111 protein-coding genes (2 of these 111 only partly in view) are annotated in these 110,783 nt (G+C 65.8%); 50 read left to right on the plus strand and 61 right to left on the minus strand.

The window, feature by feature from the left end:
- From AC2T4A_RS03260 to AC2T4A_RS03290, 7 genes are all read left to right on the plus strand, one after another.
- Positions 1 to 667, plus strand: the 3' portion of a protein-coding gene (locus AC2T4A_RS03260) for an ABC transporter substrate-binding protein (RefSeq protein ID WP_416743723.1). Its footprint begins 404 nt before the window's first position; the window shows 667 of its 1,071 coding nt (coding positions 405-1,071); its start codon lies beyond the left edge, outside the window; the stop codon is at positions 665 to 667.
- 361 nt (positions 668 to 1,028) lie between these two features.
- A complete protein-coding gene (locus AC2T4A_RS03265; protein ID WP_486742713.1) occupies positions 1,029 to 3,191 on the plus strand; it encodes a TonB-dependent receptor family protein in 2,163 nt (720 codons plus the stop codon).
- Between the two features lie 46 nt (positions 3,192 to 3,237).
- Complete coding sequence (locus AC2T4A_RS03270) at positions 3,238 to 4,833, plus strand: GMC family oxidoreductase (protein WP_486742714.1); 1,596 nt, start codon at positions 3,238 to 3,240, stop codon at positions 4,831 to 4,833.
- A 10-nt stretch (positions 4,834 to 4,843) separates the two neighbouring features.
- Positions 4,844 to 6,253, plus strand: a complete 1,410-nt coding sequence (locus AC2T4A_RS03275; RefSeq protein ID WP_416743728.1) for an aldehyde dehydrogenase family protein — start codon at positions 4,844 to 4,846, stop codon at positions 6,251 to 6,253.
- 262 nt (positions 6,254 to 6,515) lie between these two features.
- Positions 6,516 to 7,706 (plus strand): MFS transporter, encoded by a 1,191-nt coding sequence (locus AC2T4A_RS03280; RefSeq protein WP_486742715.1) that lies wholly within the window; start codon positions 6,516 to 6,518, stop codon positions 7,704 to 7,706.
- A 232-nt stretch (positions 7,707 to 7,938) separates the two neighbouring features.
- The gene (locus AC2T4A_RS03285) at positions 7,939 to 8,193 is read left to right on the plus strand and encodes a type II toxin-antitoxin system HicA family toxin (protein ID WP_486742716.1); all 255 of its coding nucleotides are present in this window, start codon (positions 7,939 to 7,941) and stop codon (positions 8,191 to 8,193) included.
- A complete protein-coding gene (locus tag AC2T4A_RS03290; protein WP_416743731.1) occupies positions 8,190 to 8,534 on the plus strand; it encodes a type II toxin-antitoxin system HicB family antitoxin in 345 nt (114 codons plus the stop codon). The genes AC2T4A_RS03285 and AC2T4A_RS03290 overlap by 4 nt, the downstream gene beginning before the upstream one ends.
- Positions 8,535 to 8,664: 130 nt before the next feature.
- Here AC2T4A_RS03290 and AC2T4A_RS03295 read toward each other — a convergent pair whose 3' ends face one another.
- Positions 8,665 to 9,396, minus strand: a complete 732-nt coding sequence (locus tag AC2T4A_RS03295; protein WP_416743732.1) for a class II aldolase/adducin family protein — start codon at positions 9,394 to 9,396, stop codon at positions 8,665 to 8,667.
- 340 nt (positions 9,397 to 9,736) lie between these two features.
- Here AC2T4A_RS03295 and AC2T4A_RS03300 point away from each other — a divergent pair, with 340 nt between their 5' ends.
- The 7 genes from AC2T4A_RS03300 (at position 9,737) to AC2T4A_RS03330 (ending at position 16,646) form a co-directional block, all read left to right on the plus strand.
- On the plus strand, positions 9,737 to 10,891 hold the full coding sequence (locus AC2T4A_RS03300) for an LLM class flavin-dependent oxidoreductase (protein WP_486742717.1): 1,155 nt from the start codon (positions 9,737 to 9,739) through the stop codon (positions 10,889 to 10,891).
- Between the two features lie 17 nt (positions 10,892 to 10,908).
- Positions 10,909 to 11,964 carry an ABC transporter substrate-binding protein gene (locus AC2T4A_RS03305; protein ID WP_416743733.1) on the plus strand — a complete coding sequence of 352 codons (1,056 nt, stop codon included), beginning with the start codon at positions 10,909 to 10,911 and terminating at the stop codon, positions 11,962 to 11,964.
- An 84-nt stretch (positions 11,965 to 12,048) separates the two neighbouring features.
- Complete coding sequence (locus tag AC2T4A_RS03310) at positions 12,049 to 13,104, plus strand: ABC transporter substrate-binding protein (protein ID WP_416743735.1); 1,056 nt, start codon at positions 12,049 to 12,051, stop codon at positions 13,102 to 13,104.
- Complete coding sequence (locus AC2T4A_RS03315) at positions 13,091 to 14,305, plus strand: MFS transporter (RefSeq protein WP_416743736.1); 1,215 nt, start codon at positions 13,091 to 13,093, stop codon at positions 14,303 to 14,305. The genes AC2T4A_RS03310 and AC2T4A_RS03315 overlap by 14 nt, the downstream gene beginning before the upstream one ends.
- Positions 14,306 to 15,067, plus strand: coding sequence for an ABC transporter permease (locus AC2T4A_RS03320; RefSeq protein WP_416743738.1), 762 nt, complete (start codon positions 14,306 to 14,308; stop codon positions 15,065 to 15,067).
- Positions 15,064 to 15,825, plus strand: a complete 762-nt coding sequence (locus AC2T4A_RS03325; protein ID WP_486742719.1) for an ABC transporter permease — start codon at positions 15,064 to 15,066, stop codon at positions 15,823 to 15,825. The genes AC2T4A_RS03320 and AC2T4A_RS03325 overlap by 4 nt, the downstream gene beginning before the upstream one ends.
- 26 nt (positions 15,826 to 15,851) lie before the next feature.
- The gene (locus AC2T4A_RS03330) at positions 15,852 to 16,646 is read left to right on the plus strand and encodes an ABC transporter ATP-binding protein (RefSeq protein WP_486743642.1); all 795 of its coding nucleotides are present in this window, start codon (positions 15,852 to 15,854) and stop codon (positions 16,644 to 16,646) included.
- Between the two features lie 256 nt (positions 16,647 to 16,902).
- Here the strand turns inward: AC2T4A_RS03330 and AC2T4A_RS03335 are convergent, their stop codons facing one another.
- The gene (locus AC2T4A_RS03335) at positions 16,903 to 18,540 is read right to left on the minus strand and encodes a SulP family inorganic anion transporter (RefSeq protein WP_486742720.1); all 1,638 of its coding nucleotides are present in this window, start codon (positions 18,538 to 18,540) and stop codon (positions 16,903 to 16,905) included.
- A 473-nt stretch (positions 18,541 to 19,013) separates the two neighbouring features.
- Here AC2T4A_RS03335 and AC2T4A_RS03340 point away from each other — a divergent pair, with 473 nt between their 5' ends.
- Both AC2T4A_RS03340 and mdtI read left to right on the plus strand, forming a co-directional pair.
- On the plus strand, positions 19,014 to 19,385 hold the full coding sequence (locus tag AC2T4A_RS03340; protein WP_416743746.1) for an SMR family transporter: 372 nt from the start codon (positions 19,014 to 19,016) through the stop codon (positions 19,383 to 19,385).
- On the plus strand, positions 19,379 to 19,708 hold the full coding sequence (mdtI, locus tag AC2T4A_RS03345) for a multidrug/spermidine efflux SMR transporter subunit MdtI (RefSeq protein WP_017521322.1): 330 nt from the start codon (positions 19,379 to 19,381) through the stop codon (positions 19,706 to 19,708). Before AC2T4A_RS03340 ends, mdtI begins: the two co-directional genes overlap by 7 nt.
- 159 nt (positions 19,709 to 19,867) lie before the next feature.
- Here mdtI and AC2T4A_RS03350 read toward each other — a convergent pair whose 3' ends face one another.
- The 12 genes from AC2T4A_RS03350 to flgB form a co-directional block, all read right to left on the minus strand.
- Complete coding sequence (locus AC2T4A_RS03350; RefSeq protein ID WP_486742721.1) at positions 19,868 to 20,914, minus strand: hypothetical protein; 1,047 nt, start codon at positions 20,912 to 20,914, stop codon at positions 19,868 to 19,870.
- Positions 20,915 to 21,056: 142 nt separating this feature from the next.
- The gene (gene flgL, locus AC2T4A_RS03355) at positions 21,057 to 21,971 is read right to left on the minus strand and encodes a flagellar hook-associated protein FlgL (protein ID WP_416743749.1); all 915 of its coding nucleotides are present in this window, start codon (positions 21,969 to 21,971) and stop codon (positions 21,057 to 21,059) included.
- Between the two features lie 22 nt (positions 21,972 to 21,993).
- Entirely contained in the window at positions 21,994 to 23,361 is a 1,368-nt protein-coding gene (gene flgK, locus AC2T4A_RS03360) for a flagellar hook-associated protein FlgK (RefSeq protein WP_486742722.1), read from the minus strand.
- Positions 23,358 to 24,398: a transglycosylase SLT domain-containing protein gene (locus AC2T4A_RS03365; protein ID WP_486742723.1), complete on the minus strand. Its 1,041-nt coding sequence runs from the start codon at positions 24,396 to 24,398 to the stop codon at positions 23,358 to 23,360. The genes flgK and AC2T4A_RS03365 overlap by 4 nt, the downstream gene beginning before the upstream one ends.
- Positions 24,398 to 25,501: a flagellar basal body P-ring protein FlgI gene (locus tag AC2T4A_RS03370; protein WP_416743755.1), complete on the minus strand. Its 1,104-nt coding sequence runs from the start codon at positions 25,499 to 25,501 to the stop codon at positions 24,398 to 24,400. Before AC2T4A_RS03370 ends, AC2T4A_RS03365 begins: the two co-directional genes overlap by 1 nt.
- A gap of 15 nt (positions 25,502 to 25,516) precedes the next feature.
- A complete protein-coding gene (gene flgH / locus AC2T4A_RS03375; protein ID WP_045213279.1) occupies positions 25,517 to 26,179 on the minus strand; it encodes a flagellar basal body L-ring protein FlgH in 663 nt (220 codons plus the stop codon).
- Between the two features lie 2 nt (positions 26,180 to 26,181).
- Positions 26,182 to 26,967, minus strand: a complete 786-nt coding sequence (gene flgG, locus AC2T4A_RS03380) for a flagellar basal-body rod protein FlgG (protein ID WP_413348415.1) — start codon at positions 26,965 to 26,967, stop codon at positions 26,182 to 26,184.
- A 27-nt stretch (positions 26,968 to 26,994) separates the two neighbouring features.
- Positions 26,995 to 27,723, minus strand: a complete 729-nt coding sequence (locus tag AC2T4A_RS03385) for a flagellar basal body rod protein FlgF (RefSeq protein ID WP_138213237.1) — start codon at positions 27,721 to 27,723, stop codon at positions 26,995 to 26,997.
- Positions 27,724 to 27,732: 9 nt separating this feature from the next.
- On the minus strand, positions 27,733 to 28,920 hold the full coding sequence (flgE, locus tag AC2T4A_RS03390) for a flagellar hook protein FlgE (RefSeq protein ID WP_486742724.1): 1,188 nt from the start codon (positions 28,918 to 28,920) through the stop codon (positions 27,733 to 27,735).
- 35 nt (positions 28,921 to 28,955) lie between these two features.
- Complete coding sequence (locus AC2T4A_RS03395) at positions 28,956 to 29,627, minus strand: flagellar hook capping FlgD N-terminal domain-containing protein (RefSeq protein ID WP_486742725.1); 672 nt, start codon at positions 29,625 to 29,627, stop codon at positions 28,956 to 28,958.
- The gene (flgC, locus tag AC2T4A_RS03400; RefSeq protein WP_416743762.1) at positions 29,627 to 30,055 is read right to left on the minus strand and encodes a flagellar basal body rod protein FlgC; all 429 of its coding nucleotides are present in this window, start codon (positions 30,053 to 30,055) and stop codon (positions 29,627 to 29,629) included. The genes AC2T4A_RS03395 and flgC overlap by 1 nt, the downstream gene beginning before the upstream one ends.
- 4 nt (positions 30,056 to 30,059) lie before the next feature.
- A complete protein-coding gene (gene flgB / locus AC2T4A_RS03405; RefSeq protein WP_416743764.1) occupies positions 30,060 to 30,425 on the minus strand; it encodes a flagellar basal body rod protein FlgB in 366 nt (121 codons plus the stop codon).
- An 86-nt stretch (positions 30,426 to 30,511) separates the two neighbouring features.
- Here flgB and flgA point away from each other — a divergent pair, with 86 nt between their 5' ends.
- Positions 30,512 to 31,309: a flagellar basal body P-ring formation chaperone FlgA gene (flgA, locus tag AC2T4A_RS03410; protein WP_486742726.1), complete on the plus strand. Its 798-nt coding sequence runs from the start codon at positions 30,512 to 30,514 to the stop codon at positions 31,307 to 31,309.
- Positions 31,310 to 31,433: 124 nt separating this feature from the next.
- Here the strand turns inward: flgA and AC2T4A_RS03415 are convergent, their stop codons facing one another.
- The 7 genes from AC2T4A_RS03415 to AC2T4A_RS03445 form a co-directional block, all read right to left on the minus strand.
- Positions 31,434 to 32,480 carry an ATP-grasp domain-containing protein gene (locus AC2T4A_RS03415; RefSeq protein ID WP_416743768.1) on the minus strand — a complete coding sequence of 349 codons (1,047 nt, stop codon included), beginning with the start codon at positions 32,478 to 32,480 and terminating at the stop codon, positions 31,434 to 31,436.
- 203 nt (positions 32,481 to 32,683) lie between these two features.
- On the minus strand, positions 32,684 to 33,613 hold the full coding sequence (locus tag AC2T4A_RS03420) for a phosphatidate cytidylyltransferase (protein ID WP_416743770.1): 930 nt from the start codon (positions 33,611 to 33,613) through the stop codon (positions 32,684 to 32,686).
- A 1-nt stretch (position 33,614) separates the two neighbouring features.
- A complete protein-coding gene (locus AC2T4A_RS03425; protein ID WP_486742727.1) occupies positions 33,615 to 34,244 on the minus strand; it encodes a lysophospholipid acyltransferase family protein in 630 nt (209 codons plus the stop codon).
- 14 nt (positions 34,245 to 34,258) lie between these two features.
- Complete coding sequence (locus tag AC2T4A_RS03430; RefSeq protein WP_416743774.1) at positions 34,259 to 34,705, minus strand: hypothetical protein; 447 nt, start codon at positions 34,703 to 34,705, stop codon at positions 34,259 to 34,261.
- Positions 34,695 to 36,035, minus strand: coding sequence for a phosphatase PAP2/dual specificity phosphatase family protein (locus AC2T4A_RS03435; RefSeq protein WP_486743643.1), 1,341 nt, complete (start codon positions 36,033 to 36,035; stop codon positions 34,695 to 34,697). The genes AC2T4A_RS03430 and AC2T4A_RS03435 overlap by 11 nt, the downstream gene beginning before the upstream one ends.
- Before the next feature lie 8 nt (positions 36,036 to 36,043).
- Positions 36,044 to 37,798 (minus strand): bifunctional alpha/beta hydrolase/class I SAM-dependent methyltransferase, encoded by a 1,755-nt coding sequence (locus tag AC2T4A_RS03440; protein ID WP_486742728.1) that lies wholly within the window; start codon positions 37,796 to 37,798, stop codon positions 36,044 to 36,046.
- A 63-nt stretch (positions 37,799 to 37,861) separates the two neighbouring features.
- The gene (locus AC2T4A_RS03445) at positions 37,862 to 38,482 is read right to left on the minus strand and encodes a CDP-alcohol phosphatidyltransferase family protein (protein ID WP_416743778.1); all 621 of its coding nucleotides are present in this window, start codon (positions 38,480 to 38,482) and stop codon (positions 37,862 to 37,864) included.
- 297 nt (positions 38,483 to 38,779) lie between these two features.
- Here AC2T4A_RS03445 and lafA point away from each other — a divergent pair, with 297 nt between their 5' ends.
- The 3 genes from lafA to AC2T4A_RS03460 all read left to right on the plus strand — a co-directional run bounded on the left by lafA (position 38,780) and on the right by AC2T4A_RS03460 (position 41,274).
- A complete protein-coding gene (gene lafA, locus AC2T4A_RS03450) occupies positions 38,780 to 39,664 on the plus strand; it encodes a lateral flagellin LafA (RefSeq protein ID WP_486742729.1) in 885 nt (294 codons plus the stop codon).
- A 291-nt stretch (positions 39,665 to 39,955) separates the two neighbouring features.
- Positions 39,956 to 40,798 (plus strand): winged helix-turn-helix domain-containing protein, encoded by an 843-nt coding sequence (locus AC2T4A_RS03455; protein WP_486742730.1) that lies wholly within the window; start codon positions 39,956 to 39,958, stop codon positions 40,796 to 40,798.
- Positions 40,786 to 41,274: a hypothetical protein gene (locus tag AC2T4A_RS03460; protein WP_478379724.1), complete on the plus strand. Its 489-nt coding sequence runs from the start codon at positions 40,786 to 40,788 to the stop codon at positions 41,272 to 41,274. The genes AC2T4A_RS03455 and AC2T4A_RS03460 overlap by 13 nt, the downstream gene beginning before the upstream one ends.
- 5 nt (positions 41,275 to 41,279) lie before the next feature.
- On the opposite strand, the gene AC2T4A_RS03465 is transcribed toward AC2T4A_RS03460, so the two are convergent.
- From AC2T4A_RS03465 to AC2T4A_RS03545, 17 genes are all read right to left on the minus strand, one after another.
- A complete protein-coding gene (locus AC2T4A_RS03465; protein WP_486742732.1) occupies positions 41,280 to 42,326 on the minus strand; it encodes an OmpA family protein in 1,047 nt (348 codons plus the stop codon).
- Positions 42,323 to 43,195 (minus strand): flagellar motor stator protein MotA, encoded by an 873-nt coding sequence (gene motA, locus AC2T4A_RS03470; RefSeq protein ID WP_416743788.1) that lies wholly within the window; start codon positions 43,193 to 43,195, stop codon positions 42,323 to 42,325. Before motA ends, AC2T4A_RS03465 begins: the two co-directional genes overlap by 4 nt.
- Positions 43,196 to 43,208: 13 nt before the next feature.
- The gene (locus tag AC2T4A_RS03475) at positions 43,209 to 43,949 is read right to left on the minus strand and encodes a FliA/WhiG family RNA polymerase sigma factor (protein WP_486742733.1); all 741 of its coding nucleotides are present in this window, start codon (positions 43,947 to 43,949) and stop codon (positions 43,209 to 43,211) included.
- Between the two features lie 6 nt (positions 43,950 to 43,955).
- Positions 43,956 to 44,444, minus strand: a complete 489-nt coding sequence (locus AC2T4A_RS03480; protein ID WP_486742734.1) for a flagellar basal body-associated FliL family protein — start codon at positions 44,442 to 44,444, stop codon at positions 43,956 to 43,958.
- 44 nt (positions 44,445 to 44,488) lie between these two features.
- Entirely contained in the window at positions 44,489 to 45,640 is a 1,152-nt protein-coding gene (locus AC2T4A_RS03485; RefSeq protein ID WP_486742735.1) for a flagellar hook-length control protein FliK, read from the minus strand.
- A 3-nt stretch (positions 45,641 to 45,643) separates the two neighbouring features.
- Complete coding sequence (locus AC2T4A_RS03490; protein WP_416743795.1) at positions 45,644 to 45,961, minus strand: hypothetical protein; 318 nt, start codon at positions 45,959 to 45,961, stop codon at positions 45,644 to 45,646.
- Positions 45,945 to 46,343 carry a flagellar export chaperone FliS gene (fliS, locus tag AC2T4A_RS03495; protein WP_416743797.1) on the minus strand — a complete coding sequence of 133 codons (399 nt, stop codon included), beginning with the start codon at positions 46,341 to 46,343 and terminating at the stop codon, positions 45,945 to 45,947. Before fliS ends, AC2T4A_RS03490 begins: the two co-directional genes overlap by 17 nt.
- Positions 46,340 to 47,689, minus strand: coding sequence for a flagellar filament capping protein FliD (gene fliD, locus AC2T4A_RS03500; protein ID WP_416743799.1), 1,350 nt, complete (start codon positions 47,687 to 47,689; stop codon positions 46,340 to 46,342). Before fliD ends, fliS begins: the two co-directional genes overlap by 4 nt.
- Before the next feature lie 354 nt (positions 47,690 to 48,043).
- On the minus strand, positions 48,044 to 48,484 hold the full coding sequence (gene flgN, locus AC2T4A_RS03505; RefSeq protein ID WP_416743801.1) for a flagellar export chaperone FlgN: 441 nt from the start codon (positions 48,482 to 48,484) through the stop codon (positions 48,044 to 48,046).
- Positions 48,481 to 48,765, minus strand: coding sequence for a flagellar biosynthesis anti-sigma factor FlgM (flgM, locus tag AC2T4A_RS03510; RefSeq protein WP_416743803.1), 285 nt, complete (start codon positions 48,763 to 48,765; stop codon positions 48,481 to 48,483). Before flgM ends, flgN begins: the two co-directional genes overlap by 4 nt.
- Before the next feature lie 101 nt (positions 48,766 to 48,866).
- Positions 48,867 to 49,289, minus strand: coding sequence for a flagellar FliJ family protein (locus AC2T4A_RS03515; protein ID WP_478379717.1), 423 nt, complete (start codon positions 49,287 to 49,289; stop codon positions 48,867 to 48,869).
- The gene (fliI, locus tag AC2T4A_RS03520; protein WP_416743807.1) at positions 49,289 to 50,620 is read right to left on the minus strand and encodes a flagellar protein export ATPase FliI; all 1,332 of its coding nucleotides are present in this window, start codon (positions 50,618 to 50,620) and stop codon (positions 49,289 to 49,291) included. Before fliI ends, AC2T4A_RS03515 begins: the two co-directional genes overlap by 1 nt.
- A gap of 1 nt (position 50,621) precedes the next feature.
- Positions 50,622 to 51,320, minus strand: a complete 699-nt coding sequence (gene fliH / locus AC2T4A_RS03525) for a flagellar assembly protein FliH (RefSeq protein ID WP_416743809.1) — start codon at positions 51,318 to 51,320, stop codon at positions 50,622 to 50,624.
- A 6-nt stretch (positions 51,321 to 51,326) separates the two neighbouring features.
- Positions 51,327 to 52,367, minus strand: a complete 1,041-nt coding sequence (locus AC2T4A_RS03530) for a FliG C-terminal domain-containing protein (protein WP_416743811.1) — start codon at positions 52,365 to 52,367, stop codon at positions 51,327 to 51,329.
- A complete protein-coding gene (fliF, locus tag AC2T4A_RS03535; protein ID WP_486742736.1) occupies positions 52,345 to 54,036 on the minus strand; it encodes a flagellar basal-body MS-ring/collar protein FliF in 1,692 nt (563 codons plus the stop codon). The genes AC2T4A_RS03530 and fliF overlap by 23 nt, the downstream gene beginning before the upstream one ends.
- Before the next feature lie 9 nt (positions 54,037 to 54,045).
- Entirely contained in the window at positions 54,046 to 54,393 is a 348-nt protein-coding gene (fliE, locus tag AC2T4A_RS03540; protein WP_486742738.1) for a flagellar hook-basal body complex protein FliE, read from the minus strand.
- A 25-nt stretch (positions 54,394 to 54,418) separates the two neighbouring features.
- On the minus strand, positions 54,419 to 55,798 hold the full coding sequence (locus tag AC2T4A_RS03545; protein ID WP_416744376.1) for a sigma-54 dependent transcriptional regulator: 1,380 nt from the start codon (positions 55,796 to 55,798) through the stop codon (positions 54,419 to 54,421).
- Positions 55,799 to 56,271: 473 nt separating this feature from the next.
- Here AC2T4A_RS03545 and AC2T4A_RS03550 point away from each other — a divergent pair, with 473 nt between their 5' ends.
- The 7 genes from AC2T4A_RS03550 to AC2T4A_RS03580 are packed head-to-tail and all read left to right on the plus strand — an operon-like array spanning position 56,272 to position 62,574.
- Positions 56,272 to 57,111 carry a FliM/FliN family flagellar motor switch protein gene (locus tag AC2T4A_RS03550; protein WP_416743816.1) on the plus strand — a complete coding sequence of 280 codons (840 nt, stop codon included), beginning with the start codon at positions 56,272 to 56,274 and terminating at the stop codon, positions 57,109 to 57,111.
- The gene (locus AC2T4A_RS03555; protein ID WP_416743818.1) at positions 57,108 to 57,479 is read left to right on the plus strand and encodes a FliM/FliN family flagellar motor switch protein; all 372 of its coding nucleotides are present in this window, start codon (positions 57,108 to 57,110) and stop codon (positions 57,477 to 57,479) included. Before AC2T4A_RS03550 ends, AC2T4A_RS03555 begins: the two co-directional genes overlap by 4 nt.
- A gap of 2 nt (positions 57,480 to 57,481) precedes the next feature.
- Entirely contained in the window at positions 57,482 to 58,249 is a 768-nt protein-coding gene (gene fliP / locus AC2T4A_RS03560; protein WP_416744378.1) for a flagellar type III secretion system pore protein FliP, read from the plus strand.
- Positions 58,250 to 58,271: 22 nt separating this feature from the next.
- A complete protein-coding gene (locus AC2T4A_RS03565) occupies positions 58,272 to 58,544 on the plus strand; it encodes a flagellar biosynthetic protein FliQ (protein WP_045213351.1) in 273 nt (90 codons plus the stop codon).
- Between the two features lie 4 nt (positions 58,545 to 58,548).
- Complete coding sequence (fliR, locus tag AC2T4A_RS03570) at positions 58,549 to 59,349, plus strand: flagellar biosynthetic protein FliR (protein WP_416743821.1); 801 nt, start codon at positions 58,549 to 58,551, stop codon at positions 59,347 to 59,349.
- On the plus strand, positions 59,342 to 60,475 hold the full coding sequence (gene flhB / locus AC2T4A_RS03575; protein ID WP_486742739.1) for a flagellar biosynthesis protein FlhB: 1,134 nt from the start codon (positions 59,342 to 59,344) through the stop codon (positions 60,473 to 60,475). Before fliR ends, flhB begins: the two co-directional genes overlap by 8 nt.
- A gap of 2 nt (positions 60,476 to 60,477) precedes the next feature.
- Positions 60,478 to 62,574, plus strand: coding sequence for a flagellar biosynthesis protein FlhA (locus AC2T4A_RS03580; RefSeq protein ID WP_416743825.1), 2,097 nt, complete (start codon positions 60,478 to 60,480; stop codon positions 62,572 to 62,574).
- Positions 62,575 to 62,777: 203 nt separating this feature from the next.
- On the opposite strand, the gene AC2T4A_RS03585 is transcribed toward AC2T4A_RS03580, so the two are convergent.
- Positions 62,778 to 63,140, minus strand: a complete 363-nt coding sequence (locus tag AC2T4A_RS03585; protein WP_017521274.1) for a PilZ domain-containing protein — start codon at positions 63,138 to 63,140, stop codon at positions 62,778 to 62,780.
- A gap of 359 nt (positions 63,141 to 63,499) precedes the next feature.
- On the opposite strand from AC2T4A_RS03585, the gene AC2T4A_RS03590 reads away from it, so the two are divergent.
- The 6 genes from AC2T4A_RS03590 to AC2T4A_RS03615 all read left to right on the plus strand — a co-directional run bounded on the left by AC2T4A_RS03590 (position 63,500) and on the right by AC2T4A_RS03615 (position 70,685).
- On the plus strand, positions 63,500 to 64,621 hold the full coding sequence (locus tag AC2T4A_RS03590) for a PAS domain-containing protein (RefSeq protein WP_486742740.1): 1,122 nt from the start codon (positions 63,500 to 63,502) through the stop codon (positions 64,619 to 64,621).
- 10 nt (positions 64,622 to 64,631) lie between these two features.
- Positions 64,632 to 66,068 (plus strand): sigma-54 interaction domain-containing protein, encoded by a 1,437-nt coding sequence (locus AC2T4A_RS03595; RefSeq protein WP_478376831.1) that lies wholly within the window; start codon positions 64,632 to 64,634, stop codon positions 66,066 to 66,068.
- 382 nt (positions 66,069 to 66,450) lie between these two features.
- Positions 66,451 to 67,050, plus strand: a complete 600-nt coding sequence (locus tag AC2T4A_RS03600) for a dimethylamine monooxygenase subunit DmmA family protein (protein WP_486742741.1) — start codon at positions 66,451 to 66,453, stop codon at positions 67,048 to 67,050.
- Positions 67,047 to 68,015 (plus strand): PDR/VanB family oxidoreductase, encoded by a 969-nt coding sequence (locus tag AC2T4A_RS03605; protein ID WP_486742742.1) that lies wholly within the window; start codon positions 67,047 to 67,049, stop codon positions 68,013 to 68,015. The genes AC2T4A_RS03600 and AC2T4A_RS03605 overlap by 4 nt, the downstream gene beginning before the upstream one ends.
- A 14-nt stretch (positions 68,016 to 68,029) precedes the next feature.
- Complete coding sequence (locus tag AC2T4A_RS03610) at positions 68,030 to 69,046, plus strand: heme-dependent oxidative N-demethylase family protein (RefSeq protein ID WP_416743832.1); 1,017 nt, start codon at positions 68,030 to 68,032, stop codon at positions 69,044 to 69,046.
- Between the two features lie 109 nt (positions 69,047 to 69,155).
- A complete protein-coding gene (locus AC2T4A_RS03615; RefSeq protein ID WP_486742743.1) occupies positions 69,156 to 70,685 on the plus strand; it encodes an APC family permease in 1,530 nt (509 codons plus the stop codon).
- 241 nt (positions 70,686 to 70,926) lie between these two features.
- Here the strand turns inward: AC2T4A_RS03615 and AC2T4A_RS03620 are convergent, their stop codons facing one another.
- Entirely contained in the window at positions 70,927 to 71,859 is a 933-nt protein-coding gene (locus tag AC2T4A_RS03620) for an AEC family transporter (RefSeq protein WP_478376834.1), read from the minus strand.
- Between the two features lie 62 nt (positions 71,860 to 71,921).
- Between AC2T4A_RS03620 and AC2T4A_RS03625 the strand changes: the two genes are divergently transcribed.
- On the plus strand, positions 71,922 to 72,842 hold the full coding sequence (locus AC2T4A_RS03625; protein ID WP_478376835.1) for a LysR substrate-binding domain-containing protein: 921 nt from the start codon (positions 71,922 to 71,924) through the stop codon (positions 72,840 to 72,842).
- Between the two features lie 105 nt (positions 72,843 to 72,947).
- Here AC2T4A_RS03625 and AC2T4A_RS03630 read toward each other — a convergent pair whose 3' ends face one another.
- Together AC2T4A_RS03630 and AC2T4A_RS03635 are read right to left on the minus strand one after the other, a co-directional pair.
- Positions 72,948 to 73,628, minus strand: a complete 681-nt coding sequence (locus AC2T4A_RS03630) for an SDR family NAD(P)-dependent oxidoreductase (RefSeq protein WP_416743838.1) — start codon at positions 73,626 to 73,628, stop codon at positions 72,948 to 72,950.
- 444 nt (positions 73,629 to 74,072) lie between these two features.
- Positions 74,073 to 75,023: an adenosine deaminase gene (locus AC2T4A_RS03635; protein WP_486742744.1), complete on the minus strand. Its 951-nt coding sequence runs from the start codon at positions 75,021 to 75,023 to the stop codon at positions 74,073 to 74,075.
- 261 nt (positions 75,024 to 75,284) lie between these two features.
- Between AC2T4A_RS03635 and AC2T4A_RS03640 the strand changes: the two genes are divergently transcribed.
- The 3 genes from AC2T4A_RS03640 (at position 75,285) to AC2T4A_RS03650 (ending at position 77,453) form a co-directional block, all read left to right on the plus strand.
- Positions 75,285 to 75,716 carry a DUF1090 family protein gene (locus AC2T4A_RS03640; protein WP_416743841.1) on the plus strand — a complete coding sequence of 144 codons (432 nt, stop codon included), beginning with the start codon at positions 75,285 to 75,287 and terminating at the stop codon, positions 75,714 to 75,716.
- Positions 75,717 to 75,861: 145 nt separating this feature from the next.
- On the plus strand, positions 75,862 to 76,944 hold the full coding sequence (locus AC2T4A_RS03645) for a calcium:cation antiporter (protein WP_486742745.1): 1,083 nt from the start codon (positions 75,862 to 75,864) through the stop codon (positions 76,942 to 76,944).
- Between the two features lie 2 nt (positions 76,945 to 76,946).
- On the plus strand, positions 76,947 to 77,453 hold the full coding sequence (locus AC2T4A_RS03650; protein ID WP_486742746.1) for a nucleoside 2-deoxyribosyltransferase: 507 nt from the start codon (positions 76,947 to 76,949) through the stop codon (positions 77,451 to 77,453).
- A gap of 142 nt (positions 77,454 to 77,595) precedes the next feature.
- On the opposite strand, the gene AC2T4A_RS03655 is transcribed toward AC2T4A_RS03650, so the two are convergent.
- Positions 77,596 to 78,618: an energy transducer TonB gene (locus AC2T4A_RS03655; RefSeq protein ID WP_416743846.1), complete on the minus strand. Its 1,023-nt coding sequence runs from the start codon at positions 78,616 to 78,618 to the stop codon at positions 77,596 to 77,598.
- 85 nt (positions 78,619 to 78,703) lie between these two features.
- Entirely contained in the window at positions 78,704 to 79,666 is a 963-nt protein-coding gene (locus AC2T4A_RS03660) for a CobW family GTP-binding protein (RefSeq protein ID WP_486742748.1), read from the minus strand.
- A gap of 77 nt (positions 79,667 to 79,743) precedes the next feature.
- On the opposite strand from AC2T4A_RS03660, the gene AC2T4A_RS03665 reads away from it, so the two are divergent.
- Positions 79,744 to 80,100, plus strand: a complete 357-nt coding sequence (locus tag AC2T4A_RS03665) for an NADH:ubiquinone oxidoreductase (protein WP_486742749.1) — start codon at positions 79,744 to 79,746, stop codon at positions 80,098 to 80,100.
- 166 nt (positions 80,101 to 80,266) lie between these two features.
- Here the strand turns inward: AC2T4A_RS03665 and AC2T4A_RS03670 are convergent, their stop codons facing one another.
- From AC2T4A_RS03670 to dksA, 3 genes are all read right to left on the minus strand, one after another.
- On the minus strand, positions 80,267 to 80,746 hold the full coding sequence (locus AC2T4A_RS03670; protein WP_486742750.1) for an REP-associated tyrosine transposase: 480 nt from the start codon (positions 80,744 to 80,746) through the stop codon (positions 80,267 to 80,269).
- A gap of 97 nt (positions 80,747 to 80,843) precedes the next feature.
- Positions 80,844 to 82,046, minus strand: coding sequence for a zinc metallochaperone GTPase ZigA (gene zigA, locus AC2T4A_RS03675; protein ID WP_486742751.1), 1,203 nt, complete (start codon positions 82,044 to 82,046; stop codon positions 80,844 to 80,846).
- A gap of 20 nt (positions 82,047 to 82,066) precedes the next feature.
- On the minus strand, positions 82,067 to 82,471 hold the full coding sequence (dksA, locus tag AC2T4A_RS03680; RefSeq protein WP_478376843.1) for an RNA polymerase-binding protein DksA: 405 nt from the start codon (positions 82,469 to 82,471) through the stop codon (positions 82,067 to 82,069).
- Between the two features lie 114 nt (positions 82,472 to 82,585).
- Here dksA and AC2T4A_RS03685 point away from each other — a divergent pair, with 114 nt between their 5' ends.
- Together AC2T4A_RS03685 and folE2 are read left to right on the plus strand one after the other, a co-directional pair.
- On the plus strand, positions 82,586 to 82,987 hold the full coding sequence (locus AC2T4A_RS03685; protein ID WP_486742752.1) for a hypothetical protein: 402 nt from the start codon (positions 82,586 to 82,588) through the stop codon (positions 82,985 to 82,987).
- Positions 82,988 to 83,056: 69 nt separating this feature from the next.
- Entirely contained in the window at positions 83,057 to 83,944 is an 888-nt protein-coding gene (folE2, locus tag AC2T4A_RS03690; RefSeq protein ID WP_486742753.1) for a GTP cyclohydrolase FolE2, read from the plus strand.
- Here the strand turns inward: folE2 and AC2T4A_RS03695 are convergent.
- Positions 83,941 to 84,417, minus strand: a complete 477-nt coding sequence (locus tag AC2T4A_RS03695) for a GNAT family N-acetyltransferase (RefSeq protein ID WP_478376846.1) — start codon at positions 84,415 to 84,417, stop codon at positions 83,941 to 83,943. The two genes, folE2 and AC2T4A_RS03695, sit on opposite strands and share 4 nt — an antisense overlap.
- Positions 84,418 to 84,548: 131 nt before the next feature.
- Positions 84,549 to 85,733 (minus strand): C17 cyclopropane fatty acid synthase CfaB, encoded by a 1,185-nt coding sequence (cfaB, locus tag AC2T4A_RS03700; protein WP_416743857.1) that lies wholly within the window; start codon positions 85,731 to 85,733, stop codon positions 84,549 to 84,551.
- 419 nt (positions 85,734 to 86,152) lie between these two features.
- Between cfaB and AC2T4A_RS03705 the strand changes: the two genes are divergently transcribed.
- Complete coding sequence (locus AC2T4A_RS03705) at positions 86,153 to 87,571, plus strand: MDR family MFS transporter (protein WP_478377017.1); 1,419 nt, start codon at positions 86,153 to 86,155, stop codon at positions 87,569 to 87,571.
- Positions 87,572 to 87,585: 14 nt separating this feature from the next.
- On the opposite strand, the gene AC2T4A_RS03710 is transcribed toward AC2T4A_RS03705, so the two are convergent.
- From AC2T4A_RS03710 to AC2T4A_RS03745, 8 genes are all read right to left on the minus strand, one after another.
- The gene (locus AC2T4A_RS03710) at positions 87,586 to 88,890 is read right to left on the minus strand and encodes an MFS family transporter (RefSeq protein WP_486742754.1); all 1,305 of its coding nucleotides are present in this window, start codon (positions 88,888 to 88,890) and stop codon (positions 87,586 to 87,588) included.
- Positions 88,891 to 89,413: 523 nt separating this feature from the next.
- Positions 89,414 to 91,249 carry a glutamine--fructose-6-phosphate transaminase (isomerizing) gene (gene glmS / locus AC2T4A_RS03715; protein ID WP_416743863.1) on the minus strand — a complete coding sequence of 612 codons (1,836 nt, stop codon included), beginning with the start codon at positions 91,247 to 91,249 and terminating at the stop codon, positions 89,414 to 89,416.
- A gap of 15 nt (positions 91,250 to 91,264) precedes the next feature.
- Positions 91,265 to 92,035 (minus strand): DeoR/GlpR family DNA-binding transcription regulator, encoded by a 771-nt coding sequence (locus AC2T4A_RS03720; RefSeq protein ID WP_486742755.1) that lies wholly within the window; start codon positions 92,033 to 92,035, stop codon positions 91,265 to 91,267.
- 249 nt (positions 92,036 to 92,284) lie between these two features.
- On the minus strand, positions 92,285 to 94,300 hold the full coding sequence (locus AC2T4A_RS03725) for a GGDEF domain-containing protein (RefSeq protein ID WP_486742756.1): 2,016 nt from the start codon (positions 94,298 to 94,300) through the stop codon (positions 92,285 to 92,287).
- A complete protein-coding gene (locus AC2T4A_RS03730) occupies positions 94,297 to 95,169 on the minus strand; it encodes an endonuclease/exonuclease/phosphatase family protein (protein ID WP_416743869.1) in 873 nt (290 codons plus the stop codon). Before AC2T4A_RS03730 ends, AC2T4A_RS03725 begins: the two co-directional genes overlap by 4 nt.
- A 12-nt stretch (positions 95,170 to 95,181) precedes the next feature.
- A complete protein-coding gene (locus AC2T4A_RS03735; protein ID WP_416743871.1) occupies positions 95,182 to 95,823 on the minus strand; it encodes a thiol:disulfide interchange protein DsbA/DsbL in 642 nt (213 codons plus the stop codon).
- A gap of 178 nt (positions 95,824 to 96,001) precedes the next feature.
- Positions 96,002 to 96,607 carry a c-type cytochrome gene (locus AC2T4A_RS03740; protein WP_017521245.1) on the minus strand — a complete coding sequence of 202 codons (606 nt, stop codon included), beginning with the start codon at positions 96,605 to 96,607 and terminating at the stop codon, positions 96,002 to 96,004.
- 47 nt (positions 96,608 to 96,654) lie between these two features.
- Positions 96,655 to 96,945 (minus strand): c-type cytochrome, encoded by a 291-nt coding sequence (locus AC2T4A_RS03745; protein WP_024766806.1) that lies wholly within the window; start codon positions 96,943 to 96,945, stop codon positions 96,655 to 96,657.
- Between the two features lie 180 nt (positions 96,946 to 97,125).
- Between AC2T4A_RS03745 and yihA the strand changes: the two genes are divergently transcribed.
- On the plus strand, positions 97,126 to 97,788 hold the full coding sequence (yihA, locus tag AC2T4A_RS03750) for a ribosome biogenesis GTP-binding protein YihA/YsxC (RefSeq protein ID WP_486742757.1): 663 nt from the start codon (positions 97,126 to 97,128) through the stop codon (positions 97,786 to 97,788).
- A 277-nt stretch (positions 97,789 to 98,065) separates the two neighbouring features.
- Here yihA and polA read toward each other — a convergent pair whose 3' ends face one another.
- Positions 98,066 to 100,816 carry a DNA polymerase I gene (polA, locus tag AC2T4A_RS03755; RefSeq protein ID WP_486742758.1) on the minus strand — a complete coding sequence of 917 codons (2,751 nt, stop codon included), beginning with the start codon at positions 100,814 to 100,816 and terminating at the stop codon, positions 98,066 to 98,068.
- A 74-nt stretch (positions 100,817 to 100,890) separates the two neighbouring features.
- Between polA and AC2T4A_RS03760 the strand changes: the two genes are divergently transcribed.
- Complete coding sequence (locus AC2T4A_RS03760; RefSeq protein WP_024766803.1) at positions 100,891 to 101,178, plus strand: DUF2782 domain-containing protein; 288 nt, start codon at positions 100,891 to 100,893, stop codon at positions 101,176 to 101,178.
- A gap of 34 nt (positions 101,179 to 101,212) precedes the next feature.
- The gene (locus AC2T4A_RS03765) at positions 101,213 to 102,163 is read left to right on the plus strand and encodes a homoserine kinase (RefSeq protein ID WP_486742759.1); all 951 of its coding nucleotides are present in this window, start codon (positions 101,213 to 101,215) and stop codon (positions 102,161 to 102,163) included.
- A 465-nt stretch (positions 102,164 to 102,628) separates the two neighbouring features.
- Here the strand turns inward: AC2T4A_RS03765 and AC2T4A_RS03770 are convergent, their stop codons facing one another.
- From AC2T4A_RS03770 to znuA, 3 genes are all read right to left on the minus strand, one after another.
- Complete coding sequence (locus tag AC2T4A_RS03770; RefSeq protein WP_416743878.1) at positions 102,629 to 103,318, minus strand: TSCPD domain-containing protein; 690 nt, start codon at positions 103,316 to 103,318, stop codon at positions 102,629 to 102,631.
- 14 nt (positions 103,319 to 103,332) lie between these two features.
- A complete protein-coding gene (locus AC2T4A_RS03775) occupies positions 103,333 to 105,480 on the minus strand; it encodes an adenosylcobalamin-dependent ribonucleoside-diphosphate reductase (RefSeq protein ID WP_486742760.1) in 2,148 nt (715 codons plus the stop codon).
- A gap of 439 nt (positions 105,481 to 105,919) precedes the next feature.
- A complete protein-coding gene (znuA, locus tag AC2T4A_RS03780) occupies positions 105,920 to 106,867 on the minus strand; it encodes a zinc ABC transporter substrate-binding protein ZnuA (RefSeq protein ID WP_416743881.1) in 948 nt (315 codons plus the stop codon).
- Positions 106,868 to 106,937: 70 nt separating this feature from the next.
- Between znuA and zur the strand changes: the two genes are divergently transcribed.
- Entirely contained in the window at positions 106,938 to 107,444 is a 507-nt protein-coding gene (gene zur, locus AC2T4A_RS03785) for a zinc uptake transcriptional repressor Zur (protein ID WP_416743882.1), read from the plus strand.
- Positions 107,444 to 108,244 (plus strand): zinc ABC transporter ATP-binding protein ZnuC, encoded by an 801-nt coding sequence (znuC, locus tag AC2T4A_RS03790; protein WP_416743884.1) that lies wholly within the window; start codon positions 107,444 to 107,446, stop codon positions 108,242 to 108,244. Before zur ends, znuC begins: the two co-directional genes overlap by 1 nt.
- Entirely contained in the window at positions 108,237 to 109,025 is a 789-nt protein-coding gene (gene znuB, locus AC2T4A_RS03795; protein WP_169935180.1) for a zinc ABC transporter permease subunit ZnuB, read from the plus strand. The genes znuC and znuB overlap by 8 nt, the downstream gene beginning before the upstream one ends.
- A 37-nt stretch (positions 109,026 to 109,062) precedes the next feature.
- Positions 109,063 to 109,449 (plus strand): hypothetical protein, encoded by a 387-nt coding sequence (locus tag AC2T4A_RS03800; protein WP_416743885.1) that lies wholly within the window; start codon positions 109,063 to 109,065, stop codon positions 109,447 to 109,449.
- A 323-nt stretch (positions 109,450 to 109,772) separates the two neighbouring features.
- Entirely contained in the window at positions 109,773 to 110,783 is a 1,011-nt protein-coding gene (locus tag AC2T4A_RS03805; RefSeq protein ID WP_416743886.1) for a methionine ABC transporter ATP-binding protein, read from the plus strand.
- A protein-coding gene (locus AC2T4A_RS03810) for a methionine ABC transporter permease (RefSeq protein WP_024766991.1) crosses the window boundary here: on the plus strand, positions 110,780 to 110,783 show its start. Its footprint extends 662 nt past the window's final position; only the first 4 of its 666 coding nucleotides appear in the window; the start codon lies at positions 110,780 to 110,782; its stop codon lies off the right edge, out of view. The genes AC2T4A_RS03805 and AC2T4A_RS03810 overlap by 4 nt, the downstream gene beginning before the upstream one ends.

Below are 110,783 nucleotides of genomic sequence, written 5' to 3' on the forward strand. Positions count from 1 at the left end.
GAAATCCATCGCCGACCTCAAGGGCAAGCGCATCGCCCTGCACCGTGGTCGGCCGTGGGAACTGTCGTTCGCCAAGCTGCTGGAAGCCAACCACCTGGGCTTCGAGGACTTCCGCATCTTCAACCTCAACCCCCAGGCCGGCGCCGCTGCATTGAGCGCCGGGCGGGTGGATGCGTTCTTCACCCTGAGCGACGCCTTCCTGCTGGAAGACAAGCAGGTCGGCCGCATCATCTGGTCAAGCAAGGAGGCACCCGCGGACTGGAAGATGCGCGCCGAAGTCTGGGGCGCGAAGGACTTCGTGAAGGAACATCCCGACCTCACCCAACTGGTGGTGGACGCCTACCTGAAGGCCGCGTGGTGGGTTTCCCAGGACGCCAACCAGGCGGCTTACCAGGACGCCCAGACCCGCTCCGGCGTACCGCTGAGCGTGTTGCAGCGCGAGGTCTCCGGCGAGCCCTGGTCGGCGCACTTCTCCCCGCTCTACGACGACGCCCTGCGCCAGCACTACACCGATGGCATCGCATACAGCCTCAAGGCGAAACTGATCCGCAACGAGGTGAAGGTGGATGACCTGCTGGAACCGAAGTTCGTCGAGCAGGGATTGAAGAATCAGCAGCTCGAAGGATTCTGGAAAGAGCAGGCAAGAACCGTCGCCCGACAACCCTGAACACAAGACAACTCAGCCAAACAATAAAGCCCCCGATAGCGGGGCTTTATCTTTTTAGCGCAGCACTTTCCGAAGCACTGTTCATAACAAGTAGCTGCGCCAGCACCACTGTAAAAGCAGTTGCTGCAGCAACAGCAGAAAAACACCCTAAAACCGCCTTTAACCGCTCTAAAACGCATGGCACAGAGCTTGCTCTAGCTCACTCATAACGTATTAAAAGCCCCGAGTGACTGCCATGAAGCATGCAAGAGAGTTCCGCCTAAAACCGCTGGCGATAGCATTATCCAGCGCTCTTTTATTCAACACGGAAGTTGCACTTTCCGATGATTCGAAATCCCCTGAAGGCGTCACGCTGAGTACCGTGACCGTCGAGGGCCAAGGTCAGGAAACCCAGGTCGGCGACGCCCGCAAGGAAGTCGCGCCAGTCTCCAAGGGCACGTTGACCAAATCCCAGCTGGAGAAATTCGTCGGCCTCGACAGCGCCGTCACCGGAGCCCTCAAATACTTGCCCGGCGTGCACGTCAGCGGCGGCGACAACAGCGGTATTACAGAAGGCGGGTTGAACATCCGCGGCTTCTCCCAGGACCAGATCGGCTTCGTCCGCGACGGCATCCCGCTCAACGATCCGCAGTTCCTCACGCCCCACGCCGACTTCATGGGCGACCCGGAAAACTACGAGTCGGTGTCAGTGCTTTACGGTTCCTCCTCGATCAACGCCTCGACTCTTACTGCCAGCGGCGGCAGCGTGCTGATCAAGTCCGTGGCGCCGACCAAGGAAAGCGGCCTGCTGGTGAAGCAGAACGTCGGCAGCGACAGCCTGTTCCGCACCTTCGCGCGGGTCAACACCGGCGAGGTGAACGGCTTCTCCGCCTGGCTCTCGGCCTCGCGCACCACCGCCGACCTGTGGGACAACAGCGGCGGCGAGCTGTCCTCCAACCGCTATGAAGGCAACCTGCAATACGAGTGGGACGGCAACCGCATCAACGGCATCTTCTCCAGCTTCCTGATGCGCACCAACAGCTACAACCACCCGACGCTGGCTGAGTACCGCGCCAATAAGTACGACCAGGGTTACCCGCGCGACATCTACCCGACCAAGGGCAACGGCACCAACGGCGTGCCCGACGTCACCGTCCCCGGCCAGAGCGCCGCGGCCTCGCGCGCCGACTTCAAGATCCAGACCTACGCGCTCAATGGCCTGTTCAACCTCTCCGACAAGGTCCAGCTGAAGGTCGACCCGTATTTCGTCCGCGTCACCGACGGCACCGCCGCCGTGGCCGTGGTGCCGGTCAACGAGAACAAGGTCAACGCCGATCTCAATGGCGACGGCGACAGCATCGACCCGCTGGTGACTGGCGCGCTCAGCGTCTACCCGACGCAGTACCGCATCGGCTCCACCAATACGCTGGACTTCCTGGTCAACGACGACCACACCCTGCAACTGGGCCTGTGGACCGACTACACCCACGCCCGCAACCAGTTCCCGGTGGTCGAGATCAAGGGCAACGGCAAGCCCGCCGGCATCGACGGTAGCCACAAGCTGCGTGACGGCAACGGCAACGCCATCTACTTCACCGACCAGCGCAACGAGATCACCACCCAGAAGCTCTGGGTACAGGACACCTGGGACATCACCTCGCAGCTCGTGCTCACCGGCGGCCTGGCCTGGCAGCACACGCAGAACAAGGGCGACGACCGTCTCAGTGGCTTCGGCGACAGCGCCGACTACTATCGCTTCCTGCCCAGCCTGAGCCTTGCCTACCAGCTCGACCCGCAACAACAGCTCTACTACAACACCACCTCGAACATGCGCACTCCGGCGGTGGCGGCGGTGTACGGCCAGGCCAACGGCGGCGACAAGCAGAAGCCGGAAGTCACCTGGAACCAGGAGATCGGCTGGCGCTACAGCACCGATGACGTACTGCTCAGCGCGGCGTTGTTCTACGACAAGTTCAAGGATCGCCAGGCGGCGTTCGAGGAAGTCTCCGGCGTCACCTCCTACTTCAACGCAGGCGACGTCACCACCAAGGGCCTGGAGTTGGCGCTCAACGGCCTGCTGCCGGCGAACTTCAACTATTTCGCCTCCTGGACCTACCTGCGCTCCACCCAGGATGACGACTACAGCGCCGGCGGCGCCAGCCTCGATACCAAGGGAAACCAGCTCTACGACACTCCGCGCAACCTGTTCAGTGCCGGCATCGGCTACGACAACCAGACCTTCTACGCCAACTTCCTCGGCCGCCACACCGGCAGCTTCTATGGCGACCTGGCGAACAACGAGAAGATCGGCGGCTACACCGTGTTCGACGCCAACCTCGGCTACCGCCTCAAGGACCTGGGCAGCGCGCTGAAGGAAACCACCCTGACGCTCAACCTCAACAACGTCTTCGACAAGCACTATCTGTCGGGCGTGAACTCGGGGACGGTCTCCGCCGACCCGGCCGACGGCGATTTCTACGGCGCGCCGAAGTACTACAAAGGCGCACCGCGCGCCCTGGTCGCCGGCATCTCCGTCGGCTTCTGATCACCCTGCACACGCCCGGTGCGGGAGCGCCGGGTCGGGAGGCGACATGACCACTCCTCGCTACGACCACATCATCGTCGGCGGCGGCAGCGCAGGCAGCGTTCTCGCCGGGCGCCTTTCCGCCGATCCGCAGCGCCGCGTCCTGCTCATCGAGGCCGGCCCGGACACCCCGCCGCACGCCACGCCGGCGGAAATCCTCGACGGCCACAATCCCTTCCGCCTGCGCCTGGAGCTGCGCGAGCGCTACTTCTGGCCGGACCTGAGCGTCCGCCATGGCGCGCAGCCCGAAGGTGTGGAGCGCCCCGAACGCTACCTCGAACAGGCCCGCGTGCTCGGTGGTGGCTCCAGTGTCAACGTGCTGGTGGCCAACCGCGGCCTGCCGCGCGACTACGACCAGTGGGCCGAACTGGGCGCCGAAGGCTGGGGCTGGGACGACGTGCTGCCGTACTTCCGCAAGCTTGAGCGCGACACCGATTACGCCGGCCCACTGCACGGGCACGACGGACCGATCCCGATCAACCGCGTCTCCAGCCGCGACTGGACGCCCTTCACCCGCTCCGTGGTCTCGGCACTGCAAGCCGAAGGCCTGCGCGACATCGGCGACCAGAACGGCGTGTTCGACGACGGCTACTTCGCCCCGGCGGTAAACCTGGAGCATGGCCAGCGCGTGTCCGCTGCCCGTGGCTACCTCGACGAAGCGGTGCGCGCACGGCCCAACCTGACGCTGTGGACCGGCAGCCAGGTGCTCGGCCTGCTGCGTGAAGGCACGCGTATCACTGGCGTCGAACTGCTGCGCGATGGCGAGCGCGTCGCTGTGGAAGCCGGCGAAGTCATCCTCGCCGCCGGTGCGCTGCAATCGCCAGCCTTCCTGCTGCGTAGCGGCATCGGCCCGGCCAGCCAGTTGCAGGAGCTGGGCATCGAGGTGATCGCCGACCGCCCCGGCGTTGGTGGCAATCTGTGGGAGCACAGCTCGCTCGGCACCCTGGCTACCCTGGGCGATGCCGCGCGCTCGGATGCCGTGCTGGCGCGGCCCGGCACGTCTCACCAACTGGGTATCCGGGTGTCCTCGGGCGTCGATCCGGACACCCCCTCGGACCTCTACCTGGCCATCGGCGCAGACGCCGAGCGCGGCGTCGCTCACGCGCTGTTCTGGATCAACAAGCCCAGCTCCAGCGGCCGCTTGAGCCTGCGCGACCGCGACCCGGCGAGCCCGCCGCAAGTCGATTTCAACCTGCTATCCGACCCGCGCGACCTGCAACGCGCACGCGTGGCGCTACGCATCATCCAGCGCCTGTTCAAGCACCCGGTCCTGGCGCGCTACGACCTGCAACTGGCGCTCACCCCATTCGCCGTGCCTCAGCCCGGCGGGCCGAAACTGGAGGCCCTGCTGGCCGACGACGCGGCGCTGGACGCCTACCTGCGCCGCCACATCGGCGGCGTCTGGCATCCCAGCGGCACCTGCCGCATCGGCGCTGCCGATGACCCGCAGGCCGTGGTCGATAGCGCCGGTCGCGTCCATGGCGTCGAGGGCCTGCGCGTTGCCGACGCGTCGATCATCCCGGTGATCCCCACCGCCAACACCAACCTGCCGACCCTGATGCTCGCCGAGAAGATCGCCGATGCCATCCTGGGCGGTGCCTGAGGAACTCGCCATGTCACGCTATGAACTGCTGATCGATGGTCGCCTCCAGGCGGCCGAGCACTATGACCGGGTGATCGACCCGGCCAGCGAAGCACTCGTCGGCGAAGCCGCCCGCGCCAGCCGGGAGCAGGTCGACGCGGCGGTGGACGCCGCGCACCGGGCCTTCCCGGCCTGGGCCGCCGATCTGGACGCACGCCGCCATAGCCTGGCCCTCGCTGCCCAACGCGTGCGCGAGAACGCCCAGGCGCTGGCCGAGCTGATTACCCGCGAGCAGGGTCGCCCGCTGCGCTCGACGCTGGAGGAAGTGGCCGGCGTCGCCGCCACCTTCGAACACCACGCGCACCTCGAGCTGCCCGCCGACACGTCACTGCGCGACGACGGCGAGCGCCTGGTGCGCATCACCCGCAAACCCCTGGGTGTGGTCGCCGCGATCACCCCATGGAACGTCCCGCTGATCCTGCTGGTGCTGAAGATCGCGCCCGCCCTGCACGCCGGCAATACCCTGGTGGCCAAGCCCTCTGAGCACACGCCGCTGTCCACTCTGCTGCTGGCGCAACTGCTGGGTGATGTGTTCCCTGCCGGCGTGCTCAACGTGATCGCCGGTGCCGGCGAAGTCGGCGAACATCTGGTGCGCCATCCGCGAGTGCGCCACGTCACCTTCACCGGCAGCGTCACCACCGGCAAGCGCCTGTATGCCGGCGCGGCGGACGACCTGAAACGCCTGACCCTGGAGCTGGGTGGCAACGATGCAGCGCTGGTGCTGGAAGACGCCGACCTCGACGCCATCGTCGAACCAGTGTTCTGGGGCGCCTTCTGGAACAGCGGCCAGGTGTGCTTTGCGATCAAGCGCCTGTACGTGCATGAAAGCCTGTTCGAGCCCCTGCTGGCGAAACTCGCCGAGCGCGCCCAGCACACCCGCCTCGGGCATGGGCTCGACCCGCAGACGGAACTGGGGCCGCTGACCAACGCGCAGCAACTGGAACGGGTCATCGCCCTGGTGGAAGACGCCAAGGCACACGGCGCGCAAATCCACAGTGGCGGCGTACGGCCCGAAGGGCCCGGCTACTTCTACCCGCCGACCCTGGTCAGCGGCGTGGCGGCCGGCGTCGCGCTGGTGGACGAGGAACAGTTCGGCCCGGTGTTGCCGGTGATCTCCTTCCGCAACGAAGAGGACGCCATTGCCCAGGCCAACGCCAGCCACTACGGCCTCGGCGCCTCGGTGTGGACCCGCGACCTGGCGCGCGGCGAAGCCATTGCGGCGCAGCTGGAGGCGGGCCTGGCCTGGGTCAACCAGCACGGCCACATCCAGCCCGGCGCGCCCAAGGGCGGGCACAAGTGGAGCGGGCTCGGCTACGAAGGCGGGCAACGCGGTTATGAGGCCTTCAGCGAACTCCAGGTCCTGAATATTTCGCGGCGCTGAGGCGCTTCAAAAGCCCCTCTCCCTAACCCTCTCCCGCACGCGGGAGAGGGGACCGTTCGGCGCAGGATGGAACGACCGCGTCAGCCGGCACGAACTGCTCCCTCTCCCGGAGGGAGAGGACCGTTCGGCGCTGGATGAAACGACCGCGACAGCCGGCACGGACTGCTCCCTCTCCAGAGGGAGAGGGCTGGGGTGAGGGGAACGCGCCTGCACAGGCCCCACAAATAGTCATTCCAACCAAACCCTTGAAGAGGATTCCCCGATGCGTGCCGGAAGCTGGCCCTCGATCCTGCTCACCCTCGCCTTCGCTGTGATCATCGCAGCGTGCCACGGCAAGACCATCCTGCTGGTCGCCGACATCGCCAACGCTTTCTCGGTCAGCCCCTCGCGGGCCAGCTGGGTCGTGTCGGCGGTGGCGGTAGTCGCCGCCCTCGCCTCTCCCCTGGTAAACTGGATCGTGGCGCGGGTCGGCGAGCGCCGCGCCATCGTCTTCGGCCTGCTGCTGGCGGCGGCATGCAGCTACCTGGCGAGCCGCAGCGAAGACTTCACTACCCTGATTGCCCTGCGCGTCATCGAAGGCGCCGGTTACATCAGCGTGGTGCTCGCCGCACTCGCTCTGCTGGTACACACCACCGAAGGCCGCCGCCGCACCACAGCGCTGGCGTTCTGGTCGGTAGCCTCGCCGCTGGGCGGCGCCATCGCGATCTTCGCCGTGGCGCCCTATGTCGGCGGCCAGCATGGCGAGTGGCGCAACGCCTTCAGCGGTCATGCCCTGGTACTACTGGCCCTGCTGCTGGCGACCCCGCTGCTGCCATCGGTGAACCTGGCGACCCGCAGTGAACGCCATTCCCTGCGCCAGACCTTCCGCCTCTATGCCGACCCGTCCGTGCTGCGCCTGGCGCTGGCGGTGGGCGCGCCGCTGACCGTGGCGCTGGGCCTGGTGACCATCACCCCGGACTACTTTATCCACAGCCTGGGCGTGGCACCGTCGACCATCGGCGTGATCTCCACCATCGGCATCCTCTCCAGCGTGCTGGCCGGGTTGCTCGCCGGCTTTGTGCTCAACCTGCGCTTCTTCGGCCCGCTGGCCGTGGTCGGCGGCGCGCTGATCGGGGTGGTGTTGGAGGTCCTGGTATTCATCCCCGGCATCGCGGCGTCCACCGCCATCGTGGCGAAGATCGTCCAGGGCTTCGTCGGCAGCTTCGTGGTCGCCTGGGTATTCACCAGCATCCCACGCATGAGCCGTGGCGGCGACGTGATGGGCGCCGGCGGCGTGGCCGAACAGGCGCTGTACCTGTCGATGTTCCTAGGCCCGGTGCTGCTGTTCCCGCTGTTCAGCCTCCCCTCGCGCCTGCCGTTCTTCGCGGTGCTGATCGTCGCCAGCCTGTTGCCGCTGTTCCTGCTGCCGCTGGGGCTGCGCTGGCGCGCGGCAGAGCCGCCGCTAGCCGCCTGACCGAATCGACACTTGCAGGGAACCTCACCATCGAGCTTTCCATCGAATGAGACGCGCCGGATAGGCCGTCGCGTGTAGGAGCGAGCTTGCTCGCGAACAAACCCCGCGGCGGGCTCGGTTCGCGAGCAAGAACTGGGCGCCCCCTCGCTCCTACAAAAGCATCCGAGGTGGCCGGCCCATCTCGAGGAAATGGCAACCACAGAGTGCTATCATATCTCGATAGCATTTCTGGATGCAGAACCGCCACCGCAAAACCCTCGCCATGATCTTCCGCACGCCAGCCAGTGCATCGATAGTCTTTACCGACATCGAAGCTCTGGTTCTGCATCTGGGCGGCACCGTGGAGGAGCGTGAAGGGTCACGGGTGAAATTGGTTCTGCATGGTCAGACCTGGCGCTGCCATCGCCCGCATCCGGGCAAGGAGGCCAAGCGTTACCAGGTCGAGGAAGCCCGCGAATTCCTGCGTCGGGCTGGAGTGGAAACATGAGCCGCATGACCTACAAGGGTTACACCGCCCGTATTGAATTCGACGATCGTGATGACCTCTTCGTTGGCCGCCTGCTGGGAGTGAACGACATCATCAGCTTCCATGCCGACAGCGTTGGTGGGCTCCATGCCGCCTTCCAGGATGCCGTTGAGGATTACCTGGTCGACTGTGCGGCGCGCGGTGTAGAACCGGAGAAGCCGGCGTCCGGCAAGATCATGCTGCGCATCCGCCCCGAGGTTCACGCCGCCGCCGCCATTGCGGCCAAGGCGTCCGGCAAGAGCCTGAACCAGTGGGCGGAGAGCGTTTTCGAGCGAGCCGTACGCAGACGCACCAGCAGTTGAGCGCACATGTGTAGGAGCGAGCTTGCTCGCGAACAAACCCTGCGGCGGACTCGGTTCGCGAGCAAGCTCGCTCCTACGAACAGCCAAAGAAAAGCCCTCGCAAGAGGGCTTTTTCAGTTCAGGCGAATACTCAGGCCGCCGCGCCCAGCAGCTTCTGGCCCTGCTCCCAGAGGCCGGTCATTTTCCATTGCTGCTCCAGCACGCCGGGGCCGAATTCCTGGGAGCCGCCGAGGCCTTCGGCGAGGCCCTGGAAGTAGGCGCCTTCCTCGATCAGCAGGATCAGCTTGGACGCCTTGATCAGGTCCTCGCCCCAGAAGGTCGCGCCGCCGTTGGCTTCGAGGATGGCCGGGGTATGCGGGTTCTCGGCAATGCGATCGAGGATGAACAGCGGCTCGGGCTGGCGGCGGTCGATGTAGATCGGCAGCTCACGGGCCAGGGTCACGCGCTGGGAAGCGGCATAGCGGATCGGCAACACGCGGTGGGCGCTGGCCCAGCCGCCGAGGTAGGGCGTGTGCACGTGGATCACCACGTTGATTTCCGGGCGCGCCTGGAAGATTGCCGCATAGCGCTTGCCGTTGCCGCCGGCGCCACGACCGCTGAGCGGGGTCGCTCCGGCGATGCTTTCGTCGAGGATCACCTCGCCGTCCCAGGTCGAGATCACGGCACGGATTTCCTGGTCGTCCGCCCACGGGTTGGGTGCATGGACGGCAATCACCTTGTCGCTGTCCGGCACTCGCACATAGGCCTGGTAGGTATTGGTGGCGGTGAGAGTGCGGCTTTCCTTGAGCACGCGGAAGGCCTTGGCGAAGTCACGGCGAACCTGTTCGAGCTGGTTGGCAAGTTGCGGATCGAGGGTGGACATGGAATGCCTCCTGGCAGTCGGGAATGGATGAACCGCGTGGCGGTGTTCCAGTGACTGAGCAGGACTTGTGCCATTAAAAAATACTCAACAAAATCAGCCATTTATGAACAACGCGAATGCGCATGAGGGCTGAAACGGTCTGAACGCTGCCGAAATTGCTGCCCGCCCAGCATCCCCTGCTGCCCCACTGCTGCTGTACAGACAAACGCCCTGCTGCTATCGCAGCACACTGTCCTGAAAGCCCCGCCCCGCCTGGCCTCCAGCCTTTGGGCACAGCCCTTGCTCAAGACCCTGCACGAGCAGCACGACGCTGCCCCCCGCAAAGCAAAGGAGCAAGCCCATGAGCACCGAATTCTTCTGGCGACTGCCGCTGGGCAGCGACGGTCCCTATCTCGCCTCGGACAAGAACAACCGCGGCAGCCACATCGAGCGCCCTGGCAACATCGCCCCGGGACGTCTGCCTAACGGTGAGCCGGACGGTTTCACCTACATCGACTACATCGCCCAGGTGGCCAAGGCCGCCGAGATCGCCGGCTTCGAAGGTGCGCTGCTGCCCACCGGGCCGGAGCCGTGGATCGCCGCCGCCGCGCTGGCCCGCGAAACCCGTCGGATCAAATTCCTCATCGCCTTCCAGGCCGCCTGGACCCTGCCGGCCTATGCCGCGCAGCAGGCGGCGATCCTCCAGCATCTGTCCCGCGGCCGCCTGGAGTGGAACATCATCACCGGCGGCAACCCCGCCAGCCAGCGCGCCAACGGCGACTTCCTCGAGCACGACAAGCGCTACCAGCGCACCGGCGAGTTCCTCGACATCATCGACGGCCTGTGGAAGAACGAGCAGTTCTCCTACCAGGGCGATATCTACCAACTGGAGAACGGCTCGCTGCCGATCGCGCTACGCAACGTGCGCAAACCCGGCGTGTACTTCTCCGGCTTCTCCGACCCGGCGCTGGACGTCGCGGCGAAACACGCCGACGTCTACCTGAACTGGGCCGAACCCATCGACAAGCTCAAGCCGCACCTGGAACGCGTGCGCGAGCTGGCCGACAAGCAGGGCCGTGAAATCCGCTTCGGCATCCGCATCGACCTGTTCGCACGCGAGACCGAAGAGGCCGCCTGGAGCGAGCTGCGCCGCCAGTACGAGCGCATCGACGCGCGCACCAGCGCCTTCATCAAGAACTTCGCCACCGGTTCGGACTCGGTCGGTGCCGCGCGGCAGACCGCCTACCACCAGAACGTCGAGCGCTTCGACGACCTGATCCTCGGCCCCAATCTCTGGGCCGGCTTCGGCAAGGCCAAGCCAGGCCCGACCATCGGTCTCGTCGGCAGCCACGAGAACGTCGCCGAGCGCCTCGCCGAGTACCGCGACGCCGGTTTCTCCACCTTCATCCTTGCCGGCAACCCGCACCTGGAAGAAGCCCTGCGCATCGGCCAGGAAGTCCTGCCGCTGGTACAGGGCAAACGCGCCGACGTCCACGAACTCAAGGCCCGCGCCTGACCCACAAGGAGCTGCACATGTCCCGTCCCCTCGATACCCTCTGGTACACCCGTTGCCCGGTCCCCACGGGCCTTGGCATCGCCGTGCAGAAAGGCTGGCTGGAAGAATCCCTGGCCGAGCAGGGCACGAAGATCCAGTCGCTGCGCGAGTCTGCCGACCAGGCGGTGCGCGAGTCGCACTTCGACCATACCCTGCAGAACTCGGTGCGCCACGGCGGTAACATCCCGGCCATCTGGGCCCGCGCCAGCGGCCGTGAGACCCGAGTGATCGGCCTGTCCTGGGCCGATGAAGCACAACTGATCCTGACCACCGCCGAGAGCGGCATCCGCAGCGTGCGCGACCTCAAGGGCCGGCGCTTCGGCCTGCCGGACTGGAGCGGCGCGCAGATCGACTTCACCCGCGCCCAGGCCATCCGCGGCCTGGAGAACGCCCTGCGCCTGGAAGGCCTTGAAGTGCGCGACCTGGAGCTGGTGGACTTCGGCCTGAAGGGCACCTTCAGCGATGAGGCGCCGGGCAACATCGTCGGCATCACCGGCCACGGCGGCAGCCGCCGACGCAGCCAGAACCCCGAACTGGTCGGCCTACTGCGTGGTGAAGTGGATGCGATCTTCCTCAAGGGCGCCCACGCCGTGCAGCTGGCGCAGCAATTCGGCCTGCACACGGTGATCGACACCGGCGCCCACCCCGAGCCGCTGATCCGCTCCAACAACGGTACTCCGCGCACCCTCAGCGTCGACCTCAACCTGCTGGAACAGCATCCCGACGCCGCCACCGCGATCCTCGCCTCGGTGCTGCGCGCCGAAGACTGGGCGCACCAGCACCCGGACGACACCCGCCGCTACCTGGCGCGGGAAACCAACAGCAGCGAATTCTGGGTCGCCACCGCCTATGGCGAAGACGCCCACCTGCGCCTGCGCACCAACCTGGACGAAGGCTCGATCCTCGCCCTGCAGGACTTCACCGACTTCCTGCAGCGCTGGAACTTCATCCCGGCGCGCTTCGACGTGCGCGAGTGGATCGACCCGCGCCCGCTGGAAGCCCTGCGCAGCCGCCTGGCACAGAAGACTGGCTGATCAACGTCACGAGGGCGATTCCCTCTGTTTCCCGACCTGGCCCCCGCGCGACGGCGCGGGGGCTTTCACCCCTGACGGACACCCATGAGCACACCGCTGGAAACCCTCTGGTACACCCACAGTCCCGTTCCCACGGGCCTCGGCATCGCCGTCGAATCCGGGCGCCTGGCCCAGGCCTTCCGCCCCTTCGGCACGCGCATCCAGTCACTGCGCGAGTCATCCGAGCGCGAGGTGCGCGAGGCGCACTTCGACCATCACCTGCCCTACTCCGTCCGCCACGGCGGCAACATCCCGGCCATCTGGGCGCGCGCCAGCGGCGCGCGTACGCGGGTGGTCGGGCTGTCGTGGAGCGACGAGGTGCAGCTCATCGTCAGCGCCCCGGACAGCGGCGTGCGCAGTATCCGCGACCTGCGCCACCGGCGCTTCGGCCTGCCGAAGTGGGCCAACGTGCAGATCGACTTCACCCGCGCCCAGTCCCTGCGCGGCCTGGAAAACGCCCTGCGGCTGGAAGGCCTTGAGGTGCGCGACGTCGAGCTGGTGGACTACCCCTACGGCGGCACCTTCAGCGACGATCCGGTACGCCACGTATTCGGCGCCCAGGTGGCGCTCAAGGGCAACCGCGTGGTGCAGCGCAACAACGAGCTGATCGGCCTGCTGCGCGGCGACATCGACGCGATCTTCCTCAAGGGCGCCCACGGCCTGCAGCTGGCCCATGAGTTCGGCCTGCACGTGGTGATGGATGTCGGCTCGCACCCCGAGCCGCTGGTGCGCTCCAACATCGGCACGCCACGCACCCTGACCGTCGACCAGCAACTGCTGGACGAGCACTTCGACGCCGCCGTGCTGGTGCTCGATACCGTATTGCGCGCCGAACAATGGGCCTGGGCACACCCCGAAGAAACCCGTCGCTTCCTCGCCCGCGAGCTGAACACCAGCGAGTTCTGGGTCGCCAGCGCCTACGGTGAGGACGCGCACCTGCGCCTGCAGACCAACCTCGCCGAGCGCTCGATCAACGCGCTACGCGATCTCACCGCGTTCCTCCAGCGCTGGGAATTCATCGGCGACAACTTCAGCGTCGACGACTGGATCGACCCGCGCCCGCTGGAAGCCCTGCTGGGGAAGATCGATGTCGCCATCTGACGTGCGCGAAAGGCCCGGCGCCTTCCTGCTCAACTTCATGCTGCTGGCGGCTTTCAGCGGCGCCACCATCGGCATGGCGAAGATCGTCACCACGCTCTACGCCATCAGCATCGGTGCCAACGCCATGCAGATCGGCATCATCTCGGCCATGGAAGCCCTCGGCATGGTGATCCTCACCCTGCCCGCCGGCTTCGTCATCGCCCGCTTCGGTGCGCGCCGGGTGTACTTTCTCGCCAGCCTCGGGCCGATGCTGCTGAACCTGGCCATCCCGCTGTTCGGCGGCTGGCTGTGGCTGGCCTTCGCGCGGCTGCTGATCGGCCTGTGCATCCCCTTCCGCATCGTCGCCATGAACAGCGCCTTCCTGCGTCAGCTCAAGCGCATCGGCAACGACAAGGCCGGCTGGTACCGCGGCTCCCTGACCCTGGGCATGGGCCTGCTCGGGCCGCTGCTGGGCAACTGGTTGAGCGGCGCGGCAAGCTTCACCTGGGGCTTTGCCGCCATCGGCCTGTGCTTTGGCCTGATGGCCTTCTACAGCCTCGGCTTCTGGGAAGGCGAGGCGCCCAGCGAAGACGTACCCGTCGCTGCCGCCACCGGTGGATTGCTGCAACAGGTCGGCGCCATGCTGGCCAACGTCGAGATCGCCGAGAGTTGCCTGATCGAGCTGCTCAGTGCCGCCACCAGCGCGCTGTTCGGCACCTTCATCCTGCTGCTGGCGATGGAAGTCGCCGGCCTCTCGCAAGGCCAGGCGGTGAGCCTGGTGATGATCCAGGGCCTGGCCTCGGTGCTCGGGCTGTTCGGCTTCGGCTACCTGATCGAACGCAGCGGCCGGCGCCTGGCCTACATCGGCAGCCTTTGCGCGGCACTACTCGCCCTGCTGCTGCTCGGCAGCGCGCACAACTACTGGCTGCTGGCCCTGGGCGGCGTGCTGCTCAGCGCGGCGGCGGCGCTGATCCACCTGGTGAACATGGCCCAGCTGGGCGAGCACGCCATGGACAAGAGCAAGATTTCCGGGCTGTTCAACCTCGCCTCGATGTCCGGCAGCTTTTCCGGCGCGTTGCTGGGCGGAGCGATCAGCCACTTCGTCGGCTTGGGCAACCTGTTCCTCTGCTGGATCCCCCTGGTGCTGCTGGCCGCGCTGTTCTGCTGGCAACGCAAGCTGCGCCGGCAAACCACCGAGCCATTGCTTGGACAGGAGGGCTGAATGCTCAACCACACCTTTGATCGTCTGAGCTGGTTCGCTTCGCCGCTGCTCCTGCTGCTGGCCTGGTTCGTCGCCGCGCGCGCCGGCTGGTTCCCGCCACAGTTGCTGGTGCCGCCGGCGGAAGTCTGGGCCAGCTTCAAGGACCTGCTGGCCAGCGGCGAACTGCGCGAGCACGTGCTCAACAGCCTGTCGCGCCTGGCCATCGGCTTCTCCATCGGCGCCGTCGGCGGGCTGGTCTTCGGTACCGCAATGGCCTTGTCGAAAACCGTGGAGGTTTATTGCGCGCCACTGTTCCACACCCTGCGCCAAGTGCCATCGATTGCGCTGATCCCGATGTTCATCCTGTTCTTCGGCGTGGAAGAAACCTTCAAGATCCTGATCGTCACCAAGGCCGCCTTCTTTCCCGTGGCGCTGGCCGCCAGCGAAGGCGTGAAGGGCATTCCGCGCGGCTACTTCGAGGTCGCCAGCGTGTACCGCCTGCCGCTGTGGAGCCTGCTGCGCGACGTCGCCTTCCCCGCCGCCGCGCCGCCCATCGTCACCGGCCTGCGCATCAGCCTGAGCCGCGCCTGGATGGTGCTGGTGGCCGCCGAGTTGCTCGCCGCCGACAGCGGCCTGGGGCAGATGATCGAGCTGAGCCGACAGATGCTGCGCATCGACATCGTGATGGTCGGGGTGATCGTCACCGGCGCCATCGGCTTCATTCTCGATTTCGCCTTCCGCCTGCTGGAGAAGCGCCTGCTGCGCTGGAGACCGACGCCATGATCCGCCACCTCAAATCACTGCGTGGCCTGGTGCTGCCGGCCCTGCTGATCGCCGCCTGGCATTGGCAATCGCAACAGGGCGCCAGCGCCGCCTATGCCTTCGTGCCGCTGGAGCGCATCGGTGCAGGCTTCGCCGAACTGATCCGCACCGGCGAGCTGTGGCGGAGTGTCGCCGCCAGCCTGCAACGCACCAGCCTGGGGCTGCTGCTGGGCGTATTCGCCGGTTTCGCGCTGGGCGCCGGCATGGCCTTGTCGAAGCCGCTGGAGCGGCTGTTCGCGCCGCTGTACCACACGATCCGCCAGGTGCCGATCCTCGGCCTGATCCCGCTGATCGCCCTGTGGTTCGGCAGCGGCGAGCCGTCCAAGGTGCTGATCGTCAGCCTGGCCGCCTTCTATCCGATGACGTTGAATGCCTTCGAGGGCTTCCGCGACGTGGAAAAGCGCTACCGCGAAGTCGGCCGTCTTTACGCCTTCGGCCCCTGGCAACAGTTTCGCGACGTATTGCTGCCCGGTGCCCTGCCCAGCCTGAGCAACGGCGTGCTGCATGCGCTGGCCTTCGCCTGGGTCAGCTCGGTGGGCTGCGAGCTGTTCCTCTCCACCGGCATGGGCCTGGGCAACCTGATGATGAACGCCGAGACCGGCTCGCGCATGGAGATCGTGGTGATCGGCGTGCTCAGCATCGGCCTGCTCGGCTATGCCATGAACCAGCTATTCGCCCGTCTCAGTCGTCACCTGCTGCGCTGGCGCAACCTGCGCTGACCCTTATTGCCATGAGTGCCTCGATCATGAATGCGATCCTCGATCCCGCCATACTTCCGGCCCAGCAGGCGCAACACGGCGCGCTGGCCATCCAGGGCCTGAGCAAGGCCTATTCCATCGACGGCCGCAGCCTGCCGGTACTGGAGAACATTTCCCTCGACGTACGCCCCGGCGAATTCGTCAGCATCGTCGGCGCCAGCGGCTGCGGAAAATCCTCGCTGCTGCGGCTGATCGTCGGGCTGGAGAACGACTACAGCGGGCGCATCCTGCTTGACGGCCAGACGGTCACCGGCACCAGCCTGGAGCGCGGCATCGTGTTTCAGGACCACCGCCTGTTCCCCTGGAAGACCGTGGAAGAGAACGTCGCCCTGGCGCTGAAGCAGCAGAAACTCAGCCGCGCCGAGAAGCGCGAGCTCGTGGCCGATCACCTGGAACTGGTGGGCCTGATTGGCTTCGAGCAGGCCTATCCGCACCAGCTCTCCGGTGGCATGGCGCAGCGCGCCGCCATCGCCCGTGCGCTGATCACCCGGCCCAAGGTATTGCTGCTGGACGAACCCTTCGGCGCCCTCGACGCCCTCACCCGCGTGCGCCTGCAGCACGAGCTGCAACGCATCTGGGTGCAGCAGCGCAGCACCATGATCATGGTCACCCATGACGTGGAAGAGGCGCTGTACCTGGGCGACCGGGTGATCGTCATGGACGCGCGGCCGGGGCGGATCTGCCACGAAGTGCGGGTCGATCTGCCGCATCCGCGCGAGCGTGGGGAGCCGGTGCTGACGAAGCTCAAGGAAGAACTGCTGGCGGAGCTGATGCAGGGCTGAACCTGACGTAGGAGCGGACTTCGTCCGCGATGGGTCCGCATCGCGCCGGATATCGATCGCGGACGAAGTCCGCTCCTACGCGATCTGTCAGCTCGCAGCTATGGCTTGCCCTCTCCCTAACCCTCTCCCTGAAGGGAGAGGGGACTGTTCGGTTTCAAGCGAAACTCCGGGCACGCCGGTAACGCCGATCTGCTCCCTCTCCCTTCAGGGAGAGGGCTGGGGAGAGGGTGCCAAACCAACGCACCCAACCCGCCCGTTACCCCTCCGCACCCGCCGCCAGCGCCGCCGGGAAATCCGGGTGATACCCCGCGCCAATCTCCTCCAGCACGCCGGCCTTGCGCAGCTTGCCGAGCACTCGCGCATTGGCCTCGCACAGGCGCACCTCGATGCCCCGCCGCTGTAGTTGTTCAATCACTTCCTGCAGGGTCTGCAGGCCGGTGATATCCATGAACGGCACATGGCGCAGGCGGATGATCAGCACCTTCGGGTCGGTGTGGGTCTTGGCCAGCGCGCGCTCGAAGGTTTCCGCCGCGCCGAAGAACAGCGGCCCCTCGATGCTGTACACCAGCACCCCCGGCGGCAGGTCGCCCAGGCCACGGCCGCGCAGCTCCACGTCCAGCTCCGGGCCGTCGTCGGCATGCACTTCCACCGAGGACGCCATGCGCCGCAGGAAGTGCAGCATGGCGAGGATCACGCCGATGTTCACCGCGATCACCAGATCGCTGAACACCGTGAGCAGGAAGGTCACCAGCAGGATGGCCACGTCGGCGCGCGGCGCACGCTTGAGCATGAACAGGAAGTGCCGCGCCTCGCTCATGTTCCAGGCCACCACGAAAAGGATCGCCGCCAGCGCGCAGAGCGGAATGTTCGACGCCAGCGGCGCGAGGAACAGCAGGATCAGCACCAGGGTCGCGGCATGGGTGACGCCGGCCAGCGGGCTGTTGCCGCCGTTGCGGATGTTGGTCGCGGTGCGGGCGATGGCACCCGTGGCGGCGATGCCGCCGAACAGCGGGGTGACCAGGTTGGCGATGCCCTGGCCGATCAGTTCCTGGTTGGAGTCGTGACGGGTGCCGGCCATGCCGTCGGCGACCACCGCCGAGAGCAGCGACTCGATGGCGCCGAGCATGGCGATGGCGAACGCCGGACCGATCAGTTCCAGCACACGCGGCAGGGTCACTTCCGGGAGACTGAAGCTGGGCAGCCCCTGCGGGATTCCGCCAAAGGCGCTGCCGATGGTGGCCACGCCGTCGAAATGGAACAGCGACTGGATCGCCGTCACCACCACCATCGCCACCAGCGGGCCGGGCACCCGGCGCAGCGCGGCGATGCGCGGGGTGAACAGCACCAGCGCCAGGCTCAGCAGCGCCAGCAGGGTCGTCGCGAGGTGCAGTTGCGGCAAGGCCTGGATCAGGTGCCAGAGCTTCTGGTGGAAGTGCTCGCCGGTGACGGCGGGAAGGCCGAAGAAGTCCTTCCACTGGCCGACCCAGATGATCACCCCGATACCCGCGGTGAAGCCGACGATCACCGGCGCGGGGATGAAGCGAATGATGCTGCCCAGGCGACTGACTCCCAGCAGCACGAGTATCGCCCCGGCCATCAGCGTGGCGATCTGCAGGCCGTCCACGCCGTACTTGGCGGTAACCCCGGCGAGGATGACGATGAAGGCGCCGGTCGGCCCGGCAATCTGCACGCGGCTGCCGCCCAACAGCGAGACCAGGGCGCCGGCGAAGATCGCCGTGTAGATGCCCTGCTCGGGCTTCACCCCGCTGGCGATGGCGAAGGCCATGGCCAGCGGCAGGGCGACCACCCCGACGATGACGCCCGCCACCAGGTTGCGCGTCCAGTGCTCACGGCCGAACAGTCCGGCCTTCCAGGCTTCTCGCAGGGCGATCATCACAGTCTCCGACGGGATATCGATGCTGGATGCTAGCAGGCCGGAGCGGAAAACGGCCTGGCGCAGGTCATGACTGTGGCGCGCTGTCGCAGGCGAAACAGGGTGAACAAAATATTGCACAACCCTGACAGCGCGCGGCTTCCAGCAGGCTTGTGAAACGCCGGAATATGGGCCTTAAACCCCACAACACAGGCAGTCGATTTGCCAGGCGACCTGAAATTTGGCACAATATGTTCATTATGTTGAACATCAAAGCTCTACCTCTTCTCACTTCCCGCCTGGTTTCGCGCGAGCGTCACTGGACCGGCGACCTCTAGCTCCTCCCTTCGGCAACCACCTTCTGGTGGCGCCAAGCGTGGCAAACACTCAAAGGTGATTGCCGCCCGAGTCGGCGCCGCCGAACCCGAACCGAAAACCGCCGCAAGGATGCTCTTAGCGAGACTGCGCGCGGCTGCCCGTGGGAGGGCTTTACCATGCGTTCCTGGATCTATCTGTTTGCCGCCATCGGCTTTGAAGTCGTTGGCACCACCTCGATGAAATTCACCCACACGCTGTTCCCGATTGCCGGGCTGCTGCTGATGTACCTGATGATCGGCCTGTCGTACTACTTCCTGTCGCTGGCCATCAAGCGCGTGCCGGTCGGCGTGGCCTACGCCCTGTGGGAAGGCATCGGCATCGTGCTGATCACTCTGGTCAGCGCCTTCTTCCTCGGCGAGCACCTGAGCCTGGACAAGGCCCTGGGCCTGGCCGTGATGATTGCCGGCATCCTGCTGGTGAAGTCCGGTACCCGTACCGGCAAGCGTGAAGAGAGCCGTGAACTGACTGGGGAGGCCGTGACATGCTGAACCATGACCTGATTCCGATGGCCTGGCTGGGCCTGGCCATCGTCCTGGAAGTGATCGCCAACCTGCTGCTGAAGTACTCCGACGGCTTCCGCAAGCGCTTGATCGGCGTGGCCTCGATCCTTTGCGTACTGGGTGCGTTCACCGCGCTGGCGCAGGCGGTACGCGGCATCGAACTGTCGGTGGCCTACGCCATCTGGGGCGGCTTCGGCATCCTCGCCACCGTTGCCATGGGCTGGGCCCTGTTTGGCCAGCGCCTGGTGTGGCGCGGCTGGGTCGGCCTGGCGATGCTGGTGCTGGGCATGGGCCTGCTGAAGCTGGCGTGATTGCGGAAGTGAAATGAAAAAAGGCGGAGCTGGGCTCCGCCTTTTTTTGTCTTGAAGCAGGTGCCGGGCGGTTCGCGAGCAAGCTCGCTCCTACAGGTTGGCCACGGTTTGCTCTTCGTAGGAGCGAGCTTGCTCGCGAACAGCCCTGGCGCCGGCGTATCAGGCCAGCAGGCTCACCACCGCAAACCGGCTGAGATTGGCCTGCGCCACCACCGACTGCGCCGCCGCGCTGTAATGCGTGGCGCTGCGCCCCATGCGGTCGAGCATGGAGGCGGCAAAGTGGTGCGCCCACTCGCGCTCATCCTCGCTGGCGTGGCGGTCGAGAAAATCGCGGATGTCGTCCTGGCGATGACGCAGCTGGTCGCGCAGACCGCCGATGCGATCCAGCGCCGAGACGACCGAGTCGAGCAACTGACGCTGCTCGCGGAAGGCATCGGTCCTGATCTCGGTGGGGAACGCCAGGAGCCCTTCTTCCTGGCTTTTCAGCCGGGTGTTCTTGCCCTTGGCGAACAGTTTGCCCTCGCCCTGCACCGCCAGTTGGCCCTTGAGCTGCTGCCAGTCGGCCTCGGGCGCGGAGAACTTCAACGCGCCATCGCTATCAAGCTCAGCGCGGATGCCGGCCTGGCCCAGTGTGGCGTTGAAGCGACGCAGCACCTGCTCGGTGCTCATGCCATCGTCCAGCACCACCGCGGCCGGCTCGGCGAGCTGGCGCCCGGCGCTGAACAGCAGGGTTTCCTTGCCCGAACGCTGGATGTCCTGCACCGATTCCAGGCCTTCCAGGCTGAAGCGGCTGCGTACCGGTTCGTTGAGGCGCAGGCGGAAGTTCGCGTCGAGGCTGCCGTCCGAACGCTGGGCGCGCTGCTCCAGCAGTTCGTTGACCTGCCGGGTGGCCTGGCGCACGCCTTCGCGGTCCTGCGATTGCGGTGCGCTGAGTTCGCGGCTGAGGTTGAGCTTGAGGCCGCCGAGGCGATCCTGCAGGTCGCCCAGGTAGCTGTCCGCCGATTGCATGGAGGACAACTGCTGGTTGAGCTGCAGGTTGAAGCTGCCGCTCTTCTGCGCGCCGCGCGCCATCTGTGCAGCGTTCTCGCCTTTTTCCTCGCCTTTGCGCAGGGCGTTCTGCCGCTCTCCGGTGGGGGGCAGGATGACGTCGCGGCGGGCGCTGGGATCGAAGACGGCAGCGGCCGGCAGTTGCTTGATGACCTTCATGGTGACCTCTGCACCGGATGTACCTCCACCCGGCACTGGGGGCCGGGCGGAGGCGGGATAAAAAGTAGGGGAACCGGACGGTGCGCCGCCGATTGGCGTCCAGACCTCCTTGCGGTGCGGCCCGGCTCCCCTACGAAGAAACTTACAGGCGGCTGAACAGCGACAGGTCGTTGAGCTTCAGGTAGGTCTTCTGCGTCGCCTGCAGGGCCAGCTGGTAGGTGTTCAGGTCAATGCTCGCGCCGGCATAGTCCAGCTGCGACAGCTCGCCGTTGATCTTCTGGTTCACCAGCGAGACCTCCTCGTTGCTCGAGTTGAGCATGGTCAGGGTGTTCTGCCGGCCGCCCAGCTCGGTGATGGCGCCGAGCACGCCGTCGTGACCGCTGTCGAGGCTGTCGATGGTCGCGGCGATCTGCGCGTGCACCGCAGGATCAGTGACATCCAGCGCCGGGTCCTTGAGCATCTTCACCGTGGCATGCAGCTGGTTGAGGAAGTCCATGTTGCTACCGAACACGCCCAGCGCGGTGACGTTCTCTTCCACCTGCACGCCGTTGGCCACGGCGGCCTGGCGCGACTTGTCGTTGCCGGTGGCGACGTAGGTGTCGGTCAGCGGTTCGTAGGTCACTGCGGCGGTGTCGCTCAGGGTGCCGGAGAACAGGTAGCGGCCTTCCTCGTCGCGCACGTTGACGAAACTGACGATGGTCTTCTCGATGTTCTCCAGCTCCCCGGCCATGGCGTTGAGATCGCCGCCAGTGTTGGAGCCGTTGGCCGCCCAGAGCAGCAGGTCGCGCACGTTGAGCATCGCGTCGGAGGTCGCCTGCAGGTTGGTTTCCTGGGTCGACAGGTTGCCCGAGACATTGCCGATGTTGGTGCGGTATTGCGCCAGGCTCGCTTCCTCGCGCTGGATGCGCAGCATGCGCACGCTGGCGATGGGGTCGTCGGAAGGCTGGAGGATGCGCTGCCCGCTGGACATCTGCTGCATCAGCTTGCCCAGGGCCGCCGAATTGCTGTTCATCGAGCCGCCCATCAGCGCGGTGATCTGTGCGTTGGTAATGCGCATGGTGCTTTCCTTAGCCAGGGACCTAGAAGGCCGCGAGCATCGAGTCGAACAGCTCCTTGGCGGTGCTGATGACTTTCATGTTGGCCTGGTAGGCCTGCTGGTAGGTGATCAGGTTGACCGCCTCTTCATCCAGGCTCACCGCGCTGACGCTATCGCGGCTGGCCTGCGCCTGGCTGGCCACGGTGGTGGCGGTCTTCTGGTCGGCCTGGTTCTGCCGGCTGGCGCTGGCCACCTTGCCGAGCAGGCCGGCGAAGGCGTCGTTGAGTGTCACCTGGCTGCCGGAGAGGGTGATCGACTGGCCCTTTAGATCGAGCAGCTTCAGCAGGTTGACGTTGTTGCCGGATTCGCCCGCAGTGTCCGACAGCGCCAGTTCCTCAGGCTTGAGCTCGTTCACGCTGAGCATCGCCGTGGTGCTGCCGGCGTTGTAGGTGAGCAGCGCCTGGCCGGGGTTGCCGTTGAGGTCGAAACCATTGGCCAGGGTGTCGTTGACCATCTCCGCGAACTGCCCGGCCATCTCGTGCAGAGCGGTCTGGTTGGGCCGCAGGGTGTCGTACTCGGTGTCGTACAGCGCACCGAGGGAACCACCCATGCCGTCCTGGGCCAGCGGGAAGCTGGTGCCGGCAAAGGTCAGCGCAATTGCCTGCTCGCCGCTGGCGGTGCGGCTGATCGCCAACTGCCCGGCGGAGTTGCCGGCCACCAGCGGCTGGCCGTTGGCGAGGGAGACGGTGAGCGAGCCGTCGGCCACTTCGTTGACGCGGATCGAGGCGTACTTGGAGAGGTCCTGCACCAGGCTTTCGCGGTGATCGCGCAGCGCCGTGGTGTCGCCGCCGGACGAACCGACCTCGACGATCTGCTTGTTCAGCGCAGCAAGGTTGGACGTCAGGCCGTTGATTTCGCCGACCATGGAACCACGCTGCTCCTGCAGGGCGCGCAGCTGGCTGTCGATGTTGCCGGAGAGGCCGTTGAAGCGCTGGGCAAGGTTCTTCGTCTCGTTGACGATCTGCTGGCGCAGGGCGACCGAGCCCGGTGTGGCGGTGGCCTCGCTGAGCGCGGCGAAGAAGTTGTCCAGGCCGACGCTGATGCTCGAGCCTTCGCCGCCCATCAGGCCTTCCAGCGCGGACAGGTACTGCTGGCCGCTGTCGTAATAGCTCTGCTCGGTGGTGGCGCGCCACAGCTGCTGGTTCTGGAAGTCGTTGGCCATGCGCCGGATGCTGGTCACCGTCACGCCGCCGCCGACGTTCAGGCCACCCTCGCCGGCCAGCGAGGCGAGCACCGGGCTCAGCCGGCTGAAGCCGGGGGTGTTGGCGTTGGCCACGTTCTGGCCGGAGGTGGCCAGGGCAATCTGCGCCGCGCGCAGGCCGCTGTAGCCGATCTGGCTCAACATACTCAAGAGGCATTCTCCTTCGACTCGAGGCGGATCGGCTGGGCAAACGCCGCCGAGGCCGGTCGGGAAACAAATTCGGGCTGTTGTCCCTGATAGGCGACGGAATCAGCGTGGCGCTTAAATCCTTCCTGCGGCGCGTGCTTCAGGCCGCTCTCCGGCGATAGGCCGCTGCCGGGCATCCGTGCTGGCGCCTGGGCCTCGCGCACCCGACGGAGCACGCCGAGGGTGTAGTCGCGGGTTTCGTCGTAGGGAATGCTGCGTACCCAGTCGGCCATGCCGATCTGCCCGCTGCGCGGGTCGCCATTGCTCTTCAGCCACTCGTCCACCTTGCCGGGGCCGGCGTTGTAGGCGGCCAGGGCGAGCACGTGCTGGCCGTCGTAGCGGTCGAGCATCTTGCCCAGGTAGGCGCTGCCCAGGGCCTTGTTGTAGGCCGGGTCGCTGGTCAGGCGCTGCTCGTCGTAGGGCAGGCCAAGCTCGCCAGCCACTTCGCGGGCGGTGTCGGGCATCAGCTGCATCAGCCCGCGCGCGCCCTTGGGCGAGACGGCGGAGGCATCACCGCCGGATTCCTGGCCGATGACGCTGTCCACCAGGGTGCGGAAACCGGCGCTGCCCTGCTGCCAGGCATGGGCGAGGCGATCGACGCCGCGCTGCCAGCTATCCACCAGCGGGTTGCGACTGGACACCGAGGGACGGCGCAAGGCTTCACCCTCATCGGCGAGGGCAACCGGTTGCGAGGTGTCGGTGGGTTCGCTGGAAAGCTGGCGCACCAGCAGGTCGGCAATGCCGGTCTGCTTGCGCGAGGCCAGGTGCTCGGCCAGCGCCTCGTCGTAGAATTCGCGCATCGTATCGAGGTCGCGACTGCGCAGCGGGCTGCCGGCGGACAGCACGTCGCCAGCCTTGCGCATCTGCTTGAGGATCTGCTGCAGGAACATCGCCTCGAACTGCTCAGAGGCCGCCTGCAACTGCTCGCGGCGCACCTGCTCAGGCGACTCGCCCGGCTGGCCGTTGGGAACGATAGGGCGATTGAGCGAGGTGATGCTCATCAGATGACCACCAGCTCGGCATTCAGTGCGCCGGCCTGCTCCAACGCCTGGAGGATGCTCATCACGTCGTCCGGCGTGGCGCCCAGGCTGTTCACCGTGTTGATGATGCTTTCCAGGCTGGTGCCCTCGGGCCACTTGAACATCGGTTTCTTGTCCTGGCTGACCGACACGTCCGACTGCGGCGTGACCGCCGTGGTGCCGTTGGAGAAGGCCCCCGGTTGGCTGACCTGGGGGTTCTCGCTGATGGTCACGGTGAGCGTGCCGTGGGCCACTGCGGCGGCTTTCACGCGCACGCCCTGGCCAACCACCACGGTGCCGGTGCGGCTGTTGAACACCACCTTGGGTCGGGTGCGGCCTTCCTGCACGTCCATGCCTTCGAGCATGGCCATGAAGCTGGTGCGCTGGGCCAGGCTGACCGGAGCGCGCACCGACACCTTGGTGCCGTCCAGCGCGGTGGCGGTGCCGGAACCGAAGCGCTGGTTGACCGCGTTCATCACCTGGGTGGCGGTCTGGAAGCTCGGCTTGCGCACATTGAGCATCACGTCCGGGCGCTGGGTGAAATCGCTGGGAATCATTCGCTCGATGGTCGCGCCGTTGGGAATCAGGCCGCTGTTGGCGCTGTTGATCGACACGCTGGAGCCGCTCTGGCCCTGGGCATGCAGGCCGCCGACGACAAGATTGCCCTGGGCCAGTGCATAGACCTCGCCATCCACGCCCTGCAACGGCGTCATCAGCAGCAGGCCGCCGCGCAGGCTCTTGGCGTCGCCCAGCGAGGACACCGTGACGTCGATGGTCTGCCCGGCGCTATAGGACGGCGGCACACTGGCGGTGACGCTCACCGCGGCGACGTTCTTCAGCTTCGGGTCGACGTTCGGCGGCAGGTTCACGCCGAACTGCTTGAGCATGTTGGCCACCGACTGGTTGGTGAACTTCACCTGGTTCTTGTCGCCGGTGCCGTCCAGGCCGACCACCAGGCCGTAGCCGATCAGCTGGTTCTCGCGCACGCCTTCGATGTCCACGAGGTCGAGCAGCGGGATGGCCAGCGCCTCGGCCTGCCAGAACAGGCAGGCCGTCGCCAGCAGGCGGGAAAGAGTTCTACGCATGGTGGGCTCGCCTGCTTACATCGGGAACAGCGGATGGGTGAAGAAGCGCGTCAGCCAGCCGGCCGAATTGCTGTCGTTGAGCACGCCGCGCCCGGCGTAGGAAATCTTCGCGTTGGCGACGTTCTGCGAGGACACCTGGTTGGAACGGTTGATGTCGTCGATACGCACCAGCCCGGTAAGGCGGATGAACTCGTCGCCCTGGTTCAGGCGCAGGGATTTCTCGCCCTTCACCAGCAGCACGCCGCCGGGCAGCACCTTGTGCACGGTCACGGCGATGGAGCCAGTCAGGGTGTTCTGCTGCGAGCTTTTTGCCGAGCCGTCGAAGTCACGGTTGGCCGTGGCGGAGGTTTCCAGGCCGCCGTATTCCTTGGTCAGGATGGTCGGCACCGGCACGTCCAGGCTGGATTTCTTGCCGAAGCTGGTGCCGGCGCTCTTGCTCGACTGGGTGGATTCGCTGAGCACCACGGTGACGATGTCGCCGACGCCGATGGCGCGCTTGTCGCGCAGCAGCGAACCGCCGTAGCCGGAACGGAACAGGCCGCCACTGGTGGTCGGCGGCTGGCTGTAGTCCAGCTCCGGGGGCTGGTAGGTCGAGGAGTCCTCGTCCGGCAGCATCTCCTCGAAGCTCTGGCAGCCGGCGAGCAGCGCCAGGGCGAGCAGCAGGGCAAGGCGCGTCATCGTCAGACCGTCTGGTTGAGGAACTGCTGCATGCCCGACGCGGCGTCGAGCACCTTGGCGTTGGCTTCGTAGGCGCGCTGGATGGCGATCATGTTCACCATCGCTTCCACCACCTGTACGTTGGAGCCTTCCAGTACGCCCTGCTTCAAGGTGCCGAGGCCTTCCTCGCCCGGCGTGCCTTCCTGCGGCTCGCCACTGGCGGCGGTTTCCTTGTAGAGGTTGCCGCCGAGGGCTTCCAGACCCGCCGGGTTGGTGAAGCTGACCAGGGTGATCTGGCCCAGCTCGGTGGGCAGAGTCTCGCCCGGCAGCACGGCGGTGACGATGCCGTCACTGCCCACGGTGAAGCGGCTGGCGCCGGCCGGCACTTCGATGTTCGGCGTCAGCGGCAGGCCCTGGGCGTTGACCACGATGCCTTCGTTGTTCAGTTGCAGCTGGCCGTTCTCGGTGTAGTAGGTGTCGCCGTTGGGCGCCTCGACCTGGAAGAAGCCGCTGCCGACGATGGCCAGGTCCATCGGTTGCCCGGTGGTCTGCATGCTGCCTTCGGTGAATACCTTCTGTGTGCCGACGACGCGCACGCCGCTGCCCAGCTGGATGCCCGAAGGCACGGTGTTGACCTGGTCAGCCTGGGCGCCGGGTTGCAGTTGCACCTGGTAGAACAGGTCCTCGAAGACCGCACGGTCGCTCTTGAAGCCGACGGTGTTGACGTTGGCCAGGTTGTTGGCCACGGTGGACATCGCGGTGTCCTGTGCCGCCAGGCCGGTCTTGCTGACCCAAAGTGCCGAACTCATGTTGTGCTCCTGTCTGCGCGCCGCGCGTTAGCCGCCACGGATCATGCGGTCGCCGGCCTCGGCGAGATCCGAGGCGGCCTTCATCATCTTCACCTGGGTTTCGAACCGCCGGTTCAGGCTCATGGTCCCCACCAGCTGGTCGATGGCCGAGACGTTGCTCTGCTCCAGGTGCCCGGAGACCAGGCGCACATCCTCGCTGGCGGCGACGTTCTGGCCGTCCTTGCTCACCAGCAGGCCCTGGGCGTTCTTCACCAGCGACGCAGCCGGGGCGTCGACCAATTTGAGGCGATCGACGTCGGTCATCATGAAATCGCCGCGCGGCATGACCGAGATGGTGCCGTCGCTGCCGATGGCGATGGCGTCGTATTCGGGCAGGGTGATCGGGCCGCCTTCGCCGAGCACGGCGCGGCCGTTGATCATCAGCTGGCGGTCGGCGTCGATCTCCAGGTTGCCCTGGCGCGTGTACGCCTCGCCGTTGCCACTCTGCACGGCGAGCAGCCCGGCGCCCTGGATGGCAACGTCGAGGTCGCGCCCGGTGGCCATCAGGGTGCCGGCGCTCATGTCCACGCCGCTGCTCTCGATGCGCGCGAGGTGGCGACTGTCGTAGCCGGCGCCGCTCACGTCCACGGCCGTGGCGTGTTCCAGGTCGGCGCGAAAGCCGGGGGTGTTGACGTTGGCGAGGTTGTTCGCGCGCACGTCCAGCGCCGCCATGCTGCGGCTGGCGGCGGTCATTGCGGTGTAGCCGAGGCGATCCATGACGAGTCCTTAGATGGCCGAGAACAGGACCTGGGTGAGTTCCTTGTCGGTGGTCATCACCTTGGTGTTCGCCTGGTAGTTGCGCTGGCCTTCCATGAGGCCCACCAGTTGCTGGGTGATGTCGACGTTGGAACCTTCCAGATTGCCGGCCGAGAGCGAGCCGAACTGGCCGATGCCGGGCACGCCGATCAGCGGGGCGCCGGACGCGGAGGTCTCGGTCCAGGCGGTGCCGCTCTGGTTCTGCAGACCGCCGGTGTTGACGAAGTTCGCCAGCGCGACCTGGCCCTGCAGCATGCGCTGGCCATTGCTGTAGTTGACGTAGACCTTGCCGTCGTTCTCCACCGCGATACCGGTCTGCTCGCCGGCGGCGTAACCGGTGGTGCGGTTGGTGGTGACGACGAAGTCCGAGCCGTACTGGCTGGTGCCGGTGTAGTCCAGGGCGATGTTCATCGGATCGACGCCCGGCAGGGTGAAGCTCACCGGCACGGAAGCGATCGGCGAGGACAGCGAGCCGTCCGGGGCGAAAGTCAGCGACTGGGTGGCGCCGACGGCGTTGCCGTCCACTGCGTAGTGCGCGTCCCAGGTGTTGGTGCCGGTCAGCACGAAGTACTGGGTCAGGGTATGTTCCTTGCCCTGGGAGTCGTAGATCTTGCTGGTGTAGGTGGAGTTGTAGGTCTCCACCTTCTGCGGGTCGAACGGCGCGACGGCCGGCACCTTCTCGTTGGAATCGAGGTTGGCGACGAACTCCAGCTTGTCGGTGGCCTTGGCCGGCAGGTTGGCGGTCTTCACCTGCAGGTCGGAGACAGTGCCCACCAGCAGGTTGCCGGCAGCATCGGTCGGATAGCCCTGCAGGCGCTGGCCGGTGGCGTTGATCAGGAAGTTGGCGTTGTCCTGGCTGAACACGCCGGCGCGGGTGTACTGGGTGTCACCGTTGCCGCTCTTGACCACGAAGAAGCCGCCGCCGGAGATGGCCAGGTCCAGTGCACGGTTGGTCGACACCAGCGAACCGCCCTGGCTGATGCTCTGCGTGGTGCCGGTGACTTCCACACCCATGCCCTTGGTGTCGGCATAAACGCTGCCGAACTCGGTGCGCGAGGACTTGAAACCGACGGTGCCGGAGTTGGCGATGTTGTTGCTGATGGTGTCCAGCTGCTGGGTGACGGCATTCAGGCCGGTCAGGGCGATGTTGAAGCTCATGGCGTTAGCTCATCCTAAGTGGGGGGAACAGGCGCTCAGGCGGCCTGGCCCTGACTGAATTCGACGATTTTGTAGAACGGCACCGAGCCTGCGCCCTCGACTTCCAGCACCGGGCCGTCGGCGCTGACACGGACGCTGTGCACCAGGCCGGAGACCTCGACGCCCGGCGTTTCGCCGCTCTCGGTCTTCACCGCGAGGCTGTACTTGCCGGGCTTCAGGCCCAGCGCTTGGGGGTCCACGGTGAAAGGCACGGCGCCGGCTTCCTGCGGGCCAAGGGTGATGTCGGTGCGCACGCCGTTGGCATCGGTGAGCTGCAGCACGGTGGTGGCCGAGGCGTGTTCCAGGGTGATCTGCCCGCTGACCTTGTCGCCGTCCAGCTGCAGGCTGTCGGCGCTGACCTTCACTTCCTGGCCGACCAGACCGGCAGCGGTAAGGGTCTGCAGGTTGTCCATCAGCACCAGGTTGTTCTGCTGCAGGGTGGTCATGTTCTGCATGCTCTTCACCTGCGCCATGGCCGAGTACTGATTGATGAACTCGGTACTGTCCACCGGCTTGGTCGGGTCCTGGTACTGCACCTGGGCGACCAGCAGGGTGATGAAGCTGTTCTCCATGTCGGTCAGCTCGCCGAGGTTGACCGCCTGCTTGGGTGCATCCGAAGACGCGCCATTGGTGCTGGTGCCGCTGGTGTCGTTGTTCACCGTGCTCATCAGGCATCTCCCAGTTTCAGCAGGCTGGACTGCATGCTCTTCACGCGGTTGAGCACTTCCACACCGGTCTCGAAGCTGCGAGTGGCGGACATCATGTCGGTCATTTCCTCGATCTCGTTGACGTCGGGGTAGTAGACGTAGCCGGTGGCGTCGGCCAGCGGACTGCCCGGTTCGTAGCGGCGTTGCGGCGAACGGCCCGAGGTCACCACGTCGAGTACCTGAACGTGGGCGCCGCCCATGCCGGCGCCGCGGGTGAGCTGGTCGTTCTCGTAGACGGCGGCGAACATCGGCTTGCGCGCCTGGTATACATCCTCGGGTTTGGCGGAAGCCGAGTCGGCGTTGGCCAGGTTGCTGGCCACGGTATTCAGGCGCACGGTCTGCGCGTTCATCGACGAGCCGGCGATGCGGTAGATGGAGTCGAATGCCATGGCGTCAGCGTCCTTCGATGGCCTGCTTGAGGCCGCGGAATTTCATGGTCAGGAAGGTCAGGCTGGTCTGGAAATCCATCGCGTTGCGCGAGAACTCCGCCTGTTCGGTGGCCAACTCGACGCTGTTGCCGTCCTGGGATGGCTGGTTGGGAATGCGGTACTTCAGCTCCATCGATCGCGGGCCGGCGCTGGCCAGCAGGGCCGAAGGATTGTCCTGGCGCTGCATCTCGGCGGCGAAGTCGATGTCCCGCGCCTTGAAGCCGGGGGTGTCTTCGTTGGCCAGGTTGGAGGCCAGGATTTCGCTGCGCTGCATGTGCAGCGAGAGGGCTCTCTCGTGGATACCCAGGGTCTCGTCAAACCGTATACTCATTCGCGCAACCCGCTCTCGTCGTTCGGCCATCTTTCGGCGTGCGCAGCGACAGAGCACAAAGCATGCCCACCCCGGAAATTCGCTTCATGCCATTGATTTTCAAGGCTTTAATCGCAGCCTCCAAGAGCGCTCGCAACGCGGCTTTTCCGCTTTCGACGCGCTGCACGGCGGGATGCGGAAAGGCCCTTTCCGCCTGTTTCCTCCTGCTGCTGCCCGCCCTCGCCGATGCGCAGGACGCGCGCGGGCAACTCGACGCCCTGGCCAGGCAGCAGGTCGCCGCCGAGCTGAAAAGCGCTGCGCAGAAAGCTGGCTGGAAAGGCATGACCTTCACGGTGAACAACAACCTGCCCAACAGCCTGGGCAAGCTCGCTGCCTGCCCCGACGGGCCGCAGTTGCGCGCGCTCGAAGCCCCCGCCTCGATCACCGCGCGACGGCGCTTCGAAGCCTCCTGCGCAGGACAATCCGGCTGGCCGGTGAGCTTCATCAGCCAACCCACTGTGTACCTGCCAACGGTGGTCGCCAGCGGCGAGATCGCGCGTGGCCAGACGCTGGACGCGGCGCAGCTCAAGCTCGCACCGGTGGAGATCAACAAGAGCTCGCGGAGTTACTTCACCGATATCGCCGAGGTGGCCGGCAAGACGGCCCGCCGCCGTATCCGCGCCGACCAGCCACTGACGCCGGCGCTGCTCGATGGCGCCATGCTGGTACGTCGCGGCCAGCAGGTGAAGATCGTCGCCAGCCAGGACGGTATCCAGGCCAGCGCCGTCGGCGAGGCAATGGCCAACGGCAAGCAGGACGAAGTGATCCGCGTTAAGAACCTGCGCAGCCAGAAGATCATCGAAGCGAAGGTGAGCGCGTCAGGCGAGGTGAGCAGTATCTTCTGATGCCACCCGCTCCAGCAGGTCGATCCTGACTTCCTGGGGTGCGTAGGAGCGGACTCCGTCCGCGATCGGCTGCGCGGCGGACAGCGAACCCACAGGTGGCGCGCGTCCGCTCCCGCAGGCCCCTTCAACGCTGAAACGGCGACAGGACATCGCGGACAGAGTCCGCTCCTACGCGTGCCGGTTGCCCCGTGCAGGTGGTCACCTCCACCAGCCGCCGCGCGTGAATGCTCGGGGCTGGCAGCACCGGTTCATCCAGCCGCGCCTCGCGGAAACAGCGCAGATGGTTGGAGACCATGTCGTAGCCGGACAGGTGGCTGAAGGCGATCCCGCCGGAGAAGCGCGGATTGACGTCCATCAGCAGCGCCTCGCCGTCCTGCACCAGGAACTCCATGTTGATACAGCCGTTCACGCCCAGCACGCGGGCGACCTGACCGGCCATCTCGACCAGTTGCGGATCGGCCAGCATGCGCACGGTCAGGCCCGCGCCAGTAGGCGTGCGCACCAGTTCCTGGCGCGCCATGGCCGCCCAGTCCCCGCTGCTCTGCTGGCGCACCACATCCACCACGCAGACCTCACCCGGCAGCAAGGGCTGAACGATGTAGTCGCGGTCCGAGAAACGCTTGCGCACGTAGTGCAGGAAGTCCCCATCGCGCACCTGCATCAGGCCTTCGCAATTGCGCCCGTCACGCGGCTTGGCGATCAGCGGCAGGTCCAGCCCCGACACGGGCAGGTCCTCCAGGCGCCAGGTGGGTATCGTGCGGATCAGAGGATCATTGCGGAAAGCCTGGTGCACCAGCCACTTGTCGCGGGCGACGCGAATGGTCTCCAGCGGCTGCATGCACAGCGTGATGCCGCGCTCGGCGAACGCTTCGTGGTGCAGTGCAAAGGCATCGACCTCCGGGTCGATCAGCGGCAACACATGGGTCACCTGCTCGGCCTCGCAGATCCTGAGGATACACTCCACATACTCGCTGACATTTCTCGCCGGAGGAACCCGATGGAAGGTATCCAGCAAGGCCGAGGTCGTGCACCAGTCGCGGGGTTGGGTATTGGTCCCCACCACTCGCGCGCACCAGTGTTCGCGCAATGATGAGATCACCGATTCGGCGGAGTACGAGCCGATGGCGGTGACCAGGCAGGTAAAGGGGAAAGCGCCGGCCGAGACGCTCAAGAGGCGGCCTCGCCGGTGACTCGCGCAAAGAGAATGTTCATTGCTTCATGGCCCCGCACAGATTCGACTACCTACACCCAAAACGCCCTGTTGCCATGCGACAGGGCGTCAGTGAATTTCCATCGATGAGCAAGGCAAGCGTAGCCGTGAACCGGCGCTCCGGATTGGTTACCCCGGAGCGCCCGGCGGATTTCCGACGGAAGTCAGGTCCACCAGTAACGGACGAAGTGGAAGAACACCGGCGCGGCGAAGCACACCGAATCCAGGCGATCGAGCATGCCGCCGTGGCCTTCGATCATGTGCCCCCAGTCCTTCACGCCACGGTCGCGCTTGATCGCCGACATCACCAGCCCACCGAAGAAGCCGAGGATGTTGATCATCAGGGCGATCAGCAGCGCCTGCCAGAAGGTGAAGGGCGTGATCCACCACAGCGCGCCGCCGATCAGCGTGGCCAGCGTCACGCCGCCGACGAAGCCTTCCAGGGTCTTGGACGGCGACAGGTTCGGCGCGATCTTGCGTTTGCCCATGAGCTTGCCGCAGACGTACTGCAGCACGTCGGACAGCTGCACGACGATCACCAGGAAGGCGATCAGCAGCAGGTTGCGCCCTTCATACCCCTCGATGTTCAGCGTCAGCAGCGCCGGCACGTAGGAGATGCAGAACACCGCCAGCATCAGCGCCCACTGCACCTTCGAGGCACGCTCGAGGAAGTGCTTGGAGTCGCCACCCAGCGAGGCGAGGATCGGCAGCAGGAGGAACACGTACACCGGAATGAAGATGGAGAACAGCCCGTACCAGCCAATGCCGATCAGCAGGTACTGCATCGGCAGCACGAAGTAGAACGCCGCGACCAGCGCCGGATAGTCGCTGCGGCGCGTCGGCATCAGGGTGAGGAATTCGCGCAGGGCGTAGAACGAGACCCCGTAGAACAGCAGGATCACCGCCCAGTAGCCCAGGGCGAAGGCACAACCGATCACCGCGACCATCACCCACCAGGCGTTGATCCGCGCGTTGAGATTGTCGATCACCGCGTGCGGTCCCGCCGGCGCGCGCCAGCGCAGCACTGCGCCGACCAGCGAGGCGAGGACGAGGATGGCGCCGATGCCACCGAAGAGCAGCCAGGTCTGGTTCATCTCAACGACCCTCCGCCGTGGCGAGCTTCAGTAGCGCCTCGCGGGCGCGCTCCAGGAAGGCCTCCTTGGCTTCGCCCTCCTCCACTGCCAGCGGTGCGCCGAAGCTCAGGGTGCACAGCAGTGGCAGCGGCAACGCGCGCCCCTTGGGCATCACGCGGTTGAGGTTGTCCAGCCACACCGGCACCAGTTCCACCTGGGGATGGGCTTTGGACAGGTGATAGATGCCGCTCTTGAACGGCAGCAGGCGCACTTCCTCGTGGAGATTGCGGGTACCTTCGGGGAACAGGATCAGCGAATCGCCGTCGGCCAGGGCGCGCTCCACGGGCTCCAGCGGATTTCCGCCCTCGGCACCGCGCGTGCGGTCGATCAGCACGCCATGGAACACACGATTGATGATGAAGCCACGCAGGCCGCCTTTTCCCCAATAGTCCATGCCGGCCACCGGCCGCGTGCGCGAGCGCAGCTCCGGCGGCAGCGAGGCCCAGAGCAGGACGAAATCGCCATGGCTGCTGTGGTTGGCGTAGTAGATGCGCTGCGCCGGGATCGGCGTGGTGCCGATCCACAGGCTGCGCAGGCCGGTCACCGCACGGGCGCCGGCGATGATGGCGTAGGCGAAGAGTCGTTCCAGCATTGCAGGTGGATTCCTCAGGATTGGAAAGTCAGGGTAATCAGGCACAGCAGCGCGACCAGCCACTGCACTGCGCAGAGCAGCACCTGCCGGCGCAGCAAGGCCAGCGCGCCACGGCTGCGTTCGCTCCAGGCGCGGCCGGACAGCTCTGCCGGCACACCGACATAGGTGGCCAGCGCCTCGTCCAGCTGCCGGGTTTTCTCCGGCAGCGCTTCTCCGGCGTTGGCCATGGCTTCGAACAGGTCGGCGTCCAGCGCCACGCGCATGGCGTAGAACTTCTGCACCAGGCCAAGCAGCACCAGCAGCGCCATGCTCAGGCTGAACGCCAGGGTGGCGCTGGCCATCAGCGCACCATAGAAACCCAGCGCCAGGGCCAGCACCGTCAGTGCGGAAGACAGGCCGTTGAGGCTACTGCCGCGGCGCAGCAGGCTGGCGACCAGAATCAGTCCCGGATCAGTTGGCATGGCTCATCTCCTTTGACAGTTGCGGCTGTCCGGCGAGTTGCGCCAGCACCGCCAGTTGCTCGCCCTTGAGCACGATCTGCGGCCGCGCACGGCGAATCAGTGCCACCGCGTCCTCCACGCTGGCCGCATGGCCGAAAACCAGCAGCCAGGCCGCTACCAGCGTGGCGCTGCGTGAGTAGCCCAACGCACAGCACACCAGCAGTGGACCCTCGGTGCGCATCTGCTCGATCAGTTGCGCACCTTGCCGACATTGCTCGACTCCGGGCGCAACCAGGTCGAGCAGCGGCAGGCACTGGTAGCGGCGGGTCAGCGCAGTACAGGGCAACTCCGCGCAAAGGTCGAGGATCGCCAGGCTCGGGGAGTGCTGGGGCCGGTACCAGTCCGGCAGGCGTCCGAGCCAAAGCCCGGGCAGCACCTCGTCTGGCTGCGGGTGGTGACGCGTCCACCAGCGCGCATTGAGCCAGGCGCCCAGCCAGTAGGGGGCCAGCAGCCAGGAGACCGCCGTGGAGTGGCGGCCGTCCAGACGCTTCTGGAAACCCACCGGGCCGATGGCCAGGTAGCAGAGCGCGACCAGTGCCAGGGACAACGCCGGCCAGCACAGCCAGAGCCACAGGCCGCCACCGGCCAGCGCAACCGTCAGGCACAGCAGCGATCCTGCTGCGTAAAAACCGGCGAGCCGGCGGCGCTGCGGATCGCTGCTGAGCTTCCGCGCCTGCAATGGCGAGGCGACTTCCCGCGGCCACAGCCATACGCAAAGGAAGCCGAGCAACGCACCGGTCGGCACGTCGATGAAATGGTGCTGCCAGGTGGTCAGCACGGAAAGGCCGATCAACGCGAACCAGCCGTGCAGCAGCCAGCGCCACGCACCACTGGCATAGCGACCGTAGGCGACCCAGAGGATCACCAGCAGGGCGATATGCAGCGAAGGCGCCTGGTTGAAGGGTTTGTCGAAGCCCATCAGCAGGTCGAACAGCCAGCCGAACGAGCCACCCAGCATCGGTCGCTCGAAGCTGAAGCGAAGCGGAAACAACAGGAAGCAGCTCACCGCCACGACCTGCGCAGTGAGCAGGCGCAGCGCATGGCAATCCAGGCCCCGGCGGGTGCGCGGAAGCAGGAAGGACAGCCCGTAGAGCAGGTCGATGGACCAGTACGGAATGATCGTCCAGGGCCACAGGGGCATGCCGCGCTCCCAGTCGAACACCAGCACGCCGACCGACTCGCGCTGCCCTGCCACCCAGTTGGCGAATCCGTAGCTCAGGAAAAAGAACGGCCCGAGGCACAACAGCCAGATCACCGCACGGAGAAATACCCCGGGGTCACGCGGCGGCATCGATGCCATCAGCGTCGCTCCCGGCGGGCCAGGGAAACGGTGAAGATGCCGTCCTCGTCGATGCGCTGGGCCAGCTTGCGGAAGCCCGCCGCTTCGACCAGTTGGTCCATTTCCAGCTGCGTGCGGCGACGCATGACCCAGGCCTGCCCGGCGCGGTGGCTGGTGAGGGCGCGGGCGATCAGTTCGAGCTGCGGGTGCCAGGGCTGGCCGGTATAGATCAGGTAGCCACCTTCCTCGACTGCTTCGCCGAGCCCCGCCAGCGAGCCGCCGACCATGGCGTTGTCGGCGAACAGTTCGTAGAGGCCGGACACCACCGCCAGGGTCGGTTTCGGTGCTACGGCGGCGAGGTCCGCGCCATCGAAGGCATCACCCTGGACGAAACGCGCACGCTCCTTCAGGCCGAGGCGCTCGATCAGCGCCGAGCCCTCGCGCACGTTCAGCTCGCTGTAATCACGCAGCAGCACGCTTTCCGGCAGCGCCTCGACGCCCTGCAGCGCTTCGAGGATGTAGCGCCCGTGGCCGGCGGCGATGTCGAGGATGCGCACCTCGCGCCCCTGCTCGCGCAGGCTGGCCATGGCCAGGCGCAACAGTTCCTCGATGTTGACCTTGCGCTGGCGGATGCCGCGCCAGCCGGCGGACTCCAGGTAGGTGCGGTCGATCATCCGGCCCACCGGCCCCGCACCGGCGGGCTGGTTGCGGTAGACGTAGTCCAGGGTGCTGCCGGAGTCGAAGCCGGTCTGGAAGCCCAGGTTGATGCCATCCGACAGCAGCCGGCCGAGGCGCATGTTGGCGCGGGTGGCACGCCAGTAGAGATCGCGGATCGAGAAGTTGGGCAGTGGCGTCGCCAGTGCTTCCGCCTCGGCGCAGGTGTAGCCGAAGCGGTCGGCGTCACGCAGGTCCGGTCGCTCCGCCTCGCGGGCGAAGCATTCGAGGATGAAGCGCCGCGCGCGGGTCACGGCCTGCTCGCGATTCAGCTCGCCGAGGGTGTCATGGAAGAAACCGGGGAGTACGTGCAGCTCCTTGCGCGCGGTGCCGAGGCTGTCGAAGAAGCGCTGCTGCGGCTTGCGGTGCACCACGAAGTCCGAACCGGAGATCAGCAGCTGCGTCGGCACCTGGATCGCCTGGGCGTCCGCCACCACACGGTCGGCCGCCTCATACAGGCCCAGCAGCACGTTCACCGAGATGGCCTTGGCGATCAGCGGGTCGCTGTCGTAGGAGGCGATGCGCTCGGGGTCATGGGTGAGGAATTTCGCCTTCACGTAGCTGTTGACGAAGAAGTTGCCGCGCCACCAGCGCGCCAGCTTCAGGCCCGGCCGGGCGAAAGGCACGTAGAGCTTGACCTTGAACGCCGGCGAGGCGAGCACCAGGCTGCGGATCGGCGGCGCGTAGTCGTGCACCCAGGTCGAGGCGACCACGGCGCCGACGCTCTGCGCCACCACCGCCATGTCGCTGACGGCGATGCCGTAGGTGGCGGCGATGTGCTCGACGAAGGTCTGCACGTCGCGCACGCTGGTGCCAAAGCTCGGGCTGTCGCCACGCGCTCCCGGGGACTGGCCGTGGCCACGGGCGTCCCAGGCGAACACGTCGAAACCGGGCAGGTCGAGTTCGTCGGCCAGGTGGCCGATACGCCCGGAATGCTCATGGCCACGGTGGAACAGCAGCACCGCGCGGCGCGGCGCGTCACCGGCGGCAGCCGGCCAGTGGCGGTAGAACAGCTCGACGCCGTCATGGGTAACGAAGTGATGATTCGAAGACTCGCGCATAACTTCCTCTGTTCGATGGCTTGCGGGACTGTCCGGTCCCTGTCCTGACATGGCGGCCCTTGCTCAACCGCCCTGTTGTTGCTTCTGCTCGGCCAGCCCCTGGCGCACCCGGTTGACGATAGTCAGCACCAGCAGCAGTGCCAGCAGCACCAGCAGCGGGTTCAGCCAGACCAGCGGCAGCTGCCCGGCCGCCACGGCCACGCCGAAAACGCCAAAGCACAGTGCCCGATCGCTCTTGCCCATTGGCCCGTCGTAGCGCCGGGAGGCACCGACCATCACCCCGAGCACGCCGGCGTATTCGCTGATCACCGCGAGCACCACCACCAGCACCACCAGCGCCGGGCTCACACCCGGCAGCAGGGCGAACGGCAGGTACAGCGCGCTGTCGGCGATCACGTCGGTCAGTTCGTTGAGGTAGGCGCCGAGCTTCGACTGCTGACCGAACTCGCGGGCGAGCATGCCGTCCATGGCGTTGAGCGCCATGCGCAGGAACATCCACAGGGGGATCAACAGGAATATCCAGGCGTGGCTGGCGAGCAGTGCGACGGCGAGCGCGACCAGCAGCGAAAGGCCGCAGGCGGCCAAGGTCACCTGGTTGGCGGTAACGCCACGCGCGTGGAGACGGGTGACCTGGGGACGCAGCAGGTTCTGGAAACGCGACTTTAGCTGGTAGACGGAAATCATGAAGGTCCTTCTCAGGGGTTCGGAACGAGCGGTTCATACGAACGATCCACAACCATGTGGACCTGGGGAGCTTAGCCGCACCCCGGCATCAGGGCTGTCAGATATGTCTCAACAACATAGATGACCGATCCTGCGCATCAGGGCACATGGCTTAGGGGAAGAAGGTCGACGAGGCGATCGCCGGAATCCCCGCGCCAAATTTTTTTCATCCGCCCTTAATCCTGCTCCGCGAGCTGTCGCCTTACCCCTTCAGCAGGCACAACGCCGGCTTCATTCAGCTCATACAGGAAGTCCACCATGGCCTTGTCGATTCAAACCAACTACTCCTCGCTGATCACCCAGACCAACCTGGGCAAGACCAACAACCTGCTGGCCACCAACCAGCAGCGCCTGGGCACCGGCCTGCGCATCAACTCCGCCGCCGACGACGCCGCCGGCCTGCAGATCGCAACCCGCCTGAACGCCCAGTCCCGTGGCATGGACGTGGCCATGCGCAACACCAGCGACGCCATCTCCCTGATGCAGACCGCCGACGGCGCCTTCAGCGAGCTGACCGACATCACCCAGCGCATGAAGGACCTGGCCACCCAGGCAGCCAACGGCACCAACTCCACCGACGACGGCAAGGCGCTGTCCGCCGAGTTCAACGAACTGGGCAAGGAGCTGACCAACATCATCTCCAACACCAAGTTCGCCGGTGACGCGCTGTTCAGCGTCGATGCGGCTGCTGGCAAGTTCGGCTCCACCGCAGGCGGCGTAACCTTCCAGATCGGCGCCGACAAGGCTGAGACCCTGGACGTCGATGTCAGCACCCAGCTCAAAGGCGTGACCGATGCCTTCACCGCGCTGACCAAGCAGTTCGGCGCCTCTCCGGCCGCCGGCACCGAGCTCGAATCCATCGCCAACGCCAATACCGCCATCGACAACGCCGGCAAGGCCCTGGACGCCATCGGCACCCTGCGCGCGCAGTTCGGTGCGAACATCAACCGCCTGCAGCACACCTCCAACAACCTGGCAAACATGAAGGACAACACCGACCTGTCCAAGGGCCGCATCATGGACGCCGACTTCGCCGTAGAGAGCGCCAACATGAGCAAGAACTCCATGCTGATGCAGTCCGGCATCTCCATGCTCAAGCAAGCTGGCCAGATGCCCAGCATGATCATGGGCCTGCTGGGCTAATACCCGGCCTGCGCGAGGCGCCCCCCGCCTCGCGCCCCCTGATCCGCGAGCGCCCCGCCCCGGCGGGGCGTTTTGCTGTCTGCGGGTACGCTGACAAGTGGCATTGCGACCCTGGGTCGCGGTGTGGCCCCTCTGCGGCAGTGGTTTCGAGGCTTGTATGAAAAACGCAAGCACGAGTGTGCAAAATTCAGAACTTGCACCCACATTTTTCTGACGTCAAAATAATGCCTCTGCCTCCATGGACAAATGGAGTTTCCCGCGACCGTCAAGGGAGCGGCTCGCAAGGGCACGATGAACACACTCACTTCCACGCTACCGGACAGTCGGCCGATCGCCTGCCTGACCCTCCGGACCGGGCGTTCCGATTGCGTCGCGCAGTTCTATCCCGCGCTCTACCAACTCGACCTCGACCGTGATGGCCAGGTAGAGCGTATCGACCTGGGTTTTTCCGGCAGCCGGGTTCTCGAGCGCTTGCTGCAGAGCCCGGGGGACGTGGTCGCACGCGATGAACTGCTGACCCATGCGTGGTCCGACCGTGTGGTCGGCCAGGGCAGCCTGAACCAGCAGATCTACACCCTGCGCCAGGTGCTGGCGGACGAGAAGCAGCGGCAGATCATCCAGACGCTGCCGCGCCGCGGCTACATGTTCAATCCGCAGTACCTGGTCAGCCAGGCCGGCGAGCCGGATGCGGAAGTGACGGACGCCACCCCGGAGGTGATTCCGCTGGGGGGCGCCAGCAACCCCTCGCCAGCGCCGCGAGCGCCGAATCCACGGCGCCTGAAACTCGCCGCCGCCAGCCTCTGCATCCTCGGCCTGCTGTTCCTCTCCGGCGCCTTCTACTACACCCAGGTGCGCAGTCCGGTCCTCACCGCCGAACAGAACGTCGGCTCCCTGCAGATCACCTATGTCGAAGACAACGAACAGGACCTGCAGCAGCTCATGCGCAACACCCGCCCCCTGGCCCAGCAACTGGCCGACCTGGCCACCCGCCCCATCGGCCTCATGCTGCACATGACCTCGGGCTTCTACGAACTGGTCTGCGTGCAACCCGAAGGCAACTCCAACTGGCTGCTGATCCATGAGAGCCAGGTTGCCCGGATTCCCCAGGAGCAGCTGCGCAAGTGCCTGAACTGAACCTACGCCGCCAGACCGGCGTGGCCCGCCGCTGCCTGTTGATTTCGCTGTTTGGCGTGATCTGCCTGGCCCTGGCGCTGGGCATGCTGTGGAAGCATGCCCACGGCACCTCTCCCATCGACGGACGCTACGCTTCCTCCGGCCAGGTGCTGCTGAGCAACGGCAAGGTGCTGGAGATCGCCCAGACCACCATGTTCCACGAGGGGCGCTTCTACTCGATGATCCAGCAGGACTCGAACATCCTCGAAGTCTCCGGCCAGGTCGGCAGCGACCTCGCCGGGCGCTACCAGCTGCAGGTGGAAGAGAACAGCATCAGCAACCTGCAGGCCGACAGCGGGCTGGACAGCGAGCTGATCTTCAACCTGCTCTATGGCCGCCAGCGCGGCGCCCGCATCACCCTCGAACCGCTGGGCAGTTGCCTCTATGGCGTGGAGACGCGCCAGGTGTTCTGCCCGCGCCATCTGCGCAACCGCTGAGCACTTCACAGCTTCAACCGGAGCTCCGCGCTCGCCGCGGGAGCTGTTGCCTCGACCGCCGCTGACGCCGGCGCCCCTGCTTTCTGCGGCTGCGGCTGCGGCTGCGGCTGCGGCTCGACGAGCTTTGCGCCGGACGCCGAGTAATGCACCTGGGCATAACTCTCGCCGAAGATTTCCCGGTAGAGGCTCTCCGCGCGCTGGGTCAGCAGGAGGATCTCGATGCGCCGGTTGGCGCCGTTCTCCGGGTCATCCGGGCGCAGCGGCATGACGTCGGCCTGCGCCGCCACCTGCAGCACATGTGCGGCCGGCAGGCCACTGTCGACCATCACGTTGCGCGCGCGCAGGGCTCGGTCGCCGGAAAGGTTCCAGTTGTTGTAGCCATCCGGCCGGCGGTACTGCACCGCGTCGGTGTGGCCACTGAGGATCAGCTTGTTCTGCACCTTGGACAGCACGCCGGACAGCGCGCCGAGCAGGGTCTGGAAGTGCGGGTCGAGGGTGGCCTGGCCGCGGGCGAACATGAAGCGCTGCTGGTCGTCCTTGATCAGGATGCGCAGACCCTGCGGTACCACGGTCACCTCGATGTTGGCCAGCGCATCGACCTTGCCGGACACCTCGCGGATCAGCTCGGCCAGCTCGCGCAGGTCCTCGTTGCTGTCGTAATGGCGGCCTTCGCCGTCCTGCTGCACGCTGGAGTCTTTCGCCTGCTCGCCAGCCTTGTCCTGCTTGCCGGCGTCCAGCGCGAGCTGCGGCGCGGGCTTCTCCGGCGTCTTGATCGGCTGCGGCATGCCATCCAGCTCGATGGGCGTACGGCTGGCACCATCGAACACGCCGGCGCCGCCATCCACCACCGGGTTGGCGTCCTGGTCGCCCACCGCCACCGGCTGCGGCTCGGTCTGCGGGTGGACGATCCACAGCACCATGAACAGCGCCATCATCGCCAGGGTGAAGTCGGCGAAAGCTACCTTCCAGGCGCCGCCATGTTCATCATCGTGACCCTTCTTGCTGCGCCGCTTGATGATGACTTCGCTGTGCTTGTCGGCACGTTTCTTCATGCTGCGTCCCGCTCTTCCTCATAGCGGGTGACCCAGGTCTCCAGCTGCTTGAAGGCCGGCTTCACGTCCTGCTCGATCAACTTGCGCCCGGCGTCCACCGCCAGCAGCGTAGGCTTGCCGGCGACGTGTGCGACCAGCGTGGTGCGCACGCATTCCAGCGCCGACAGCTCAGTCTTCACGCGCTGTGACATGGCGTTGGACAGTGGGTCCATCAGGCAATAGCAGACGAAGATGCCGAAGAAGGTGCCCACCAGTGCGGCGGCCACGTGGGCGCCGATCTCCGCCACCGAGCCACCGATGTTGCCCATGGTGATGATGATGCCGAGGATCGCCGCGAGAATGCCGAAGCCGGGCATCGCCTCGCCGACCTTGTGCAGTGACTTGGACGGCTGCAGGAGGGCGTGCTCCATGGCGTCCAGTTCCTGCTCGAGGAAGCCTTCGAGTTCGTGGGCGCTGATCTTGCCCATGGCCATCAGGCGGAAGTTGTCGGCGATGAACGCCATCAGGTTCTTCTCCTGGAGGATCAGCGGATAGCGGGCGAACAGTTCACTTTGGTCCGGCTCCTCGATATGCGCATCGAGCACCTTCAGGCCGCCGACATCGACCATCTCCAGCAGCTCGTAGAGCAGCATGAGAAGTTGGCGTTGGAACTCCTCGCCACGACGCTTGAATACGAATACGCCCTTGATCTGCGAGCACATTTCCAGCAGCACTTCGCGCGGGTTGGCAACGACCAGCGAGCCCAGACCGGCGCCGAGGATGATGAGCATCTCCGCCGGCTGCCAGAGTGCGCGCATGTCGCCATGGGCCATGGCGTAGCCGCCGAGCACGGCAGCGATGATGATCAGGGCGCCGATGATTTTCTGCATGGTTATGGGTTCTTCACAGTGTGTCGGGGTCGTTGAGGAAACGGCTGCACTTGCCGATCGCCTGCTTCATCAACTGGCAGATGCGTGCATCGGTCAGCTCCAGCACCAGGGCGATTTCCTTGAGGTTGAGTTCGTGCTGGTAGTACAGGTTGAGGATCAATCGCTCGCGTTCATTGAGGCGCTCCAGCGCCTGGGCCAGCAGACGCTCCTTGAGCACCCGCTCTTCCAGCGCGTCGCCGCAGCCCTGCACGCCGTCGTGGCCGCTTTGCAGCAGTGCGTCGAAGCTCTCGATGGCCTCGGACGACTCGGCGCGCAGGTAATCCTGGTAGCCCGCTTCGTCCAGCCCCGTAGCGGCGAGTACTTCCTCGTCACTGGGCACGCGACCAAGCTGGCGAGCCAGTGCGCGAATCGAATCACGCACCTTGTGCGCCTGCTGCCGCACCTGTCGCGGGCGCCAGTCCTGGCGGCGCAGCTCGTCGAGGATGGCGCCACGGATGCGCAGTGCTGCGAAGCGGCCGAACTGCTCGTCCGGCTCACCGTAGCGGCGCAGGCCCTCAAGCAGACCCATCAGGCCGATCTGCTCCATGTCCTCGCGATCCAGCACCTGGTTGGCCTGCAACGACAGCTGGCTGACGATGCGTCGCACCAGCGGCAGGTACTGCATCATCCAGCGCTGCTCGGCCGCCGGCGACAGGCGGGCATGGCCGCCGTTCTCGCCGGCGTAGTCGTGCGCGGGATCGCGAAGGGCGTGCATGGCGGCTTACTGGACGATCATCTTGCTGAGCATCACGTGCTCGAAGGGCACCACCACCTTGCGCGCGGCGAAGTCGTCGATCACCGCCTTTTCCAGGCGCGCCTGCACCTCGCCGATGGGCATCGCGCGCAGCACTTCGAACTTCTCCGGGGTCAGGTTCGCAACCACCGAGCTGCGCACCATGGGCGCGACGCTTTCCAGCTTCTTGCGCTCCTGCTCGGCCTTGGCCTGCAGCACCAGATCGATCACGAAGTAGTGTTCGCGGTCTTCGCCACGGGAGCTGACGATGATCTTCTCCACCGGCACGAAGAGGTATTCGGCGCTTTCCTGCTCCTCCTCTTCCTTGGCTTCTTCCTTGCCGCCGTCCTTGTCGGCAACCGCAGCCGCCGGGGCAAGGCTGGCGGCCTTGATCATCCTGTAGTTGACGAACACGCCGCCCAGCACGACGGCGATATTCACGATGAGCATCAGTAGAACGAGACGCGGCGTGGACATGGGGTTTCTCGAAAAATCCTGTGGGAATGCGGGCCGCTGAGGGCCTACACGGTAATCAGTACGTCGCTGTCGCCACGCGGCGCGGCACCCTCGCTCGCCTGCGTATCACGCGGGTTGGCGGCGACCGCGAGCTGTTCCTCGGCGAGGCGCTGGCGGTTCTGCTGGCCCTGTTGGCCGGACTGCGAATCGGACGAGACCTGCACGTTGACTTGCAGGAAGTTCTGCCCGACCAGCTCCTGGCGCAGGCGCTCGCTGGTGTTCTGCAGCAGACGCACGACGTCGCCATTGCTGGCCGATATCTGCACGTTGAGCTGGCCGGCCTCATGCCGCACGAGAATCTCCAGGGCGCCCAGCTCCGGGGGATCGAGGCGGATCGTGGCGTTCTGCACGCGCTGGCCGAGTTGCAGTTCGACGTTGTCGCGCAGGGCACTGACCATCTGCTCGCCCCAGTGGGCATCGTTGTTGCCCTTGAGGTGCAGCGGCTTGTCGAACAACGGCGTCGCCGGCGCGCTGGGCGCGGGCGGTGCACCGATGTCAGCCGCCGGAAGTCGATGCTCGAGCGCTACCGCCGGCAGTTGCGGCGCGGCGGATTCCGGCCCCTGGGCACTGGCGGCCAGGTGCTGTTGCAGCAGGGTCTGTGCCTGGCTCTGGGTTGCCTCGCGGGGGGCCGGCAGCGTGGCCTTGGCCGGCTCTTCGGAGAGCTCGGCGGGTGGCAGCAGCATGTCTTCCGGCTTCACCGCGGCAGGCGCTGGCTGGGCGGAAGAATCGATGGACTGGGTAGCGAACCCGGATACCTGCGCGGCAGTCTGCGCCGGCGGATTGTCCCGCGCCTGCACCACCAGCCCGGCCTGGCTGAGCATGCCGGCCAGCCAGTTCTCTGCACCGGAGGGTGAGGCCTGCTCGGTTTGCCGGCCCTGTGCATCGCTGTCGCGGGTTTCGGCGGGCAGCTCTTCGGGCAGCACCGGCCGCACAGTGCCGGGCTGTTGCACAGGCTCATCGACCTGCGCGGTATCGAACTGCGCGAGGAAGGACTGCACCGTAATGCTCCGCTCACCGGCATTCGATTGCGCCGGTTGCTGGTCGCGGAAGCTGGCAACGCCGGGGGCATCGCGGCGCGAATCCTGCGGGCGAGCCTCGGCCACCGGAGCTGCATCGCGGCTGGCAGTGGGCAGGGATTGGGTCGGTAGCTGGATCACGGTCTATCGACCCTCCTGGTACGTGTCCACCTGCATGTACGCCGAGCGTCCCTCGGCGTATTCCAGGTGCGAGAGCAGGAGGCGGCGCAAGCGCTCGCACTCCTCGGCGCAGGCCTGCGACGCCTGCTCGTGCAGGCGCTTCAAATGCTTCCTGGCCAGCAGCACGTCGGCCGCCAGCCCGGTCTGCGACGACATCGCCACCAGTTGCGCGCGGATCGCCAGGTCAACCTGTCCCATGGCTTTCCAGTCCTTGCGCTGCAGCGCCGAGCCGAGCCGTTCGTAAAGCTCGAGCAGGCGCCGGCGATCATCCACGTGCGGCACTCACGCCCTCCCAGCCCTCGCGCAGGATGCCCAGCAGGCGCACCACTTCGTCGATGCCGGCGACGTCCAGCGACACGCTGACGTCGGAGAGCCGGTAGATGCAGTAGTCGTAGAGGCGCGCCAGGCCCTGCACGGTCTCGCCGCCGTTCTCGTAGTCGAGCGCGCCATTCAGGCCGTTGAGAATGTTCAGGCACTTCTCCAGGGAGCGGCCCTTCTGCTGGTAGCGCTTGTGCTCGATGTGCCCGCGGGCGCGGGCCAGTTCGTCGAGCAGGCCGTCGAACAGCACCAGCACCAGTTCGTAGGGCGAGGACGAGGCGGCCTTGGACTCCAGGTCGATCATCCGGTAGCTGTCGTAGCTTTCGTTCATGCCGTAGGCGCTCATCCGAACATCCCGCTGGTCTGGTCCATCGACTGCATGGTCTGCATCATCGAGGTGTATTGCTTGAGGTAGCGCGCGTAGTAGGTGTCGTACTGCTTCTGCAGGTTGTCGTAGTCATCGTCGACGCGGCGCAGGCTGTTGTTCAGGGCGTCCTTGCGGTTCTTCATGACGCCATTGGTGCTGTTGGTGTACACCGCGACGCCCTTGTCCAGGCTGTCGAGCAGGTTGCCCTTGCCCATGAACAGCTTGTCCAGGGCCTCGGGATCGCTGGCGATGGCCTTCTCGAAACGGGTCGCATCGAGGGTCAGCTTGCCGCTGCGGTCGGCACTGATGCCCAGGGTGATCAGGTTGGCGCCGCCGAAGCTGGTACGAACCATCTGGTTCAGTGCGTTCTCGATGGCGCGCACGCTGGAGTCGCCGGCCAAGGCGCCACGGGAATTGCCGTTCTGGTCGCCGGCGGCGGTCAGGCTGTCGATGGTGCTGGCCAGTGCGTTGAAGGCGTCGATGAAGGTCTGCACCTTCTTCTTGGTTTCGCTCTGGTCCTGGGCGACGGTCAGGCGGATGGCCTGTTCGCCGGATTTCTGCGCCTGGGTGAAGGTAGCGCTGACGCCGTCGATGATGTTGTCGAAGGTGTTGCTGGCGTTGGTCAGCAGCATGCCGTTCTCGCCACCCAGGCGGACGCGTGCATCCTGCGCCTTGGAGAGTTCCTGCGGATTGCCCATGGCGTTCTCGAAGGCGCTGTTGGCGCTGTCGGTGCCGCTCAGCGACAGGCTGATGGCGTTCTCCGCGCCGGACTTCTCGGCGCCCAGCACCAGCGATACCTGGCCGTTGCTGCGTACCAGGGTGGCCTTCACGCCGGTGTTGTCGGTGGCCTTGTTGATCGCCGCGGCCAGCTCGTCCAGCGAGTTGCTGCCGTCGCCGTCGGTGTCGATCTTGCTCAGGTCGATATCGAAGGACTTGCCGTTCTGGGTCAGGGTCAGGGTGCCCTGGGTGTCGATATCGCCGGCCTGCAGGCCGGAGAAGGACAGCTGGTGGCTGGTGGCGAGCTGCTCGACGAAGAAGTCGTAGCTGCCGGGCACGGCGTTCTTGTCCACCTTGGCGGTGAGGTAGCCGTCCTTGCTGGTGGTGGCGCTGTTGACCAGCATGCTGGTGTTGCTGCCGGTCACGCCCTGCAGGCTTTTCACCGCCGAGGAGAAGGTCTTGAGCGCCGACTCCAGGGAGGTCACTGCGGTCAGCTGGGACTGGTACGAGGACTTGTTGCGGTCAGCCTTGTTCAGGCCGTTCTGCACTTCGTACGTGGCCAGCTGCTGGGCCATGCTTTTGACGTAATCGGAATCTATGGTCGCCATCTGAATCCACCTCTTTCATCCCGGCAGAGCAATTACGGTGCCAATGCCGGGAGGCCCGTCGCACGGGGCTTTGCGGGTTGACCAGGGAGAAGTCCAACTTCCGCCCGGCGTGGTTTGGCGCGCAGCGGGAAGCGGCATTTCCGCCTGCCGGGCACGCGCCCTGATGCAGAGGAAGGGCGACCGTGGAGAGGGATTCGTTAAGGGGATTTGGCGGGGTGTTTTTGCGGGGGACGGGAGGTTGGGTGCCGTGCGGTTCGCGAGCAAGGACTAGGCGTCCCCCTCGGTCCTACAGGGGAGCGCGCTCGTTGTAGGAGCGAGCTTGCTCGCGAACAATGTCCAGCCCAAAGGCGCTCGTCAGTAAGGCTGCCGCGAATACACCGGCTGTTCGCGCGGATCACCCATCAGTTGGCTGAGGATGTCGTGGTGCATCGCCAGCAGCTTGCCGTTGCGTTCGTTGAGGCGCTTGCACTGGGCGGTGAGCTGGCCCAGTTGCTGCCACTCCTGCTGCAGTTCCTCGCGGTGCGGCGGCTTGTAGTTGGACAGCAGCGTGCGCATGCCGTCGGCGTCCATCGGCAGGTGGAAGGCGCGCAGCACGCGGCTGCGGCGCTGGGCGCGGCCCGCGACGGAGTCGAGCAGCGCCTGGATGTCCGGGTTCAGCGCTTCGATCTGCGCGCTGTCCCGCGCCAGCAGGTGGCGGTACAGCTCCTGCAGGCGGTCGCGCAGCGCCAGGCAGTCGCGGCCATCCTGCTGGATGTCCTGCTCGATCACCTGCAGCAGCCGCGCGCGCTGGGTCATGCGTCGCTGCCGCGATGGTAGGAGAGGATGCTGGTGGCGAGCACGCTGGTGTCGTTCTGCAGTTCGCCATTCATCAGCGCGCGGCGGATCTGGGCAACGCGGCTCTGGTCCACGTCCGGCATGGCGCGCAGGGTTTCCTGCATTTCGTCCAGGCGCAGCGAATCGTTGACCGGCGCGCTCGCGCTGGTCTCGGCCACCGGGGCGGCACGCTCGCTGCGTGCGCTCTTGGCGGACTCGCTGGTGGCCAGCGCAACGCTGGTCAGTTGCCGGGTGATTTCCATGGTGTGTATCCGAGTATTTTTTGGGCTTTCCCTCAGAGGGCGACCGCCCCGGAGGAAAACTTAAATGCCATAGCGCGAGTTCACCAAACAGCCGGCGGATGTCACCCCCGCGCCCGCCACCAGGACTGCGCGGCGAGGCCATCCTGGATTTTCTGTTCCTGCTGCGCAAGTTGCAGCTGCCATTGGCCGACCTTGGCCTCGATCACCTGGGCCAGCACCTTCTCGCTGCGCATGGCCGCCATCAGCTCGCCCTGGATGCGCGCCAGGGTCTGCTCGGCGACCTCCAGCTCGCGGCGCTGCAACTGCAGCATCTTGTGCAGGGTCGCCTTGTACTGCTGCTGGTTGTGCCGCTGCAGCGGCGTGCTGGTGGCCACGCTGAAGCCGCACAGGCGATCCAGCCCGGTGATGTTGTTGCGGTAACGCTGGCAGAGATTCTGCTGGTAGTTCACCCGCCCCAACAGCTCGCGGACCTTGCCGCCGCGCACGTCGGCCAGGCGCCCGAGCATGTCGATCTGCGCCTTCATCAGCGGCTCCCGACGATGCTTTGCAGGGTGGCGACGCTGTTGCCCAGCTCGGCGCCGTCGGCCGTTTCCTGGCGCAGGTAGCGCTCCAGCATGGGCGCCAGCTGCACGGCCCGGTCGGTCTTCACATCCATGCCCGGTGTATAGCCGCCCAGCGGAATCAGCTCCTTGATGCGCTCATAGGTGCCACTGAACTCCTTGAACTGGCGCGCCGCGGAGAGATGCACCGGGTCCGCCACCTGGCTCATGCAACGGCTGACCGAGGCGCCGATGTCGATGGCCGGGTAGTGCCCGACGTCCGCCAGCCGGCGCGACAGCACGATGTGCCCGTCGAGGATGGCGCGAGCGCAGTCGACGATCGGGTCCTGGTGATCATCGCCCTCCGCCAGCACGGTGTAGATGGCGCTCAGGCTGCCCGTCTCGCCCTCGCCATTGCCGGCACTTTCCACCAGCTCCGGGAGCAGGCCGAACACCGACGGTGGATAGCCCTTGGTGGCCGGCGGCTCGCCCAGCGCCAGGGCGATCTCGCGCTGGGCCATGGCGTAGCGGGTCAGCGAATCCACCAGCAGCAGCACGTCCTTGCCCTGGTCACGGAAATACGCAGCGATGCTGTGGCAAAGCTCGGTGGCCTTCAGGCGCATCAGCGGCGATTCATTGGCAGGCGCCACCACCACCACGGCTTTCTGCAAGCCTTCCGGGCCGAGGGAATGCAGGATGAATTCCTGCACCTCGCGGCCGCGCTCGCCGATCAACCCGACCACCACCACGTCGGCCTTGGTCTGCCGGGTGATCATCCCCAGCAGCACGCTCTTGCCCACGCCGCTGCCGGCAAACAGGCCGACGCGCTGGCCCTTGCCCAGGGTCAGCAGGCCGTTGATGGCGCGCACGCCGACATCCAGCGGTTCGGACACCGGGCGCCGGCGCAGTGGGTTCACCTGCGGCAACTCGGTGGGCAACGGGTGGCGACCGGCAAGCTTGCCGAGGCCGTCCAGGGGTTCGCCGAGGCCGTTGACCACGCGCCCCAGCCAGGAATGATCGATGTGCAGCACGGCTTCGTCCGGCGCCGGGAAGACCCGCGAGCCGGAGGTCAGGCCGACGGGTTTCTTGAAGGGCATGAGGTAGGTGATGTCACGGTTGAAGCCGACCACCTGCGCCTCCAGGCGCTCGCCGTCGGCGACTTCCACGTAGCAGCGCTGGCCGGTCATGCGCCGGCAGCCGAGGCTCTCCAGCAGCAGGCCGGAGACCCGTACCAGGCGACCGCTGACCCGCGCCAGCTGGACCGAGTCCAGTGAGCGCAGCGCTTCTTCGAGCTTGAAGCCGTCGCCCAGGGCCATGTCAGTCTTCGTCCTGCAGGTGCGCGCTCAGGGCTTCCATGCAGCTGTCCAGACGCTGCTGACAGCCGATGTCGGCTTCGGCCTGGGCAGTGACGACGCGGCACTCGCCCAGCGCCAGGCGCTCGTCCGGCACCAGTCGCCACTTGGCGGCGCGCTCGGGGTTCAGCTCGCGGATGCGCGCGCATTCTTCCGGGTTGAGCAGGATCTGCACATCGCCTTGCTCACCCGGCATGGCGGCGAGGGCTTCCTCGGCGAGGGTCAGCAGTTGCGTCGGGTTGAGTGTCAGCTCGACACGGATGACCTGCTTCGCCACCTTCTGCACCAGCTCCAGCAGCTCCTTCTGGCGGCTGCGCTGGAAGGCCTGGTGGTATTCGCCAAAGGCCTCGACGGCGGCCTGCAGCGGTGCGCTGGCTTCGTCGAATACCTGCCGTCCAAGCGCGCGGCCTTCCTCGCGCCCCTTGCGCAGGCCGTCCTGGCGACCAGCCTCGAAGCCTTCGCGCAGGCCGGCTTCACGGCCTTCACCGACGCCGTCCTGGTAGCCTTTCTCCAGCCCTTCCTGGAAGCCTTCGGAGATGGCGCGCTGACGCGCGGCCGGGTCACTGTCCCAGCCATGGTTGTCGGCGCTGGCGGTGGCGCAGCGCGGCGGGAAGCGGTACGGGCGCCAGGCGCGGGTGTCGGCCTTGATGACTTTGATCGCCATGCGCGGTTACTCCACCGTCTGCTCGCGGAACAGTTGCACCTGCAGGTCGCCTTCGGCGGCCAGGTCGCGGACCACGCCCATGATCTCCTTGCGCACCTGCTCCACGCGGCTCAGCGGCACCGGGCCCTGGCGGCGGTTGATCGACTCCATCTGCTGCATCTGGCGCTTCGGCATGGCGCCCTGGATGGCGCGTACCAGCTCGGGTTCGGCGCCCTTCAGCGCGACCACCCACTCGTCCAGCGGGATGACTTCCAGCAGAGTCTGCAGCACTTCCTGGTTCTGCCGGGAAAGGATGAAGAAGTCGTACATCTCGTCTTCGATCCTGCCGACCAGGTCGTCGTTGTGGGCGCGCAACAGCTCGAACATCTGGTTACGGTCGCCCTTGAAGCGGTTCATGATGTCCGCCGCCTGCTTGACCCCGCGTACCTGCGAACCCTGGGTGGAGAGCACGCGCAGGCTGCGGTCGATCAGTTGCTCCAGCTCGGCGATGACATCGCTGTTCACCTCGCTCAGGTTGGCGATGCGGAACAGCAACTCATCCTGGCGCTCGGGCGGCATGGCTTCGAGCACATCAGTGGCCATGCCCGGTGGCAGGAAGGCGAGGAACACCGCCTGCATCTGCGCGTGTTCCTTGGCGATCAGCGCGGCGAACTGCTTGGGATCGATCCACTCCATGCGCGCCATCTTGGCGCGGATTTCCTCGCCGTAGATGCTGTCCAGCAGGTTGCGCGTGATGTCGCTGCCCAGCGCCTTGCCGAGCATGCCGGCGAGGTAGGAGCGCGAGGCGCCCTTGATGCTGGACTGCAGTTTGTAGTCGTCGAAGAAGCGCCCGATCACGTCGGAGACGGTGTTCTGCTTGACGTTGGACAGCCGCGCCATCGCCTGGCTGATGCTGACGATCTCCTCGCGGCTGAAGTTGCGCAGGATGCCCGCGGAGGCTTCGTCACCCATGCTCAGCATGAGGATCGCCGCCTGTTCCAGGGAGCTCACGGCGCGCATCTGCGGGCCGCGCTTTTTCGGTTCTTCAGGCAGGCTCGTGTCGGTCATTGCGGCCAATCCAGTGCTTGATCACTTCCGAGACCCGTTCCGGGTCGTTCTTCGCCAGCATCTGCAGATGCTCGATCTGGTGTTCCAGCCCCGAACCCGGCGCCGGCAGGCGGATTTCCGAGAGCGGATTCAGCTCGCCGAGCACGTTGAGCCCGCCGACGCTTTCACTGCCCAGCGCCAGGCGCCGCTCGGCGTCCAGGGCGAGCGGATACTCGGCGCTACCCTCGGGCAACGCAGCGGTAGCCGTCGGCTGCGCCCGCTGGGTCAGGCTGCGCACAGCCGGGCGCACGCCGAACAGCAGGAACAGCAGGGCGATCAGGCCGAGCACGGTGTAGCGCACCAGGGATTGCAGGGCGCTACTCTCCCACCAGCTGGCGGAAGACTCTTCCACCGGCGTGGCGGCGAACGGGAACACGCTGACGGTGATCAGGTCGCCGCGCTGGGCGTTGAAGCCGACAGCGCTTTTCACCATGGCTTCCAGGTCAGCGCGGGCCTTGTCGGTCCAGCCGCCTTCGGGCGCCGTGCTGGCGTTGATCACCACCGCCACGCTCTGCTGGCGCAGGGCGAAGGCCGGGTACTTGATGTGGGTGACGCGCTGGTCGAAATCGTTCTGCCGGGTGGCTTCCTCGCGGGTAGAGGTGGCAGCCTTGTTGTCGGTGCTGGCGACCTTGCCGTTGCCGGCCTGAACGTTGGCGTTCTGCGCCTGCCCCTGCTGCGCTTGCGGCGGCGGCTCCGGCGGACGGTTGCTCAGCGAGCCGGGCACGCCGAGGGCGAGCTGGTCCAGCGTGCTCTCGTTGCGCAGCACCTCGCTGCGCAGACGCGGCGCCTCACCGTAGGCCTGCTGGGTTTCTTCCTTCTGGCTGAAGTCGATATCGGCGGACACGCTGATGCGGTAGTTGCCCAGGCCGAGCACCGGCGCCAGCACTTCCTCGACATTGCCCACGGCCTTGCGCTGGTACTCGTCCACCGCCTGCCAGTTCTGCGAGGGGCCGCCGGCACCGGTGATGCCGCGCGATAGCAGCACACCGTTCTGGTCCACCACGCTGACGTCTTCAGGCTTCAACTGCGGCACGCTGCCGGCCACCAGGTTGACGATGGCGCCGACCTGCTCGGGACTCAACCGCTGGCCGGGCGCCAGTTGCAGCAGCACCGAGGCCTTGGCCGGGTCACGCCGGCCGACCACGAAGGAGTTGCTGTCTTCCCGGGCGACGTGCACGCGCGCCTGCTCGATGCCCTTCAGACCCATGATGGTGCGCGCCAGCTCGCCTTCCAGGCTGCGCTTCAAGCGAACGTCCTGGAGGAAGTGGCTGGTGCCCAGCGGCTCATCCTTGTCGAACAGTTCGTAGCCGGCCGGCATGGACACTTTCACGCCCTTGGCTGCCAGCAACATGCGTGCGCGCGCCAGGTCTTCCTCGCGTACCAGCACCTGGCCGCTCTGCGGGTGCAGGCGATAGTCGAAGGCTTCGGCGTCCAGCACCTGCATCACGTCGGCAGCCGGGTAAGCCTCGCCTGCGCCGTACAGCGGGCGGTAGGCACCCTGGTCGCGCCACAGGTAGAAGACCACGGCAGCAGCCAGCAGCGCGGCACCCAGGGCAATGCCGAGCAGCCCCAGGCGCGGGTCGAGCTTGAGTTTGTCGAGCGGCAGGCGCCCTTTGAATTTCTGCAGCACTGTCAGTCCTTACAGCGGCATGCGGATGATTTCGTCGAAGGCGCCGGTGAGCTTGTTGCGCACCTGCAGCAGCGCGGAGAACGACACGCTGGCCTTCTGGCTCTGGATCATGGCGCCGACCAGGTCGTCGCTCTGGCCGCTGTCCACCGCGGCCATGGCGGCGCTGGACTGGTGCTGTTCGGCGTCCACCGAGCGCAGCGCCTGCTCGAAGCTGGCGCCGATACCCTGCGCCGGCGCACTCTCGTCGAGCTGCGTGGCGAGCTGCGCAGCAGGCCGCACAGCCGGCCCGCTGGCCAGATCGGCGTAACGGTTCATCCGGTCCAGCATGTCCTGCTGTACCTGCATGATCGAACTCATGGAAGGGCTCCCCTGGGAAACGAAATCAGAACTGCACCTGCACGCCCTGCTCGCGCATCGCGTTGAGTCGGTAGCGCAGCGCGCGGGTGGTCATGCCCAGGCTCTCGGCGGCCTTGGTCTTGTGCCCGCCGAATCGGCGGATGGTGTCGATCACGTGCTGGTATTCGGCGAGCTTGCCGCTGGCGCGCAGCGCGGCGCGGCCGCCTTCAGCCGCCAGCGGGATCACCGCGGCAACGGTGGCCATGGGCGCATCCGGCGCGGCCAGGCCGAGGTCGCGGGGCTGGATGAACAGGCCGTTGCGCAGCACCAGCGCGCGCTGCAGGGTGTTCTCCAGCTCGCGCACGTTGCCCGGCCAGTCGTGCTGCAGCAGCGCGCGGCTGGCGGACTCGGTGAGCAGGTCTTGTTCGGCGTCCTGCGGGGCGTACTGGCGGATGAAACGGCGCGCCAGCGGCAGTACATCTTCCTTGCGCTCGCGCAGGGGCGAGATGTGCAGCGGCAGCACGTCGAGGCGGAACATCAGGTCGGCGCGGAAGCGGCCCTCGCTGACCTCGGCCTGCAGGTCACGGTTGGTGGCGGCGATGATGCGTACGTCCAGTTCGATCTCGCGGCGCCCGCCCAGGCGCTCCACGCGCTGCTCCTGCAGCACGCGCAGCAGCTTGGCCTGCAGGGCCAGCGGCAGCTCGCCGATCTCGTCCAGCAGCAGGGTGCCGCCGTTGGCCAGTTCGAACTTGCCCGGCTGGGCATTCACCGCGCCGGTGAAGGCGCCGCGTTCGTGGCCGAAGAGGATGGATTCGAGCATCGCCTCGGGGATCGCCGCGCAGTTCACCGCAATAAAAGGCGCGTCCGGGCTGGCGATGCCGTGGATATAACGGGCCAGCAGCTCCTTGCCGGTGCCGGTTTCGCCGCTGATGAGGATCGGCGCGCGGGTCTGCGCGACGCGTTGCGCCATGGCCAGCAGGCGGCGGCCAGCCTGGGAGCGCGAAACGAACAGTTCCTGGGCGGCGCTGGAAGCTTCCTGGCGACGCAGCAACGCGGCCAGCTGGCCAGCGCCGAAGGGCGACAACAGGTAGTCGACGCAGCCCAGGTCGAGCAGGGTGGCGGCCTTGTCCTGCTCTTCATAGCCGACGATGGGCACTACATCGCGCTCGCGACCATCGCTGAGCAGCGCGCCGACCTGTGCATAAAGGTCAGGGGCGGGGAAGGCACCAGCAAGGATGAATAGCAGGGAAGCGTCGCTACGTGCACGGGCCAGTTCGGCGAAGCCGGAGAAGCGCTCGACGCGACAGCCTTCAGCCAGCAGCGTCTGCAAAAGGAGAGCGTGAGCGGCGTCCGAGGACGGCCCGATGATCGCAACTTTTTTCTGCGCAGGCCGCTCTTCGAGCAGCGTTTCACATAATTGATCGATCGACTGGCTTAAACTGTTCACCGCAACTTTCCATTCGCTAGTGCGTTCGAAAACCCTTGTCGTCGCTCAACGCCAGCATCAGCCGAAACCTATATCGGCGACTGCGGAACTTCTTAACAGAACGGGTATCTCACGGGTGGCATTGCAACAACTTCGTCATATGCGAATCGCTGCAACCTGTAACTAACTCACCCACACTAACAAGTGCCAGCACTACGCCATAGCTTCCCGCCGATTAATTTAAATCAATAGACAAAAAGTTCCGTCAAAAACAGCATTTGATATCTATTGATTTAATCGGACGACCTCAGATCGCTATCATTGCGCCACGTCAGCAGCCTGTGACGCAGAAGACACGGGCCCTCTGACAGACAGAGCATGCCGCGAGCAACGATCAGCCGATCCCGGCGGTCATGACACCTCCCGTGTCCTTGGGCAGATGGCAGATCGAACCTGGAAGTACGACGCTGAGCATGACTGGTAAATCAAAAGTCCACCATGGCGTGCCCGCCGATAGTCTGATTCGACTGAAACCGCAGAAACTCGGCCGGCATTATCACAAGATCCCGCAGTACATCAAAGAGATCTCCGGAAAATATCCGCGAATCATCAGCGACTATTTCCTGCGGCATTATCGAATCAATCTCGAACTGGACAACCTGACCATTCACGAGGAACTTCCCCGTGAACTGGAATGTTTATTCGATTCGCCCCTGGGCAAGTTCGGTTTCGCCATGGACCGTGCCCTGCTCACCGAAGTCATCGAGTGCTATTACGGCGGCACCGTGGTCGCCAATCGCGACACGCCGCCGATCAGCAGCTCCGAGCAGCGCATGCTCGATCGCCTCGGCCTGGACGTGGTGGACCTGTTCGGCCGCGCCCTGCTGATGGGCGAATCGGTCGGCCGCCTGCAGCAGATCGACCCCACCTACGAAGAGGTGCAGTGGGAGTATGTCGCCGAGTTCAGCTACGTCAGCCACCTGACCGGCCAACGCTCCTCGCTCTACCTCTACCTGGACAACCCGCTGGCGGACGAACTGACCCGCCGCCTCGCCGGCCCGCCGCCACCGCGCCTCACCGGCAACCCGGTGGAACACATCAAGCACCTGCCGCTGCGCCTGGATTGCGTGGTCGCCGCCGCGCGCCTGCCGCTGTCGCAGGTTTTGGCCCTTGAGCCGGGCGATGTGCTGACCATCCGCCCGCTGGAGCGCGTCGAAGTGCGGGTCAACCAGCAGAAGCTGTTCCGCGGCGCCATCTTCGAAGACGACGGCACCCTCTTCCTCTCCTCCCTGGAAAGCGTGAAAAACCCATGACCGGTTCTCTCTCCGACTCCGAGTTCGAGTCGCTGATCAACGACGGCGACCTGGGCCTCACCCAGGACGTCACCGACATCCCCGCCGAACCCGTGCGCGCGTCGCTGCCGCAGCAGGACCTGGCTTTCTTCGGCAAGATTCCGGTGAACGTCACCCTTGAAGTCGCCTCGGTGGAAATCTCGCTGAAGGAGTTGATGGACGTCGATGCCAACAGCGTGATCATCCTCGACAAGCTCGCCGGCGAACCGCTGGACGTGAAGGTCAACGGTGCGCTGTTCGCCAAGGCCGAAGTGGTGGTGATGAACGGCAATTACGGCCTGCGCGTGCTGGAACTGTGCGGCGCCAGCCTCGACGCCCTGACTGCCTGATGATGTTGCGCCGCTCCCTGACAGGCAGATCGCTGGCCGCGCTTGGCCTGCTCGTCGCCGCGCTCTGCCCGCTCTACGCACAGGCGGCCGGCGGCGAGGTCACGCTGTTCAACCTGCACGACACGGCGGACGGCCAGGCCTTCAGCGTCAAGCTGCAGATTCTCATCGTCATGACCCTGCTGGGCTTCCTCCCGGCCATGCTCATGCTGATGACCTGCTTCACCCGTTTCGTCATCGTGCTGGCCATCCTGCGCCAGGCCATCGGCCTGCAGCAGAGCCCGCCGAACAACGTGCTGGTGGGTATCGCGCTGATCATGACGCTGCTGGTGATGCGCCCGGTCTGGCAGGACATCTACGCCAACGCCTACCAACCCTTCGAGGCCGACCAGATCAGCCTGGAAGACGGCATGGGCCGCGCCAAGCAGACCCTGAGCCGCTTCATGCTGGCGCAGACCAACCGCACCTCGCTGGAGACCATGGTCAGCCTGGCCGGCGAGACGGTGCCGGAAAAACTGGAAGACCTGGACTTCTCCCTGCTGCTGCCGTCCTTCGTGCTCAGCGAGCTGAAAACCGCCTTCCAGCTGGGCTTCATGATCTTCATCCCGTTCCTGGTGATCGACCTGGTGGTGGCCAGCGTACTGATGGCGATGGGCATGATGATGCTCTCGCCGATGATGATCTCGCTGCCGTTCAAGCTGATGATCTTCGTGCTGGTGGACGGCTGGGCCCTGATGATGGGCACGCTGACCAGCAGCGTGCAGCCGTTCTAGCGGTCCTGACGGAACACTACAGATGCTCACTCCGGAAAGCGCCGTCGACATCGTTTCCAACGCCGTGCACATCACTGCGCTGATCGTCTGCGTGCTGATCGTGCCGAGCCTGATCGGTGGCCTGCTGGTGAGCATTTTCCAGGCCGCCACGCAGATCAACGAGCAGATGCTCAGCTTCCTGCCGCGCCTGCTGATCACCTTGGGGATGCTGGTGTTCGCCGGCCACTGGATCCTGCGCACCCTGTCCGAGCTGTTCATCGAGTCGTTCCACCAGGCAGGCCGCCTGGTCGGCTGATGCCATGCAACAAGGCGCATCCTTCCTGCAGGCCTTCGACTACCTGCAAACGCTGCAGGCCTGGTGGTGGCCCTTCTGCCGGATCATGGCGGTGTTCGCCCTGGCGCCGATCTTCAGCCACAAGGCAATCCCCATGCGCCTGCGCATCCTCCTCGGCCTGGCCCTGACCGTCGCCCTCGGCGCCGCGCTGCCGCGCCCACCGGCCATCGACCCGCTGTCCGCACAGGGCCTGCTGGTAGCGCTGGAACAGATTGCCTTCGGCCTGATGCTCGGGCTTTCGCTGATGCTGGTGTTCACCGTTTTCACCCTGGTGGGTGACGTGATCTCCACCCAGCTGGGCCTGAGCATGGCCGTCTACAACGACCCCATGAACGGCGTGTCGTCGTCCTCGATCCTCTACCAGCTGTACTTCATCCTGCTGGTGTTCCTGTTCCTCTCCATCGACGGCCACCTGCTGGTGGTGAGCATCCTCTACCAGAGCTTCGTCTACTGGCCGGTGGGCAGCGGGCTGCATTACCTGGGGCTGGAATCGGTGGTCGGCAGCCTCGCCTGGGTGTTCTCCGCCGCCGTGCTGATCACCTTGCCGGTGGTGTTCTGCATGACCCTGGTGCAGTTCTGCTTCGGTCTGCTCAACCGCATCTCGCCAGCGCTCAACCTGTTCTCCCTGGGCTTTCCCATGGCGATCCTGGCGGGCCTTGCGTGCATCTGGCTGACCCTGCCGGACATCCCCGAGAACTATCTGAAGCTCACCCGCCAGTTGCTCGACGCCATCGGCGTGATCTTCCGCGAGGGGCGCCATGGCTGACCAGCACAGCGCCCAGGAAAAGACGGAAGAGGCCTCCCAGCAGAAGCTCAGGAAGAGCCGCGAGGATGGCCAGGTCAGCCGCTCCAAGGACCTCTCCACCACGCTCTCGTTGCTGGCCACGCTCATCGCCCTGAAATTCTGCGTGGAGCATTTCTACCACGGCCTGAAGCAAGGCTTCGCGCTGTCCTTCATCGATCTGCGCAACAGCGAGATCGGCCTGAACGACCTGCCGCTGGTGCTCGGTCATCACCTGGTGCTGTTCATCACCACACTGCTGCCGTTGCTGGTCACGCCGCTGCTGGTGGTGCTGTTCTCGATGATCCCCGGCGGCTGGATCTTCTCCAGCAAGAACTTCATGCCCAAGTTCTCCAAGCTCAACCCCATCACCGGGCTGGGTCGCATCTTCTCGCTGCAGAACTGGACCGAGCTGGCCAAGTCGCTGCTGAAGATCGCCGTGCTGATTGCCGTCGCCCTCGACCAGTTGCACGGTGCCCTGCCCGGCCTGCTCGCCTTGCAGCGCGGCGACGTGCGCACGGCCATCGCCACGGCCTTCGGCACCTTCTACGACATCACGCTTTCTCTGCTGGTGGTGTTCATCCTGTTCTCGGTCATCGACATCCCGATCCAGTACTTCTTCTTCAAGAAGAAGCTGCGCATGACCAAGCAGGAGCGCAAGGAAGAACACAAGAACCAGGAAGGCCGCCCGGAAGTGAAGGCGCGCATCCGCCAGTTACAGCGCCAGCTGGTGCACCGGCAGATCAGCAAGACGATCAAGACCGCCGATGTGGTGATCGTCAACCCGGTGCACTTCGCCGTGGCGCTGCGCTACGACCCGAAGAAGGCCCAGGCGCCCTACGTGGTCGCCAAGGGCCTGGACGAGACCGCGCTGTACATCCGCAAGATGGCCAAGGCTCACGATCTGGAAGTGCTCGAACTGCCGCCGCTGGCCCGCGCCATCTACGCCACCACCCAGGTGAACCAGCAGATTCCTGCGCAGCTGTACAAGGCCGTGGCCCACGTCCTCACCTACATCCTCCAGCTCAAGGCCTGGCGCTCCGGGCGCCGTGAACGCCCGGAGCTGATACGCAACGTCCCCATTCCCGAAGAACTGCTGAACAGAGTCTGACCATGCGCCTACTGCAGTCACTATTGCCGACCTTCCAGAGCGGCCGCATCGGCATCCCGCTGATCATCCTGTCGATCCTCTCGATGATCATCCTGCCGCTGCCGCCACTGGTGCTGGACGCCCTGTTCACCTTCAACATCGTCGTGGCGATCCTGGTGCTGCTGGTCAGCGTGTCATCGAAGAGTCCGCTGGACTTCTCGCTGCTGCCCACGGTGATCCTGGTCACCACGCTGCTGCGCCTGACCCTGAACGTCGCCTCCACCCGCGTGGTGCTGCTCGACGGCCACACCGGCACCGGCGCAGCGGGCAAGGTGATCGAAGCCTTCGGCCACGTGGTGATCGGCGGCAACTTCATCGTCGGCCTGATCGTCTTCGTGATCCTGATGATCATCAACTTCATGGTCATCACCAAGGGTGGCGAGCGCATCTCCGAGGTGACTGCGCGCTTTACCCTGGACGCCCTGCCCGGCAAGCAGATGGCCATCGACGCCGACCTCAACGCCGGCCTGATCGACCAGAACGAAGCCAAGCGCCGGCGCTCGGAAGTGGCCAAGGAAGCCGACTTCTACGGCGCGATGGACGGCGCCTCGAAGTTCGTCCGCGGCGACGCCATCGCCGGTATCCTGATCCTGCTGATCAACCTGTTCGGCGGCCTGGCCATCGGCGTGTTCGTCTATGACCTGCCCGCCGGTGCGGCCTTCCAGCGCTACGCCCTGCTGACCATCGGCGACGGCCTGGTGGCGCAGATTCCGGCGCTGCTGCTGTCCACTGCGGCGGCGATCATCGTCACACGGGTCAACGAATCGGCGGAAATCACCAGCCTGGTGCGCAAGCAGATGCTGGCCTCGCCGTCGCTGCTCTATACCGTCGCCGGCATCCTGGTCGTGCTCGGCCTGGTGCCGGGCATGCCGCACATGGCGTTCTTCGCCTTCGCCGCGCTGGTGGCCTTCATCGCCTGGCGCCTGTCGCTGGCCGGCCCGCCGATCGAAGCGCAGACCCTGGAGCAGACCCAGGCGCTGACGCACGCCATGGACCAGGAGCGCGCCCAGCAGTTGGGCTGGGAAGACATCCCACTGGTGGAGCGCCTGTCGATCTCGCTGGGCTACAAGCTGGTCAGCCTGGTCAACGAAGCCAGCGGCGCGCCGCTGCCGCAGAGGATTCGCGGGGTACGCCAGACGCTCTCGGAGAACCTCGGTTTCCTCCTGCCGGAAGTGCAGATCCGCGACAGCCTGCGCCTGAAAGCCTCGCAGTACGCCATCCACATCAACGGCGAGCGCATCGACGGCGCGGAAATCCACGCCGACCGGCTGATGGCGATTCCCTCGCCGGAGCTCTATGGCGAGATCGACGGCATCCTCGGCGTCGACCCGGCGTACCGCATGCAGGTGGTGTGGATTCTGCCGGCGGACAAGTCCCGCGCGCTGAACCTGGGCTACCAGGTGATCGACTGCGCCAGCGTGGTCGCCACGCACCTGAACAAGGTGGTGCGCGAGCACCTGCCGGACATCTTCAAGCACGACGACGTCGAGCACCTGATGCAACGCCTGACCCTGCAGGCGCCCAAGCTGGCCGAATCGCTGAAGGCGCAGCTCACCTATTCACAGCAGCATCGGGTGTTCCGCCAGTTGCTCCAGGAAGAGGTCGCGCTCAAGGATATCGTCACCATCGCCAGTGCCCTGCTCGAAGGCAGCGAGACCACCAAGGACCCGGTGCTGCTGGCCTCCGACGTGCGCTATGCGCTGCGCCGCAGCATCGTGTCGTCGATTGCCGGCGACCGCCCGGAGCTGAGCGTGTTCGTGCTGGAGAATGCTTTGGAAAACACCCTGCTCGGCGCCCTGAGCATCGCCCAGCAGGCCGGCCCGGTGAGCCTGGACAACATCCCGGTGGAGCCCAGCCTGCTCAACCAGTTGCAGCACAGCATGCCGGTGGTGAAGGAAAAGCTGCGCAAGGAAGGCCACCCGCCGATCCTCACCGTGATGCCGCAGCTGCGGCCGCTGCTGGCACGTTATGCGCGGGTGTTCAGCCCGGGGTTGCACGTGCTGTCGCAGAACGAGATTCCGGAGCGGGTGGGGGTGCAGATTCTGGGGACGCTGGGGTAAGGCGTTTTCGAGAGATTCGGGAGTTGGGGCTGCCCTCTCCCTAACCCTCTCCCTGAAGGAAGAGGGGACTGTCCCGGCTGGGCTGAAGATTCAACGCACGCCGGCTGACTCCGAAACAACCCCAGCATGCCGAATGGCTCCCTCTCCCTTCAGGGAGAGGGCTGGGGAGAGGGTGCAACAGACCGCACCCAGGACAACCCCCATCACGACAACCGCGCCCGCCCCAACAGACTGCGGTTGAAACTCACCGACATCGACGTCACCAGCTCGGTAAACGCCGCACTCGGCCGATCCAGCTTGAAGCCCTGTTCGAAGCGCGCATTCTTGGCGTCCTTCTTCGACCACTGGCAGATGGCAGTGATGTCCACCGAGCGCGTGTGATCCTCGCGCACCGGAATCTCCAGCCGCATGTCGTAACAGCTACCCGGCGCCAGTGGCTCCTCCGTCACCAGCCGCAGGCCTCCCATCGAGACGTCCAGGACCACCCCCATGGGGTCGCCGCTCAGGCGGTTGGTCACGTTGATCTGGCCGATGTGGCGGAAGGTCAAACGACGGTGCTTGCGCATGGGGGCCTCTTGTAGAGAACGGGCTCTGGGACGGGCGCTTCTGCAACGAAACGCGCGCGCATCCTAGCAGCGCCAGCACCTCAAACGAACTCAAAAGCTATCAACTGGCCAGCACTGAGCAGGAAATCGAGCGCCTTCCATCGCCCGGCGCACCGCTGCAGCCATGCAGCGGATACTCTGCGATCTGCGCTGCGCGATTGCCCGCAGTGCTGCGATTTTGCACACACCCCTCTGCGCCACCCCACGGTGCCTGGGCGTTTCAGGCTGGCATGCAACATGCCTTGCTCATTCCTCTGGCCGCTTGGCGGCCACGCCGCCGTGTTGGGAAATTGCCTTGGAGATCTGCCTTGGAGGGAAAAATGGACCCGCTAAAACTGCTGCTGGACAGGGGCCTGTTGCTGTCCGACAGCCTGACGTCCCAGGGACGCTTCATCGAGGTCTCCGCCGAGCAGACAGACCAGCTCGGCTATGCACCGGGATCCCTGGACGGCCAGGGCGCCGAGCTGATCTACACCGCCGACTCGCTGAACGCGCTGTTGCAGTTGTTCGCCAGCCCACCGGCCGATGAGCGCGTGCAGGACCTGGAGCTGACCCTGATCCGCCACAACGGCGGCCTGCTGCCGGTGCTCGCCAGCGGCGTGCTGCAATGGCGCGACGGTGAGCCGGCGCGCCTGCATCTGGTGAAGATGCCGCTGGGCCCGGTCAGCCGCCGCCTGGGCGAGCTGCAGAGCGCCAACGAAGTGATGAGCCAGATGCTCTTCAGCGCGCGGGTGGCCTACTGGTGCATCGAGTTCGCCGAGTCGGTGGACGTGCGTGAGACACCCGACGAGATCGTCCGCCAGGTGTTCGAAAACCGCTCCTACTGGCGCATGTGCAACCGCGCCATGGCCAACATCTACGAGATGCCCGCCGACGTCGACTTCAGCGAGCAGCCGGTGCGCCTGTATTGGCCACGCAGCCCGGCCAACGAAGAGTTCGTGCGGCGCCTGATCGAAGCGGAGTTCCACGTCGATGGCGCACTGTCGGTGGACCGTCGCCATGACGGCTCGCCGGCCTACGTGGAGAACGACGTGCGCGCCAGCATCCACAACGGTCGCATGCTGCGCATGTGGGGCAGCCTGCGCGACGTCAGCCAGGAACTGCGCATGCAGCACGACGCCGAGCAACGCATCGAGGCGCTGCGCCGCGTATTCGACGCCGTGCCCGACGCCGTGCTGGTGATCGACGAAGCCGCCCAGCCGCAATGGCGCAACGCTGCCTTCGAGCAAACCTTCGGCATCACCCGTGCGGCCGGGCTGGCCTCGACGCTGAACCGCATGCCCTTGCCCGAACGCACCTGGCAGGTGCTCGACCTGCCCGACCAGTTCGGCAACTACCAGTCCTTCAACAGCCACTGCTCGCGCATCCTCATCCGCGAGGGCGTGGCCTGGCGCGTCTTCGTGCTGCGCTTGGCGAACAAGGCGACGGAGCTCCATCCATGAGCAAAGAAGCATGAGCGAAGAAGGCTTCTTTGCGCCGCTGCGCATGGGCATGCGCTCGTCGGTCAGCGCGTCGGGGGAGATGCTCTCGGCGCTGCTGGAGACGCCAGCGCTGCATGCCCTGCTCGACAGTTTCAGCGAGGCGCTGATCGTCTGCGACGGCGACTCGCGGGTGCGCTTCATCAACCTCGCGGCGGAGCGCGTCAACCGCGTCACCCGCGTCGACGTGCTGGGCCTGCCGGACGTGGACTTCTTCCAGCGCTCGGCGCTGCAGTTCGACGACTTCCAGCAGGCCCTGCGCCGTGGTGGCAAGAGCGCGCTGACCCGCTCGCGCGATGGCCGGGTGTTCCTCACCCGCGCCCAGGCGGTACCCACCGGCGCCTACGAGAAGCCCTACAGCCTGCTGATCCAGCGCGAGTACGAGCCGGGCACGGCGGGCAGCCTGCGCAGCCCTTCCGGGCGCGCCTCGACCACCGACCTGCAGGGCCTGGGCGACCCGCAGGACAACGCCCTGCACATGTCGCCGCTGCTCTCCTCCATCGCCGACATGGGCGTGCGCGCCTTCCGTCGCCGCGCGCGCCTGCTGCTGCTCGGCGAGCCCGGCGTGGGCAAGACCGCCATCGCCCGGCACATCCACCGCGCCGCCGGCTGGGGCGACCGGCCCTTCATCGACGTGAACTGCGCAAGCATCCCGGAAACCCTGTTCGAATCGGAGATGTTCGGCTACGAGCGTGGCGCCTTCACCGGCGCGCTGCAGTCTGGCAAGCGCGGCTACATAGAGAGCGCTTCGGGCGGCACGCTGTTCCTCGACGAGATCGGCGAGATCCCGCTGCAAGTGCAGGCCAAGCTGCTCAAGTTCCTCGAAGACGGCACCATCCAGCCGGTGGGCTCGCCATTGTCGAAACAGGTCCAGGTGCAGGTGATCGCCGCCACCAACAAGGATTTGCGCGCCCAGGTGGCAGCCGGCGAATTCCGCGCCGACCTCTACTACCGCCTGGCCGTCCTGCCGGTGGAAATCCCGCCGCTGCGCGCCCACCGTGACGACCTGCCGGTGCTGATGGATATCCTCCTAGCGCGCATCAACCGCGACCGCCAGCCGCCGCTGCGGCTCGCCTCGGGCTGCCGCGAGCGCCTGCTGGGCTACGACTACCCCGGCAACATCCGCGAGCTGGTGAACATCTTCGAGCGCCTCGCCGTGCTGGCCGACGATGTGGCGGAAGAACTGCACCTGCCGCCGGAACTGCTCGGCGCACCGCCGGCCGGCAGCCCCATCGCCGCCGACGATCCGGCTGCGACCATCGACGACCAGCCGCTCAAGGCCCAGGTGCAGCGCTACGAACGCCAGGTCATCCTGCGCGCGGTGCGCCTGTGCGGCAGCAAGCGCAAGGCGGCGATCCACCTGGGCATCGATGTCGGTACGCTGATCCGCAAGCTGCAGCGCGACGACTGACGCGCCCCGAAGAGCCTTCGTAGGAGCGGACTCTGTCCGCGATGTGCAACAGGCCGGCTCCGAGCAGCCGGCAATCGATCGCGGACAAAGTCCGCTCCTACCCGAGACCCACCTCCCGGTGCGAGACCGATTGGTCACCGGGGGTTCCCGCACCCGAGAGAAATCCCCTGCGACAATCCACCGCTGCAAGCCTGCCTACAGGCGTTGTCATTTCTGCTTACACCCCCGATCTCGTATTTTTATTTTTCCTTTAAATTTCAATTACTTAACTATTTGGCACAGTCTGTGCCCTGTCTTCTTCGACCCGTGACCGTGCACGGGTCCTCGAATCGCGTCGGCGTTCTCACCACAGAGCGCCGGCAGTTCTGGAGGCACAAGAATAATGCTCATCACAGGTATCAAGAGCCGGCCGGTCTACGACCAGTTGCGCCCGCTCGCCGGTGGCAACCACCACATCATCGCCGGCCAGGGCAGCGGCGGCGGCGCCATGCTCCGCCTGCTCGCCGAAATGCCGCGCACCGCGCCCATCCGCGTGCTGTATTCCAGCGAATCCTTCTCCGGCCAGGATCACCTCGCCGCGCTGCGCGACATCACTGATGTCGAATTGTCGATCTACCCGAGCAACCGCGCGCTGGTCGATGACCTGCACGCCCTGCTGGGGCAGTCGCGCATGGGTACCCGCCTGTACCTGGCCGGTTCCGAGAGCTTCATCGGCACCGCCATGCAGGCCGCCGACGCGATCAACCTGAACAAGGACGAAGTGCTGCGCGAGCACGCCGGGTCCTTCGTGCGCCGTGTCTGGTGCGTGCATTGCGACGGCTACACCGAGAACGTCACCCAGCGCGTTTTCGACTGCCCGCACTGCGCCCGCACCCTGGTGGTCCGCGACCACTACTCCCGCCGCCTCGCCGCCTTCCAGGCCGTGAAGGCTGACGCCGAAGTCCCCGGCGAACTGCCCGAAGCCGAGGAGCTCGACACATGAGCCAGTCCAACGGAACCCTGAATGTCCGCGTTACCCATATCGAGCAGGTGACCCCGGAGATCAAGCGCTTCACCCTGGCCTCCACCGACGGCGCGCACCTGACGCCCTTCTCCGGCGGCAGCAACGTCGTGGTGCTGATGCCCCACGCGGCCGGCACCTACCGCAACGCCTACTCACTGATGAGCTCGCCCTACGACGCCAGCGCCTACCAGATCGCCGTACGCCGCGTAGAAGAAGGCCGTGGCGGCTCGAAACACATGCACGACGTGGTGCAGGAAGGCGACGAGCTGGAAATCCTCCGCCCGGTGAACCTGTTCCCGCTGAGCAAGCACGCGCGCCTGCACCTGTTCATCGCCGGCGGCGTGGGCATCACCCCGGTGTGCTCGCAACTGGCCGAACTGCGCCTGCGCGGCACGCCCTTCGAAGTGCACCTGGCGGTGCGCGGCGATGCCCATGCGCGCCTGGGTGAAGAGCTGCTACGCGAATACGGCGATGCCGTGCACCTCTACCGCGACGACCGCGGCGAGCGCCTGAACATTGCCGAAGTGCTGGCCGACCGACCGCTGGGCAGCGACGTCTACGTCTGCGGCCCCGAGGGCATGATCCAGGCGACCCTCTCCGCCGCCCACGCCCACGGCTGGACCGACAGCCACATCCACTACGAACGCTTCCTCGAACAGGGCAGCGTCGGCGAGGCGTTCCAGGTCACCCTGGCGCGCAGCGGCGCGACCATCCAGGTTTCGCCTGACCAGAGCCTGCTGGAAGCCGCCGAGGCCGCCGGCCATGAAATCCCGTACCTGTGCCGCGGCGGCGCCTGCGGCATGTGCGAGACCAACGTCCTCGAACTGGATGGCGAAATCCTCCACACCGACGACTGGCTGTCCGACGAGGACAAGGCCGCCAACAAGAAAATCATGCCCTGCGTGTCGCGTGCCAAGTGCTCGCGGCTGGTCATCGACTGCTGAGCCGGAGAACGACCATGACCATCCAATTCCGCCCCGACGAAACCTACCGCGACGACTACACCTACGCCAACAGCCAGGCCTGCATCGACCGCGCGCCCTGGCCCTTCCCGGACGACGAGTACATGTACTCGATGAACCTGGAGCCGCACGTCAGCGTAGGCAACGATGCCTTCCGCGCGGTGTTCGACATCGACGAGCACTACATCAGCGAGTGCCGCGACCGTGCGATCACCCTGGAGAAGGACCCGGGCATGCACTACGTCTCCGCGCCGCACATGATGGAGGCGCAGTGGGACCTGCTCGAGCTGATCATGGAGTCCTACGCCAAGGACTACCCGGAGTACTTCTCCCTGGAGAAGGACGGCACCCGCTGGCACTGGACCAACAAGCTGCTGAACATCGACGACACCTTCACATTCGGTGATCCGTCGACCCTGCCCTTTGAACCGATGGAGTACGTCACCCGCCAGGCCCAGGGCGACTGGGTCCTGCAGGAAGAGCGCGACGGCACCCTGTACTGGGGCGCGGGCATCGCCACCCAGCGCGCCGACTATTCGCTGCGCTTCAACCTGGGCATGGCCTGGCACGAGTTCCACGGCCCGGTGCCGCTGGTGAAGGAAACCGGCATGCTCGACCGCGCGCTGAAGTTCCTCCTGCGCCTGCGCAACGGCCACCCGGTGCGTCGCCTGAACTGGTCGCTGACCGTCAACCCGCGCCTGGATGTCTCTGCCGAGTCCCTGCCCGAGTGGGCGCCGGACCGCACCACGGTGACCGCCGAGAACGCCGGGAAAAAGGTCTACTTGCGCATCGAACTGCAACCGCTGCACCGTCTGCCGCGCAGCAACGCCATCGTGTTCCCGATCCGCACCTACCTGCTGAGCCTGGAAGACATCGCCACCAACCCGGCGTGGGCCAAGCGCATGCACCGCGTGCTCAAGTCCCTCGACCAGCAGTTGGTCGACTACAAGGGCTTCACCCGCTACCACCGGCAAGCCGTGGAGTGGCTCTCGCAGTTCGATGACGGCCAGTGACCGTCACTTTTTACCCATAAGAAACACACCCGAAAAGGGAACCGGCGGGCGTCGTGAGGCCCGCCGGCCGATTGCCTTCTGCCCATCAACCCCCTGAGAGGAAACAACGATGAGTGGGTCCCCTGCCAAGCGTGCCGCTGGCGCTACCGATCATGACGCCGAGCAGCTCGCTGCCCTCGGCTACAGCTCCAACTTCGAACGCAGCATGGGCCTGTGGGAGAACTTCTCCCTGGGCTTCACCTATCTGTCGCCGGTCGTCGGCGTCTACACCCTGTTCGGCCTGTGCCTGGCCGCGGGTGGTCCGCCGATGTTCTGGACCTACCTGCTGATCGGCCTGGGCCAACTGCTGGTGTGCCTGGTGTTCTGCGAAGTGGTCTCGCAATTCCCCATCTCCGGGGGCGTCTACCCCTGGGCGCGTCGCCTGGTGGGCAAGCGCTGGGCGTGGATGGTCGGCTGGGTGTATGCCTGGGCGCTGTGTACCTCCATCGCCGGCATCGCCGTGGGCGCCAGCCCGTACATGGCCGCCATGCTCGGCTTCGAGATGCACGGCAACGCCGCCATCGGCATCGCCCTGGGCCTGATCGCCCTGTCCACCGTGCTCAACCTGTCCGGCACCAAACTGCTGGCCCGCGTCGCCATGTTCGGCTTCATCTGCGAACTGGGCGGTGCGCTGCTGGTCGGCGGCTACCTGCTGATCTTCGAGCGTCACAACGATTTCAGCGTGCTGTTCAACACCTTCGACATCAAGGTCGACGGCAGCTACTGGCCGGCCTTCCTCGCCGCATCCCTGGCGGGGCTGTTCCAGTACTACGGCTTCGAGGCCTGCGGTGACGTCGCCGAGGAAACCCCGAACCCCGGCAAGATGATCCCCAAGACCATGCGCATGACCATCTACATCGGCGGTGCGGCGGCGATGTTCGCCTGCCTGGCGCTGATCCTCTCGGTGCCGGATATCCAGCGCGTGATCAACGGCGAAGACACCGATCCGGTCACTACCATCCTGGCCAATGCCTTCGGCCCGGTGGGTTCGAAGCTGGTGATGGCAGTGGTGATGGTGTCGTTCGTGTCCTGCGTACTGAGCCTGCAAGCTGCCGCCAGCCGCCTGCTGTTCGCCTATGCCCGCGATGAGATGATCGTCGGCAGCAAGGCCCTGTCGAAGCTCAACACCAACCACGTACCGGCGGTCGCACTGATGGTGGCAGGCGTGATGCCGGCAGCCATTGTCTGCCTGGGTCTGTTCATGGCTGATGCGGTGGCCACCATCGTCGGCTTCGCCGCGATTGGCATCTACATCGCGTTCCAGCTGATCGTCGTTGCCGCGCTGATCGCCCGCGCCAAGGGCTGGGCGCCGGGTGGCCAGTTCACGCTGGGCAAGTGGGGCGTGCCGGTGAACGTCGCCGCGCTGATCTATGGCGTGGCGGCGATCACCAACATGGTCTGGCCACGCACCCCGGACGCACCCTGGTACATGAACTACTCGATGATCCTCACCACGGCGATCGTGCTCGGCGCCGGCCTGCTCTACATGCTGCTGGCCAAGCCCTACGACAAGGGCACGGCACCGGCGGGCGACGCCCACCGGATCTCCCGCCGCCAATCATCCGTGCGCGCAACTGGCGCGCTGTCCGAACCGGCTTGATCGCAACGTTGACGCAATTCGGGCCATACGCCTGAGGGGCTGCGTCTGGAGCGTCACCTTTCCCCGGTGACGCTCCCCTGCGTTTGCGCAACGGACCCGCCATCCCCGCGATGGCCGGTCCGTTTTTTTATGCCCGCTTTTGTAGGAGCGAGGGGGACGCCTAGTCCTTGCTCGCGAACGGATTTTCGGCGGCTCCAGCGCTGGGCGGTTCGCGAGCAAGCTCGCTCCTACGAAGAGCACGCTATCTGGCAATCCACAGCAGGCACAGGGAGAGCGTCACCAGCGAGCCCAGGGTAGACACCAGAATGCTCCGCGACACCACAGCAGCCTCGCGCTGGTAGTACTCGGCGAGCATGAACGGCCCGGTACCGGTGGGCAGCGCGCTGAGCAGTAGCGCCGAGTCGGCCCACAACGGCGGCAGGTCAAAGACCTTGTAGGCGAGGAAACCGGTGAGCAGCGGCTGGCCGATCAGCTTGATCATCACCAGCGGCCAGGCGCCGACCTGCTCGCCGCCCTCCTGACGCTGCGCCAGGAACAGGCCGAGGGAGACCAGCGCACACGGCGTGGTAGCGGCGGCAAGCATATCGAGGAAGTGCAGCAGCGGCGCCGGCAGACCAATGCCCGTCACCGCCCAAAGCCCGCCGATGATCGGCGACACCACCAGCGGGTTCTTGCCCAGCGCCTTGGTCACCACCCAGACGGCGCGGCCGATATGCTTCTCGGTCTGCAGGCCGACCTCGATGCACACCACCGAGATGGCGAACAGCACGCAGACCACCAGCAGGGATGCAATCAGCGCCGGCTCCAGGCCGTCCTGGCCGAACACCAGCAGGCACAGCGGGATGCCCATGTAGCCGGTGTTGGCGTAGGAGGCGCTGAGCCCGTCGATGCTCGCCGCCGGCAGCGGGCGGCCCTGCAGCAGACGCCAGACCAGCGTGGCGAAAAACACCAGCAGGCAACCGCCGGTGAAGGCAGCGAGGAAGCCCGGCTGCCAGATTTCCGCCCAGGTCGCGGTGGCGGTGACCTTGAACAGCAGCGCCGGCAGGCACAGCCAGACCACCAGCTTGTTCACTTCCGACGCCGCCTGCGGGCCGAGGCGGTTGGTGCGCCGGCACAGCCAGCCGACCAGGATCAACGCGAAGATCGGCAGGACGACGGCGAACACGGTGTGCATGACTGGGAACCTGGAGAGCGGGAGCGGCAGGCGAGCATAGGGTTGCCAATCGATACCGTCCAATGCTTACTAAAGCACCAATCCATACCCTTTCCGTATCGATGATCGACTTCCGCCAACTGCGCTATTTCCTCGCCCTCGCCGAGCACCTGCACTTCGGCCGCGCCGCCGAGGCGCTGCACATCACCCAGCCGCCACTGAGCCGGCAGATCGCCGCGCTGGAAGAGGAGCTGGGCACGCCGCTGTTCGCCCGGCATTCGCGCTCAGTGGAGCTGACCGCCGCCGGCCGCGACTTCCAGCAGCACGCGCGCGCACTGCTCGCCGGCCTCGACCTCGCTGTGCGTTCGGCGAGCGCCACAGCGCGTGGGGAGCGTGGAGAACTGCGCATCGGCTTCACCATGCTTGCCGCCTGGACGCTACTGCCGCGCTTGCTGAAGGCCTTCGCCGACGGCCATCCCGAGGTGAAGCTGGTGCTCAACGAGATGCTCCCGCGCGATCTGGGCCCGGCGCTGGACAGCGGCGAAGTGGACGTCGCCCTGACCTTCCCCGAGCGCGATCCGGGCCAGCGGCTCTACCGCACGCTGCAGCGCGAGCCGCTGTGCGCAGTGCTGCCGGCCGATCATGGCCTGGCGCAGGACGCAGAACTGGACGTGACGAAGCTGGCCGGCGAACCCTTCATCACCTTCCCGCCCGCCACCGCGCCGGCGCTGCACGAGTCGGTGATGAACTGCTGCCGCCAGCATGGCTTCGCCCCAGCGGTGCGCATGGAGACGCACCTGCAGCAGACCATCGTCAACCTGGTAGCCGAGGGGCTGGGCGTGTCGCTGGTACCGGACTCGATGCGGCGCATGCAGCTGCCCGGTGTGGCCTTCCGCGCCATCGGCCAGTCGCCGCAGGTGGAGTACGGCGCGGCCTGGAGCCCGCACAACGACAACCCCTGCCTGGCGGCTTTCCTGCGTAGCGTCGGGGCTACCGACAACTGAAGGACTTTCCCGGTAGGAGCGAGCTTGCTCGCGAACCTCTCCTGCACCGACGCCGCCGGGAGTCCGTTCGCGAGCAAGCTCGCTCCTACGAAAAGCCACACGCGGTCAGACGCGCCCGGTCACCGGGATGCACGCGCCAGTAATGGCTGACGCCGCATCCGAGGCGAGAAACAAAAGCGTCGCCGCCAACTGCTCCGGCCGCACCCAGCGGTCGAATTCGGCGTCGGGCATGTCGGCACGGTTCTGCGGGGTATCGATGATGCTCGGCATCAGCGCGTTGACGGTGATGCGCGCATCCTTCAGCTCTTCCGCCAGCGCTTCGGTCAGGCGCATGACGCCGGCCTTGGACGCGGCGTAGGCGCCCATGCCCAGCGCCGCGCGTGTGGCGGCCGCGGCGGCGATGTTGAGGATGCGCCCATGCCCGCGCGCCTTCAGGTGCGCCAGCGCGGCCTGGCTGGAGACCACGGCGGTGCGCAGGTTGATGCGGTACATCAGGTCCCAGGTGTCGACGTCGCCGTCGGCCAGGGTTTCCCAGTGGAAGCCGCCGGCCACGTTGATCAGCGCATCGAGGCCGCCGAAATGCTCGCTGACCTGGTCCAGCGCTGCGCGGGCAGCAGCCGAATCGGTGAGGTCGATGCCGCCGATGGATAACGCACCGGCCTGTGGATAACGCGGCCCGACGGCACGGTCGAGCAGGGCGACCTGCCAGCCGGCGTCGGCGAAAGCCTGGCCGACCACGCTGCCCAGATGGCCGAAACCGCCGGTGATGGCGACGATCCTGTTCATGCTGCTACCTCGTGACGGTGGGAGAGGCGTTCTTATAGGGGTAGCAGGGGTTGTACGAAAGGTCGCGGGCGCCAGATGAGGGGACGGATCGGGACGGGGTTTCCAGTTCGGAATCTGGCATTGGGCGATGCCCTCTCCCCAACCCTGGCTGCGCACCCCGCTCCGAAGGGAGAGGGAGTTGTTCAGAGCATTCGGATACTTCGGCGCGCACAGGAGCTACCGCAGAGGCGTTAAAGGGAGGGACAGGGAGTGGTGTATTCGAACCAAACACGGGCGATCCCCTCTCCCTGAAGGGAGAGGGGGCCGTATGGCATGAAGGGGAGCAGCGATATTCACCGGAGAGCTCGGAACTGTCAGAGCACTCTGAACAGTCCCCTCTCCCTTCGGAGCGGGGCGCGCAGCCAGGGCTAGGGAGAGGGTGTTACAGGCCGACTCCGGACCTCATTACTTCACCAACCGCGCATCCAGGCTGTTCTGCGCCAGCCGCTTGGCTTGCTCCTGGGTCATGCCCAGGTGCTCGTGCAGGGCGTGGAAGTTCTCGGTGACGTAGCCGCCGAAATACGCCGGGTCATCCGAGTTCACCGTCACTTTCACACCACGCTCGAGCATGTCGAGGATGTTGTGCTCGCGCATGTGGTCGAACACGCACAGCTTGGTGTTGGACAGCGGGCAGACAGTCAGCGGGATCTGCTCGTCGATGATGCGCTGCATCAGCCGCTCATCCTCGATGGCACGCACGCCGTGATCGATGCGCTCGATCTTGAGCAGGTCCAGGGCTTCCCAGATGTACTCCGGCGGGCCTTCCTCGCCAGCGTGTGCGACGGTCAGGAAGCCTTCGCTGCGGGCGCGGTCGAACACGCGCTGGAACTTGCGAGGCGGGTGGCCGACTTCGGAGCTGTCCAGGCCGACGGCGATGAAGGCATCGCGGAACGGCATGGCCTGGTCGAGGGTCTTGAACGCTTCATCCTCGGACAGGTGGCGCAGGAAGCTGAGGATCAGGCCATGGCTGATGCCCAGTTGCTTCTCACCGTCATTCAGCGCGCCCTGGATGCCGCGCAGCACGACCTCGAAGGGCACCCCACGGTCGGTGTGGGTCTGCGGGTCGAAGAAGGGCTCGACGTGGATGACGTTCTGCAACTGGCATTTCTGCAGGTACGCCCAGGTCAGGTCGTAGAAGTCCTGTTCGGTGCGCAGCACGTCCGCACCGGCGTAGTAGAGGTCGAGGAACTCCTGCAGGTTGTTGAACGCATAGGCCTTGCGCAGGCTCTCGACGTCACCCCAGGGCAGGGCGACCTTGTTGCGCTCGGCGAGTGCGAAGAGCAGCTCAGGCTCCAGCGAACCTTCCAGGTGCAGGTGCAGTTCGGCCTTGGGCAGGGCATTGAGCCAGTCGTACATGGGTGAGGTCTCGTTATTCAGGCAATCGCGAAAATTATCGCACGAGCCCTGCCCGGCGCAGGGCAAATATCGGCGAATAGCACGGCCACGCCTTCGCTGACTGCAATGGAGTGCGGCAATACAGGAATCAACCTACAGAATTCGGGATGGTTTCAGGCGACATCTTGGCCTTCAGGCGGTACCGCAACCTGGCACCAACGTCCAACATCGAGTCATGGAGAAACACCTAAATCACCTCTGAATCATTTGAGGAGCGTCACCATGACCACCGCGAAACTCTCCGCGATTTCCCTGCTGCTGGCCGTTTCGGCGGGATTCACCTCATTGGCATCGGCAGATTGCGCGCACAAGCGCGCTGCACTGGAATACCAACTTCAGAAAGCCCAGCAATATGGCAATCCCCATCGTGTCGCCGGGCTGAAAAGAGCACTGAGCAAGACCAACGCCTATTGCCTTGACTACAGCACCGCCGACCGCAACAGCGGTGCGCAGCGTTGGGTAGAAAAGCTCGAAGACAAGCTGCGCGACAAGCAGGAAGACATCTGGGATGCGCAGGCCGACCTGCGTAAAGCCCAAGCCAAAGGCGATGCCCGGAAAGTGACCAAGGCGCAGAACAAGCTGCGCGACAAACAAGCCGAGGCGAATGAAATCGCCGAGGAGCTGCAAAGAGCCCGAGCGGACCTCACCGGCTAGTCGTAACGTCGCCGCACGGAAAAAGGCGCTTCGGCGCCTTTTTCATGGCCGATCCGACACGCCGACGTCGATGGGCAAATGAATTCCCCGCGGCGATTGCCTAAGATGGCGCACTCGACCTCCCACGGAATGGACATCCCCCTCGATGCTGCGCGCGCTCAAAGAAGAAAAATTCCTCCTCCTCGCCCTGCTGGTGGCCATTGCGGTCTATCCGCTGGAGCACAGCCTGCTGGGCGGCGGCAAGCTGCTCGCGGGGATCACCGCCAGCGCGCTGCTGGCGGTGATCATTGGCGTCTCGCTGCGCGTGGCGCACCACGCCGAAATCCTCGCAGAGAAGGTCGGCGAGCCTTACGGCACCATGATCCTGACCCTGGCGGCGGTGCTGGTTGAGGTGGTGATCCTGGCGATCATGATGGGCCACAACCATTCCCCGACCCTGGCCCGCGACACCATCTACGCCGCGGTGATGCTCGACATGAACGGCATCCTCGGCCTGGCCGCGCTGCTCGGCGGGTTGAAGCACGGCGAGCAGTCGTACAACGACGACTCGGGCAAGACCTACGTGACCATGATTCTCACCGCCGTGGGCATCTCCATGGTGGTCCCGGAGCTGATCCCGGCCGAGCAGTGGAAGCTCTACTCGTTCTTCACCATCGGCTGCATGGTCATGCTTTACGCGCTGTTCCTGCGCATGCAGACCGGCCAGCACAGTTACTTCTTCAGCTACAACTACGCCACCCACGGCGAACACCCCGAAGGCCACGAGGCCCCCGGCAGCAGCAAGGAGTCCATGGGCCTGCTGGTGGTCGGCGTGGTGCTGATCGGCGCATTGGCCGAGGTGATGTCCAAGGCCCTGGACGTCGGCCTGGAAGGCAGCGGCGTGCCGCCCATCGTGCCGGCACTGCTGGTGGCGGCGATCTCCGCCAGCCCGGAAATCCTCACCGCCCTGCGCGCGGCCATGGCCAACCGCATGCAACCGGTGGTCAATATCGCCCTGGGCGCCTCACTGTCGACCGTGATCCTCACCGTGCCGGTGATCGAGGCCCTGGCGCTGTTCAAGGGCCAGCCGATCCAGATGGCGATGACCCCGCTGCAGACCGGCATGATGTTCATCACGCTGATGGTCGCCGGCTACAACCTGCATGACGGCAAGACCAACGCCATCGAAGGCATGACCCACTTCGTGCTGTTCGCCACCTTCCTGATGCTGTCGTTCATGGGACTCTGACCATGCTCAAGCTGTACCTCGCCGGCCCCGACGTGTTCCGCCCCGATGCCTTCGAGCAGGGCGAGCGGCTCAAGGCCCTGTGCGCCGAATTCGCCGTGCAGGGGCTGTACCCGCTGGATCATTCGGTGCCCGAGGGCATCGTCGAGCCCGCCGAGCAGGCGCGCTGGATCTACCAGGCAAACCTCGACCTGATCCGCCAGGCCGACGCCGTGCTGGCCAACCTCAACCCCTTCCGCGGCGCCGAGCCGGACAGCGGCACCGCCTTCGAACTGGGCTACGCCGCCGCGTTGGGCAAGCCGCTGTTCGGTTATCTCGACGAAGGCGGCAGCTGCGCCGAGCGCTTGCCGTGCGAATGGAAAGGCGACGAGCCGGGACGCGATCGCGATGGCAACCAGATCGAAGGCTTCGGCCTGCCGCTGAACCTGATGCTCGGCGTGCCGGCGAAGATCGCCGTGGGCGGGCCCAGGGAAGCATTGCAACTGCTGCGCGCGGAGCTGCTGCAGTTGTAGGAGCGAGCTTGCTCGCGAACGGATTCTCCGGCGACTCCGCTGCGTAGGCGGTTCGCGAGCAAGCTCGCTCCTACCAAGAGTCATTCGCCGGAAATAAAAAACGCGCCCTGGGGCGCGTTTTTTGTTTGGCTCGCCAGGGTGATCAGCGACGGCCTTCGAGCTTGAAGAAGAACACCTTGGTCGCCTGGCGGGCGACGATCCGCCCGCCGCTGACGCGGGGTTCGAAGCGCCACTTGTCCATAGCGTCGCGCACGGCGTTGTCGAACATCCGTGGCGGCGACGATTCCAGCACCTGGATGTCGGCGATACGGCCATCGCTGGTGATGGTGAACAGCACCTTCACCCGCCCTTCGATGCCACGGTTCAGCGCCATGCGCGGGTAGACCGGCGGGTCCATGCGCAACGGTTTGATATCGCTGTCGTTCAGACTGCCGGTGGGCAGGCCGGCGGGGCCCTGCGAGCCGGTCGGCGCGGCCTGGGCGCCCTGGGTGAACTGGCCGACGGTGGGCGCGGCGGGCGGCGGCGGTGCGGCCGGGGTAGGTGGCGCGGCGGCTTCTTCGGCAGGCTCGGGGTCCGGCTCAGGCTTGGGTTTCGGCTTGGGCTTGGGCGACACCTTGGGCACGGCCTTCTCGACCGGCTTGGGTTTGGGCTTGGGCTTTTCCACCGGCTTGGGCGGCTCGATCGGTTTGGGCGGCTCGGGCTCCGGCGGCGGCGGGGTTGGCGCGGCAGCAGGCGGCTGCTGTACTTCAGGCTTGGGCGGCAGGGTAACGACACTCACCTGCATGGCCTTGGGCATTTCGCCGGCGCCCAGATTCAGCTCGGCCGGCGTGGGCATCACCCAGACCAGCGCGGCGACGATGGCCACGTGCATGGCGATCGCCAGGCCCGAGGATTTCCACCAGCCACCGGGGGGCGGCGGTTGCTCGCCGTCTTCCACGCCTTCGACCGGCGCGGCGTAGGGAATCATGACTTCCTCGGGAACCACTTCCTCGTCGCGGCGGGGGCCTGCGCAACTGACGAGTCGCAAGGTGGCCTCATTGACGCGCTGGGCGTTCACGCTGGGCAAATGGGCGCCGTCATCCGCCGTGGCGGAAGTGAACAGCTGTTCCTCAGCGTCTAAGGCTGGACTGGCGTCCGCCGCCTTGCGCGGTTGGGGTAACGACATGAGAAAGCCTGCGGGGAGAGTTCACGAAGCAGTATCTGCTGATAATTATTATCATTCACTCGTTACACGAGGGCAACCTTATCTGTCAGGCGGGTGCGCTGGCACAGCGCAAAAGGCCGTCCTGCAGGGCCTGCGGATCGGCCTCGGCGGCCAGGATCAGCTCTATCCGGCTGTCCTTGCGCCAAGCGCTGGGTGTCCACGGCGCCGGACCGACGGTGCGATTGCAGGCCAGCCAGGCCTCCTCGCCGTGCACCACTGCCTTGGCCCGCAACAGTCCGCAAAGCCCAGCCAGCCAGGCGTCCAGCTCGGCCGTGCGGAAACGCCAGTCACGGTGGAAGCGCCAACCAACCGCCTGTCGGCCCTCTTCGACGCGCACCTGGCGCAATGGCGTTTCGCGGCGCAACAGCATCGCCGGTTCGCCAGACAAGGCGCCCTGCGGCAAATCAGCGCCCGCCGCTTCAATCGGAGTACTCGGCAGCTCGCCGAGCGACAGGTGGCCGTGGCTCGTCCAGCGCAACGACATCCCCGGCAAGCGCGCCGCCAGGCCCGCACGGGCTGCGTCATCCAGGGTTTCGGACTTGTTCATCAGCAGCAGCGCCGCCTCGCCCAGCGCCCGTTGCTGCGCCTCGGGCAATGGCTGCCCGGTAGCCAGAGCCGCGGCATCGAGCACCATCACCATCGGCTGTACGGCCAGCACGCCCGTCCAGGGTGCGGCACGCAGTTGCGCCAGCAGTTGCGCGGGATGGCCAAGGCCTGACGGCTCGATAAATAACCGCTGCGGCCTGGCCTTGCGCAGTAGCCGGCCGAGGCCAACCTGGAACGGCGCGCCATTCACGCAGCACAGGCAACCGCCGGCGACTTCGCCCAGGGTGATACCGTCCTCGTCGCGGGACAACAGCGCGGCGTCCAGGCCGACCTGGCCGAATTCGTTGACCAGCACGGCCCAGCGCTCGCCCGCCGGGCGTTGCGCCAGCAAGTTCTGCAGCAGGCTGGTCTTGCCCGCCCCGAGGGGGCCGGCGATGAGATGAGTCGGGATCTGCTTCAACATTCGCCCATGGTGCCGCCTGACGCTCGCCGGGAAAAGCGCTAGAGTCGCGGCTCTCTCACACCAACCCCGGATCGACCATGCGCCTGTTGCTGTCTCTCGCCCTCTCCTGCCTGCCCCTGCTCGCCCAAGGCGAGGCTTGCGTGGTGCACACCCAGGGCAAGGACGTCGACGTGAAGGTCTGCCAGCAGAACCGCACCATTCCGGAAAAACTCTTCCGCGAGGGCTTCTGCCAGCCGCAGCTCAAAGACCAGAAGGTCGAGGTGACCTACGCAGAAAGCTGCCCCAGCGGCGCCTTCGGCGTCTGCGAGAACGCCCAGACCCAGGGCGTGCCTTACCGCCAGGACATCCACTACTACGGCGTGGCCAGCGACGCGCGCGTCCTCCAGCCGTTCTGCGAGCAGCAGAGCAACGGCCACTGGCGCAAACCGCAGTAGCGTCATCGCCCTGTCACACGGCTCGGGCCTACTGTCGACGGGTACCTCACACCCTCCCGGCACCCCACGCCGGACATGATCTTGGTGAATTGGGCCACCCTCTCCGGGTGGCCTGTTTTTTTGCCGCACGAAACCTAGCGTAGGAGCGGACTCCGTCCGCGATGACTCACAGCCACTGTGCATTCCGGAACGGATAATCCCCAATCCGCCTGACCATTCCCGCTCGTATCGGGTTGGCGACAATGTAACGCGCCGCAGGCAGCACTTCCTTTTCATTGCGTAACGCGTGATCGTGAAAAGCGGCAGTCCAGACTGGCCCCCGCCGTCCCGACAGGCGATTGAACTCGCGAGCGCTGAGAGCCTTCAATCGTCCGACGCTAGTCTCCAAGCGCTCACCTTCTCCCAGTTGCCGCAGCCAATGCGCATGGTCAGGCATCAACACCCACGCAAGTAATCGGTTTTCGCCCAGCGATAGTCGACCTTCGAAACACCGGGCTACACAGCAGGCCTTAGGGAAGTCCACAAACAGCGGCTCTCGGCGGAAGGTGGTGACGGTCAGCAGATAGATTTCGCCGGTGATAGATGCCCTGCCTTTGCGCAGTGCCTGGTGGCCGGCAAGCCAGGAGGGCTCTCTGGGTCGGTTCATGGGTCTGCCTCCGAGCGGAGGCATGACTATCGCGGACGGAGTCCGCTCCTACCCAACAGTCGGGTCTGGAGCGGATGTAGGCGGATTCAGATGTGCATCACGCGCTGGCCTCCCAGGGTTCGAAGGGATCGGGCAGGCGCTTCCAGGCAGTAGTGCCGGCGGCCATCTCGTCATCATCCAGCAGGCAGTGGTCCAACTCGCCGAACAGCCGCTGGAAGTCCAGGTTCTGGCCGATGAACACCAGTTCCTGGCGGCAATCGCCGCTGTCCTCGCGCCAGTGGCGCAGCACACCCTGCAGCTCGGTGGTGTCCTGCGGCCAATGTTCGCGCGGGACGAAGCGCCACCAGCGCCCGGCCAGGCCATGGCGCATCAGGCCGCCGGCCTGGGACCAGCTGCCGGCCTCGCGATAGCGGCTGGCGAGCCAGAAGAACCCCTTCGAGCGCAGCAGCCGGCCGTTGCTCCAGGGCTGGGCGAGAAAGTCATGGAAGCGCTGCGGGTGGAACGGCCGGCGCGCCCGGTAGACATCCGAGGAGATGCCATAGGCCTCGGTCTCCGGCAGGTGTTCGCCGCGCAACTCCTTGAGCCATCCCGGCGCGCGCTCGGCGCGCTGGAAGTCGAAGCGGCCGGTGTCGAGGATGCGCGCCAGCGGCACCTGGCCCATGACCATGGGCTGGATATCGGCATCGGGATTGAGACGGCGCAGGATCGCCAGCAACTCGTCACGCTCGGCGCTGCCGATCAGGTCGATCTTGCTCACCAGGATCACATCGGCGAACTCCACCTGTTCCACCAGCAGGTCGCTGAGCGAGCGCTCGTCGTCCTCGCCGAGGGTTTCGCCACGCTCGGCGAGGCTGTCGGCGCCCTGATAGTCGGCGAGGAAGTTCAGCCCGTCGACCACCGTCACCAGCGTGTCCAGCCGCGCCAGGTCCGACAGGCTGCGGCCCTGCTCATCGCGGAAGGTGAAGGTCTCGGCCACCGGCAGCGGCTCGGAGATGCCGGTGGACTCGATCAGCAGGTAGTCGAAGCGACCTTCGCCGGCGAGTCGGCTGACCTCTTCCAGCAGGTCCTCGCGCAGGGTGCAGCAGATGCAGCCGTTGCTCATCTCCACCAGGCGCCCCTGGCCCCGGTTGAGGCTGACGTCACGCTGCACCTCGCGGCCGTCGATGTTGATTTCGCTCATGTCGTTGACGATGACCGCGACCTTGAGGTCCTCGCGGTTCTTCAGCACATGGTTGAGCAGCGTGCTCTTGCCGGCGCCAAGGAAGCCGGACAGGACAGTTACGGGGAGTGGGGCGTTCACGGTGGGCTTCTCCAGGAAATTCAGGCTTCGCGGACGTGCAGTTCGCGCCGTTCCTGGCGCTCCTTGGCCTCGATGCACAGCGAGGCGGTGGGGCGCAGCAGCAGGCGGCGCAGGCCGATCGGTTCGCCGGTTTCCTCGCACCAGCCGTAATCGCCCCGGGCCAGGCGCTCCAGCGCCTGGTCGATCTTGTCGAGCAGCTTCTTCTCGCGCTCCAGCAGGCGCAGTTGCCACTGGCGCGACTCCTCGCGGCTGGCGACATCGGCTTCGTCGCTGGCCCGCTCGGGGTCCTGAAGTGCCTGGAACTCTTCTTCGATGCGGACCTGCAGCTCGGCGCGCTGATCCAGCAGCAGTGCGCGGAAATAGCCCTGTTGCGCCTCGCTCATGTAGGCCTCGCCAGGCTGGGCGAGCAGCTCCTGTTCGGTCATGACCGTCTCCGGAAGGGAGTGATCTTTTATGTTATATTATAACAATGCACGCTCGACAATAGCCTGCCGACGTGCGATACCGAACCCTGCTCCACCCGCCTGCCGAGACCTTCGATGCTGCGCCGCGCCCTGCTGCTGTGCCTGTTTTCCCCCTTCGCCCACGCCAGCGGCTCCGCGCCGCTGCCCTTCCCCGGCGAGGAACCGGCGCGCTGCGCCTGGTCAGCTTCGGTACTGGCCTGCATGGACGATTCGGGGAATCTCTACAGCGTCGCCACCCAGGGCCACGACACTTACCTGCGTGGTGTCGAGGCAAGCAGCGGACGGCGCTGGGCGCAGACGGGCACGCGTTATGGCAGCCTGACCTTCTTCAGCGGCGTGACCAGCGACGGCCAGGTGTGGGTCGGCACCAGCCGCGGCATCGGCTGGACCAACATCAGCCGCTTCAGCAGCTCCTCGGGCGACAGCGCTCGCCTGACCTGCGGCCGGGTCAGCGGGTGCAAGCAACAGGAACGTTGACGAGCCCATTGCGCGATCGGCGGGAAGCAAATACGTTATATTATAACAATCGCCAGCCGTGACCCGCCCATGACCGCCCTGCTCCCCGATATCGCCTGCCAATCCACCCGCCTGCCCATCCCGCTCGACTGGGTCGGCATGCAGGGCATCGCCGTGCCGCTGCGTATCTCGGGCGAGCGTGTTGCCGCGTATGCCGATGCCGGCGTCAGCCTCGACGAAGCAGAGGCGCGCGGCATTCACATGTCCCGGCTGTACCTGGCGCTGGAGACACTGGCGCAAACGGAGCTTTCACCCGCTCTGCTGCGTGACCTGCTGAAGCAGTTTCTCCGCAGCCACGCGCAGCTCTCCCGCCGCGCCAGCCTGGCACTGCGTTTCGAGCTGATGTTGCGGCGACCGGCGCTGGTCAGCCCGCTGAATGGCTGGAAGCGCTACCCCTGCGAGGTCCACGCGCAACTGGAGGACGACGCGCTGCAGCTGGAGTTGCGTCTGAGCCTGCCCTATTCCTCTACCTGCCCCTGCTCGGCGGCACTGGCGCGCCAACTGATCCAGGAGCGCTTCGACGCCGACTTCGCCGCGGGTCCGCTGAAGGCCAGCGAGGTTCGCGCCTGGCTCGGCAGCCCGCAGGGCATAGTCGCCACGCCGCACAGCCAGCGCAGCGAGGCACAGTTGAGGTTGCAACTCGACCCGACCGCACAGGCATTCGCGTTCAGCGAGCTGATCGACCACGCCGAAGACGCCCTCGGCACCGCCGTGCAGACGGCGGTGAAGCGTGCCGACGAACAGGCCTTCGCCCTGGCCAATGGGCAGAACCTGATGTTCTGCGAGGACGCCGCACGCCGGCTGCACCGAGCGCTGCTGCAGCGCAACGAGGTGTCAGGCTTCGAGGTGCGCGTGGTGCATGCGGAAAGCCTGCACGCCCATGATGCGGTAGCGGTGAGTCGCTGGAGGCGCGACTAGACGCCGAGGTCGAGCGCCAGGCGAATCTGGTCGCGACACTGGATGCCGTTCTCGTAAATGGGCTCGGGATAATGCCGCACGAAGTGATCCGCCTCGATGCCAACGATGCGGAAGCCCAGGCGCTGGTACAGGCCCAGTTGCGCCAGGCTGGAGTTGCCGGTGGCGATGGTCAGGCGCTGCAAACCCGCCTCGCGTGCCTGCTCGATGGCCGCCAGCAACAGGCGACGGCCCAGGCCGCGCTCCTGCCATTCGTCTTCCACCGCAAGGCTGGTGATCTCGGCGACGCCGGGCTCACGGGGAGTCAGCGTCAGCACGCCGCGCACGGAATCCGCCTCGTTCAGCGCCAGCAGGCGGGAGTCGCGCAGATAGCTCTCGATCTGTTCGCGGCTGGGGTCGGCCTTGAGCAGCAACGGCCAGGGCGCCTGTGCGGGCGAGAGTTCGACGAGGGACAGGTCCGGGAAGAAGTTCACCATGATTCATCTACCAAAGAGTCAGTGGGGAAAGGGGGTTTAGCTTCCCGAGCTGCTCGATGCAAGCCTTTTGCTCCGTGCCGGAAACGCATCGGGCCCGGCAAGCCGGGCCCGATGGCGGTCCCTGAACAGGCTCAGGCGTAGATGTCGCGGCGGCTCCAGGGTGCCTCATGGCCGCCGTCGGTATGCGCCTTGCTGGCGAGAATCTGGTGCAGGTTGATCCAGCCCTTTTTGAAGCCGTAAGCGCAACCGGCGAGGTACAGGCGCCAGATGCGCAGGGCCTGGTCGGGCACCAGTCTGGCCGCGTCGGCCAGCTTGGCTTCGAGGTTGGCGCTCCAGAAGTCCAGGGTGCGCGCGTAGTGCAGGCGCAGCCCTTCGACGTCGACCACTTCGAGCCCCGCCTCGCTCATGCGAGCGACGGCCAGCGACAGATGCGGCAGCTCGCCGTGGGGGAATACGTAGCGGTCGATGAAGTCGCCAGCGCCGCGCCCCACCGGACGCCCGTCGGTGTTGCTGGAGGTGATGCCGTGGTTCATCACCAGCCCGCCCGGCCGCACCGCGTCGTACAGGTGCTGGAAGTAGATCCCCAGGTTGGCGTGGCCGACGTGTTCGAACATACCGACGCTGACCACCTTGTCGTAGCGGCCGTCACGCGGCAGGTCGCGGTAGTCGCGCAACTCCAGGGTCACCTTGCCTTCCAGGCCCTCGGCCTTGACCCGCTCGCGACCGAGTTTGAGCTGCTCCTCGCTGAGGGTGATGCCATGCACCTCCACGCCGAATTCTCGCGCTGCCAGGCGCGCCAGCCCGCCCCAGCCGCAGCCGACGTCGAGCAGCTTCTCGCCTGGCTTCAGGCGCAGCTTGCGACAGAGGTGGCGCAGCTTGGCCAACTGGGCGGTGGCCAGGTCCTCGGTACCGGTCTCGTAGTAGGCGCAGGAATACACCATCTCCGGATCGAGCCAGAGCTGGTAGAACGCGTTGGACAGGTCGTAATGGTAGTGGATGGCTTCGGCGTCGGTGGCCTTGTCGTGGCTTTCGCGCACGTAGTCGGTATCGCCGTCGTCATCGCCCAGCGCCGCGCTCAGGGCATCGGCAGTGGCGATCACTTCCTGCATCGGCCCTTCGATGTCCATGCGGTTCTCCACATAGGCGCGACCGAGGATATCGAGGCTGGGGTGGGTGATCTCGGTCAGCAGCGTAGGGTCGCGCACAACGAGAGTTACCTGCGGATCGGGGCCAAGGTCGAACGCCTGGGCCTCGCCGATGCGGATACGCAACGGCAACTGCAGGGACAGCAACTCAGAGGGCAGATTGGCTTTCATGCACACCTCCTGGTCACAGGGCTGAAGAACTATAGACCAGCACCTCTATAGTCTTCGCCTATGGCCTGGCCGCGAAAAACTATCGGGCTCCGACCGCAGCGGCGGACCTGTCGATTCTCTGCAATGGAGCGTGCGTCGCGCGCAAGCGTTCCAAAAAAGAGTGCACAGGCCCTTGCACGAAAGAATAGTTCGCTACGCAAGCGTAGCAGCCGCTTCGCCACCTATCGTTGCCATCCCTGAGATAGAGCCTTTCCTGACCAGTAACGATGACGCCGGTGTGACGGATCGTCACTCCATTGCACTACACTGTGGCCCCCTCCGCACGCATTCCGACCGGAGGACCTCTGCCGTCCAAGGGGGCTGTCTTGACTACCTTCTCCGAGCCACGTCCGGCGGTTCGCACCGTGCTGGTGGGGCTGATGCTGGCGATCTTCCTCGGTGCGCTCGACCAGACCATCGTCGCCGTATCCCTGCCGGCGATCTCCGCCGGCTTCGGCGACTTCGACCTGCTGGCCTGGGTCATCTCCGGCTACATGGTGGCGATGACCATCTCCATGCCGATCTACGGCAAGCTCGGCGATCTCTACGGCCGGCGCGTGCTGATGCTGTTCGCTATCGGCCTGTTCACCGTCGCCTCGCTGCTCTGCGGCGCCGCCCAGAGCATGGAGCAGCTCGTGCTCGCCCGCGTCCTGCAGGGCATCGGCGCGGGCGGCATGATGTCGGTGAGCCAGGCGATCATCGGCGACATCGTCCCGCCCCGCGAACGCGGCCGCTACCAGGGTTACTTCAGCAGCATGTACGCGGTAGCGAGCATCGCCGGCCCTGTGCTGGGCGGCGTACTCACCGAATACCTGTCATGGCGCTGGGTATTCCTGATCAACCTGCCGGTGGGCCTGGTCGCTCTCGCCGTCTCGCGCCGCACCCTGCGCGGCCTGCCGGTGCCGGGGCGCAAGCCGGTGATCGACTACCTCGGCACGATGCTGATGATCGCGGGCCTGGGCAGCCTGCTGCTGGCGATCACCGAGGTCGGCCAGGGCGCGCGCTGGAACGACCCGCAGATGCTCGCGCTGTTTGCCGCCGCGCTGGTTCTGATCGCACTGTTCGTACTGCAGGAGCGCCGCGCGCCGGAGCCGCTGGTGCCGATGCATCTGTTCGGTATTCGCGCAGCCACCCTCAGTTGGCTGATCAGCTTCTTCGCCAGCTTCCAGGTCATCTCGCTGTCGGTGCTGGTGCCACTGCGCTTCCAGTCGGTGACCGGCGCCGGCGCGGACAGCGCGGCACTCCACCTGCTGCCGCTGGCCATGGGCGTGCCGATCGGCGCCTACTGCTGCGGCCGGCTTACCGCGATCATCGGCCGCTACAAGCCGCAGATCGTCGGTGGCGGTCTGCTGATGCCCCTGGCGATTGCCGGTCTGGCACTGACACCACCGAGTGCCTACCTCGTTTCGGGAATCTGCATGCTGCTGACCGGCATCGCCGCCGGCACGCAGTTCCCCACCAGCCTGGTGGCGGCGCAGAGCGCGGTGGAGGCGAAGCACCTGGGTGTGGCAACCAGCAATATCACGCTGTTTCGCTCACTGGGCGGCGCGGTGGGGATCGCACTGATGTCCGCGCTGCTGCTGGCAATGCTGCAGCCATTGGCGGGCGAGGCAGGTCACGGGCTGTCGGCCAGCGCGCTGCTGGCCAGCCTCAGCGGAGCCGGCCACGAGGCGCAGCGGCTCACGCTGGATGGTGTGTTCGGGCACCTGTTCCTGATCAACGCAGGCTTCGGCGCCCTGGCCCTGCTGATCGCCCTGTCGCTGCCCGACCACGCCTTGCGCGGGCGGGGCAACGACTAGCGAATCGCGCAGGGTCAGTCCTCATCGTTGAGGTAGCTGACCTTGCGCAGGTCCGGCAGCAGCAGGCAGAACAGCAGCGCCACGCCGCACATGACCGAGACGTAGATGTAGAACACCTCTTCCTGGCCGATGCTCTTCAGGCCCAGCGCGGCGTATTCGGCGGAGCCGCCGAAGATCGCGTTGCCCACCGCGTAGGACAGGCCCACGCCCAGGGCGCGGATCTGCGGCGGGAACATCTCTGCCTTGATCAGGCCGCTGATGGAGGTGTACAGGCTGACGATGGCCATCGCCAGGATAATCAGGCCGAACGCCGCGTAGGGGCTGCTGACGGTCTTCAACGCCGCAAGGATCGGCCAGGTGCAGAGCATGCCCAGGGCGCCGAACCAGAGCATCGAGGTCTTGCGGCCGATGCGGTCGGACAACGCGCCGAACAGCGGCTGCATGCACATGTAGCAGAACAGTGCGAAGGTCATCACGCCGCTGGCCACCTTCGGGTCCATCCCGGCGGTGTTCACCAGGTACTTCTGCATGTAGGTGGTGAAGGTGTAGAAGATCAGCGAACCGCCGGCGGTGAAGCCGAGCACGGTGAAGAAGGCGCGCTTGTGGTGGGTGAACAGTTCGGTGAGCGTGCCCGACTCCTTGCGGTTGAGGTTGGATTCCTTGGCCGTTTCACTCAGCGAGCGGCGCAGGTAGAAGGCAATCACCGCGGTGATGGCGCCAACCACGAAGGGAATCCGCCAGCCCCATTCCTTCAGCTCATCGGTGGTCAGCAGTTGCTGAAGGATCACCACCACCAGCACGGCCAGCAACTGCCCTCCGATCAGGGTCACGTACTGGAAGGAGGCGAAGAAGCCGCGCTGCCCCTTGAGCGCCACTTCGCTCATGTAGGTCGCGCTGGTGCCGTACTCGCCGCCTACGGAAAGGCCCTGGAACAGCCGCGCCAGCAGCAGCAACGCCGGCGCCGCGACGCCGATGGTGGCATAGGTGGGCATCACCGCAATCGCCAGCGAGCCGCCGCACATCATCAGCACCGAGATCATCATCGCGGTCTTGCGGCCCTTCTTGTCAGCGATGCGGCCGAACAGCCAGCCACCGATGGGGCGCATCAGGAAGCCGGCGGCGAACACCCCGGCGGTATTGAGCAGTTGCACCGTCGGATCGTCCGACGGGAAGAAGGCGTGGGCGAAGTACAGGGCGGTGAAGGCGTAGACGTAGAAGTCGAACCACTCCACCAGGTTGCCCGAGGAGGCGCCGACGATGGCGAGGATGCGCGAGCGGCGCTCGTGGGCGGAATACTGCGGTGCGGCAGGTGCGTTCATGGGGATTCTCTTGTCGGTTTACTGCATCCCGGACGTGAGGACGGAACTCCCTCGCCGCCCTTGCCAGTGAATCGCCGCAAGGCAATTTCCACTGACACAATCAGAAACAGTATAGACGCTTCCGATAGCCGGCTAACGAAATCCGCGGCCTGGACCGGGCCTTTCGGTTCGAATATCGGACACTCACAAACGCGCGTTTGTCGTTTCCGATTGACCGGCCAGTAGCCAGCTTCTATCGTTGGCCCCGCTCCCCGCCCTGCGGGAGACTTGTCAGGTACCCCTCGCAGGGCCGGAGCCCGACCTTGTCCACAAGACAAGGTCGATTTCCATTCCCCTCGTGTAGCGGCTCAAGCCGCCTGGCCTCGGTGCCCCGTCCACACCCCCGGACGTGCAGGCACCGGGGGAATGTTGATCTTCCCCTCGCTTCCTCTCCGAATTCCGCACCCTGAAACGAAAAAAGGCCCCCGAAGGGACCTTTCTCGTTACGCCTGCGCGCTGATCGGCTTATTCCACCGACACCGACTTACTCCACCGTCACTGACTTGGCCAGGTTGCGCGGCTGGTCGACGTCGGTGCCCTTGAGCACGGCAACGTAGTAGGACAGCAGCTGCAGCGGCACGGTGTAGAGGATCGGCGCCAGGCAGTCATGGATCGCCGGCATGCCTACCACGTGGGTGCCCTCGCCATCGCTGATGCCGCTGCCACCTTCGGCGAAGACCACCAGCTCGCCGCCACGGGCCCGGACTTCCTGCAGGTTGGACTTGAGCTTCTCCAGCAGTTCGTTGTTCGGCGCGACGGTGACCACCGGCATGTCGGCGTCGACCAGCGCCAACGGGCCGTGCTTGAGCTCACCGGCCGGGTAGGCCTCGGCGTGGATATAGGAGATTTCCTTGAGCTTCAGCGCACCTTCCATTGCCACCGGGTACTGCGCGCCACGGCCAAGGAACAGGGTGTGGTGCTTCTCGGCGAACAGCTCGCTGATCTTCTCCACCACCTTGTCCATGGACAGGGCTTCTTCCAGGTGGGTCGGCAGGCGGCGCAGTTCGTTCACCAGCTCGGCTTCGACGCCGTCGTTCAGGCGCTTCTGCACCTGGCCGATGCCCAGGGTCAGCAGCAGCAGGGCGACCAACTGGGTGGTGAAGGCCTTGGTGGAAGCCACGCCGATTTCCGGGCCGGCGTTGGTCAGCAGGGTCATGTCCGACTCGCGCACCAGCGAGCTGGTGGCGACGTTGCAGATCGCCAGGCTGGAGAGGAAGCCCAGTTCCTTGGCGTAGCGCAGCGCGGCCAGGGTGTCGGCCGTCTCGCCGGACTGGGAGATGGTGACGAACAGGGAGTCCGGGTGTACCGCGACCTTGCGGTAGCGGAACTCGCTGGCGACTTCGACCTGGCAGGGAATGCCGGTCAGGCTTTCCAGCCAGTAACGGGCGACCATGCCGGCGTGGTAGCTGGTGCCGCAGGCAACGATCTGCACGGTGCGCACCTTGGCCAGCAGCTCACGGGCCTGCGGGCCGAAATTGTCCACCAGCACCTGCTGGGCGCCCAGGCGGCCTTCCAGGGTGCGCTGCACCACGGCCGGCTGCTCGTGGATTTCCTTGAGCATGAAGTGGCGGTAGCCGCCCTTGTCCGCCGCCTCGGCGCCCTCGTGATAGCGCACTTCCTCGCGCTGCACGGGGTTGCCGTTGACGTCCCACAGCTGCAGGCCGTCGCGACGGATTTCGGCGATGTCGCCTTCTTCCAGATAGATGAAGCGGTCGGTCACCTGGCGCAGGGCGAGCTGGTCAGAGGCGAGGAAGTTCTCACCGTGGCCCAGGCCCACCACCAGCGGGCTGCCGCTACGGGCGGCGAGGATGCGGTCGGGCTGCTTGCTGCTGATCACCGCCAGGCCATAGGCGCCATGCAGTTCCTTGACCACGGCCTTGAGCGCGACGGTCAGGTCGCCCAGCTCGCCCAGACGCAGGTGCAACAGGTGGGCGATGACCTCGGTGTCGGTCTGCGAGGTGAATTCGTAGCCACGCGCCTTGAGCATTTCACGCAGGGGCTCGAAGTTTTCGATGATGCCGTTGTGCACCACCGCCACTTCGCCGTGGGAGAAGTGCGGGTGGGCGTTGGCCTCGGTGGGCGCGCCATGGGTGGCCCAGCGGGTGTGGGCGATGCCCAGGCGGCCCACCAGCGGCTGTTCGGTGATGGCTTGCTCGAGGCTGGAAACCTTGCCCGCGCGACGGCGGCGGTCCAGCGAGCCGTCGGCCTGGATCACTGCCACACCGGCGCTGTCATAGCCACGGTATTCCAGGCGCTTGAGGCCTTCGACGAGGATCGGGGTGATATTGCGCTCGGCGATGGCGCCTACGATTCCACACATGGCTTGAGTCTCCTGTCAGTCTTCGCAGCGCGCGCGGATCACTTTCACGCCGCGCGCCTGGATCAGTTCGAACGCTTCATCGCTCAGGCGTTCGTCGGTAATCAGGGTCTGGACGCTGCTCCAGGGCAGCTCCAGGTTGGGAATGCGCCGGCCCAGCTTGTCGGCCTCGGCCATGACGATCACCTCGCGGGCGACCTCGGCCATGACCCGGCTCAGGCCCAGCAGTTCGTTGAAGGTTGTCGTACCACGCTCGAGATCGAGCCCGGTAGCGCCGATGAACAGCTGATCGAAATCGTAGGAGCGCAGCACCTGCTCAGCCACCTGGCCCTGGAACGACTCAGAGTGCGGGTCCCAGGTGCCACCCGTCATCAGCAGCACCGGCTCGCGCTCCAGTTCGCGCAGAGCGTTGGCCACGCTCAGGGAGTTGGTCATCACCACCAGGCCGGGCTTGCGGCCCAGTTCCGGGATCAGCGCGGCGGTGGTGCTGCCGCTGTCGATGATGATCCGCGCATGCTCGCGAATGCAGGCGGCTGCCGCACGGCCGATGGCCTGCTTGTAGCGCGACAGCGGCTGGCTTGGCTCGGCGATCAGTTCATGGGGCATCGGCACCGCGCCACCGTAGCGACGCAGCAGCAGGCCGTTGCCTTCCAGGGCGGCCAGGTCCTTGCGGATGGTCACCTCGGAGGTGGCGAAGCGGCGCGCGAGATCGTCCACGCTGACTTCGCCCTGTTCGGAGAGCAGCGCCAGGATGTCGTGGCGGCGTTGGGGCGTATTGCGTTTCGACATGGACGATTAAGTTTCGATTCGAAAGATATTTGTGCGAATCAAAACCCAAGTTCTTTCGTTCGTCAAGAATTTCCCGCATGGGCGGAGACGCTTTTCTGTAGGAGTGAGCTTGCTCGCGAACTCGTCGCTGCCGACGATCATCGCGGACAAAGTCCGCTCCTACGAGGTTTGCAGCTCTTGTAGGAGCGGACTTTGTCCGCGATGGCCTGGTTCGCGAGCAAGCTCGCTCCTACAGGAAGCGGAATGCGATCAATCGACTTCGAGGCGGTTGCGTCCGCCGCGCTTGGCGCGGTACAGCGCCTGGTCGGCCCGTTCGAAGACGGTGTCGGCGCGCTCGCCTTCGCGGAATGCCGTCAGGCCCGCCGAGCAGGTGATGCTCAGGCGTTCGCCCTTGAAGTGGAAGGGGCAGGCTTCGATGGCGCCGCGCAGCACGTCGAGCAATTGCTGCCCGCCGTCCAGAGGTGTAGCGGGCAGCAGCACGACGAACTCCTCGCCGCCGTAGCGGGCGATGAAATCGGTCTTGCGCACACGTTTGGCCAGTTCGTTGGCGATGATCTTCAGCACCTTGTCGCCGGCGAGGTGGCCGAAATCGTCGTTGATCCGCTTGAAGTGGTCGACGTCCAGCACCGCCAGCAGCAGGTCGCCGCCGTAGCGCTGCCAGCGCGAGACTTCCAGGTCCAGCCGTTCGGTCAGCGCCGCGCGGTTGGGCAGGCCGGTCAGTGCGTCGGTCATGGCCTTCTGGCGCTGGTCTTCGATGTTCGCCTGGAAGGTGCGGGCTTCCTCTTCCATGCTGGCGACGCGGGTCACCAGCGACTGGATGTGCTCGCCCACTTCGCGTTCACGGACCTCCCGCTCCTCGCGGAAGCGGTCCATGGTGCCGACCAAGCCCTGCAGGCGGGATTCGACATTGCGCTTGAGGCCTTCCAGGTCGGTGGCCTCCAGCACGCTTTCCTTCAGGCCGCTGACCTGTTCGCGCAGGGTGTCGTCGAGGTCGCGGGCGCTGGAGCTGGAGCCGCTGTGGTTCTCCTGCACCGCCTGCAGACCGTCGAGGAAGGCGCCCAGGCGTTCGTTGAGCTGGTGCAGGTAGCCTTCGAACTCGTGCTGGCCACTGTCGTTGAGCGACAGCACGAGCATGCCCAGGTCATCCAGCACCGGCACCAGTTCGTACCAGTTGAGGCTGCCGTGGATGCGCGAGCGCAACGCGTCGGCCTGGATCTGCTGGGCCGCCGGCAGGTGCATCTCGTCCAGCAGGCGCAGCAGGCTCGCCTCGATGTGCGGCGCCACGGCGCTGTAGCCGGGCTCGGGGCGCGGCGGCAAGGCATAGGGATCGTTGGCCTGGTGCGCGTCTTCCGGCGTGCCGAACAGCCCTGGCGGCACGGGCAGACTGTCGAGCAGCGCGCAATCGCCGTGGGCGGCAGGTTCTGCGACAGGAGCCGGGCTGACCGCCGCCGTCAGCGCACGCGGCTTTGGCTGTTCAGCCGGCTCGGGCATAGGCGCAGGTTCGGGCGCCAGGGCGATGGCTGCCTCTGCGACTTGCGCCACCGGCTGGGCAGCGGGTTCAGCAACGGCGACATCCGCCAGTGCAGGTGCAGGTGCAGGTGCAGGTGCAGGTGCAGGTGCAGCGGATTGGGTCTCGGCCGGCACGGGCGCGTCTACCGCTGCTTCGGCTACAACGGCGGCCACTGCCGGGGCCGCCGGGGTGCTGGGCACCGACTCAGACTCGTCCGCTGCATCGCTGTCACGGCTGCCGAACAGTCGCTGCAGGAGGCCGGGGCGTTGCTCGCCGCCACCATCGCCGAAATGATCCAGCACCTGGCGCTGCAGGCGGCTCAGCTCGCTGAGCAGTGCAGGCAGCTCGCGGGAGGAGCTGCCGCGGCTGGGTATGTCCTTGGACAGCCGCTTGAGCGGCTTGCGCACGTCTCCCGGCATATCCAGGGATAGCAGTTGCTGCGACAGCTGGCTGAGCGCGGCGACATTCTGTTCGATGCGCTGCTGGCGGCGCTGCTCGGAGTCGAGCACGGCCTTTTCCAGCTGCGGGATCAGGCGCGACAGGCCGGCGTCCATGTCGTCGCGGCGCAGCACTTCGCGCAGCTCCTTCATGCAGGCATCCACTGCCTTGTCGCTGCCTTCGGCGGCCAGGCTGCTGCGCACCAGACCGCGGCGCAGCAGGTCCAGTCGGGCGTCCCAGCGGCGCTCGAGCTTCTCCTGCTGCTCGAGGTTGTCCAGGTACTTCTGTTTCCAGCGTTGGTCGTCGTCGCGACTCATTCAGGGGCCTCGCCGCGCAAGGCGAGCGACGAGGACGAACGCAGGGCATCCGGCAGGCGGATTTCCACGGCCACGGGCAGGTGGTCGGAAATCGGGTGCGGGAGGACACTGACGCGCTCCAGCGCCAGCTCGGAACTGAGCAGGATGTGGTCCAGACAGCGCTGTGGGCGCCAGCTGGGGAAAGTGGCCTCGACCTGCGGGGCGATGAGCTGGAGGTCGCGCAGCGGCGAGCTTTCCAGCAGGTCGGTGGCGTGGGTGTTCATGTCGCCCATCAGCACGTGATGGCGGTAGTCCTGCAGCAACTCGCGGATGTAGGCGAGCTGGCGGGTGCGGGTCCGCGCGCCAAGGGCCAGGTGCATCATCACCACGGCCAGCGCGTCCTTGCCTTCGCCGAAGCGCATGAGGATCGCACCGCGTCCGGGCGGGCCGGGCAGCGGATGGTCTTCCAGGGCGGTGGGCTGCAGGCGGCTGAGCAGGCCGTTGCTGTGCTGGGCGATGCGCCCGAGATTGCGGTTGAGCTGCTGGTACCAGTAGGGGAAGGCACCGAGCTGGGCCAGGTGTTCGACCTGGTTGATGTTGCCTGAGCGGATGCTGCCGCCGTCGGCTTCCTGCAAGGCGACCACGTCATAGTCGTGGAGCAGTTCGCCAATGCGCTGCAGGTTGGTGGCGCGCCCGGCGGCCGGCAGCAGGTGCTGCCAGCCACGGGTCAGGTAATGGCGATACCTTTCGGTACTGATGCCCACCTGGATGTTGAAGCTGAGCAGGCGGAGTCGGCCATCATCGGGCAGGCCGGCGGCGGTCCCGTGGGCAGCATTCACCCGCGGGACGCAGGCCCCTGCGACACGATCACGAGTCCGCCGGCGCAGCATCGTCGTCGGACCTTACTGGGCAGCCTTGGCGCCGGCGCGTTCCTTGGCGATCAGCTGGTCGGCCAGTTGCAGCGCCTCGTCCGGGCCACCGGCCGAGCCGATGTCGAAGCGGTATTTGCCATTGACCACCATGGTCGGCACGCCGCTGATCTGGTAGGCCATCGCCAGTTTCTTGGCTTTCTCGATCTGACCCTTGATGGCGAAGGAGTTGTAGGTGCTCAGGAACTTGTCCTTGTCCACGCCCTGTTCGGCGACGAACTCAGCCATTTCTTCCGGGGTGGTCAGGGCTTTGGGGTTGTTGTGCAGCTTCTCGAAGATCGAGTGGTGCACCTTCTTCTCCACGCCCATGGATTCCAGGGTCAGGAACAGCTGGCCGTGGATGTTCCACAGGCCGCCGAACATGGCCGGAAGGCGCACGAAGTGAACGTCGGCCGGCAGCTTCTCGACCCACGGATTGATAGTCGGTTCGAAGGCGTAGCAATGCGGGCAGCCGTACCAGAACAGCTCCACCACCTCGATCTTGCCGGGCTGGGAGACCGGGACGGCCTGGTTCAGCTCGGTGTAGTTCTTGCCCGCTTCGAAGTCGGCGGCGTTCGCGTTGACGGCGAACAGGCCGGCGAAGGCAAGAGCGGCGGTGAAAATCAGGTTACGCATGGTTCACTCCTTGGCTGAACGGAACCGCCACGCTGTGCGCGACGGGATGAAGCGGTTTGACCGGAGGGGCCAGACACGGTTCCAGCATTGTAGTGGGGGCGGGTGCAAAAAAGGGTGGCCGAGGCCACCCTTTTTTTCGAAGCGATTTTTCGATCTGGCGTTACCGCCCGACGGCTGCTTAGTGCAGGCCTTCGATGTAGCTGGAGATCGCGGCGATGTCCTTGTTGGACAGCTTGGCAGCGATGCTGCGCATGATCATGGCGTCGCCGTCGTTGGTGCGCTCGCCTTCGCGGAACGCGGTCAGCTGCTTGGCGGTGTAGGCGGCGTGCTGGCCACCCAGGTGCGGGAAGCCGGCTTCGGCGTTGCCCTGGCCAGCCGGGTTGTGGCAACCGGTGCAGGCCGGCATGCCTTCGGCGAGCTTGCCGCCGCGGAACAGGGCTTCACCCTGCGCGACCAGCTTGGGATCGGCGGCGCCGACGCTGCCGTTCTGGCTGGAGAAGTAGGCGGCGATGTCTGCCAGGTCCTGATCGCTCAGGTTGGTCAGCAGGCCGGTCATTTCCAGCACGGTGCGCTTGCCGTCCTTGATGTCGTGCATCTGCTTGAGCAGGTAACGCTCACCCTGCCCGGCCAGTTTCGGGAAGTTGGGCGCCATGCTGTTGCCATCGGCGCCGTGGCAGGCACCACAGACAGCAGCTTTCGCCTGACCGGCCTTGGCATCGCCAGCGGCGTGCGCCACACCGACAAGACCCAGGGTCAACAGCAGACTCACGATCAATTTGTTCATCAGCTAATCCAATAACGGCTAAGGGTGAAAGAGTAAGGCCAGAGAAGTTACTTCGACATCCACTGGATAATTGTCTGGTAATCCTCGGCGCTGCAGTCGGTGCACAGGCCGCGAGGCGGCATCGCGTTGAAACCGTTGGTCACATGTTGCACCAGCGTGTCCATGCCCTTGTCCAGGCGTGGCTTCCAAGCGGTGGCGTCGCCCTTTTTCGGCGCCATTGGCAACTGACCATTGTGGCAGGCGCCACAGGCTCTGTTGAAAACGGCTTCCGGATCCTGGGCCGCCAGGGCGCTGGACGCCAGCGCGGCAACGATGGCTGCGAACAGCAGTTTCTTCATGATTATCCTCATCGCAGGGAACATCCGCGTTCTTGATTGCGCGGACTCCAACGTTCCCGTGTGGCTCGACCCTGGGGGATAAAGCGCACACAAAATCCGCGGCATTATATACTTCAGATGCCCAAACGGAAACGAAACCGCCCCCCGCGACACCGCGTCGCACCCGCCGCGAAGTTACCCATGCCCTCGAATAACGCTACGAAAAACCCGATTCTCGGCCTCTGCCAACAGGCCACTTTCCTCATTTCCGCCGCCAAGGTGAACCAGTGCCCGGAAGACTCCGGCCTGGAAGTCGCCTTCGCCGGCCGCTCCAACGCGGGCAAGTCCAGCGCGCTGAATGCGCTGACCCACGCGAACCTGGCGCGGACCTCCAAGACTCCCGGCCGCACCCAGTTGCTGAACTTCTTCCGCCTGGATGACGAACGCCGCCTGGTCGACCTGCCCGGCTACGGCTACGCCAAGGTGCCGATCCCGCTGAAGCTGCACTGGCAGCAGCACCTGGAAGCTTATCTCTCCAGCCGCAATGCGCTAGCCGGTGTGGTGCTGATGATGGATATCCGCCATCCGCTGACCGATTTTGACCGCCTGATGCTCGACTGGGCGCAGGCCAGCCAGCTGCCGATCCACGTGCTGCTGACCAAGGCCGACAAGCTGGCCTATGGCGCGGCGAAGAACGCGCTGCTCAAGACCCGCAAGGAAATCCTCGACGGCTGGGGCGATGTCGCCACGCTGCAACTGTTCTCGGCGCCCAAGCGCCAGGGCGTGGAGGAGGCGCAGCTGGTCCTGGCCGGCTGGCTGGGGCTGCTGGACGAGGAAGAAGAGGAGGCCAGCGAGGAGGCCTGAGGCCAAATCGCAGGCAAAAAAAACCCCGAGCTTCGTATGGGGAGGGGGAAGTTCGGGGTTTAAGTCCGGACCGCTAGGGCGGGGTCCAGTAATCTGCCAACACTAAACACTGCAAAGGAGCATCGAAGGGCTTCACCAGCCATTCACGAGTTCTGACTCGGCTCCTCGCGGGAAAGTTCAGCAGGTCACAAAAGATTTTTTCGGGGCGGCCTGAACGTGCCTGAACAATCGTGCCAGAAGGCCCGGCTGGCGGGCCTTGTGACCGTTCGTCCAGTCGTCAGTGGGCCTCGTCCCAATTCGCTCCCACACCGACTTCGACGACCAGCGGCACGTCCAGTTCCGCTGCACCGCTCATCAGCGGCCGAATGCCATCACGGACCTGTTCGAGCAGGTCTTCGCGCACTTCCAGCACCAGTTCGTCGTGCACCTGGAGGATGACGCGGGCATCGATGCCGCTCTCCTGCAGCCAGTTATCCACAGCCACCATCGCGCGTTTCATGATGTCCGCCGCCGTGCCCTGCATGGGTGCGTTGATCGCGGTGCGCTCGGCCGCCTTGCGCATGGCGCCGTTCTTCGAGGCGATTTCCGGCAGGTACAGGCGGCGGCCGAACAGCGTCTCGACAAAACCCTGCTCGGCGGCCTGGGCGCGGGTGCGCTCCATATAGGCCAGCACGCCTGGGTAGCGGGCGAAATAGCGGTCGATATAGGCCTGCGCCTCTTTGCGCTCGACGCCGATCTGCTTGGCCAGGCCGAAGGCGCTCATGCCGTAGATCAGGCCGAAGTTGATCGCCTTGGCGCTGCGGCGCTGGTCGCCGGTGACCTCGTCCAGCGGCACACCGAAGACTTCAGCGGCGGTGGCGCGGTGCACGTCGCGGTCATGACGGAAGGCATCCAGCAGACCTTCGTCCTTGGCCAGGTGGGCCATGATGCGCAGCTCGATCTGCGAGTAGTCCGCCGCCAGCAGTTTGTAGCCCTTGGGCGCGACGAAGGCCTGGCGGATGCGCCGGCCCTCGGCGGTACGGATCGGGATGTTCTGCAGGTTCGGGTCGCTGGAGGACAGCCGACCGGTCGCCGCCACCGCCTGGTGGTAGCTGGTGTGGATGCGCCCGGTGCGCGGGTTGATCTGCTCCGGCAGCTTGTCGGTGTAGGTGCTCTTGAGCTTGCTCATGGAGCGGTACTGCATGATCACCTTGGGCAGCTCGTAATCCTGTTCGGCCAGCTCAGCAAGAACGTTCTCGGCGGTGGACGGCTGGCCGGTGGCGGTCTTGGAAAGCACCGGCAGGCCGAGCTTTTCATAAAGGATGGCGCCCAGCTGCTTGGGCGAGCCGAGGTTGAACTCCTCACCCGCCAGGTCGTAGGCCTGGCGCTGCAACTCGACCATCTTCTCGCCCAGCTCGACGCTCTGCTTGCCCAGCAGGTTGGCATCGACCAGCGCGCCGTTGCGCTCGATACGCGCCAGCACCGGCACCAGCGGCATCTCGATCTCGGTCAGGACCTTGGCCAGCGACGGGATGGCCTCCAGTTTCTGCCAGAGGGTCTGATGCAGGCGCAGGGTGACGTCGGCGTCTTCGGCGGCGTAGGGGCCGGCCTGTTCCAGGGCGATCTGGTCGAAGGTCAGCTGCTTGGCGCCCTTGCCGGCGATATCCTCGAAACGGATGGTGCTGTGGCCCAGGTACTTCAGCGCCAGGCTGTCCATGTCGTGGCGGGTCGCGGTGGAGTCCAGCACGTAGGATTCGAGCATGGTGTCGTAGGCGATGCCCTGCACAGCGATAGGCGTCATGGCGTTGGCCAGGACGTTCATGTCGTACTTGGCATGCTGGCCGACCTTGCGCTTCTTCGGGTCTTCCAGCAGCGGCTTGAGCGCCTTGAGCACGGCGTCGCGGTCCAACTGCGCCGGCACGCCCATGTAGCTGTGGGCCAGCGGCACATAGGCGGCCTCGCCTTCTTTTACTGCGAAGGACACACCGACGACCTGCGCCTGCTGCGGGTCGAGGCTGGTGGTCTCGGTATCGAAGGCGATCAGGTCGGCGGCTTCCAGCTTCTTCAGCCAGGCGTCGAACTGGGCTTGTTCCAGGACGATCTCGTAATGTTTCTCCGCTGCGGCAGCCGGGGCTTCCTCCAGTGCCAGCTGGGAAGTTCCGGCCTTGGCCGCCTGGCGCTGAAGGTCGTCCAGCCCAGTCTTGAATTCCAGGGTGCGGTACAGCTCGGTCAGCGCCTCGCGGTCCGGCTCGCCGGGGTGCAGGGCATCGATCTCGATGTTCAGTTCGACATCGCACTTGATGGTGGCGAGCTTGTAGGACAGGTAGGCCATGTCCTTGTGCTCTTCGAGCTTGGCCGGCAGGCCCTTGGCGCCGCGGATAGGCAGCTCGGGCACCTTGTTCAGGCTGGCGTAGAGCACATCCAGGCCGCCACCCACGCCGGTGAGCAGGCCGAGGGCGGTTTTCTCGCCGACACCGGGCACGCCCGGAATGTTGTCGACCTTGTCGCCCATCAGCGCCAGGTAATCGATGATCAGCTCAGGACCGACACCGAATTTCTCCTTCACGCCATCCACGTCGAGCGTGCTACCGGTCATGGTGTTGACCAGCGTAATGTGCCCGTCGACCAGCTGTGCCATGTCCTTGTCGCCGGTGGAGATCACCACCGCCCGGCCTCCGGCCGCGCTCTGCCGGGCCAGGGTGCCGATCACGTCATCCGCTTCCACGCCTTCCACGCAGAGCAGTGGCAGGCCGAGGGCGCGCACGGTGGCGTGCAACGGCTCAACCTGCACGCGCAGGTCGTCCGGCATCGACGGGCGGTTGGCCTTGTATTCGGCGAACATCTCGTCGCGGAAGGTCCCACCCTTGGCATCGAAGACCACCGCGAAGGGGCTGTCCGGGTATTGCTTGCGCAGGCTCTTGAGCATGTTCAGCACGCCCTTCACCGCACCCGTGGGCATGCCGGTGGAGGTCATCAGCGGCGGCAGGGCATGGAAAGCGCGATACAGATAGGACGAGCCGTCCACGAGGACGAGGGGTGCTTGGCTCATGAGGGGAATCAACCTTTTCAGAAGGGCTCGGGCTAAAATGTCCGTAGCCAATTCGACAAAGGGACAAGGTTATCATGCGTACGTTGAACCGCCTGTTGCTCGCCGCTCTACTGGGTCTTGGCGCGACTTCCGTCATGGCGGCGGACGACGCCCCGACGCCGGAGCCGGATGTGACCATCCGCCAGGAGGGCGACAAGACCATCCAGGAATACCGCGTGAACGGATTCCTCTACGCCATCAAGGTCGTGCCCAAGCACGGCAAGCCGTACTTCCTGGTGCGCCAGGACGGCAGCGACGGCAACTTCATCCGCTCGGACCAGCCCGACAAGCTGATTCCGCAGTGGCAGATCTTCAGCTGGTAACCCCATCCACCCACGACGCTCCAGAGGTTTGAGCATGTCGGTATTCACGCCTCTGGACCGTCCGGTTCTCGAAGACTTCCTCGCCCCCTACGGCCTTGGCCGCCTGCGCGATTTCCGCGGCATCGCCGAAGGGTCGGAAAACAGCAACTTCTTCGTCAGCCTGGAGCAGGGCGAGTTCGTCCTGACCCTGGTGGAACGCGGCCCTGTGCAGGAGATGCCGTTCTTCATCGAACTGCTCGACGTGCTGCACGAAGCCGATCTGCCGGTCCCCTATGCCCTGCGCACGAAAGACGGCGAAGCGCTGCGCCAGCTCGAAGGCAAGCCGGCGCTGCTGCAACCGCGCCTGTCCGGCCGTCACGAACGCTCGCCGAACAACCATCACTGCCAGGAAGTCGGCAACCTGCTGGCGCGCCTGCACCTGGCGACCCGTGAACGGATCATCGAACGCCCCAGCGACCGCGGCCTGAGCTGGATGCTGCATGAAGGCGAGACGATGCAGTCGCACCTTTCCGGCGCTGCGGCCACGCTGCTGGGCGATGCCCTGGAAGAAATAGCCCGCCTGCTCGCCGAACAACCGGCGCTGCCGCGCGCCAACCTGCACGCCGACCTGTTCCGCGACAACGTGCTGTTCGACGGCCCGCACCTGGCAGGAGTGATCGACTTCTACAACGCCAGTTCCGGCTGGATGCTCTACGACCTGGCGATCACCGTGAACGACTGGTGCTCGACCGAGGACGGCGCCCTCGACAGTCCGCGCGCCCGCGCCCTGCTGGCGGCCTATGCGGCCAAGCGGCCGTTCACCGCGCTGGAAGCCGAGCTATGGCCGGAGATGCTGCGGGTGGCTTGCGTGCGCTTCTGGCTGTCGCGGCTGATCGCGGCCGAGGCATTCGCCGGGCAGGACGTGCTGATCCATGATCCGGAAGAGCTCGAGCGGCGCCTGGCGCAGCGGCAGACGGTGGGAATTCATCTGCCGTTTGCGTTGTGACCCTGAGTTTGATCGCGACGCGGGACCTGTAGGAGCGAGCTTGCTCGCGAACGGCCCCGGAGTGGGTTTGGTTCGCGAGCAAGCTCGCTCCTACAGAAGAGCAGTCCGGTGTGAAGCGGGGGGGCGTAAATATCTAGCTCGGAGCTGGCATCCCTGCCGTTGCTCCTCTGTTCAAGGTCAACCCCGGCCCGGCCATCCATGGCCAGGCGTTCGCGGGGCGACGCCGCATGCAGGCATAAATATCTAATTCGGAGCTGGCATCCCTGCCGTTGCGCCTCTGCTCAAGGTCAACCCCGGCCCGGCCATCCATGGCCAAGCGTTCGCGGGGCGACGCCGCATGCAGGCATAAATATCTAATTCGGAGCTGGCATCCCTGCCGTTGCGCCCCTGCTCAAGGTCAACCCCGGCCCGGCCATCCATGGCCAGGCGTTCGCGGGGCGACGCATGCGTCGCAGAGCCTCCCGCTCACCCACATTTCGAGTGCCCACAGTTCAGGCAGGTGGCACAACCATCCATCTGCACCACCGCCATGGTGTTGCACTTGCCGCACAGTTGAGCGCCAGCGGGGAAGCCTTCGCCGGGTTCGGCCTTGTTGGTGCCCTGCGCGGCTTCATAGGCGGCGCGCTTCTCGGCGAGGTACAGGCGCTGCTCCTCGTCCAGTTGCGGGCCTTCCATCAGGCCGATGGCGACCATATGGCGCTCGATCACCGCGCCGATCTCGGCAACGATGGACGGCATATAAATGCCGCCGCGCTTCAGGTAGCCACCACGCGGGTCGAACACCGCCTTCATCTCCTCCACCAGGAAGGTGCAGTCGCCACCCTTGCGGAACACTGCGGACATGATCCGGGTGAGCGCGACGATCCACTGGAAGTGATCCATGTTCTTCGAGTTGATGAAGATCTCGAAGGGCCGGCGCTGCTCGTACGGAGTATCCGGGTTGAGCACCACGTCGTTGATGGTCACGTACAGCGCGTGCTCGAACAGCGGCGACTTGATCTTGTAGGTCGCACCGACCAGCAGCTCCGGCCGTTGCAGGGTTTCATCCATCTTCACCACGGCGGCTGCCGCGGCGGCTTCCACGCGGGCCTTTTCCTCGGCCACGTCCACCACCTGGAAGCCTTTGATCTTCTGGTTGATCTTGACGCTCATCACTTTCTCCAGGGGTATCAGTACTTGCCGTAATAGCCTTCTTTCAAGGCGTCGAAAAGATTGGCGGCGGTATGGATCTCGCCGTCGTACTCCACTTCCTCGTTGCCCTTGAGCTCCACCACGCTGCCGTCTTCCAGCTCGAAGCGATACACCGTCTTCTCCAGGTCCGATTCCTTCACCAGCACGCCCTGGAAGGCAGCCGGGTTGAAGCGGAAGGTGGTGCAGCCCTTCAGGCCCTGGCGCCAGGCGTAGAGGTAGATGTCCTTGAAGTCCTCGAACGGGTAGTCGGTAGGGACGTTGGCGGTCTTGGAGATCGACGAGTCGATCCACTTCTGCGCGGCGGCCTGGATATCCACGTGCTGCTGCGGGGTGATGTCGTCGGCGGTGATGAAGTAGTCCGGCAGGCGGTGCTTCTCTTCTTCCGCACCCGGCACGGCGTGGTGGTCCACCTGGTCGCGGTAGGCCAGCAACTCGTAGCTGAAGACCGAGATCTTTTCCTTGGTCTTGCGGCCGGGGCGGATCAGGTTGCGCGAATAATGGTGGGCGAAGCTCGGCTCGATGCCGTTGGAGGCGTTGTTGGCCAGGCTCAGGCTGATGGTGCCGGTGGGCGCGATGGAGCTGTGGTGGGTGAAGCGCGCACCGTGCTCGGCCAGCTCCTCGATCAGCTGCGGCGCGTGCTCGGCGACGCGCTGCATGTAGCGCGAGTATTTGGCGTGCAGGACGCGGCCCGCCACCTTGTCGCCGACCTTGAGGCCATCGGCCTTCATTTCCGGGCGTTTGCGCAGCATCTCGGCGGTGACCTCGTATTCCTTCACCAACACCGGCGCCGGGCCTTTCTCGCGGGACAGTTCCAGCGCCACTTCCCAGCCCACCAGGGCCATCTCGCGCGCCACTTCTTCGGTGAACACGCAGGCTTCCGGGCTGCCGTAGCGCAGCTTGAGCAGGGTCAGCGCCGAGCCCAGACCGAGGAAGCCCATGCCGTGGCGACGCTTGCCGAGGATTTCCGCGCGTTGCTGTTCCAGCGGCAGGCCGTTGATCTCCACCACGTTGTCGAGCATGCGGGTGAACACGCGGACCACTTCGCGGTAGCGCTCCCAGTCGAAGCGCGCGTTGTCGCCGAAGGCATCGACCACGAAGGTGGTCAGGTTCACCGAGCCCAGCAGGCACGAGCCATAGGGCGGCAGCGGCTGCTCGCCACAGGGGTTGGTCGCTCGGATCGCCTCGCACCACCAGTTGTTGTTCATCTCGTTGACCCGGTCGATCAGGATGAAGCCCGGCTCGGCGTAGTCATAGGTGGACACCATGATCATGTCCCAAAGGTGCCGCGCCTTGACTCGCCCGTAGACCTTGCAGGCCACACGGCCGTCGTCGCCCACCAGGTAGTCGTCGTGCGACGGCCAGTCGCGCCAGACCACTGCCTCGGCGTCGTTCAGGTCGACTTCGTCGCGTTCCTTCTGGTGGATCGGGAACACCAGCGGCCAGTCTTCGTCGTCCTCGACGGCGTTCATGAAACCGTCGGTGATCAGCAGGCTGAGGTTGAACTGGCGCAGGCGGCCGTCTTCGCGCTTGGCGCGGATGAACTCGCGCACGTCCGGATGGCTGACGTCGAAGGTGCCCATCTGCGCGCCGCGCCGCCCGCCGGCGGAGCTGACGGTGAAGCACATCTTGTCGTAGATATCCATGAACGACAGCGGCCCGCTGGTGTGCGCACCGGCGCCGGAGACGTAGGCGCCGCGCGGGCGCAGGGTGCTGAATTCGTAGCCGATGCCGCAGCCGGCCTTCAGGGTCAGTCCAGCCTCGTGGACCTTCTCCAGGATGTCGTCCATGGAGTCGCGGATGATCCCCGAGACGGTGCAATTGATGGTCGAAGTGGCCGGCTTGTGCCCCTGGGCACCGGCGTTGGAAATGATCCGCCCAGCCGGAATGGCGCCGTTGCGCAGGGCCCAGAGGAAGCGCTCGTACCAGTGTTCGCGCAGTGCCTTGTTGGCCTCGACGTCGGCGAGGGCACGGGCGACGCGCTGCCAGGTCTCGTCGACGCTGCCATCGATAGGTTTGCCGCTCTTGTGCTTGAGGCGGTACTTGCTGTCCCAGATGTCCTGCGAGGCAGGCTGCAGGGCGAGAACTCCTTGGTCGGCGCCGCGTTGGCGCGCATCGGTCTTGGCCATCCGAGAAATAACCTCCTGTCGGTTGGGTGGCAGGCGCAAATGGAGCGCGAGTAGACCCCATATGTAGGCATAGATTCCTGATCACCATCAATATCTTGTGTCAGGAGACCCCAGACGGAAACGATAGACGGTTGAGCCGAAGGCGTAGGAAAAGATGCGTAAAGCCGACGATTGGCGGGGCATTGATGGCAGGAAAAGTAGGAAATTTCAGGCGAGAGCAGTGCGACGATCAGGCGCGGGGGGAGGGCTTTCGTAGGAGCGGACTTTGTCCGCGATGAGCTTGCCTCGCGCGGGAAAACAGCGCGGACAAAGTCCGCTCCTACGCGAAGGTCTGGGGATGGGGATGGGGATGGGGATGGGGATGGGGATTCCCCTCTCCCTGAAGGGAGAGGGCTGGGGAGAGGGGAAACCCCGGCACAGAAGTTTCCCGTGAGCCCGATCAGAGCTTCTCCAGACACCCCGCAAACTCATCCGCCAGGTTGCCCAGCAGATGCTCGTAGCCCTGCGCGTCGACCTTCACGCCAACGCCCAGATCGTCCAGCTCGGCCAGGCGTACCGGCAGGCCCTGGCTCAGGGTGTCGGCCAGGCGCGGGCGGATCGGCGGTTCGCTGAAGATGCAGGACGGCCCGGCCTTCTGCAGTTGCGCACGCATCATGGCGACATGGCGGGCGCCCGGCTGCACGTCGGCGGACACGGCGAAGACGCCGGCGTGCCGCAGGCCGTAGGCTTCCTCGAAGTAATCGAATGCCTCATGGAAGACGAAGAACGGCTTGCCCTTGAGCGGATCGATGCGCTGTTGCAGGCGGGTATTGAGCTGCTCCATGCGCTCGTCGAAGGCCTTCAGATTGGCCTGGTAGCGGCTGGCGTTGGCCGGGTCGGCGATGGCCAGGTCCTCGGCCATGCGCGCGGCGATCACCTGGGCGTTGGCCGGCAGCAGCCAGAGGTGGGCGTCGATCATGCCGGGGCGGTGATCGTGATCGTGGCCCAGGTCATCCTGCCCCGAATCATGGTCATCATGGTCCGGGTGGTTGGACTCACTGAAGTCGGCGAACTTGCGCAGGTGCATGCCGGCCTGGTCCTGCAGCGCCACGCTCGGGCCCTTGCGGCTGTCCAGGACTTTGGGCAGGAAGTTCTCAAGGTCCGGGCCAACCCAGTAGAACAGCTGCGCATCGCGCACGCGGCGGATGTCGGACGGGCGCAGCGAGTAACTGTGCGGCGAGGCGCCCGGCGGCAGCAGCACGTCCGGCGTGCCCTCGCCGTCCTGGATGGCGGCAGCGATCAGTTGCAGCGGCTTGATGCTGGTCAGCACGCTGACCTCGGCACGTACGGGGAGGCTGAGCAGCAGCGCGCAGGCGGCGGTCAGCAGGGCGACGGGACGGAAGGACACGGCGGCACTCACACAGGGGAGACATGAAAGAGTAATATAATAACGTCTCTGAACCCGAGCGTCGCCGCGCATGTACAAGATCGCCCCCAAGACTCCCCTCGCCTGCCGCCCGCACGACCACGCCAACTGCGTGGCCAGTGCCCTGGCCGACGCCGACGCGCTGTGCGCGCGCCAGGGTGTGCGCCTGACCGAGCTGCGCCGGCGCGTGCTGGAGCTGGTCTGGGCGAGCCACAAGCCGCTGGGCGCCTACGACATCCTTGCCGTGCTGAGCGAGGAAGACGGCCGCAAGGCAGCCCCGCCGACGGTCTACCGCGCGCTGGATTTCCTCCTGGAAAACGGTCTGGTGCACCGCATCGCCTCGCTCAACGCCTTCATCGGCTGCGCGCACCCGGAACACGCCCATGAAGGCCAGTTCCTGATCTGCCGCGCCTGCCACACCGCCATCGAACTGGAACAGCCGGCCATCAGCGAGGCGATTGTCGCTGGGGCCAAGGGCGTCGGCTTCGCCGTGGAAACCCAGACCGTCGAGATCGTCGGCCTCTGCGGCGCCTGCGCCCCCGCCCAGCGGGAGGCGTGATGAGCGACGCCCTGATCCGCCTGCAAGGCGTCGGCGTCAGCTACGCCGGCCAGGCAGTGCTGCAGAACGTTGACCTGACCATCGCTCCGGGCGAAATCGTCACCCTGATCGGCCCCAATGGCGCCGGCAAGACGACCCTGGTGCGCAGCGTGCTCGGCTTGCTCAAGCCCGATACCGGCAGCGTCTGGCGCCAGCCGAAGCTGTCCATCGGCTACATGCCGCAGAAGCTCCACGTCGACCCGACCCTGCCGCTGACAGTCTTCCGCTTCCTGCGCCTGGTACCCGGCGTGCAGCGCACCCAGGCGCTCGACGCGCTGAAGGAAGTCGGCGCCGCCCACGTGATCGACAAGCCGCTGCAGAGCGTTTCCGGTGGCGAGCTGCAGCGCGTGCTGCTGGCCCGCGCCCTGCTGCGCAAGCCGGAACTGCTGGTGCTCGACGAACCCGTGCAGGGCGTCGACGTCGCCGGCCAGGCCGAGCTGTACCGCCTGATCGGCCGCCTGCGCGACCGCCTCGGCTGCGGTGTGCTGATGGTCTCCCACGACCTGCACCTGGTGATGAGCGCCACCGACAAGGTGGTCTGCCTGAACCGTCACGTCTGCTGCTCCGGGCACCCGGAACAGGTCAGCGGCGACCCGGCCTTCGTCGAGCTGTTCGGCCAGGATGCCCGCAGCCTGGCGGTCTATCACCACCACCACGACCACTCCCACGACCTGCACGGCGAGGTGGTGAAACCCGCCTTCCCCGCCGGCACCCGCTTCACTCCGGTCCACCAGCACGGCCCCGACTGCAACCATGGCTGATTTTCTGCTCAACGCCCTCCTCGCCGGGCTGGCCCTGGCGGTGGTCGCCGGGCCCCTGGGTTCGTTCGTCGTCTGGCGACGCATGGCCTATTTCGGCGACACCCTGTCCCACGCCGCCCTGCTCGGCGTGGCCCTCGGCTTCCTGCTGGACGTCAGCCCGACGCTGGCGGTGACCGTCGGCTGCGTGCTGCTCGCCGTCCTGCTGGTCACCCTGCAGCAGCGCCAGCCACTGGCCGCCGACACCCTGCTGGGCATCCTCGCGCACAGCACGCTGTCGCTGGGCCTGGTGACCCTGAGCTTCATGAAGGAAGTGCGCGTCGACCTGATGGCTTACCTGTTCGGCGACCTGCTCGCCGTCAGCCAGACCGACCTGCTGTGGATCATTGCCGGCAGCGCCCTGGTGCTCGGGTTGATCTGCTGGCTGTGGCGACCGCTGCTGGCAATCACCGTGCACGAGGAACTGGCGCGGGTCGAAGGCTTGCCGGTGACCGCCATCCGCCTGGCGCTGATGCTGTTGATCGCCATCGTCATCGCCGTGGCCATGAAGATCGTCGGCGTGCTGCTGATCACCTCGCTGCTGATCATTCCCGCTGCCGCCGCCCAACGGCACGCGCGCAGCCCTGAACAAATGGCCTTCGGCGCGAGTCTGATCGGTCTGGTGGCGGTGTGCGCCGGGCTCTCGCTGTCCTGGTTCAAGGACACCCCCGCCGGTCCCTCCATCGTGGTCAGCGCGGCGGCCCTGTTCCTGCTGAGTTTTGTCCTGCCGCGCCGGACGGTGTAGAATTTGGCGATTTTTTGATCAAAAGAGACCCTGACGCATGAAGTCGTTCGTCATCCGCCTGTTCGCGCTGATGGCCATGGCGCTGGCCCTTGTGGCCTGCCAGAGCACCGCGAGCAATCCGCCCGCCAGCAGTGGCTTCGAGACCGAACTGGCCGCCGGCCGTCTGGAATCCGCGCAGCTCGCGCTGGGTTCCGAGCAGGAAGACGCCACCCAGCTCGCCGAGCGCCGCAAGCGCCTGGCCGACGCGTACCTGGAGCGCAGCCGTGAAGCCCTGGCCAAGGGCGACGTCAACGGCGCCACCACCGCCCTGACCCGCGCCCGCTCGCTGATGCCCCGCGCACCCGGCGTAGCCGCCGACGTGAGCGGCCTGCAGAAGCCCGCCGCGCCAGCAGCCCCGGCCGTCCAGCCGACCTGCACACCCTAAGCCCTCGGGCGCCCGTCCGCGGCGCTCGTTATTTCCTTTTGTTCCGTGCTTAGCTGAACAAAGATTAATCAGCCATAAAAAAGCAGGTTAAAATGCGCGGTTTTGGCTGATCGCCTACGTTTGTCGTCTATCCCTCGACAACTTAGTAGGTCCCGAACCTGTTTAGGGCTTGCGAGCTAGAGCAGTACAAGGCGAAAACAGGCGAGAAAGCGAAGTCTACTGACGCGTAAATGAGCATTTCTCGCCTGTTTTCAACGCAGTAATGCCGACGCGCAGCACGCCATAAACAGGTTCCCATACGCCGTACCCACAAGGTTTGCTACGTGATCGAATTCCACGACGTCCACAAGACCTATCGCGTCGCCGGACGCGATATCCCGGCCCTGCAGCCGACCCACCTGTCCATCGAGGGTGGCCAGGTGTTCGGCCTGATCGGCCATTCCGGCGCCGGTAAAAGTACCCTGCTGCGCCTGATCAACCGCCTGGAAGAGCCCAGCGGCGGGCGCATCGTCATCGACGGCGAAGACATCACCGCCCTAGACGCCGACGGCCTGCGCCGCTTCCGCCAGCGCGTCGGGATGATCTTCCAGCACTTCAACCTGCTGGCCTCCAAGACCGTCGCCGACAACATCGCCATGCCGATGAAACTCGCCGGCACCTTCAGCGCCACCGAAATCAGCGCGCGGGTGGATGAATTGCTCGAGCGCGTCGGCCTCAAGGACCACGCCCGCAAATACCCGGCGCAGCTCTCCGGTGGCCAGAAGCAGCGCGTCGGCATCGCCCGTGCCCTGGCCTGCCGACCGACCATTCTGCTCTGCGACGAAGCCACCAGTGCGCTCGACCCGCAGACCACCGGCCAGGTCCTGCAGTTGCTCGCCGAGATCAACCGCGAGCTGAAGCTGACCATTGTCCTGATCACCCACGAGATGGACGTGATCCGCCGTGTCTGCGATCAGGTCGCGGTGATGGATGCCGGGCGCATCGTCGAACAGGGTGAGGTCGCCGACGTATTCCTCCATCCGCAGCACGACACCACCCGCCGCTTCGTCTTCGAGGCCGAGCGCGTCGACGAGGACGAGCAGCACGATGACTTCGCCCACGTGCCGGGCCGCATCCTGCGTCTGACCTTCCGTGGCGAGGCGACCTACGCGCCGCTGCTGGGCACCGTCGCGCGCCAGACCGGCGTGGACTACAGCATCCTCGCCGGCCGCATCGACCGCATCAAGGACCAGCCCTACGGCCAGCTCACCCTGTCCCTAGTGGGCGGTGACATCGAGGCCGCCATGGCGCAGCTCAACGCCGCCGAAGTCCATGTGGAGGTGCTGCGCGCATGA

The organism is Pseudomonas sp. PVC-3-1, from assembly GCF_057444315.1.

Bases quoted from the DNA above. Each gene is read 5' to 3' on its own strand.
- AC2T4A_RS03395 (WP_486742725.1), bottom strand. From the start codon at position 29,627: ATGAGCACGGTGAACAACGACACCAGCGGCACCAGCACCAATGGCGCG.
- AC2T4A_RS03340 (WP_416743746.1), top strand. From the start codon at position 19,014: ATGCGTTCCTGGATCTATCTGTTTGCCGCCATCGGCTTTGAAGTCGTT.
- AC2T4A_RS03730 (WP_416743869.1), bottom strand. From the start codon at position 95,169: ATGCTGCGCCGGCGGACTCGTGATCGTGTCGCAGGGGCCTGCGTCCCG.
- AC2T4A_RS03305 (WP_416743733.1), top strand. From the start codon at position 10,909: ATGTCCCGTCCCCTCGATACCCTCTGGTACACCCGTTGCCCGGTCCCC.
- AC2T4A_RS03565 (WP_045213351.1), top strand. From the start codon at position 58,272: ATGCTCACTCCGGAAAGCGCCGTCGACATCGTTTCCAACGCCGTGCAC.
- AC2T4A_RS03695 (WP_478376846.1), bottom strand. From the start codon at position 84,417: ATGGTGAACTTCTTCCCGGACCTGTCCCTCGTCGAACTCTCGCCCGCA.
- AC2T4A_RS03640 (WP_416743841.1), top strand. From the start codon at position 75,285: ATGACCACCGCGAAACTCTCCGCGATTTCCCTGCTGCTGGCCGTTTCG.
- fliD (WP_416743799.1), bottom strand. From the start codon at position 47,689: ATGGCGACCATAGATTCCGATTACGTCAAAAGCATGGCCCAGCAGCTG.
- AC2T4A_RS03585 (WP_017521274.1), bottom strand. From the start codon at position 63,140: ATGCGCAAGCACCGTCGTTTGACCTTCCGCCACATCGGCCAGATCAAC.
- flgC (WP_416743762.1), bottom strand. From the start codon at position 30,055: ATGGCATTCGACTCCATCTACCGCATCGCCGGCTCGTCGATGAACGCG.
- AC2T4A_RS03275 (WP_416743728.1), top strand. From the start codon at position 4,844: ATGTCACGCTATGAACTGCTGATCGATGGTCGCCTCCAGGCGGCCGAG.
- AC2T4A_RS03455 (WP_486742730.1), top strand. From the start codon at position 39,956: ATGAACACACTCACTTCCACGCTACCGGACAGTCGGCCGATCGCCTGC.
- AC2T4A_RS03775 (WP_486742760.1), bottom strand. From the start codon at position 105,480: ATGGCCAAGACCGATGCGCGCCAACGCGGCGCCGACCAAGGAGTTCTC.
- AC2T4A_RS03365 (WP_486742723.1), bottom strand. From the start codon at position 24,398: ATGAGCATCACCTCGCTCAATCGCCCTATCGTTCCCAACGGCCAGCCG.
- AC2T4A_RS03645 (WP_486742745.1), top strand. From the start codon at position 75,862: ATGCTGCGCGCGCTCAAAGAAGAAAAATTCCTCCTCCTCGCCCTGCTG.
- flgG (WP_413348415.1), bottom strand. From the start codon at position 26,967: ATGAGTTCGGCACTTTGGGTCAGCAAGACCGGCCTGGCGGCACAGGAC.
- flgA (WP_486742726.1), top strand. From the start codon at position 30,512: ATGCCATTGATTTTCAAGGCTTTAATCGCAGCCTCCAAGAGCGCTCGC.
- AC2T4A_RS03650 (WP_486742746.1), top strand. From the start codon at position 76,947: ATGCTCAAGCTGTACCTCGCCGGCCCCGACGTGTTCCGCCCCGATGCC.
- yihA (WP_486742757.1), top strand. From the start codon at position 97,126: ATGCCCTCGAATAACGCTACGAAAAACCCGATTCTCGGCCTCTGCCAA.
- fliS (WP_416743797.1), bottom strand. From the start codon at position 46,343: ATGAGCGCCTACGGCATGAACGAAAGCTACGACAGCTACCGGATGATC.
- motA (WP_416743788.1), bottom strand. From the start codon at position 43,195: ATGCAGAAAATCATCGGCGCCCTGATCATCATCGCTGCCGTGCTCGGC.
- AC2T4A_RS03760 (WP_024766803.1), top strand. From the start codon at position 100,891: ATGCGTACGTTGAACCGCCTGTTGCTCGCCGCTCTACTGGGTCTTGGC.
- AC2T4A_RS03630 (WP_416743838.1), bottom strand. From the start codon at position 73,628: ATGAACAGGATCGTCGCCATCACCGGCGGTTTCGGCCATCTGGGCAGC.
- AC2T4A_RS03720 (WP_486742755.1), bottom strand. From the start codon at position 92,035: ATGTCGAAACGCAATACGCCCCAACGCCGCCACGACATCCTGGCGCTG.
- lafA (WP_486742729.1), top strand. From the start codon at position 38,780: ATGGCCTTGTCGATTCAAACCAACTACTCCTCGCTGATCACCCAGACC.
- AC2T4A_RS03620 (WP_478376834.1), bottom strand. From the start codon at position 71,859: ATGCACACCGTGTTCGCCGTCGTCCTGCCGATCTTCGCGTTGATCCTG.
- AC2T4A_RS03600 (WP_486742741.1), top strand. From the start codon at position 66,451: ATGCTCATCACAGGTATCAAGAGCCGGCCGGTCTACGACCAGTTGCGC.
- cfaB (WP_416743857.1), bottom strand. From the start codon at position 85,733: ATGAAAGCCAATCTGCCCTCTGAGTTGCTGTCCCTGCAGTTGCCGTTG.
- AC2T4A_RS03270 (WP_486742714.1), top strand. From the start codon at position 3,238: ATGACCACTCCTCGCTACGACCACATCATCGTCGGCGGCGGCAGCGCA.
- AC2T4A_RS03335 (WP_486742720.1), bottom strand. From the start codon at position 18,540: ATGATCGCCCTGCGAGAAGCCTGGAAGGCCGGACTGTTCGGCCGTGAG.
- AC2T4A_RS03445 (WP_416743778.1), bottom strand. From the start codon at position 38,482: ATGATTTCCGTCTACCAGCTAAAGTCGCGTTTCCAGAACCTGCTGCGT.
- folE2 (WP_486742753.1), top strand. From the start codon at position 83,057: ATGACCGCCCTGCTCCCCGATATCGCCTGCCAATCCACCCGCCTGCCC.
- AC2T4A_RS03580 (WP_416743825.1), top strand. From the start codon at position 60,478: ATGCGCCTACTGCAGTCACTATTGCCGACCTTCCAGAGCGGCCGCATC.
- fliP (WP_416744378.1), top strand. From the start codon at position 57,482: ATGTTGCGCCGCTCCCTGACAGGCAGATCGCTGGCCGCGCTTGGCCTG.
- AC2T4A_RS03765 (WP_486742759.1), top strand. From the start codon at position 101,213: ATGTCGGTATTCACGCCTCTGGACCGTCCGGTTCTCGAAGACTTCCTC.
- AC2T4A_RS03635 (WP_486742744.1), bottom strand. From the start codon at position 75,023: ATGTACGACTGGCTCAATGCCCTGCCCAAGGCCGAACTGCACCTGCAC.
- AC2T4A_RS03295 (WP_416743732.1), bottom strand. From the start codon at position 9,396: ATGTCCACCCTCGATCCGCAACTTGCCAACCAGCTCGAACAGGTTCGC.
- AC2T4A_RS03465 (WP_486742732.1), bottom strand. From the start codon at position 42,326: ATGAAGAAACGTGCCGACAAGCACAGCGAAGTCATCATCAAGCGGCGC.
- zur (WP_416743882.1), top strand. From the start codon at position 106,938: ATGTACAAGATCGCCCCCAAGACTCCCCTCGCCTGCCGCCCGCACGAC.
- AC2T4A_RS03685 (WP_486742752.1), top strand. From the start codon at position 82,586: ATGCTGCGCCGCGCCCTGCTGCTGTGCCTGTTTTCCCCCTTCGCCCAC.
- glmS (WP_416743863.1), bottom strand. From the start codon at position 91,249: ATGTGTGGAATCGTAGGCGCCATCGCCGAGCGCAATATCACCCCGATC.
- AC2T4A_RS03480 (WP_486742734.1), bottom strand. From the start codon at position 44,444: ATGTCCACGCCGCGTCTCGTTCTACTGATGCTCATCGTGAATATCGCC.
- AC2T4A_RS03745 (WP_024766806.1), bottom strand. From the start codon at position 96,945: ATGAAGAAACTGCTGTTCGCAGCCATCGTTGCCGCGCTGGCGTCCAGC.
- flgE (WP_486742724.1), bottom strand. From the start codon at position 28,920: ATGAGCTTCAACATCGCCCTGACCGGCCTGAATGCCGTCACCCAGCAG.
- AC2T4A_RS03425 (WP_486742727.1), bottom strand. From the start codon at position 34,244: ATGCTGGAACGACTCTTCGCCTACGCCATCATCGCCGGCGCCCGTGCG.
- AC2T4A_RS03440 (WP_486742728.1), bottom strand. From the start codon at position 37,798: ATGCGCGAGTCTTCGAATCATCACTTCGTTACCCATGACGGCGTCGAG.
- flgN (WP_416743801.1), bottom strand. From the start codon at position 48,484: ATGACCCAGCGCGCGCGGCTGCTGCAGGTGATCGAGCAGGACATCCAG.
- AC2T4A_RS03310 (WP_416743735.1), top strand. From the start codon at position 12,049: ATGAGCACACCGCTGGAAACCCTCTGGTACACCCACAGTCCCGTTCCC.
- AC2T4A_RS03625 (WP_478376835.1), top strand. From the start codon at position 71,922: ATGCTTACTAAAGCACCAATCCATACCCTTTCCGTATCGATGATCGAC.
- AC2T4A_RS03740 (WP_017521245.1), bottom strand. From the start codon at position 96,607: ATGAACAAATTGATCGTGAGTCTGCTGTTGACCCTGGGTCTTGTCGGT.
- AC2T4A_RS03605 (WP_486742742.1), top strand. From the start codon at position 67,047: ATGAGCCAGTCCAACGGAACCCTGAATGTCCGCGTTACCCATATCGAG.
- AC2T4A_RS03705 (WP_478377017.1), top strand. From the start codon at position 86,153: ATGCTGGCGATCTTCCTCGGTGCGCTCGACCAGACCATCGTCGCCGTA.
- AC2T4A_RS03615 (WP_486742743.1), top strand. From the start codon at position 69,156: ATGAGTGGGTCCCCTGCCAAGCGTGCCGCTGGCGCTACCGATCATGAC.
- AC2T4A_RS03595 (WP_478376831.1), top strand. From the start codon at position 64,632: ATGAGCGAAGAAGGCTTCTTTGCGCCGCTGCGCATGGGCATGCGCTCG.
- AC2T4A_RS03590 (WP_486742740.1), top strand. From the start codon at position 63,500: ATGGACCCGCTAAAACTGCTGCTGGACAGGGGCCTGTTGCTGTCCGAC.
- AC2T4A_RS03735 (WP_416743871.1), bottom strand. From the start codon at position 95,823: ATGCGTAACCTGATTTTCACCGCCGCTCTTGCCTTCGCCGGCCTGTTC.
- flgB (WP_416743764.1), bottom strand. From the start codon at position 30,425: ATGAGTATACGGTTTGACGAGACCCTGGGTATCCACGAGAGAGCCCTC.
- fliI (WP_416743807.1), bottom strand. From the start codon at position 50,620: ATGGCCCTGGGCGACGGCTTCAAGCTCGAAGAAGCGCTGCGCTCACTG.
- flgH (WP_045213279.1), bottom strand. From the start codon at position 26,179: ATGACGCGCCTTGCCCTGCTGCTCGCCCTGGCGCTGCTCGCCGGCTGC.
- AC2T4A_RS03710 (WP_486742754.1), bottom strand. From the start codon at position 88,890: ATGAACGCACCTGCCGCACCGCAGTATTCCGCCCACGAGCGCCGCTCG.
- AC2T4A_RS03315 (WP_416743736.1), top strand. From the start codon at position 13,091: ATGTCGCCATCTGACGTGCGCGAAAGGCCCGGCGCCTTCCTGCTCAAC.
- dksA (WP_478376843.1), bottom strand. From the start codon at position 82,471: ATGACCGAACAGGAGCTGCTCGCCCAGCCTGGCGAGGCCTACATGAGC.
- AC2T4A_RS03285 (WP_486742716.1), top strand. From the start codon at position 7,939: ATGCAGAACCGCCACCGCAAAACCCTCGCCATGATCTTCCGCACGCCA.
- AC2T4A_RS03475 (WP_486742733.1), bottom strand. From the start codon at position 43,949: ATGCACGCCCTTCGCGATCCCGCGCACGACTACGCCGGCGAGAACGGC.
- AC2T4A_RS03530 (WP_416743811.1), bottom strand. From the start codon at position 52,367: ATGACCGACACGAGCCTGCCTGAAGAACCGAAAAAGCGCGGCCCGCAG.
- AC2T4A_RS03290 (WP_416743731.1), top strand. From the start codon at position 8,190: ATGAGCCGCATGACCTACAAGGGTTACACCGCCCGTATTGAATTCGAC.
- flgM (WP_416743803.1), bottom strand. From the start codon at position 48,765: ATGGAAATCACCCGGCAACTGACCAGCGTTGCGCTGGCCACCAGCGAG.
- AC2T4A_RS03330 (WP_486743642.1), top strand. From the start codon at position 15,852: ATGAATGCGATCCTCGATCCCGCCATACTTCCGGCCCAGCAGGCGCAA.
- AC2T4A_RS03325 (WP_486742719.1), top strand. From the start codon at position 15,064: ATGATCCGCCACCTCAAATCACTGCGTGGCCTGGTGCTGCCGGCCCTG.
- AC2T4A_RS03670 (WP_486742750.1), bottom strand. From the start codon at position 80,746: ATGAACCGACCCAGAGAGCCCTCCTGGCTTGCCGGCCACCAGGCACTG.
- znuB (WP_169935180.1), top strand. From the start codon at position 108,237: ATGGCTGATTTTCTGCTCAACGCCCTCCTCGCCGGGCTGGCCCTGGCG.
- AC2T4A_RS03280 (WP_486742715.1), top strand. From the start codon at position 6,516: ATGCGTGCCGGAAGCTGGCCCTCGATCCTGCTCACCCTCGCCTTCGCT.
- AC2T4A_RS03550 (WP_416743816.1), top strand. From the start codon at position 56,272: ATGACTGGTAAATCAAAAGTCCACCATGGCGTGCCCGCCGATAGTCTG.
- AC2T4A_RS03350 (WP_486742721.1), bottom strand. From the start codon at position 20,914: ATGAAGGTCATCAAGCAACTGCCGGCCGCTGCCGTCTTCGATCCCAGC.
- AC2T4A_RS03555 (WP_416743818.1), top strand. From the start codon at position 57,108: ATGACCGGTTCTCTCTCCGACTCCGAGTTCGAGTCGCTGATCAACGAC.
- mdtI (WP_017521322.1), top strand. From the start codon at position 19,379: ATGCTGAACCATGACCTGATTCCGATGGCCTGGCTGGGCCTGGCCATC.
- AC2T4A_RS03370 (WP_416743755.1), bottom strand. From the start codon at position 25,501: ATGCGTAGAACTCTTTCCCGCCTGCTGGCGACGGCCTGCCTGTTCTGG.
- fliE (WP_486742738.1), bottom strand. From the start codon at position 54,393: ATGAGTTCGATCATGCAGGTACAGCAGGACATGCTGGACCGGATGAAC.
- AC2T4A_RS03515 (WP_478379717.1), bottom strand. From the start codon at position 49,289: ATGAAGGCGCAGATCGACATGCTCGGGCGCCTGGCCGACGTGCGCGGC.
- AC2T4A_RS03800 (WP_416743885.1), top strand. From the start codon at position 109,063: ATGAAGTCGTTCGTCATCCGCCTGTTCGCGCTGATGGCCATGGCGCTG.
- AC2T4A_RS03725 (WP_486742756.1), bottom strand. From the start codon at position 94,300: ATGAGTCGCGACGACGACCAACGCTGGAAACAGAAGTACCTGGACAAC.
- AC2T4A_RS03320 (WP_416743738.1), top strand. From the start codon at position 14,306: ATGCTCAACCACACCTTTGATCGTCTGAGCTGGTTCGCTTCGCCGCTG.
- polA (WP_486742758.1), bottom strand. From the start codon at position 100,816: ATGAGCCAAGCACCCCTCGTCCTCGTGGACGGCTCGTCCTATCTGTAT.
- flgL (WP_416743749.1), bottom strand. From the start codon at position 21,971: ATGCGCATTACCAACGCACAGATCACCGCGCTGATGGGCGGCTCGATG.
- AC2T4A_RS03655 (WP_416743846.1), bottom strand. From the start codon at position 78,618: ATGTCGTTACCCCAACCGCGCAAGGCGGCGGACGCCAGTCCAGCCTTA.
- AC2T4A_RS03385 (WP_138213237.1), bottom strand. From the start codon at position 27,723: ATGGATCGCCTCGGCTACACCGCAATGACCGCCGCCAGCCGCAGCATG.
- AC2T4A_RS03610 (WP_416743832.1), top strand. From the start codon at position 68,030: ATGACCATCCAATTCCGCCCCGACGAAACCTACCGCGACGACTACACC.
- AC2T4A_RS03435 (WP_486743643.1), bottom strand. From the start codon at position 36,035: ATGCCGCCGCGTGACCCCGGGGTATTTCTCCGTGCGGTGATCTGGCTG.
- AC2T4A_RS03300 (WP_486742717.1), top strand. From the start codon at position 9,737: ATGAGCACCGAATTCTTCTGGCGACTGCCGCTGGGCAGCGACGGTCCC.
- AC2T4A_RS03430 (WP_416743774.1), bottom strand. From the start codon at position 34,705: ATGCCAACTGATCCGGGACTGATTCTGGTCGCCAGCCTGCTGCGCCGC.
- fliR (WP_416743821.1), top strand. From the start codon at position 58,549: ATGCAACAAGGCGCATCCTTCCTGCAGGCCTTCGACTACCTGCAAACG.
- AC2T4A_RS03665 (WP_486742749.1), top strand. From the start codon at position 79,744: ATGCGCCTGTTGCTGTCTCTCGCCCTCTCCTGCCTGCCCCTGCTCGCC.
- AC2T4A_RS03420 (WP_416743770.1), bottom strand. From the start codon at position 33,613: ATGAACCAGACCTGGCTGCTCTTCGGTGGCATCGGCGCCATCCTCGTC.
- AC2T4A_RS03660 (WP_486742748.1), bottom strand. From the start codon at position 79,666: ATGTTGAAGCAGATCCCGACTCATCTCATCGCCGGCCCCCTCGGGGCG.
- znuC (WP_416743884.1), top strand. From the start codon at position 107,444: ATGAGCGACGCCCTGATCCGCCTGCAAGGCGTCGGCGTCAGCTACGCC.
- flhB (WP_486742739.1), top strand. From the start codon at position 59,342: ATGGCTGACCAGCACAGCGCCCAGGAAAAGACGGAAGAGGCCTCCCAG.
- fliH (WP_416743809.1), bottom strand. From the start codon at position 51,320: ATGGCGATCAAAGTCATCAAGGCCGACACCCGCGCCTGGCGCCCGTAC.